We start from the raw sequence: 94,216 nt of genomic DNA, 5'->3' as shown, positions 1-94,216 counted from the left end.
ATGGACGCACCCCGTCCCCCGGACTGACCGCCGTGTCCCCCTGGGGACGGACCCGGAGGCCCGCCCGGGGGGGCCGGTCAGTGTTCGAGGTCGTAGATTTCGTCCTCGATGTCCTTCTTGTCCGCCGCGTCCGGCTTCTTCACCAGGTACTCCTTGAAGGCGGAGACGGCGTCCTTGCGCTTGTTGCGCTCCTTGTAGGCGAAGCCCAGGTAGTAGAGCGGCTGCGGGTTCTGGGGCTCGGCGGCGGTGGCCTTGCGGTACCAGTCAATGGCCTTGGCGTGCTGGGCCTGCTCGGTGAAGGCGCGCGCGACCTTGTAGTAGATGTACGTGAGCTTCGGGTCCGCCTTGATGGCCGCCTGGTAGCGGCGCACGGCGTCGTCCCAGCGCGCGGCGTTGAAGAGCGTGTCACCGATGGCGCCCATCACCCGCGTGCGCTGCGGATCCGCCTTGAGCGCGGCCTCGAAGGAGGCGATGGCGCCGTCGAAGTCCGACTTCTCCAGGAACGCGTGGCCCAGGGCCTCGTGCGCGTCCGCGTAGTTGGCGTCCAGCGCCACGGCGGCCTGCCACTGCTCCACGGCCTCCGGCAGCTTCTTCGCGTCGCGCAGGATGACGCCGTAGGCGTAGTGGTAGTCCGGGCGCTTGGGCGCGCGCTCCACCGCGCTCTTCATGCTGTCGAGCGCCTGGGTGTACTCGGAGCGCTTCGCGCGCACGAGGCCCAGGTAGTAGAGCGCCTCGTGGTTGGAGGGTTCGTTGCGCAGCGCGAGGCCCAGGTTGCTCTCCGCGCCGGGCAGGTCGCCCTTCTCCAGCAGCACCGCGCCCAGGGTGATGGGGGTGGTGGTGGAGCGGGGGTCCTCCTGCTTGGCCTTCTCCAGCTCCGCCGCGGCCTCGTCCAGCCGGTGCAGCCGCCAGAGCACGAGCCCGCGCTGCAGCCGCCCGTCCTTCAGGAGGTGCGGATCCAGCTCCAGGGCGCGGTTGGCCTCCGTCTCCGCGCGGGCCGCGTCGCCGCCCAGCAGCGACACGCGCGACAGGCCCAGGTGGGCATCCGCCAGGTTGGGGTCCAACTGCACGGCGCGGTCGAACTCCTGCTGCGCCAGCAGGCTGTTGTTCTCAGCGAGCGCCAGCTCACCCAGGCCCGCGTGCACGCCCGCGTGGTCCGGAGCCTGCTTCGCGGCGACCTCCAGCAGGGTCCGGGCGTCCGCGTTGCGGTGCTGCCGCAGGTACAGGCGGCCCAGGTAGAGGCCCGCGTCCACGAGCTTCGGATCCGCGGCGTTGGCGCGCTTGAAGTGGCCTTCCGCGTCCACGGGCTTGTCGAGCGCGTCCTCGATGCGGCCGAAGAGGTACGCGATGCGCGCCTCGTTGGGGAAGCCCTTGCTGGCGGCCTCCACGGCGGTGAGCGCGTCCTGCATCTTGCCCGTCATCACCAGCGAGGTGATGTGGCCGTCCACGTACTCCAGGTTGGCGTTGTCCTCCTTCGCGAGCGACTCGAAGAGGGGCCGCGCGCCGTCGTAGTCCCGCTGCGAGCGCAGCACCTGGGCGAGCTGCGCCTTGATGAAGGTGGAGTCCTGGTTGTCCTTCAGGGCCTCCTTCAGCTCGGTCTCCGCCTCCTTGGGCTTGAACTGCTGGAAGAGGGCCACGCCCTTGAGGCCACGGGCGCGGGCGCGCTCGGCGGGCCCCAGCTCGTTCTGGAGCTTCAGGGCGCTCTCCACGGCCTGGGCGCCCTGCTCGATGTTCGCCTTGCGCACCAACAGCTCCACCGCGGCCAGCTCCACCGCGGATGCGGCGTGCCGCGGGTCGGCCTGGAGCGCGGCGGCGTAGGCCTGGGCGGCCTCGTCGGCCTTGCCCGCCGCCTGGTACAGGTTGCCGAGCGCGTGGTGGGCCTTGGCGGACTTCGCGTCCCGCTCCAGCACCTTCTTCAGCGTCGCGATGGCATTGGCGTCGTCCTTCTTCTGCGCGTAGGCCTCCGACAGGAGGAAGGCCAGCTCCAGGTCGCCCTGGTTGTCCTCACGGCTGTACGCATCCTGCAGGCGGGCCTGCACGTCCGCGCCCTTGCGGGCATTGAGCGCGAGCCCGGCGGCCGTCTTGATGACCTCCACGTTCTTCTCGCCCAGCAGCCCGATGGCCTCCATCCGCTTGTCGCAGTTGTTGAGGTCGGCGCGCTCCGCGGCGGCGTAGCGGCGCTGCAGGTAGGCCACCGACTGGCACCAGAGGGCGCGGACCTCCGGGTACTCCTTGCCCTTGAGCACCTGCGCGCTCTTGTCGCGCGCTTCCTGGTAGCTGGCGTACGTGTCCCTCAGGAGGCCCAGCTTCGCCTCCGCCACGAGCTTCGCCTGGGGGGAGCCCGAGGACACGCTGGCGGGGAAGAACTTGTTGCGGCCAAAGGCGCCGTAGCGGCTGGCCTCGAAGCTCAGGCCCGTGCCCAGCACGACCACCGACACGCCGGCGGCCACCAGGTAGGGGATGCGCTTCTTCCACTTGAGGTCGGCGGCGCTGCGGTCCACGACGGACACCGCGGCCATGCGGCCTTCGTAGAGCTGGCGCAGCCGCTCCATGCTGGCCTGCCCGTTCGCGGGCTCCGTGCCGCCCGCCGTCTCCGAGCCGGGCTGGGCCGCGGAGGTCGCGACGGGGATGGCCTTGGAGGGGCCCTCCATCAGCCGCTGGATGGCGGTGGCGAAGATGGGCACCGTGCCGATGGCGGACCAGCTCTCCGAGTCGGACGAGACGTCCTCGTTGCCCAGGAGCTGTCCGTCCTCGAGCATCTTGACGATGACGCCCTCTTCGAACGGGCCGAACATCTTCCCGGAGCGGCGGCGCACGTGGAAGCGCTTCACCTGGATGCGCCCGCCGGCCTCCTTGCCGGAGGCGTCGTCGATGAAGCTGAGCATCTCCAGGCCGTCCGTGGGCCCCGCGGCGGGCGGGGGCGGCAGCGGCGCGGAGAGGTCCGCTTCCAGGTCATCCACGGGGGCGGCGGTGGGGTCGAACTCCAGCGCGTCCGGCAGGCCCACCGGCGGGGACGTGGACGGGGAGGGGTCTCCGAAGTCCACGTCGCCGAAGTCCGTCGCCGGGTTGACGCGGGAGGGCGGCGCGGCCGGGGCGGGGTCGCCGAAGTCGAGCTGGTAGTCCGTCGCGGGCGGCGCTCCGGCGGGCGGCGACGAGAAGTCCACCGCGAACGGGTCGCCCTCGGGCATGGGGGACTGGCCGTACGCGGGGACCGGGGCTTCCGCGAAGTCGAAGGACACGGCCTGGGACGCGGCGGGCGAGGGCAGGTCGGAGAAGTCCATCGCCTGGGGAGACGCGGGCGAGGGCAGGTCGGAGAAGTCCATGCCGGGCGAGGGCGGCAGGGCGAAGGGGTCTTCGCCCGCGGAGGGCAGGTCGCCCAGGTCATAGGCCGACGGGCCGGAGGCCGGCGGCGGGGGCAGGGCGAAGGGGTCCGCGTCGGGGACGGACGCCTGGGCGTAGTCGGAGGGCGGCGGGAGGCCGAACGGATCCGCTTCGGGCTCGGCGGAGGGCGGCGCCATCGCGAAGGCGTCCACCTGGGGCTCGGAGCCGTAGCCGTACGTCTGCGGCTGGGGGCGCGAGGCCGCGGGGCCGTGGGCGTTGGACGGGTCGTTGATGTCGAAGGTGAACGCGTCCTCCGCCGCGGGCTGCGCGGGGACGGGGAGGTTGTCGCCGTCCGCGAAGTCGAAGTCGGGCGTGCTGCCGAAGTCGGGCGTGCTGCCGAAGTCGGGCGTGCTGCCGAAATCGGGCGTGCTGCCGAAGTCGCTGCCAGTGTCGGCGGGGGCGACGGGGTCCTCGGAGAAGTCGAAGTCGCGCGCGGTGCCGGCGGGCTCCTGGGTGCCGTAGGCGGCGGGCTCGCGGAAGGCGTCGGTGGGGACGGGGAGCCTGACGACGCGGGTCACGTCCTCGCGCTCGCCGAAGTCGCTGGTGTCGAGCGAGGAGAACTCGCCGCTGCCCACCTCGGAGAAGTCGTCTTCCGCGGCCATGGGAGCCGCGGCCTGGGGCGCGGCGTCCATGTCGAAGCTGAACGAGTCATCCGGGAGGGCCACCGGCGCCGAAGGTCCGGCGTCGAGCGAGATGGCCCGGGGCGCGGCCACGCCCGGTGAGGCGTACGCGGCGGGCGGGATTTCATCGTCGAAGGAGAACGGATCGTCCGAAGGGACGGGCGGCAGCGCGATGGCGGCGGGAGGCGCGGCGCTGCCCGGGAGCGGAATGGCTGCGGAGCGCGGGGCCGCCGCACCGGGCAGCGGAATGGCCGAGGACGACGGGCCGGCACCCATCGGGATGGCGGCCTGGGGCGCGGCGCTGCCCGGCAGGGGGATGGCGGCCGTGGGGCTCGCACCGAGCGGGATGGCGGCGGCGCGGGGGGCTGCGCTGCCCGGGAGGGGAATCGCGGCGGACTGGGGGGCTGCGCTGCCCGGGAGGGGAATCGCGGCGGGGGCCGAGGGACCGGCACCCATGGGGATGGCCGCGGACTTCGGGGCGGCGCTGCCCGGTAGGGGGATGGCTGCGGCCTGGGGCGCGGCGTTGCCCGGGAGGGGAATCGCGGCGGAGGAAGGACCGGCGCCCATCGGGATCGCGGCCGACTGCGGCGCGGCGCTGCCCGGCAGCGGAATGGCGGCGGACCTGGGGGCGGCGCTCCCGGGAAGCGGAATCGCGGCGGAGGAAGGACCGGCGCCCATCGGAATGGCGGCGGCCTGGGGCGCGGCGCTGCCCGGGAGGGGAATCGCGGCGGAGGCGGAAGGACCGGCGCCCATCGGGATGGCGGCCTGGGGCGCGGCACTGCCCGGGAGGGGAATCGCGGCCGACCTGGGGGCGGCGCTACCCGGCAGCGGGATGGCGGCCGACTGCGGCGCGGCGCTGCCCGGGAGCGGAATGGCGGCGGACTTCGGGGCGGCACTGCCCGGGAGGGGAATCGCGGCCGACTGCGGCGCGGCGCTGCCCGGGAGCGGAATGGCGGCGGACTGGGGTGCGGCGGTGCCCGGGAGCGGAATCGCGGCGGCCTGGGGCGCGGTGGGGGCCGCGGCCTCGGGGGCGTCGGCGCTCACGCCATCGGCCTTGATGGGGAACGTGGTCTGGCACCGGGCACACTTGAGCTTCGCGCCCCCGGGCGGGATCCGCCTGTCATCGATGTTGTAGTTCGTCTGGCACGACGGGCAGGAGACTTTCATTGTTTTCCTTCGACGAGACCGGCTGGCGCGCGCACGCGCAGCAATGAATGGGCGGTGCGATGGTCCGCGCGGCGCGTGCAGGCTAGCAGAGCCGTTTCAAGCCCGGAAAGAACGCGCCCCTCGGGCGACGAGTCGTCACCCGGGCGGCCAGGAGGGCGGGCGCACGCCCCTACCGGCAGTGTGCCTTCCTTTTCCAGCCCCCCGGACGAGGTGGTAGACCCGGCGGAGCATGGATCCCATCGTCATCCTCGGGGCGGGCCTCGCGGGCCTGTCCACCGCGCATTTCCTCAAGCGCCCCTGGCGCCTCATCGAGAAGTCGGACCGCGTCGGCGGCCTCATCAAGACCGAGGTCATCGACGGGTGTTACTTCGACCCCACCGGCCACTGGCTCCACCTGCGCGACCCGGAGATCCAGGAGCTGGTCAACACGCTCTGGCTCCCCGACCAGATGGTGCGCATCCAGCGCCGCGCCGCGGTGTACTCGCGCGGCACCTTCACGCGCTTCCCCTACCAGGTGAACACCCACGGGCTGCCGCCGGAGGTCGTGGCGGAGAACCTGGTTGGCTATGTGGAGGCCATCTATGGCGAGAAGGGCCGGGCCCTGCGCGAGCGCGAGCCGGTCAACTTCGAGGAGTTCATCCTGCGCTACATGGGTGAAGGCTTCGCGAAGAACTTCATGCTGCCCTACAACCAGAAGCTGTGGACCGTGCACCCGCGCGAGATGTCCGCCAACTGGGTGGGCCGCTTCGTGCCGCGTCCCACCCTCAAGGAGGTCGTCGACGGGGCGCTGGGCGCCGGCAGCGACCAGCTGGGCTACAACGCGTCGTTCCTCTACCCGCGCGAGGGCGGCATCGAGAGCCTGGCGCGCGCGATGAAACAGCACCTGCGCGGCGGCGAATTGAGCGTGCACACCGAGCCCGTCTCCATTGACTGGAAGGCGAAGCAGGTCGTGCTGTCGGACGGGCGCACGCAAGGCTACTCGGGGCTCGTGTCCTCCATCGCGCTGCCCACGCTGGTGCAGTTGATTTCGCGCGGCGCCTCCGGGGTCCCGGAGGAAGTGCAGGCCGCGGCGAAGCGCCTGCGGGCCTTCACCGTCACGTACGTGTGCGTGGGCGCGAAGGGCGCCAACCGTCAGCCCTGGCACTGGATCTACCTGCCGGAGCCGGAGTTCCATGCGTACCGCATCGGTTCGCCCTCGGCGGTGTACGCGCCCCTGGCCCCCTCGGACACGGCCAGCTTCTCCGTCGAGTTCAGCCACCACGGCGAGCTGTCGCTGGAGGACGCGGAGCGCAAGGCGGTGGAGGATCTGCTGCGCTCGGAGATGATCCACTCGAAGGACGACATCCTCTTCGCCCGGGCGCGGGAGATCCCCAACGCGTACGTGCTCTACGACGAGGCGTACGGACCGGCGAAGACGGAGGTCGCCCGCTTCCTGGAGCACGCGGGCATCCTCACCGCGGGGCGTTATGGCCAGTGGGAGTACTCGTCCATGGAGGACGCCATCCTGGGCGGGCGGGCCTGCGCCCGGACGCTGAACGGCTGACGCGAGGGGTCATCTCCTTGTCGACGGGTGGGTTGGGGCCGTGCTAGGCCCCAGGCCTACCTTTCGCTTCTTCTGGACCCATGGCCCTGCACCTCTCCGTCGTCATCCCGGTCTACAACGAAGAGTCCATCATCGCCCAGGCAGCCGAAGAGCTGCGTCAGGGGTTGGATGCGCGCGGGCTCGACTACGAAATCATCTTCGCGGAGAACGGCTCGCGCGACTCGACGCCCATGATCCTGGAGGATCTGTGCGCCAAGAACCCGCGCCTGCGCTGGTTCCACTCGGAGACGCCCAACTACGGCGTGGCGCTGAAGGAGGGCATCCTCAAGGCCCGTGGCACCTACGTGGTGTGTGATGAGATCGACCTGTGCGACCTGACCTTCTACGACGCGGCGCTGCCCCGTCTGGAGCGCGGTGAGGCGGACATGGTCGTGGGCTCCAAGGCGGCCAAGGGCGCGAGCGACCAGCGCCCCCTCATCCGCCGCGCGGCCACGCGGGTGCACAACAAGCTGCTGCGCGTGGCGCTGGGCTTCCAGGGCACGGACACGCACGGTCTGAAGGCGTTCCGCCGCGAAGCGCTGCTGCCCGTCATCCAGAAGTGCGTGGTGGACATGGACGTGTTCGCCAGCGAGTTCGTCATCCGCGCGTGGCGCGAGGGGCTCAACGTGATGGAGATCCCCATCCAGCTCCACGAGAAGCGCCAGCCGTCCATCCACCTGTTCAAGCGCGTGCCCAACGTGCTCAAGAACGTGGGCAAGCTGTTCTACGTCATCCGCGTCCGCGGGACCTGAGGAGCGACCCATGCCGGCGGCGCGACTGGCGTCCATCTCCGTCGACCTGGATTCGCTGCCGCACTACTGCCGGATCCACGGGCTGCCCGAGTCGCTCCTGGACGACCGGGCCCGCACGTTGATCCACCGCGTGGCGGTGCCCCGCTTCCGCGACCTGCTGGCCTCCGTCGGAGTACCGGGGACGTTCTTCGCCATCGGGGAGGACCTGGAGGCGGACCCCGGCGCGGCGGCCGGCATGCGGCAGTCCCACGCGGCGGGCATCGAGGTCGCAAGCCACAGCCACGCCCATGATTACGCGCTCACGCGGCGCGGTGCCGACGCCATCGCGGACGACCTGGCGCGCGCGGACGCTGCCATCCTGAAGGCCACCGGCGTGCGTCCCTCCGGCTTCCGGGCCCCGGGCTACACGCTGAACGCGGACCTGTACGCGGCCACCGTGGCGCAGGGGTACACGTACGGGTCCTCCGCGTTCCCGGCGGCGCCCTACTACGCTGCGAAGGCGGCGGTGATGGGGGCGCTCGCGGCGCTGGGGCGGCCTTCGCGCTCCGTGCTGGATACGCCCCGCGTGCTGCTCGCGCCGCGCGGGCCGTACCGGCCGGATCCGACGCAGCCGTACCGTCGGGGCACGGGCGCGGTGGTGGAGTTGCCGATGACGGTGACGCCGGTGGTGCGCTTCCCGTTCATCGGCACGTTCGCGACCACGCTGCCTCGCGGCACCATGCGCGCCGCGTACCGGGCGTGCCGGGCGGATGCCTTCTTCAACTTCGAGCTGCACGGCGTGGACGTGCTGGACGCGGAGGATGGCATCCCGCCGGAGCTGGTGCGCCAGCAGCGCGACCTGCGCGTGAGCGCCGCGAAGAAGCAGGAGCGGCTGCGCAGCATCTTCCAGTGGCTCAAGGAAGACTTCGACGTCGCCACCCTGCGCGACGCGGCGGGGCAGCTCTCCGCGACGCTTTGAGGGAACGTCGCGGCGCGCGGATCAGCGCGCGGCCTTCAGGGCCTTCCAGTCCGCTTCGGCCTGATCCGCATAGGCCTGCGCGAAGGCGGTGAGCCGCTTCGTGGCCTCCCGCGTGTCGCCGCCCACCCAGGACTCCAGCCGCGTGGCCTGCTCCCGCGTGTGGCCATGCGCCCGGGCCAGCACCACGCCCGCCTGTTCGAAGGTGGAGCGCAGCCCCTTCTTCTTGGAGAGAGCGCCGTCGTCCAGCTTGCCCTTCTCCGGCTCCACCTCACGCACGAGGAAGGCCCGGCCGCCCAGGGGCACCGCGCCCGTGAGCGGGTTCGCGTCGCCGGCCAGTTCCTTCTGCGCCTTCACCACGTCCGCGCCGTTCGCGGGGGCCGGGGGAGAACCCACGCCGGAGGCCAGCAGCTCCTTCAGCTCCAGCAGCACGGGCGGGGCCTTCGGATCCTTCGCGCCCAGGAGCACGTAGTCGCGCTCCAGGCCGTAGCTGCTCCCTCCCGCGTCCAGGCGCTCCGCGAGGTCCAGGACCTTCAGGGGCACGGCCACGCCCTCGGTGCCCTTCAGCGTCGCTTCGTACGACGCCAGCGCCGTGCGCACCGCGGCCTTCCGTGTCGCGTCCAGCGGCTTGAGCGTGTCCGTGGTGAGGAAATGGGGCCCCTTCGCGCCATCCAGCTTCACGTACTTCGCCAGCAGGTCCTTCGCCGACGTGTCGCGCGACTGGTCGATGAGGTCCTTCACCGGCCCGGACGACTCCTTCTTCGTCAGGAAGGCCCCCGGGTTCGCATCCCCGTCCGCCAGCAGCTCCAGCGTCTCGAAGTACCCTTGCGCGAGCGCCTTGACCGCCTCGGCCTGCTCCCCGGCGGACAGGCCCGCCTCGCGCGCGGTGAGCACGGCGCTGGTGGCCAGCCGCGTGAGGTCCGCCTCCGGCGACGCGGTGCCCGCCTGGTCGAAGTCGTTGAGCCCCCACACCGCCTTGCCCTCCGGTCCCCGGAAGGTGCCCAGGTTGCCCACGTGGGCATCGCCCACCACGAGGATGGCCGGGGCCGGCCGGTCCACCAGCTTCGCTCCTTGTGCGTACGGGCCCCGGAGGTCCGCATGGAAGAGCGCGGGCATCGCCCGGAACATCGCGGAGGGGCTCTCGCGCATCATCGCGAGCTTCTCCTTCAGGCGCGCGGGCGGCAGGGACAGCTTCGCGTTGAAGTCGCGCACGAAGGCCACCCCCTGCGAGGGCTCCCGCGCGAGGCCGGACGTGGCGGCGCGGGCCAGCACCGGGGTGGGCGCGGCCACGGTGTCGCCGGTGCGGGACGTGGGCGCCCGGGGCTGGAAGTCGCTGGGGGTGTTCATCCGCCCCGCCGCGCCTCCCGCCGAGGCGAGCGTCAACACCGTTGCCGCGACGGTGGAGCCAGGAGCGGACGTCCGGGAGGGGGGCTGGGGCTTGGGCGGGATGCGCATGGGGGACACCTTCCGACAGGTTATCGTCAGAAGCGCGGCATGGGTTGCCGGCCCACTCCCGGTGTGCGTGCCGGGATGCTAAGGAGCCAGCCCATGCTGGAGCGTTTCAGCGACAAGGTGAAGAAGGGCCTGCGCGGCTGGACCGAGCGCATGGCGGGCGAAGCACAATCCGGTGAGCTCCAGGGCCTGGCCCGGACGGAGAACGAGTACGGGGTGGACCCCTTCGGGTTCAACCTGGACTACAGCCTGGCCGCCATCGCCCCGTTCCTGTGGCTCTACCGCCACTACTTCCGCGTGGAGGCCTACGGCGCGGACCGCATCCCGTCCGGGCGCGTGCTGCTGGTGTCCAACCACTCCGGCCAACTGCCCATGGACGGCGCCATGATTGGCATCGCCCTGATGGTGGAGGGCTCTCCGCCGCGCGCCATCCGCAGCATGGTGGAGAAGTGGGTGCCGTCCTTGCCCTACGTCTCCACCTTCATGGCGCGCGTGGGCCAGATTGTCGGCACGCCGGAGAACTGCCGCCGCCTGCTGGACGCGGAGGAGGCCATCCTCGTGTTCCCGGAAGGCACGCGCGGCCTCAACAAGCTGTGGCCCCAGCGCTACCAGCTCCAGGAGTTCGGCCTGGGCTTCATGCGCCTGGCCCTGGAGACGAACACGCCCATCGTCCCCATCGCCGTGGTGGGCGCGGAGGAGCAGGCCCCCGCGCTGATGAACCTGAAGCCCCTGGCGAAGCTGTTGGGCATGCCGTCCTTCCCCATCACGCCCACGGGCGCGGCGTTTCCGCTGCCCACCAAGTACCGGATCTACTTCGGAGACGCGCTGCACTTCACCGGCCGCGCGGATGACGAGGACAGTGAACTCGACAAGAAGGTGCGCACCGTGAAGGCCTCCATCCAGGCGATGCTCCAGCAGGGGCTCAAGGAACGCCGGGGCGTGTTCTGGTGAGCGCTCCGCACGAGGAAGAGAAGGAGTCCAGCGGGGACCACAAGAAGCCCGCCGTCGTCGTCACCGGCATCAGCGGCAACCTGGGCCGCACCCTGGCGAAGATGCTGCACAAGCGCGAGCGCATCATCGGCATCGACCGGCGCCCCTTCGCGGGCCGGCCGAAGGACGTCGAGATGCACCAGATGGACCTGCGCAAGAAGAAGGCGGAGGACGTCTTTCGCAAGAACGAGGTCCGCGCCGTCATCCACATGGGCATCATGCATGACCCGCGCATGAGCGAGGAGGAGCACCACTCCTTCAACGTCGTGGGCACCACGCGCCTCCTGGAGTACTGCGCGAAGTACGGCGTGAAGAAGGTGGTCGTCCTCTCCTCGGCCAACGTCTACGGCCCCAGTCCGGACAACTCCAACTTCCTCACCGAGGACGCGCCGCTGATGGCCGCGAGCCGCTTCTCCGGTGTGCGCGACCTCATCGAAGTGGACATGCTGGCGCACAGCTTCTTCTGGAAGCACCCGCACATCGAGACCGTGATTCTGCGGCCCGTCCACATCGTCGGGCCCACCATCAAGAACGCGCCGTCCAACTACCTGCGGCTGCGCTACCCGTGGACGCTCGCGGGCTTCGACCCGATGGTGCAGCTCATCCACGTGGAGGACGTGGCGCGCGCGATGGTGGAGGCCCTGCGCCCGGAGCCCAAGGGCGTCTACAACGTCGTCGGCCCCGGCCAGGTGCCCCTGTCCGCGGTGCTGGGAGAGCTGGGCCACACCGCCATCCCCGTGCCGCACCCGGTGGCCCGTCCGCTCCTGGGCCTGATGTTCCGCTACCGCCTGGCCAACTTCCCGCCCCCGGAGCTGGATCACATCCAGTTCCTCTGCGCCGTGGACGGCGACCGGTGGGTCCAGGACGTGGGCTGGAAGGCCCGGTACTCCATGCGCGACACCATCCGCTCCGTGGTGGGCGAGTAGAGGAACTTCCATGGGCCGTCGCCGCTCCCCCTGACATGGATGTCACTGGGACGGTGGCGGAATGGCAGGGGGCGCCTGACACGGCTGTCAGGGCGGGCTTGGTGGTGAGGTGGGTTCCGGATACGCAAGTGTCTGATTTCCCAGGGGCGCTGGGGGCGGAGCAGGGGGGCGCGAAGGTTGGCACCCGACTTGCTCATGTACCTGGCAACACGGCGAGGTCGCAGCGGGCCTGAGCAACACCGCGCGACACCGTCACCCTGGTAGGGGGTTCCATTGGGGAACCCTCGACGCCCACCGTCTCGGCCGGCCCCGAGGCGGTGGGCGACTTTTTTTCGCTACTCCAGCTCGCCCGCGAACGGGCCCGCCTGCTGCTTCTCCAGCAACCAGACGCCGTCCCGGAAGATGAACTCCGAGGTGACGGTGTCGCTCTGTTCGGAGGCGGAGGGCAGGCGCATCCACTGGATGCGGCTTTGGACGGTGGCGCGCTTGCCGTCCTCGGCCATCTTCACGTCCTCGATTTCGTAGTCGGTGACGGTGAGGTCGCGGTCGTCGTGCAGTTCGCGGCGCTTGCGCTCGAAGTCCTGGCGCTCCTCGGGGACGAGGAAGTTGGACAGGGCGCGGTAGTTGCGCCAGCGCAGGTTCTTGTGGAAGCCCTCCACGGCGGGGCGGAGCGTCTCCGGGTCCCCGGGGGGCGGCGTGTGGGCACAGGCCCCACCGAGGAGCAGGGCGATCATCAGGGCAGGCAGGCGGTTCACGTGCGGGACGCTACCACCCGCCGCGTGCGCGGAACGAGGGCGGTGCTATGGTCCGCACTCCCCGCCCGAGCACCGGAGTCGCGACTCAACATGGCCAAGTCGATGGTGGAGCGCTACGAGCAGCTCCTCCGGCAGGACCCGACCTCTTCCGTCTTCGTGGAGTTGGCGAAGGCGCTCTTGGAGAAGGGAGATGCGGCGCGCACGATTGAAGTGTGCACCCAGGGCGTCAGCCACCACCCCACGTCCACCGTGGGACGGGTGTTGTGGGGCAAGGCCCTCATCCACCTGGGCCGGCCCGCGGAGGCGATGGAGCAGTTCGATCAGGCCATCGCCATCGAGAAGGACAACCCCTACGCCTACAACCTCATTGGCGAGGTGCTGTTGCAGCGCGGGTTGTTCCGCTCGGCGCTGCCCATCCTTCGCAAGGCCGTGGCGCTCCAGCCCAACAACGGGCGCGTGAAGCAGTGGTTGGATCAGGCCCAGCAGGCGCTGTCCGGCGGGCCCGCGCCCATCTTCGCGGACCTGGGCACGCTCGTGGTCCCGGCGGCGACGCCGGACGACGACGAAGCGCAGGCGCCGGCAGCGGAAGCCCAGCCGTCCGCGTTCGATGCTCGCGCCGCCGCGGCCGCGGGGCTGGAGCCGCGTCGGGCCCGGACGGAGACGCCCGCGGGCGGTTCGGAGAGCGCCGCGTCCGGGACGGTCCCGGCGGCGGGTGCTTCCGTCGGTGCGACGGACGCGCGAGCTTCGGCGGAATCTGCTCCGGATGGGATGGGGACCGGGTCCCCTGAAGCCCAGGCTTCAGGACGTGAAGCCCTGGATGGGGCTTCGGATCCGACCTCCGGTCGTGAGGCTCAGGATGGGGCTTCGGGACATGAGGCTCAGGACGGGGCCTTGGCTTCCGGGCGCGAAGCGCAGGGGGAGGAGTCCTCTGCTTCCGGTCTTGGGTCTCAGGATGGGGCGTCGGATCAGCCTTCGGAGGGTGAGGCTCAGGGTGTCCCGGCGGATCCGGGCTCCGGTCGCGCGGCGCAGGCAGGGGCCGACGCTCGGGGCTCCGGACCTGAAGTGGGCCCGCCGGCACAGGCTTCGGGCTCCGGTCGTGGACGCTCGTCGGGAATGCTCGCGGACCTCCCCGATGCTCCGGACGACGCGCCTTCTTCGTCGCAGGGCGGCGGATTGCTCGGGAATCTTCCGGGCCCAGAAGCGGCGCGGCCCCGGGCTCCTGCTCCGGTGGCTCCTGCCGCGACGACGGCGGGCGGCAAGCGCTCGCTGCTGGACGACATCCCGGATGCCACGGAGCTGGCGGCGGCGACCGCTCGCAACAAGGCGGCGGCGAACGCGAAGGACACGGAGGCGCTCGCCGCGAAGTACGAGCGCGAGATGCACGAGAAGATCGCCAAGGAGCGGGCGAAGCAGTCCCTCCTGGAGCGCTACGGCACGAAGACCGTGGCCCTCTTCGTCGCGATCATCTTCCTGGGCGCGAGCGCGGGCTTCTTCCTGCTCTACCGCTCCCGCCAGGGCGGCCAGACGCTGTCGGAAACGCTGGAGCTGGCCCGGCGCGCGGTGGCGCAGGACACGGGCGCGTCGCTGGACGAAGCGCTCCGTCAGCTTGGCCGCGCGCGCGACATGGACGAAGCCAGCGCGCAGGCCTGGGCGCTCACGGCCTACGCGCACGCGCTGCGCTACCAGGACCACGGCGGTGCTTCCGAGGACCGGCGGCAGGCGCTGGAGGCCCTGGAGAAGCCGGGCGTGAAGGACGGCTTCGCTGGATTGGTGCTCGCCACCAACGAACTGGTGGCGGACGAGCGGGGCCGTGAGTCGACGCGCCGCGCGCTGCTCGCCTCCCAGGACGACGTGACGGAGGTGCACGCGCTCGCGGGCAGCCTGCTCCTGGCGGCCAAGGACGAGACGAAGGCCCTGGACCGCTTCGACCGCGCGCTCAAGGCGTCGCCGGGCAACGTCCGCGCGCTGGTGTCGCTGGGCGGCTACTACCTGGCCTCCGAGGACTTCGCGCAGGCGCTGGAGATGTTCAAGCGCGCTCGCGAGGCCTCCAAGGAGCACCCGGCCGCTCGCATTGGCATGGCGGAGAGCCGGCTCGCGCTGGAGCAGGAACTGGACGCGGCCCTGGCGGACGTGGAGCCGCTGGCGAAGGATCCGAAGCTGCCCCCCGCGCTCAAGCCCCGCCAGCAGCTGGTGCACGGCGAGCTGCTGTCCGCGCTGGGCCGGTACGAAGAGTCGCGCGTGCTGCTCGCCCAGGGCACGCAGGGGCCGCTGGCCATGGACTTCCAACTGGCGCTCGGGGCCGCGGGCCGCTCCGCCGGCAAGCTGGAGGCCGCGCAGCAGGCCTACGAGGCCGCGTTGAAGCTGCAGCCCAAGAGCGAGGCCGCGAAGGAAGGCCTGGGGCGCACGCTGCTGGACCGCGACCGCGAGCGCGAGGCGTTGCAGCGGTTGGAGGTGGATGGGGGCCGCAAGGTTTCGATGGTGCGAGGCGCGGCGTACGCGCGGCTCGGAGATTGGAAGAAGGCCCGCGCGGAGCTGGCCCGCACGCGCGTGAACGACCGCTATCCGCCGGAGGCCGTCGCGGTGCTGGCGCTGGCGGACGCGAACGAAGGCAACGGCGCCCAGGCGCGCGAGGTGCTGGAGAAGGCGCTGGCCAAGCGACCGCGCACCGACCTGCGCGTGGCGCTGGGGCAGGTGTACTGGCGCGAGCGCGCGCTCGACAAGGCACAGGCCCAGTTCGACGAGGCACTGAAGGATCCCCGCGACTACGAGGGCGCGTGCTCCCTGGGGCGGCTGCTCCTGGCGCGCGGCCTGCCGGACATGGCCCTCAAGCCGCTGACGCAGGCGGTGGAGCGCAACGGCGCGCACGGCGAGTCCCGCGATGCGCTGGGTCGCGTGCTCCTGGCGCTGGGCCGCACGCCGGAGGCGCTGAAGCAGTTCGAGGCGTGGCAGCTGGACAACCCGGGCAGCGCGGCGGCGCAGAAGGGCTTCGCGCTGGCGCTGTACCAGTCTGGCCGTCGCAAGGAGGCCGAAGGGGCGTCGGGCCGCGCGGTGAAGCTCGCGCCGGACGACGCGGAAGGGCAGCGGTTGCGCGCGGCGCTCCTGTTCCGCAACGGCGATGCGAAGGGCGGCTTCTCCGCGTTGGAGCGCGCCAACAAGCTGGACTCCAAGGACCCCAACACCTTCTGTGAAATCGCCCAGGCGTTCCTGCGCCAGGGCCAGGTGGAGAGCGCGGACGCGGCCTTCGCGGCGGCGCGGCGCGAAGGGCCTGACGCGACGTGCGGTCGCGTGGGCGAGCTGTACGCGCAGCTTCCCGGCGGAGGCCGTGGGGCGTCGCGCACGCTGCAGGACCTGGCCGACCGGGCGCCCACCGTCTGGGACAAGGCCTTCGCCCAGATGACGCTGGCGCGGGTGCTGCTGGGCGCGGGCATGGTGAAGGAAGCCCGGGTGGCGGCCGACGAGGCCGTGAAGCTGGCCCCCTTCAACGGCCGGGCGTACCTGGCGCTGGGCCTGGTGGCCTTCAAGCAGCGGCAGGAGGCTCCCGCGCGCGAGGCGCTGGCCAAGGCGGTGGAGCTGGAGCCCACCGACGGCATGGCGCACCTGGCGCTGGCGGACGTCCTGGCGCGCGAGACGGCGGAGCTGCCCCGGGCGGTGGAGTCCTACGAGGCCTTCCTGCGGCTCGCCGGGGACTCACCGGATGCGAAGCGCGTGAAGAAGTCCCTTCCGCTCCTCAAGCGCCGGGCGTCGAGATAGCGTGACCGACGTGCGCGAGCGGCCCCCGTCTTCCCCCCTGCTGCAGGTCATGTGGGGCAACGCCTTCCTGCTGTCGGTGCTCTACCTGCTGGTGGGCACCGTCGTGGAGCTCCTCCGGCAGAGGTCCCGCTCGCCGACGGTGGACCGCCTGTCCATGGCGCTCGACTCCCTGCCGGCACGGGCGCTGGAGTTGGTGCACGCCCTGGGGCCGCTGCGCGTGGCGTACTTCGATGGCCGCATCTCCGAGCTGGGCGTGCGCGTCCTCTTCGGCGTCGTCACCGTGGCGGTCATCTTCCTGCTCGCGCTGGTGGTCGGCGCCATCATGGCCGTGCTGCGGTGGGCCGTCCTGCGCGCCGCTGGCAACAAGAGCGGCCCTCCCCAGGGCTGACGGCCGGGGGCCCGGTAGCGGGCCTCAAGGGCGGCGCAGCTTCGACTTGCGCACGCGCGGAGCCACGGGCGAGACCTGCGGCTCATGGCCCGCGGCGCGTGCCATCAGGCAGATCTCCACCACCTTGGGACCGAAGCGCTCCCAGCGGCTCTCCCCGGTGCCCTTCACCGCGAGGAAGGACTCCCGGTCCACCGGCAGCTCGGCGGAGATGCCCAGGAGCGTCGCGTCGTTGAAGATGATGAAGGGCGCGACCCCCAGGTCCTTCGCCAGGTCCTTGCGCCAGCGGCGCAGCTCCGTGGAGGCCAGCTCGCTGTAGACCCGCACCGGAGCTCCGGACACGCCGGAGGCGGTGGGCGCGGTGCGCGAGGACGACCCGGACGGCTTGGGCATCATGCTGCCCGCGCACCGGTCGCACGTCCCGCACACCGTCGCCGCGTCCGCCTGCCCGAAGTAGTTGAGGATGAACGCGCGCCGGCACTTCGGCGTGTACGCGTAGTCCGTCATCCGCTTGAGCATCAGCAGGTTGTGCCGCTCCTGCGTGCGGACCCGGCTCAGGTCCACGCTCAGCTCGCGGAACGGGACGCGCTCCAGCGCGCGGATGGAGCGCCCCGCGAAGGGCTTGCGCACCCACACCACGCCCGCCTTCTCCAGGAGGCCCAGCGCGTGCCGGACCTCCTCCTCCGACAGCGCCGTGCGCCGCGCGAGGATGGGCAACTCCGTGGTGGCCTGACGTCCCACGGGGAAGGTCTCCAGCAGCGAGCGCAAGAGCCGCTGGGTCTCCGGCGCGTGTGGCTGGGCCGTGGGCGCCTTGTCGGTCAACGTCAGCCCGTACTCGCCCTCGCCGCGACCGCCGCGCTCCAGCTTGCCCTCGCGCTCGAAGATCTTCAGCGCGGCGGAGACCTCGAACTCGCTGGCTCCCACCATGCCCGCCAGCGCGTGCACGCCCCGGTCGAACTCCTCCACGCCCTGGAGCGCCGACCACACGTCCGACAGCACGGACTCGGACGGGTGGCTGCCCTCGATGAGGCGCTCCTGCGTGTACACGTCCGCGTGGTTGAACAGCAGCACCGCCGTGGCGGGTTTGCCGTCCCGGCCAGCGCGGCCGATCTCCTGGTAGTACGCCTCCACCGCCCGGGGGATGTTGGCGTGCGCGACGAAGCGGATGTCCGACTTGTCGATGCCCATGCCGAAGGCATTGGTGGCCACCGCCACCGCTTCCTTCGCGGACATGAAGTCCTCCTGCGCGCGGCGGCGGGCGTCGTCCTCCATGCCCGCGTGGTACAGCACCGCGCGCACCTTGCGCGTCACGAGCGCGGAGTGCATCCCTTCTGCGGCCTTGCGCGTGGAGCAGTAGATGATGCCGCTGCCGCCCTTCGCCGCCAACTGCGCGCAGGCCTGCCGGCGCTCCTCGTCCCCGTTGACGTTCACCACGTCGAGGAAGAGGTTGGGCCGGTCGAAGCCCTGGGCGAACACCCTCGGCTCCTTCATCAACAACACGCGGACGATGTCGTCGCGCACTTCCGGCGTCGCCGTGGCGGTGAGGGCTACCGTGCGCGGGGGACGCAGCCGCTTGCGCACCTGTCCCAGGAGCGCGTAGTCCGGCCGGAAGTCGTGGCCCCACTGGGAGATGCAGTGCGCCTCGTCCACGGCGAACAGCTCCACGCCCAGCTCGGAGATGAGCTCCAGGAAGCTGGTGCTGCGGAAGCGCTCCGGCGCGACGTAGAGCAGCTTGTACTCCCGGGCGCGCAGCTTGCGCAGGCGCTCCGCCCGCTCCAGGTCCGACAGCGACGAATTGATGAAGGTGGCCGGGATGCCCTTCGCGGTGAGCTGCTCCACCTGGTCCTTCATCAACGCGATGAGCGGCGACACCACCAGCGTGATGCCCGGCAGGAGCAGCGCGGGCAACTGGTAGCACAGGCTCTTGCCCGCGCCCGTGGGCATCACCACCACGGTGTTGCGGCCACTGAGCACCGAATTGATGACGGTGGCCTGGCCTGGGCGGAACTCCGACAGGCCGAAGTACCGCACCAGTCCCCGCTGGGCATCTTCGAGGAAGGGCAGGGACTCCAGCATCGCGCGCATGTTCATCATCCTGGGTCGGCCGTCAACGCCTATCCCTGTCGTGGGCACCGGCGCCCCACCTCACAGCTCGAGCCCCGGAGGAAGAGGAACCGCCAGCGCGGCCCGTTTCCGCGCCACCTCCCGCCGCAGTTCTTCCGTCCGCTCCAGGTCCAGGCGGCCGTCCACGATGACGTCCCCCTCGCGCGCACCCGGCGGCAGCTTCCAACGCTCCACCGTGCATGCCTGCCCGCTTTCGCTCCGCACCACCCGGGCCCGTGAGCCCTCCAGCATCTCCACCTGCACGGGGCTGGCGCCCACCCCCAGCAGCACCCCGGCCGTCATCACCAGCCCCCGCCCGGCGTGCCGCACTTGCGTCGCCCCTCCCGCTCGCTGTCCGGCAGCAAGCCGCGCTCCAGCATGGACACGTAGGCGCCGTCCCCCACGACGACGTGGTCGAGCAGCTTCACGCCCAGCAGCCCCGCCGCGCGCGCCAGGTGTTCGGTGAGGCCCACGTCCTGGACGCTGGGTTCGGGGTCCCCCGAGGGGTGGTTGTGCGCGAGCACGATGGCCGTGGCCCGCGCGGACAACGCCGCGGCGAACACCTCCCGGGGATCCACCGGGCACGCGCTCAGCGTCCCTTCCGCCACCCGGGCGTCATGCACCAGCACGTTGCGCGGGTTGAAGCACAGCACGTGGAACACCTCGCGCCGGAGCGCGCCCAGCGTGGGCGTCAGGTACGCGTGGATGTCCTTCGGCGTGCGCAGCCTGGGACGGCGTTCCGGGGAGCGCTGCGCGCGTCGCCCCAGCTCCAGCGCCGCGAGCAGCCGCGACGTCCGGGCCGGGCCCACGCCCCTTCGCGCGCACAGCGTCCGGGGATCCTCCTGCACCAGCGCCTTGAGCCCACCCCGCGTCAGGCCCGCGTCCTGGAGGGCCGTGCTCCTGGGCCCCTCCGTCCACAACAACCCCAGCAACTCCAGGTCGGTGAGGGCCTCCGCGCCCAGCCGGAAGAGGCGCTCGCGCGCGTCCTCCGTGAGGGCCCTCACCGACCCGCCGCCCGTGGATGCCCCATCTCCCGACCCCTCCCACGCCTCGCCACCCTGTTCCATCCCGCCTCCCTCCACGTGCTGGGTGAAGAGCAAGGCGTGTGCCCCGACCTCCCACTCCTGCGTGAAGGGTGAGGCCCGTCCAGACTCGCGCGAAGGGGCCCGGACCCGGGACGGACAGCGGTGCTCCATCCGCACTCTCGGCGCGCGAGGAGACGGGGGCTGGAAGCGCCTGACCGCTAGAAGCGGGAGATGGCGAAGAAGCCCTTGATCTTGTCGTTCGTCTCGCGAAGCCGCTCGCTCAGCGTGCGGACGAACGTCCAGAGGAGCACGTAGGCCAGGTCCTTGTCCGTGAACATGAGCTGGTCCAGCTTCGCCCGCTCGATGACCCACACCGTGCAGCCGCTGTGGGCGATGGCGTCCGCGGAGCGGGGCGAATCCTCGATGACGGCCATCTCCCCGAAATACTGGCCGGGTTCGAGGATGGCGAGCGCCTCTTCCCCGATGCCCGGCACGGATTTGGAAATGCGCACCTTGCCGTCGGTGAGGATGAACATGTCCTGCCCGGTGTCTCCCTCGCGGAAGAGAAAATCCCCGGCGGTGTAGGTCCGGGGTCGGGCAATCTGGGCGACCTTGGCGAGCTGGCCCTGGGTCAAACCCTCGAAGAGCGCAACCTTCTTGAGGACAGCGGCATCCATGGGGTCCAGGTACGTATCATGGCCTGGAGTACGGCGTCTGGTACCGTCCGGGCCCGAAAACGCATCAGCGCAGGAGGCGCCGTGTCGCAGGACAAGATTCAGAAGGTCACCATCATCGGTTCAGGCCCCGCGGGCTACACGGCCGCCATCTACGCCGCGCGCGCCAACCTGGAGCCCGTGGTGTTCGCCGGTGGCCCCACCCTGGAGCACCCCCAGCGCGTGCCGGGTGGCCAGCTCATGGTCACCACCGACGTGGAGAACTACCCCGGCTTCGCGGAGCCCATCACGGGCCCGGAGCTGATGGAGCGCTTCCAGAAGCAGGCGGAGCGCTTCGGCACCGCGCTGCACATGGAGAACATCACCAAGGTGGACTTCTCCCAGCGGCCCTTCCTGCTGGAGAGCGAGAGCGGCATGAAGGTGCGCTCGGAGACGGTCATCATCTCCACGGGCGCCACCGCCAAGTGGCTCAACGTCAAGGGCGAGGACACCTACAAGAACCGCGGCGTGTCCGCGTGCGCCACCTGCGACGGTGCCTTCTACAAGAAGCAGGACGTGCTGGTGGTGGGCGGCGGCGACACGGCCATGGAAGAGGCCACGTACCTGGCGAAGATCGTCAACCACGTCACGCTCATCCACCGCCGTGACTCCCTGCGCGCCTCCAAGGTGATGCAGGATCGCGCGCTCAACAACCCGAAGATCTCCTTCCTGTGGAACTCCGCCGTGGAAGAGGTGGTGGGCAACAACAAGGGGATGACGGGCGCCGTCGTGCGCAACCTCAAGACGAACGACAGCCAGCTTGTCACCGCGACGGGCCTGTTCGTCGCCATCGGCCACACGCCGAACACGGAGCTGTTCCAGGGCATCCTGGAGACGCACCAGGGCGGCTACTTGAAGACCATCCCCGGCAGCACGCGCACCAACATCCCTGGCGTCTTCGCCTGCGGTGACGTGCAGGACAGCTACTACCGCCAGGCCATCACCGCGGCGGGCACGGGCTGCATGGCCGCCATCGACGCGGAGCGCTGGCTCATCGAGCAGGGCGAGTAGTCCCCGACGCACAGGCCCCTGCCTTCCAGCGAGACGACACGCGCATGAGCACGAAGCAGAAGACGGTGGCGGTGCACGCGGGCTCCCGGCTCACCGGGAGCAAGGCGGTGCCCGTCATGCCGCCCATCTTCCCGGCGGCGGTGAACTGGTTCGACAGCAGTGACGACCTGTCCGACGCGCTGGATGGCAAGGACTACGCCTACGCCCGCATCAGCGCGCCCAACGCGGCGCTGCTGGAGGAGGCGGTGGCGGCGCTGGAGGGCGCGGAGGCGTGCGTCGCGTACGCCAGTGGCATGGCCGCGCTGCGCTCGCTCTTCGACGCGCAGCCGTGGAAGGCCGGGGACGTGCTGGTGATGCCGACGGATGGCTACGGCGTCACCCGCTTCCTCTACAAGAACCTCTGCGCCCGTTGGGGCGTGGAGCTGCGCCCGCTGAACCAGACGGATCCGGAGGCGCCTGCTCGCATCCGGGAGTGGCGTCCGCGCATGGTGCTGGCGGAGAGCATCTCCAATCCACTGCTGCGCGTGCCGGACATCCGCGCGCTCGCCCAGGCGTGCCGCGACGCGGGCAGCGTGTTCGCGGTGGACGCGACCTTCCCGTCACCCTTCGGGCAGCGCGCGCTGGAGTTGGGCGCGGACTATTCAGTGCAGTCCACCAGCAAGTGGCTCAACGGCCACAGTGATGCGCTGGGCGGCACGGTGAGCGGCACGAAGGCTCGGATGGATCCGCTGCGTTCGGCGCGCATTCTTTCCGGGGACGTGTTGGGGCCCTTCGAGGCATGGCTCACGCTGCGCGGCCTGCGCACGCTGCCTGTCCGCATGAAGGCCCACAACGAGCACGCCGCGCACGTGGCGAAGCGGCTGTCGGATTCGCCGCTGCTGGAGCGGGTCATCTACCCGGGCCTGCCGTCCCATCCGGACCACGCGGCGGCAGGCCGGGTGCTGGAGGGCGGCTTCGGGCCCATGGTGGCGTTTGAAATCCGGGGCGCGGGGCAGAAGGAGGGCGACCGGTTCCTGGAGGCGCTTCGGGTGTGCAAGCCCGGTCCGTCGCTGGGGGACGTGGGCACGCTGGTGATGCACGCGGCCAGCGCCAGTGCCCGCCGGATGACCCCTGAGGAGCGCGCGCAGGCGGGCATCCGCGACAGCCTCATCCGCGTGTCCGTGGGGCTGGAGGATCCGGACGACGTCGCGGACGACCTGCTCGCCGCGGTGGCGAAGGGGGCTGGCCGGTGAAGATGGTGGATGTCGGCGACAAGCCGAAGACGGAGCGCGTGGCGGTGGCCACGGCGCGCCTGCGGATGCTGCCCGCGACGCGTGAGCGCATCCTCGCGGGGAAGGTGGAGAAGGGGGACGTGCTCGCGGCGGCGCGGCTCGCGGGCATCATGGCCGCCAAGCGCACCCCGGACTTCGTGCCCCTGTGCCACCCCATCGCGCTCGCGGGCGTGGAGGTGACGCTCACGCCCGTGGACGAAGGGCTGGACGTGCGCGTGCGCGTGAAGACGGTGGACCGCACGGGCGTGGAGATGGAAGCGCTCACGGCCGCGTGCGCGGCGGCGCTCACCGTCTATGACATGTGCAAGAGCGTGGACCGGGGCATGGTCATCGAGGCCGTGCAACTGGACCACAAGTCCGGAGGCCGCTCGGGCACGTGGGAGCGCGAGGCGGAAGCCGCCCCGGTGAAGAAGCCCGCTGCCCCGAAGTCCCGTCGCAAGACGGCCCGGCCCCGCACCACGCGGTAGGACCTAGCGGCGCGCCTCCGCGCGCAGCCGCTCCATGAAGAACGCCACCACCACCAGTGAGTGCGTGATGTGTCCCTCCAGGATGAGCCGGGGCACGTCCGCGCGCGGGTGCAGCTCCACGGCGATGTCCTCGCCATCATCCGGGTGCCCGTCGCTCACGCGCTCGCAGTCGAGCGCCAGGAACGTGTGACACCGGTTGGGCTGGAAGGCCGGGTTGGGGTGCACCGCGCCCAGCGACTCCAGCCGCCCGGCGCGATAGCCCGTCTCCTCCTCCAGCTCGCGCGCTGCGGCGACCGCCGGATCCTCTCCCGGGTCCACGCAGCCGCCGGGCACCTCCAGCGTCGGCGCGTCGATGCCGAAGCGGAACTGGCGCACCATCACCAGCTCGTCCTGCTTCGTCACCGCGATGACGTTGACCCAGTCCGCGCACTCCATCCGCACGCGCGGGTGCTCCAACTGCGTGCGCGGATCCACCACCTTGTCCTCGCGCACCTTCACCACGCCGAAGTCGTGCTCCAACCCCCGGCGCAGGCGCAACCAGGGCTTCAGACTCGGCGCCTTCGGCTCAGAGGGGGACGACATTCAGGGAACTTCCTTCCGGCTCGCCGCCAGACAGCACTGCGTTCAGTTCAGCAACTCCGCCCGCTCGCGCAACTCGCGCGCGGACATCTCCAACCGCTCCCGGTCCGGCGCGTCCGGCGACAATTCCAGGCAGCGCTCCACGTCCTTGAGCGCCGCGCGGAAGGCCCCCATCGTGGTGAGCAGCGCGGCCCGCGTGCGCAGCTCTCCCGGATGGTCCGGTGCCAGCAGCAGCAGCAGGTCCACCACCGCCAGCCCCTGCTCGCTGTCCTCGCGCCCCAGGTACACGCGGCGCAGGTTGGACAGCATCCGGTAGGCGATGAGCTCCACCGGCGCGGGCGCCAGCATGGAGCGGTCGAACTTGAGCTGCGGCGCCACGCGCTTGAGCAGCTCCTCGCAGCCGTGCTCCGTGAGGATGTCGCCGTGGTGGAACGGATCCATCACCAGCTTGTGGTCCCCCGCGTCGCACGCCACCAGGAAGTGCCCGGGGAAGGGGACGCCGTACAGCGGGATGCCCGCGCGGCGCGCGACCTCCAGGTAGAGCACCGACAGCGTTATCGGCAGCCCCACCTTCCGCTCCAGCACCCGGTCCAGGAAGCTGTTGTCCGGGGCGTGGTAGTCGTCCTCGTTGCCCCGGAAGCCCTCGATGTCCGCCAGCACGTGGCGCAGGGCGCGCAGGGAGGCCAGGGCCTCGCCCTTCTCGCTGAGCCGCTCCGCCTCCACCTGCACCCGGCACGCGAGCGCGTCCAGCGTGTGCAGACACGCCGGGGCGTCCAGGTCCACCCGGCCCAGCGTGGCGATGGCCAGGGCCGCCAGGTCCAGACGCGGGGGATCCGCGGCCAGGGAAGACACCAGTCGCTCGCGTGCCAGCGGCGGGCCGAATCCAGAGGGAAAGCTCACGGTGCGCACCAGTAACCCACGGAAGGTCCTACGGCAAAGGCAGGCAGCCGAGCGTCAGGCTCCCGGGGGCATGGCAGGCAGGCGGCCCTTGATTTCCGCCCGGATCGCCATGTGGGCCGAAATCAGTCCGGCCAGGATTCCATCCTCGAACTCGAACGACGGGTGCTCCTTCAACTGGGGGAAGTCGTGCGGGTTGCGCATCTCCTCCGGCCCGATGTTGGGCACCGCCTCGCGCGCCAGGCGCAGCACCTTCGCCTGCTGCTGGGAAATCATCCGCTCATAGAGCGCGGTGGCCAGGTCCAGCAGCTGGTTCGCCGTGTCTTCCGTCATGGTGTGCCTCTACTCCTGAGCGATGTCCCACTTCATGCGACGGTAGGTGTAACGGAAGACCTCGGCGTTCGCTTCGACGGCGTCGCCCTGGGCCTCCCGCCCGTCCAGGAAGGCGACGAAGTCGAACTGGCGTCCGGGCGTTGCGTACTCGGCGTCGAAGACGCGGACAATCTCATTCGCCGGCAGGGTGCGGCGCCCGGCCACGTTCACCAGGGGAATGCTCAAGCCCTTCATGTCCTTCGCGGGCGCGTACGCCTTCCAGACGAGCTCCGTGCACACCAGCGTCTGGTCGGAGAAGAAGTCGAAGTTGAAGTCGTACGGCCGGCCCTGGAAGGTGAAGGCGCGCAGGATGGCGCGGGCCTTGTCCACGGCGGACACGCGAGGGCGCAGCACGCCCAGGTAGTCCACGTGCATGCCGTGCTCCGTGCCGGTGAAGCTCACGCCCTCGCTGATGGATTCGATGATGCGCAGCGGATCCCCATGGGCGTCCTTGCCGGTGTACTCGGCCCACTTGGCGGGGAACGCCCGGGCCAGGTGTCCGGTGAATGTCGGGGGCTGGCCGGGCAGGGTGGCCACCCACGCCTTCACCTCCGGATCCGCGTCGAACGCGAGCGCCAGGTCCTGCGCGGTGCCCACGTAGAGCTCCGCGTGCGGCCAGAAGCCCGGCAGGCCGATGTTGGACAGAAACCAGTTCTGCCGCGCCACCAGGATGTCCCCCGGCACCATCTTCTCCACCAGCTTCAGCGTCTGCTCGCGGGAGATGAGCGGCTTGCCCACGCGGTGCACGCGCGTGTCGCCCATCCACTCCGCCACCGTCTTCTGCACCGGGAACACCGCGCGCGCGGTGGTGTCCTGGGTGAGGTCCGCCACGGCCTTGGCGAACATCACCGGGCCGCGCTTGAGCAGCCGCGAGCGCGCGGCCTGGCTGTCGGCCCGCATCGCCTGGAGCAGCGCGGGGACGCCCGGTTCGTCCAGCACGCCGGCCTTCGCGAGGATGGGGTTCAGCGTCGCTCGGTAGCCATCGCCGGTGAACAGCTGCGTGGAGGTGCCCACGTGGAGGACCGTCTCCTTGAAGCGGGCGAAGGCGCGCGGAGGCAGGCCGTACTCCGGGACGGCTTCATCCAGCAGCACCTCCAACTGCGCCTGGCCTCCGGCGAGGTCCGCGTAGTGCAGGCCCTGGGACAGCTGCGCGGCGAGCGCGGCGTGGGTGAGCAGGAAGCCCCAGGCGTGCTTCTTCGGCTGGGTGAGCGACGGCACCTTGAGGAAGTCCCAGTAGCGCTGGCGCACCACCTCCGTGGACACGAAGCAGTCGAAGAAGGCCGCCCAGGTGGAGACCAGCAGCTGCTTCTCGTCCGGCGAGTACGGCACGCTCTGCTTGCGCCGGTACAGCTCGCGCGAGCGCACGGCCTCCGCCCGCACGCGACGCAGGCCGTCGGCGCCCCGGCGCAGCGCTTCCAGGTCGCGGCGCGCCTGGGCGACGAAGGCGGCCTCGTCCAGCGCGTACACGTCGCGGGGGGGCTGGGTGGTGGCGGGAGCGGCGGCGGACGGTGGGGCGGCCGGGGGGCTGGCGAGCGTGAGCCAGGCGATGAGCAGGGAGGCGGCGGACATCGGGATGAATCACTCCAGCGGGCGTTGGCGCGGGAGGGGACTCTACCCTGAAGCGGACTTCGGCAAGACGGTCGCTCTCCGGCCCGCCCGGCGTCGGAGTGGGTATGGGGCCCGAGGGTGGCCCGGGGCGGGCGTCATCCCCACTTTGTCCCCTGGACGGTCGCCTGGGCCTGGAGGCCCGGGCAGAAGAAAGGTGGAAGGCACGATGGCTTACGGACAGGCGGAGGATCCGGCTCGCTCCATCACCCCGCATCTGGACGCTGTGGACTACCCAGCGACACGGGACGAGCTCGTCGAGGCCGCCGGCGACGGTGGCGCCCCGGTCGACGTCATCAACCTGCTCAAGTCGCTGCCCCAGAAGGAGTACATGCTGCGCGAGCACGTGCTGCGCGACCTGGCGGAAGCGGAGCGCCGCTTCGGCATGAACGGGCTCAAGGACGACGATGGCGTGGATCGCGACCGGCGCAACATCGGGCGCGATCGCGTGGAGGGTGCGCCAGAGGGACAGACCCGTCACCCGTAGCGGTGACAAGGGCCTTGTTTTCGCGGCACGCACCTCTGGACCGAGCAAGACGCTCGCGGGCGCCCCGGCTTTCTGCCAGCGTTCGCGAGCGCATGCGTCCAGGTCTCCCGTGGTGCTGTCTCGTGCTGTCGCTGGTCGCCGGGTGTTCGTCCCGGTATCCGCCGCTCAACCCCGCGCCGGGGCTGCCGCCTCCGGTGCGTCTGGATTTCAAGCCGCCCGTGGACCGCCTCCTCACGGAGTCCGTGCGCGCCACCCGCACCTTCCAGCCCGCGGGGCAGTCGGAGGTCCGCGACCTGGCCGAGTTCACCACCGAGACGCGCTTCGCCCCCGCGGAGGGTGGCTGGCGGGTGGCCCAGTCGGTGCGCACGCCCCGACAGGTGCACGATGGCCAGGACGTGGTGTCGCTGCCCGGCGCGGTGCTGGAGCGCTTCACCCTGCGCCTGCAACTGGCGGCGGACGGCACCTTCGTGAAGCTCGTGGCGCCGGAGTCCGCGCAGGAGGCGCTGCGGCAGGTGGCGCCGGCGGGTTCCGGGCTGCCAGAGCTGGAGCGCTTCTTCTCTCCGGACGCGCTGGAGACGCGGACGCGCCGCGAGTGGGAGGCGAAGTACGGCGGGCTCCTGCAGCGCAACCTGGTGGAGGGCCAGCGCACCTGGGCGGTGGATGTCCTCGACGTGGGCGGCGTGGAGCGGGCGTACCTGCTGGAGCGCACGGTGGAGGGCACGCGGCTCACGAGCTTCGGCGACGCGGTGGTGCTGTCGCTCAAGTGCCTGGACGCGCTGCCGGAGAAGGCCCCGGCGGAGCTGCGGTCCGTGTGGGCGGAGGCGGGGTCGCCCGAGCTGCTGAAGGGCGTGACGTGTGCAGGGGAGCAGGTGGTCGCCTGGGGCCGGTTCGTGCCGGTGCGCCGGTTGTTGAAGGTGAACGCGGTGGTGGATGGCGGGACGCTGACGCTCACCACCGAATCGCAAGCGGAGACGCTTCAGGAGGAAGGGTCATGAGCCACGTGGAGAACCTCATCGAGGACGAGGCCGGCGTGAAGCGCGTGGTGCAGGACGCGCGGCGGGTGGCGGTGCTGGGCATCAAGACGGAGGACCACTCCGGGCAGCCCGCGTACTACGTGCCGGAGTACCTGGCGAAGGCGGGCGTGGACGTGGTGCCGGTGCCCGTCTACTACCCGGACGCGAAGCAGATATTGGGCAAGCCGGTGTACCGCAAGCTCGTGGACATCCCGGGGGACATCGACCTCGTGGACGTGTTCCGCAGGGCGGGGGACATCGACCAGCACGTGGACGACATCCTCGCGAAGAAGCCCAAGGCGGTGTGGTTCCAGTCCGGCATCCGCAACGACGAAGCGGCGAAGAAGCTGGCCGCCGCGGGCATCCGCGTGGTGCAGGACCGCTGCTTGATGGTGGATCACCGCCGCTACAGCGGACGCTGATTCGGCGTCCCGCGCGCCACCCGCAAGAAGAAGGCCCCCCGTACCCGAAGGTCCGGAGGGCCTGTCCGCCCTGGTGGGCGCGGTGCTTCAGTAGTTGCCGGAGATGACCTTCGGCAGCGCCTTCGCCAGGTCCGGCAGCGGGCCAATCTGGCGCGTGTCCGTGGCCTGGGCGGTGCCGTTGTTGCGCAAGAGGCCGCGCATCTGCACGGACGTCAGGAGCCGGCCGTTGGCGCGCGCCACACCCTGCGCGCTGACCGCCGCGCCCACCACGATGGGCGACGCGCTGGAGGTGCCGCTGAACGTGGACGTGTAGTACTGGTCCTCGCCGTAGGCGCTGCCGAAGCGGTCGCCGTAGCCGGTGGTGACGACGGACTCGCCCCAGGCGTGCACGTTCACGCGCGCACCGTAGTTGGTCCAGCACATGGGCTTGCGGGTGGTGGCGGTGCTCGCGCCCACCAGGATGGCGCCCGAGTCACGCGTGGCCGGGTTGAAGCGCCCGCCGTACGCCGCTGCGTCCAGGTTCGCGCTGCCGTTGCCCGCCGCCTCAATCACGATGACGCCATTGGCGGTCGCGTTGCGGACGGCGTCGTACTCCGCCTGCCAGTACTCCATCGCGATGTAGTTGCACTGGCCCGTGTTGCACGTGCACGCCGTTCCGTCCGCGGGACCCTGCGAGTGCAGCTCCACCAGGATGACGCCGCCCGCGCCCAACGCGCCCGCCGCGTTGGTGATGGCGCTCGCGGCGCTCTGCGCGCCAATGGCCTCCACGCCCGCCGTCGCCGCGCTGGCGATGCCCGTCACGCCATAGCCGTTGTTCGCGCCGATGATTTCACCCAGCACCGCGGTGCCGTGGTTGCGCCAGCCCAGGTCGTTGAACTGCGTGCCGCCCACGCGGAAGAACGTGGGGAAGTCCTCGTGCGTGGTGCGCCAGCCGCCTTCGATGTCCACGAACTTCACGTTCGTGCCCCGGCCGCCCGTCTGCGTCCACGCGTACGTCGCGTTGATGCCGGAGGGCGCCGCGTTCAGGTAGCCCTGGTTGGCCTGGTACAGCGGCGTCGCGGGCGCGATGTCCGCCGCGGACAGGAGCGTGCGCAGCCCCTCCTCCATGCCGAAGTTCACCATCGCGGGCTCCGCGGGCGGCTGCGCGTACGCGGCCTCCACGCTGGCCACGCGGTTGAGCGTCTCCACCAGCTCCACGACGTTCTCCGCCGTGGTGCCCGGGAGCAGCGGAACCTCGAAGTACAGGTTGAGGTCCGCCAACTGCTGGCCACCCTTCGCCTCACCGGACAGCTTGCTCGCGTCCAGCGCCGCCTCTTCGGCCTGCATCAGGCGCGACAGCGAACCGATGCGCGGCGCGCGATCCAACAGCGCCGCCACCTCCGCCACGTCCGCCTCCACCCGCGCGTCGTCCAGGCGCAGGCCCGACAACAGCTCACGCTCGGCGGCGCCCCGCTCCGAGGCGAGGACGCGCAGGCCGTCGTCGCGCAGGCGCACCTGGCTGCCCTCGTGGAACTTCACCACCAGGCGCTCCACGAAGGTCCGCGCGGGCAGCTCACGCCCCGTCGGCTTGGGCGCCAGTGCCCTCGGCGCCAGCTTCGGCGCGGCACCAGCGACAGGGGCCAACGCCAGCAGGGACACAGCCATGACCGCGCCACGCAGGGGGCGCAGGGACAGCGTCGACTTCAGCATGGACTTCCTCCGGGATGAACAGCGTCCCGAACATCGCATGCCGGTCTGTCATTCAAGTCGAGTTATTCACACATTTCCGCTCTGGTGTTTTATTCGCATCCCGTTGAATCCGCGGGGATGCGTGTGTTTCAGGTGCTCTGCTCGAAGGGCACCGGGGGCCGGGCCAGGGCGCGCTCCGCGGAGAGCCGGGCCTGATCCAACGCGTCGAAGCCGCGCTCCAGGGTGGCGGGGGTGACGGGCGGCAGGTTGGAGACGACGACGTAGACGGGCACGTTGCGCTGCTGGAGCACGGTGAGCTGGAGGCGGAAGTGGTCGCGGCGGAGCGCGGCGGATCCGGCCGCGAGCCCCTGCGGATAGGCCATGGGACCGCCCACCACCTTGCGCGTCTTGCTGGGCAGGAAGTGCACCAGGATGGCGTCCAGGTCCTTGCCAATGGCGCTCTCGTGCAGCGACAGCGCGGGCGCCTTGTCCACGAGGCCGCCGTCCCAGAACAGGTTGCCGTCCAGGGGCACGGCGCGGAACAAGCCGGGATAGGCACAGGTGGCGTGGACGCGCGGCGCCAGCTCCCCGGCGGTGAACACCTGGTGCGTACCGTGGGTGAGGTTCGCGGCGGTGAGCAGCAGCGGGTGCGGCGTCTCCTCGAAGGAGCGCACCGGCAGCGTGTCCTCCAGCAGGCGCCGGAAGCGCTCGCCCTTGAGCAGGCCCGTGAAGCCGTGCCCCGCGGAGGCCACGTTGAGCACCGCGCCAATGGGGTCCGGGTCCCAGAAGTTCGCGCGCGTCTGGCGCAGCACCAGCTCCTCCAACTGGTTCATGGGCATGCCCGCCGCCGCGTACGCCGCCACCATCCCGCCCGCGGACGTGCCCGCGTACGCGTGGGGCTTCAGCCCGGCGCCGTGCAGGCCCTTCAGGAAGCCCGCGTGGCCGTAGAAGCCGAAGTAGCCCGCGGAGAGGACCATCCCGAAGCGCTTGCCTTCGAGCAGGGAGTGCAGCGTGGAAGAGGGCGTCATGTTGGATTTTTACGGGAAGGGTGTGACCGAAGGCAACGCATTGCGTCGCCGGGGTGATTGTGTGGAAGTCAGAGCATCGATATATGTTGATGCGGCGATATGGACGTCCTCTCCCAATCCTTTCGTGTCCTGGGGGACACGACCCGGCTGCGCATCCTCCGGCTGGTGGCGCAGGCGCCGTTGAACGTGACGGAGCTGGTGTCGCTGGTGGGAGTGGCGCAGTCGTCGGTGTCGCACCACCTGTCGAAGTTGAAGGGCCTGGGCCTCATCCGCGAGGAGCGGCAGGCGGGCTTTACCTACTACTCGCTGGCGCTGGAATCGGACGACACGCGCTGGCCGCTCGTCCGGCTGGCGCGCGAGGCGGAGGACGCGGCGGGGGATTCCGCCCGGCTCAACGACCTGTTGCGCGCACGGGAGGACCGGCAGGCGCTCAACGAGCGGCTCCTGGAGCCCGGGCAGTCGTGGTTCCTGTGGGCGGGGGCGCTGGCGTCGCTGTTGCCGCCGCTGGACGTGGCGGACTTCGGCTGCGGCACGGGCGTGTTCAGCCGCGCGCTGGCGCGGTGGGCGAAGCACGTGTGGGCCATCGACCAGAGCGAGGACGCGCTGGCCCAGGCGAAGGCGCATGCCCAGCGTGAGTCCCTGTCCAACATCACGTTCCTGCGCGAGGACCTGCACCGGCTGTCGCTTGAGGGCGGGCGCATGGACCTGGTGGTGATTTCGCAGAGCCTGCACCACGTGGAGTCTCCGGCGGCGGTGGTGTCGGAAGCCGCACGGCTGCTCAAGCCCGGTGGTCGGCTGGTGGTGCTGGAGTTGTTGCCTCATGAAGAGAAGTGGGTGCTGGAACGGTTGGGACACCGGCACCTGGGCTTCGCGCCCGAAACCCTGGAAGCGGCCCTTCGCGAGGCCGGCTTCACGTCGTTCACCCGCGAGACGCACGCGCGCGACGGGGCCAGCCCCTTCCGCGTCTTCCTGCTCACCGGAGTCAAACCATCATGACGAGCCATCCTGCCCACCCCCTGCCGTTGCCCCCCGGGGACCACGGCCTGCGCGTGGAGGCCCTGAAGGCCGCGATGCGTGAGCGCATCCTGGTGCTCGATGGCGCCATGGGGACGCTGCTCCAGAACCACACCCTGGTGGCGGCGGACTTCGGTGGCCCGGAGTACGAGGGCTGCAACGAGAACCTGGTCCTCACGCGCCCGGACGTCATCGAGGGCATCCACGCGAAGTACTTCGCCGCGGGCGCGGACGTGACGGAGACGGACAGCTTCGGCGGCACGCCGGTGGTGCTGGCGGAGTTTGAACTGGGCCACAAGGCGATGGAGATCAACATCGCCGCGTCGCGCCTCGCGCTGAACGCCGCCAAGGCCGCGGAGGCGAAGGACGGCCGGATGCGCTGGGTGGCGGGCTCCATCGGGCCCACCACGAAGGCCATCAGCGTCACGGGCGGCATCACGTTCGAGGAACTGGTGGACAACTTCGCCCTCCAGGCCGAAGGGCTGGCGCTGGGCGGCTCCGACTACCTGCTGGTGGAGACGGCGCAGGACACGCGCAACGTGAAGGCGGCGCTCATCGGCATCAACCAGGCGTTCCAGAAGCTGGGCTGGGCGATTCCGGTGGCGGTGTCGGGCACCATCGAACCCATGGGCACGATGCTCGCGGGCCAGTCGGTGGAGAGCCTGGCCACGTCGCTGGAGCACACGGACCTGCTGTACCTGGGGCTCAACTGCGCCACCGGCCCTGACTTCATGACGGACCACATCCGCACGCTGGCCGCGATGTGCTCCTTCCCCGTGTCATGCGTGCCCAACGCGGGCCTGCCGGATGAGAACGGCCAGTACCTGGAGTCGCCGGAGATGATTGCCCGGTCGCTCAAGCGCTTCTGTGACAACGGCTGGCTCAACGTGGTGGGTGGCTGTTGTGGCACGCACGCGGGCCACATCGACGCGCTGGCCGCGATGGTGAAGGGCCTCAAGCCGCGCACGGAGGTGCCCAAGCCGCGCTCGTCGCTGTCCGGCGTGGACTACCTGGAGGTGACGGACGAGCAGCGCCCCATCATCGTGGGCGAGCGCACGAACGTCATCGGCAGCAAGAAGTTCAAGGAGCTCATCGTCGCGGGCCAGTTCGACGACGCGTCGGAAATCGCCCGCGCGCAGGTGCGGCGCGCGGCGCAGGTCATCGACATCTGCCTCGCGAACCCGGACCGGGACGAACTGGACGACATGCGCCAGTTCCTGGACGTCGTCGTGAAGAAGGTCCGCGTGCCGCTGATGATCGACTCGACGGACGAGAAGGTCATCGCCATGGCGCTCACGTATTGCCAGGGCAAGGCCATCATCAACTCCGTCAACCTGGAGGACGGAGAAGAGCGCTTCGAGAAGGTCGTCCCGCTCGCGAAGGCGTTCGGCGCGGCGCTGGTGGTGGGCTGCATCGACGAAGTCGGCATGGCCGTCACCGCCGAGCGCAAGCTGGCGGTGGCCGAGCGCAGCTTCGAGCTGCTCACGAAGAAGTACGGCATGCGCGCGGAGGACCTGTACTTCGACCCGCTCGTGTTCCCCTGCGCCTCCGGCGACGCGCAGTACACGGGCAGCGGCGTGCAGACCATCGAAGGCGTGCGCCTCATCAAGCAGCGCTTCCCGCAGTGCCGCACGGTGCTGGGCATCAGCAACGTGTCCTTCGGTCTGCCCACCGCGGGCCGCGAGGTGCTCAACTCCGTGTTCCTGTACCACTGCGTGCAGGCGGGCCTGGACATGGCGCTCGTCAACTCGGAGAAGCTGGAGCGCTACCCGTCGCTGCCGGAGGAGGAGCGCAAGCTGTCGGAGGACCTGCTCTACAACCGGGGCACGGACCCCGTGACGCCCTTCGCGGCGCACTTCCGCGAGCGCAAGCCCGCTCGGGCGCAGGTGAGCAGCCTGCCCCTCAACGAACGGTTGCAGCGCTACATCGTCGAAGGCACGCGCGACGGCCTCTTCGCGGACCTGGACCTGGCGATGAAGGAGATGCCGCCCCTGGAGATCATCAACGGGCCGCTGATGAAGGGCATGGACGAGGTGGGCCGCCTCTTCGGGGCCAACGAGCTCATCGTCGCGGAGGTGCTCCAGAGCGCGGAGTCGATGAAGGCCGCGGTGAGCCATCTGGAGCCGCACATGAGCAAGACCCAGGCGGCGTCGCGCGGGAAGATCGTCCTCGCCACGGTGAAGGGCGACGTGCACGACATCGGCAAGAACCTGGTGGAGATCATCCTCGCCAACAACGGCTTCCAGGTGGTGAACCTGGGCATCAAGGTCCCGCCCGAGCAGCTGGTGAAGGCGGTGAAGGAGCACCAGCCGGACATCCTCGGGCTGTCGGGCCTGCTGGTGAAGAGCGCGCACCAGATGGTGGCGACGGCGGAGGATTTGAAGCGCGCGGGCGTGGAGGTGCCCATCCTGGTGGGCGGCGCCGCGCTCAGCCGCAACTTCGTGGACCGCAACATCGCCCCGGCCTACGGCGGCGGCACGGTGGCCTACGCCCAGGACGCGATGAACGGCCTGGAGCTGGCGAAGCAGATTGTCGAGCCCGTGGCGCACTCGAAGCTGCGCGACGACCTGGCCGCGCGCCGCCTCAAGCTCGCGCAGGAGGTGAAGGAGCGCCCCGCGCCCGCCGCCCCGGTGCGCCGCCCGCGCAGCACGGAGGTGCCGGTGCTGGCCACGGTGCCGCCCGCGCCGGACTTCGCGCGGCACGTGCTGACGAACACGCCGTTGGATCACATCTGGAAGTTCATCAACCCGGTGATGCTGTACGGCCGGCACCTGGGCCTGCGCACGTCGTCGCGCGCGCTGGGCACCCCGGCGGAGGCGGAGCTGGCGAAGACGGAAGAGGGCCGCAAGGCGCTGGCGCTGAAGGACGCGGTGGAGGAGCTGAAGGCGCTGCTCCGGGGCGGCGTGATGCACGCGCGCTCCGTGTTCCAATTCTACAAGGCCGCGAGCGAAGGCGACCGCGTGCTCCTCTTCGACGGCACCACGGGCGAGCCCGTCACGACCTTCGACTTCCCGCGCCAGGACAAGGACAACGGCCTGTGCCTGTCCGACTATGTGAAGCCGCTGGAGAACGGCAAGCCCGTGGACGCGGTGGCGATGTTCGTCACCACCGCGGGCTCGGGCATCCGCGAGCTGGCGGAGGGCTTCAAGGCGAAGGGTGAGTTCCTCAAGATGCACGCGGTGCAGGCCCTGGCGCTGGAGACGGCGGAGGGCTACGCGGAGCTGCTGCACACGCAGTTGCGCAGCATGTGGGGTTTCCCGGACCGGGCGGAGATGTCGATGCTGGAGCGCTTCCGCGCGGAGTACACCGGCAAGCGCTACTCGTTCGGCTACCCCGCGTGTCCCCGGCTGGAGGACCAGACGAAGCTGTTCGCCGCGCTCAAGCCGGAGGAGATCGGCGTGCAGCTCACCGATGGCTGCATGATGGAGCCCGAGGCGAGCGTGTCCGCCATTGTCTTCCACCACCCGGGCGCCACGTATTTCTCCGTGACCTGACGCGTCGGGCCCGGGCGGATGGAGAACCCCGGGCCCGGTTCTACCGGACGGGTTAGATTGTCCCCATGCCTTCGCCCACCATCCGTCGCGCCGTCCAGCTCCTGCCCGCGTGTGCCACCACGGGCATTGGCAGCCTGCCGCACACCCAGGTGGAACTGGGACTGCAGGCCGCGCTCGCCATGGACATCCCGTTCCTGCCGCAGCTCCCCGTGGGGCACCCCGGGGAGCTGATGATTCCCGCCGCGCTGGAGGGCCTGCCGGGCCTGCGCTTCGACGAGGACGGCGTCTGCACGGTGGACGTGGCGGAGTGGACCGCGGGCCGCGCGGCCTTCGAAGCGAAGCTGGAGCAGGCGCTGGCGTCCGGGAACCTGGAGGCCTTCGAACCTACCCCGGAAGCGTGCCGCGCGTGGAAGCCCTTCCTGTGGGAGGTGGAGCACCGCAAGCTCGCGTTCGCGAAGGCGCAGTTGTCCGGGCCCTTCACGGTCCGCTCGGTGGTGCGCACGACGACGGGCGAGCCGGTGCTGAGCGTGCCGGGGCTGGACGACGCGTTCTACCGGCTGGTGATGGTGCGCGCGCTGGCGATGGTGCGCGCCCTGAAGCGCACCGGCACCACGCCCCTGTTCTACCTGGACGAGCCGGGCCTCTACGCCTACGTGAAGATGAACCCGCAGCACCTGCTGGCGCAGCAGGAGTTGCGCCTGCTGGTGGTGGCCCTGCAGCGCGAGGGCGCGCTCGTGGGCATCCACTGCTGCGGCAACACGGACTGGGCCGTGCTCCTGGACGCGCAGGCGGACCTGGTGTCCCTGGACGTGCGGCTGTCGCTGGACGCGATGCTGGAGGAGCGCGAGGCGCTGGAGCGCTTCCTCGCGTCCGGTGCGACGTTGAGCCTGGGCGTCATCCCCACGGACCTGGCGTCCACGTATTCGGTGGAGGAGCTGGCGGACTCCGTGGAGGCGTCGCTCAAGGCGGCGCTGCCCCAGGGCATCGGCTTCGCGCAGGCGGTGTCCACGGTGCTGCTGACGCCCGCGTGCGGGCTCGCCATGCGCTCGGTGATGGACGCCGAACGCATCCTGGAGGAGCTGAAGCAGTCGCAGCGCCGGCTGAAGCGGGCACTCGAATTCGAGCGCCCGGCCCACCAGAATCCGACGCACGCGCACTGAAGCGCGGCTACTGACGGCCGAGCTTCAGCTCACGCTCGGCCTGGAACCAGTCCTGTTCGGAGCTGCCGTGGGTGCCGCCCCGGGCCTGGTAGATTTCGAAGGCGCGCCGGGCGACCTGCTCATTCGCGGGAGCGCTCGTGTTCGCGATCGGCTTCTCCTGGGTCCGCTCCGGCGTGGACTTCGGGGCCGGGGTCTGCGGCGTCTTCTGCGAATTCTGACGGGCCATGGGGACTCCTCCTGGGAAAGGCGGCCCGAAGCTTCAGGCGCCCCCTCGTGACACGGAAGTGACCCCGCGAGTCGGAGGTTGTCGGCGCGACACCGCACGTCGCCCTTTGTTGAGGGATGGACGGCCCGCGAGAGGGGAGAATTCTACGCGCGAAGCCCATCCGTACCGTCTGTCCGGGACGCGAAGTCGCCGGGCGGATCAGCCCCCGGTCGCCTTCCTGGTCGTGCGTCCCGGAGCCTTCTTCTTCGCGGGCGCGACGGGCGCATCTCCACCTGGCACTCCATGGCCCAACACCGCGTCGAGCGCGCGCTGCATCGCGGTGCTCATGCCCAGCGCCTCCGCCTCCTGCGGCGTGCACCAGCGCAGCTCCTGGAACGCGGGGGACTTCGTGGGGCGCGGGCCGCCGGATACGCGCAAGAGGCGCAGCGTGAGGTCGCGGTGGGTGAGCTGCCGGCGCACGCTGTCCAGCGTGCCCTCCAGCGTGAGCGTCGCGCCCAACGTCGATGACAGGCGCTGGACGGCTTCGGCCTCCGGCGTGTCTTCCTCCACCTCCACCGCGGGCAGCTCCCAGAGGCCGCCGAAGAGTCCCTTGTCCGCGCGCCGGGCGAAGAGGAGCGTGCCCGCGTGCGGCCACACCGCCAGCGCCAGGAACAGCTTCCGGGGCGCGGCGCGCACCTTGGCTGGGGGCAGCTCATGCACGCGGCCCTTGCGGTACGCGAAGCACCCGTCGCGCACGGGGCACAGCAGGCACAGCGGGGACTCCGGACGGCACGTCGTGGCGCCGTGCTCCATCAGCGCCTGGTTGAAGTCCCCGGGCCGCTCGCCCTTCGCCAGCTCCGAGGCCAGCGCCCACAGCGTGGCCTCGCGGTCGCGGTCCCCGGGCAGGCCCTCGACCTCGAACAGGCGCGACAGCACGCGGGCGACGTTGCCATCCACGATGGGCGCGGGCTCACCGAAGGCGATGGAGGCCACGGCCCCGGCGGTGTAGCGGCCGAAGCCGGGCAGGGTGATGAGCTGCTCCGCCGTCGGAGGGAACTTCCCGCCGAAGCGCTCCACCACCTCCTGGGCGGCGCGGTGCAGGTTGCGCGCGCGGGTGTAGTAGCCCAGGCCCTTCCACCCGGAGAGCACGTCGTCCAGGGGCGCCGCGGCCAGGGCCTTCACCGTGGGAAAGCGCGCGAGGAAGCGCTCCCAGTACGGGATGACGGTGGAGACCTGGGTCTGCTGGAGCATCACCTCGCTGAGCCAGATGGCGTACGGGTCGCGGGTGCGGCGCCAGGGCAGGTCGCGCTTGTTGCGGTCGTACCAGGAGAGCAGCGGACCTCTGAGGGCCGCGTGTCGCTCAGGGGAGACAGGAGGGGGAAGGGCGGCGGTGGCCGTGCGCTTGCGTGGGCTCATGTGATGGTTCGCGGTGGCTGTCGGACACCATACCCGTACGGTCGGGTGAGGCCGGGGTGTTTCCACATTCCAGGCGGTTGTCTCTCCGCTCGTCGGCCTTCTGGCGGGACGGGCGATCGTCTATAGGATGCGCCGAGTCCATGGCCCGTCCTCCCCTCCACAACGACTTCTCCTGGTCCAAGAGCCGCCACGAGAAGTTCTCCGAGTGCCTCCGGGCCTACTACCTCTACTACTACCGCTCCTGGGGCGGCTGGGAGGCGGAGGCCGCGCGGGACGTGCGCGAGCTGTACGTGCTCAAGAAGCTGTCCAACCGCTACACGTGGGCGGGCAGCATCGTGCACGAGGCCCTCAAGGACGTGCTGCTGGACTGGCGCGCCGGCCGCGAGGTGGACCCCAAGGCCGTGGAGGCCCGCGCGCACAAGCTGATGCAGGGCGACTTCCGGCACTCGCGCTCCAAGGCGTACTGGACGCAGAAGTACCGCAAGCCCTTCACCGGCCTCGCGGAGCACGAGTACTCGGAAGAAGTCCCCAACGAGGCGTGGAAGCAGAACTTCGAAACGGTGCGCTCGGCGCTCGCGTGGTTCTTCCAGTCGCGCTGGCCCGGCATCGCCAAGGGGCTCAAGACCGCGCAGTGGCTGGAGGTGGACGCGGGCTTCGAATTCGCGCACTTCATCCACGAGGGCGTGAAGGTCTTCGCCATCCCCGACCTCGCCTACATGGACGACGCGGGCTCGCTCGTGGTGGTGGACTGGAAGACGGGCCGCTCGCGTGAGGGCTACGACGAGCAGGTGCTGGGCTACGCGCTCTATGTCGCGCAGAAGTACCGTCACCCGCTGGAGAAGGTGCGCGCGTCGCTGGTGTACCTGAACGAGGGCCTGGAGCACGACGTGGCGGTGGATCCGTCCGCCATGGACTCGTTCCACCAGCACTTCGCGAAGAGCGTGGCGGGAATGCGGGCGCTGCTCGTGGATCCGGCCGCCAACACGCCGAAGGGGGCGGAGGCCTTCCCCCAGACGGACAACCTCACGGCCTGCGCGCGCTGTGTCTTCCGCCGCCCGTGTGGCCGTGAGGCGGCGGTGGCGGAAGTGCGTTCGCGCGTGGCCTGAGGGCGACTACCGCACTACCGCGCTGCGGCCAGCCTGCGCACCACCACGCCCGCGGCGTTCATGCCGAACGCGGAGGTGACGAACGCCACGCTGCCGTCAATCTGCGTGCGGTGGTCGCAGGTGTGGAACTCGTTGTCCTGAGGGCAGACGCACAGGAAGCCGTCGGTGGCGTCGTCGTAGTTGAGGGCGATGGGCTGGCGCCGCGTTTCAATCGAGTACACGGCGGTGATGCCCGTGTGGCGCTCCGTCTCCACGCCGTACTTGCGCTTGAGCAGCTTGCGGATGTCCTTGGCGAAGGGGTCCATGTGCGTCTCGCACAGGTCCTCCACGCGGATGGCCGTGGGGTCCAGGCGGCCCGCCGCGCCCATGGAGCTGACCACTGGCACGCCCAGCGTCACGCACCGGTGCAAGAGGTGCAGCTTCGCCTTCACGTTGTCGATGGCGTCCACCACGAAGTCGTAGCGGCCCGCGGGCAGCAGCGTCTCCGCCAGTTCCTCGCGGTAGAACTCGCGCAGGGCTTCCACCTTGGCCTGCGGGTTGATCTCCTGACAGCGCTGCGCCATCAGCTCCGCCTTGGACTTGCCCACCGCCTTCACCGTCGCGTGCAACTGGCGGTTGGTGTTGGTGACGCAGACGTCGTCGTGGTCCACCAGCGTCAGCCGGCCCACGCCGCTTCGCACCAGGCCCTCGGCGGTGAAGCTGCCTACGCCGCCCAGGCCGAACACCACCACGTGCGAGTTGGCCAGCCGCTCCATGGCGTTGTCGCCCAAGAGGCGCGCCGTCCGGTCGAAGCGCCTCGACAGCTTGAAGGGCTTCGCGAGCGACGGCTCGGCGACGGCGTTCGGAGCGGCCGAGGGGGCGGCGGGGAGCGCCTCGGCTTCGGCGGTGGCGGTGGGGACGGGCTGCGGGTTCATGAAGGCTCCTCTATCACGCGACGCTCGCCTACAGCGAAGGGGGCGGGAAAGCTTCCCGGAACAGGCGCCGGGCGTTCTCGGTCGTCCGCTGGGCGAGCACGTCCACGGGCTCCCCCAGCGCCTGGGCCATGCCCGCGAGGATGTGGGGCAGGTAGCCCGGCTCGGAGCGCTGGCCCCGGAAGGGCGTGGGGGCCTGGTCCGGCGAGTCCGTCTCCGCCACCAGCCGCTCCGGGGGAATCACCCGCAGGGCGTCCAGCGGCTTGCGCGCCTCCGCCCAGGTGACGGGGCCTGCGAAGGAGAAGTGGCAGCCCTTCTGGATGTAGAAGCGCGCCAGCTCCGCGCCGCCGCTGTAGCTGTGCATGAGGATGCCGGCGTCCGGCCATGTCTCCGTCTTCATCAATTCGATGAGCGCGGGGTGCAGCCGGTGGCAGTGCATCAGCACCGGCAGCCCGTGCTTGCGCGCCAGGGCCAGATGCCCGCGCAGCACGGCCACCTGCCGCTCCAACGAGGCTCCGGTGAGGGATGGGCCATCCAGGCCGCACTCGCCCACGGCCACCGCGCCGCCCTTCGCCAGCAGCGCGTCCAGCCGCTCCAGGTTCGGGCCGTCGCTTTCCGGCGGCAGGTCCGGCAGGAACTGGGGATGGATGCCCAGGCCCACCTGGATGCGCGCGTCCTGTCGGGGCAGAGCGAGCAGCGGCTCCCAGGTCTCCGGTCCCACGGCGGGAATGAGGATGCCGTGAAGGCCCGCGGCCCAGGCGCGCGCGACGACCTCCGGGCGGTCCGGGTCGAAGCGCGAAGCGTCCAGATGGCAGTGCGTGTCGATCATTGAGCACCCTTTTCCCAATCCCAGTTCAATCACGGACAGCCTCGGAGGACGTGCCCTTCAGGGCTTCCCGTACTCCGCGAACGGGAAGCTATGACGCGCGCCCCTGACTGAGGAGGCATGTGCATGACCAAGCGAGTGGTGTGGGGTGCGCTTTTCGGAGCGCTGGCGATGTTCGCGACGGGCTGTGGTGACGAATGCGTCGATCAGTTTGACTGCCGTGACAAGGGGACGCCCCCTGAGGGCCAGGTCTTCGCCTGCAACGCGGACAACAAGTGCGAGCTGCACACGCTGACCCCGGCCCCCGAGGAGGACGCGGGCACGGAGACGGACGCGGGCACGGAAGTCGATGCCGGAACGGACGCGGGCACCGACGTGGATGCGGGCACGGAGGTCGACGCCGGGACGGACGCGGGCATGACGGTGGGCAAGGGCGGCGCGTGCACCGCATCCGGGGACTGCATGGCGGGCCTGCGCTGCGAGGCCGCGACCTGTCAGTCGCTTCACATCGCCCTGACGGGCACCGACGGTGGCACCCGCGCCCTCGTGACCGAATTCGACGTGCCGGGCATGACGTCGCTCAGTGATGACGCCGTGGCCAGCGCCTACCCGCGCTTCGGCCCGGGCGGCGCCCAGGTGGCCTTCGTGCAGGGTGACGTCACCGGCCCCACGGGTGAACTCGCGGTGCGCGCCCTGCCGCTCGCGGCCGCGCCTACCGTGCTGACGGCGGGCGGCGGCACCCGCATCCGCTACACCGAATGGGAGCCGGGCAATGTGATTGTCTGGGTGCGCGGCTCGTCCGGCATCTCCACCATCCCCGCGACGGGCGGCACGGCGACGCAGGTCACCGCGACCGGCACGTTCCCGGACTTCGGGCCCAACGGTGTCGACTATGCGTACAGCGTCTCCGGTTCGGGCATCCAGGTCTCCACCGGTGGCGCCGCTCCGGCCCCGCTGGCGGGGACGCCCACGTCCGCTGAGCAGCCGCACTACAACCGCGTCACCTCGCAGCTGCTGTTCCTGGCCAACCCGGACGGCAAGACGGTGAACTTCGGCGCGGAGGCCACCCCGATCCTCAAGCTGTACTCGCTGCCCGTGACGGGCGGTGGCACCCCGACGCTGCTCGCGGACGCCACCTCCGTGGCCGCCGGCGCCGGCACCCTGGAGTCCTACATCGCGAACCCGAACTGGGCGCCGGATGGGAGCTGGGTCGCGTATGTGCGCGCCTACTACCAGCTCATCGGCACCGCGGCCACGCTCTGCGGCAACGTGGGCGCGACCCTGTGCGGAGACACCAAGGGCAATGTCCTCTTCATCCAGCGCGTGAACACCGCCACGGGCGCCACGGAGGGCGCGCCGCTGTCCTTCGAGGATGAGGCCACCCTGCCGTCGTTCTCGCCGGACGGTCACTTCCTGGCCTACGTGAAGGGCGGCCAGCTGTACGTGCAGCGCATCGACCCGGCCACCGGTTTGGACGTCGGCACCGTCATCTCCCACCCCAAGGACACGTACACGGTGCTGACGAACGAGGGTGACGATCACCGCCCGCGCTGGCAGCCCCGGTAGTCCTCTTCGGAGTTGAAAGCCCCGGCAACCGGGGCTTCCCGGCCCGCGTTCCCCGTTTCTACGGGAGAGCGCGGGCCGTTGTCCGTGCGGGTGCGAAGCGGTGAGCCCACCGGTGCGAAGTGACGAACGCGGTCAGTCGGTGTCGCGCTGAACCCGCTCACAGGGCCCGTGAGGCGTCCGAAGCGGTCCACGTGCCGGGACGCAAGGCGCGTCCGGACGTACGCAGGAGGCGCCCACCGGAGGCAGTCCGACGCGGGTTCGAAGGGGACTCGAAGTGGGTTCGGGAACGTCTGCGCCGTGGCGCCTTCGGACCCTGGAGTGGGCACCGGGAAGGGCCTGGACGTGCTTCGACAGGTTGAAGGGGGACAAGCACTCCACCCGCGCCAGCGGAAGCGGCACCTGGTGGCTTGAGGCTGACAGCCGTGTCGCGACGGTCCTTGCGCGCGCGCCCCTGTTTTCGGAGCACGGCCCGAGTGAGGACCGGGGGACTGCGTCAGCCTTCGACGACGATGCGGCGACCCAGCGCGCGGGTCATCTGCGGGGACGTCACGAGCTCCAGCACGCCGCTCATCTCACCGCCGGCCGTGTCGAACGCCGCGGCGATGACCTCTCCCAGGGTGAGCTGGGCCTTCTGGGCCACCACGCGCGCGCGCTTCGCCGTCCGCCGCAGCGCCGGCATCACCCGCCGACCCTGCCGCCGCACCGTCGTGACACCACTCGTCTTGCCTGCGGTCCGCTTCGCCATGGTTCCTCCCGCCACTTCCCACTGCGCGAGTGAGTACACCTTGGGTCTGACACCATGCAGGCAGGGTGCCAGGGCTCAGTCCCCCTGGCGGGTCCCAGAATCCGGGTGTTTCCCTGTCAAATAGGGGGTTTCCGTGGGGTAGGACGGCCCACCTTTTTCCAGTCCTCCAGGGTCATTCCTCGTTCTGTCGAGTTTTTCGTTCAGCCAGCGCGGTGATTTCCACAGGACGTTCAATGGCCCGCATCCCGGGGCGGGGCCCGTGGGAATCAGGGCGCGGGTCCGGTGTCACCCCCGGGCCACGCCCCCGTGGCTGGCGGGCCACGGGAGGCCAGGGTGGGGGCGTCCTGGGGGAGGCGAGCGGGGGCGGGGGATTTGGGATAGAGGGCGGACCGCCATGCGAGTCCAGGTCCTCTTCCACGACAACTGTTTCGACGGCGCGGCCAGCGCCGCGGTCTTCACCCGCTTCTACCGGGAGCGCGTGCGCGCGGACGCGACGTTCAGCTACCGGGGGCTGTCCCACAAGCCGGGGGCGGAGGGCATCGACCCGGCCGTCTTCACCGGGGACGAGAACGTCATCGTCGACTTCCGCTACAGCCAGGACGCGCGGCTCACCTGGTGGTTCGACCACCACGCCTCCGCCTTCCAGCAGCCGGGGGACGAGCCCCACTTCCAGCGCGACACCAGCGGGAAGAAATTCCACGACGCGCACCGCAAGAGCTGCACGCTGTACCTGGCGGACGTGGCGCGCGAGCGCTTCGGCTGGGACGCGTCCGCGCTGTCGGACCTGCTGCACTGGGCGGAGATCATCGACGGCGCGCAGTTCCCCAGCCCCCAGATGGCGGTGGCGCTGGAGGAGCCCGCGCTGCGCATCATGACGGTGCTGGAGTCCACGAAGGATGAGACGCTCATCCCGGAGGTCATCCGCCGCATGCAGTCCGAGTCGCTTTCGGACATCGCTGGTTCGCCCCTCATCTCCGCCCCGCTGGCGCCGCTGCTCTTCAAGCACCAGCGCAACATCGACCTGGTGCGCGAGAAGGCCCGCTACGAGAACGGCGTCGTCTTCTTCGACCTGGTGGACGAGGGCGTGGACAGCCTCAACAAGTTCATCGCCTACGCGCTCTATCCGGACGCGCGCTACACGCTTTGGGTGGGCCGGGGCGCGTCGCGCGCCAAGGTGTCGCTGGGCTCCAACCCCTGGCAGCCCCACACCCGCAAGCACGACCTGGCCGCCATCGCCGGCCGCTACGGCGGGGGCGGGCACCCGGTGGTGTCCGCGGTGAGCTTCAAGGCGGACCAGACGGACAAGGCCCGCGCCGCGTACAGCGAGATCCTGGCGGAGCTGTCCAGCGCGAGCTGAGAGGGCTTCACGGGCGGGTGAAGAACGCGAAGCCCGCCTGCCGCAACAGCCGCACCACCGACAGCATGGGCAGTCCCTGCACGTTGGTGCGGTCCCCCTCGAGCTTCGCGAGCAGCGCCTGCCCCTGGCCCTCCACGCGGTAGCTGCCCGCGCAGCCTTCCCACTCGGCGGTGTCCAGGTAGCGCTCCAGCTCCTCGGGCGGCAGGGGGAAGAACGTGAGGTGCGTGGTCTCCACGGCCTCCAGGAGGTGCCCGCCAGGGCCCACCAGACACACGCCGGTGTGGATGGCGTGGGTGTGGCCCAGCAGGCGCTGAAGCTGCGCGCGCGCGGCGTCCCGGTCGTGGGGCTTGCCCAGCGTCATGCCGCCCACCTCGACGAGCTGATCCGCGCCCAGGACCCAGGCGTCCGGGTGACGCTCCTGCACCGCGCGGGCCTTGCGCACCGCGAGCATCGCCACGGCCTCCATGGCGGAGAGCGTGGCGGGCACGTGCTCGTCCACGCCGGGGGCTTCGGTGCGGTAGGGCAGGGCCAGTCCGTCCATCAGGGCCTTGCGTGCGCTGGAGGTGGACGCCAGGAACAGGTCGCCGGGGTGGCCAGGGTTTTTCATGGGGTGGGGTGAGGGTAGTGCAGCCGGGGTGGGGAAGGGGCCCTTCGAGCGGGCAGGCACACCCCGCTTCCGGTGGATGGGGCGGATGCCATAGCCTCCCGGCCCATGTCGCGGCGCGGTCTGCTCGCTGTCTGTCTCCTGCTCGCCTCCTGCAAACGCTCTCCTCCGGCTGTCGCCGACGCGGGCACGGATGCGGGTGCGCAAGCCACCGTGAGCGCCGACGCGGGCGCGCTCGCCACGGCCTCCCTGGACGCGGGCCTCCTGGACGACGCGGGCCTCGCAGCCTCCGTGACGCCGCCGGAAGACGCCGTGGCGGAGGTGCACCCGCTGGCGGTGTGCGACGCGCGCGGGGATGCGCCCCTGGACGCGGCCCGCCGCTACTACGACGAGGGCCACTACGAGGAAGCGCTCTCCTGCGCCGCGCAGGCCGCCGCGCTGGAGCCGGACCTGGCCGCCGCCCACGCCGAGCGCGGCGCCGCCCTGGCCTACCTCCACCGCGAGCCCGAAGCGCAGCTCGCCTTCGCACGGGCGTTGGCCATCGACCCGGGGGACCCGGACGCGCTCCTGGGCGCCGCGCACCTGTACGCGGTGCAGATGCCCTCCACGCGCGAACGGGACGAACTGGGCGCGCTCTACGCCGAGCGCGGCCTGTCCCAGCCCTCCACGCCCCCGGAGCTCATCCCGTCCCTCGCGCTGGTGGCGGCCATGGCCTTCAACGACCTGGGGCAGGCGGACCAGGCGCTGGAGCGCGCGGCCATCGTGCTGGCCCGCGAGCCGGGCAACCTGGAGGCGAAGTACGAGAAGGCCCTGGCCCTCTTCGAGCTGTGCCGCTTCCGCGAGGCGAAGGCGGCCTTCGCGTCGCTCCTGACGGACAAGGAGCGCGCGGCGCACGCGCACCAGCACCTGGGATTGCTCCTGGAGCGCGAGGGCCGCTGGACGCAAGCCCAGGCGCACTTCGACCGGGCCCGCACGCTGGAGCCCCAGGACTTCCCCCCGCCGCCCCTACCGACGCCGGACGAGTTCCGGGCCCAGGTGGCGAAGGCCCTGGCGGACCTGCCGGAGGACATGCGCAAGGACCTGGAGGGCGTGCCGGTGGCCACCGAGGAGATTCCCTCGGAGGACGACCTGCTCGCCAACCAGCCGCCCCTGTCACCCACCATCCTGGGCCTGTTCCGGGGCCCGTCCCTGGGCGAACCCTGCGACGGAACGGAGACGCCGTGCCGCTCCGTGGCCCTCTACCGGCGCAACCTGGCCCGGGCCGTGCGCTCGCCCGAGGAGCTGCGCGAACAGATTCGCGTGACACTGCTGCATGAAATCGGGCATCTGCGAGGGGAGGACGACGAGGAACTGGCCGCACGCGGCCTGGAGTGAGCCCCACATGCCTTCCCTACCCACTGCCCGTGTCAGCTTGAAGGGCGCCAAGACGCTGCGTCGAGGCACCCCCTGGCTGTACCGCACGGAGCTGATGGAGCCCCCCGTCACCGACTCGCCCGGCGAGGTGGTCGCGGTGGTGGACCCCCAGGGCAACCCCATCGGGCAGGCGCTCTACGCCCGCCGCTCCCCGCTCGCCATCCGCCTGCTCACGCGCAAGAGCCCCGCGGAAGAGAAGGTGGACGACGCCTTCTTCATCCGCCGCGTGGAGGCCGCCCTGGCCCGCCGCGCGGTGCTCCCCGGCCGCGACGGCCTGCGACTCGTGCACGGCGAAGCGGACCTGCTGCCCGGCTTCTTCGTGGACCGCTACGGCCCGGGCCTCACGATTCAAACGCTCTCCGAGGGCATGGACGCGCGCAAGGAGATGCTCGCCCGCGCGCTGGTGAAGCTGACGGGCGCCACCCACGTGGTGTGCCGCGACGACGCCTCCGGCCGCGACTTCGAGAGCCTGCCGCGCGAGGTGCGACTGCTGCACGGAGAAGGCGACGCGCGCTTCAGCTACCACGAGGGCGACAACCGCTTCGAAGTCGACCTGACAGGCGACATGAAGACGGGCGCGTTCCTGGACCAGGTGGACAACCACCTGCGCGCGGGTGAGCTGGGCCGGGGCGACGCGCTGGACTGCTTCAGCTACCACGGCGGGTTCGCGCTAGCGCTCGCGAAGCACTGCACGTCGGTGCTCGCGGTGGAGCAGGACGCGAAGGCGGCGGCGCGCGCGAAGGCGAACGCGGACGCCAACGGCCGCACCAACGTGAAGGTGGAGAACGCCAACGCGTTCGACGTGCTGCGCCGCTTCGACCAGGAAGGCCGCCGCTTCGACACCATCGTCCTGGACCCGCCGGGGCTCGCCAAGCGCCGCGAGGGCCTGGCCACCGCGCTGCGCGCCTACCACGAGCTCAACCTGCGCGCCCTGCGCTGCCTCAAGCCGGACGGCCTGCTGGTGACGTGCTCGTGCTCGGGGAAACTGGACCGCGAGGGCTTCGAGTCCATGGTGCTGGACGCCGCAGTGGACGCGAAGCGCCCGGTGCAGATTCTGGAGCGCCGGGGCGCCGGCCTGGACCACCCGGTGCTCGCGGGCCTCGCGGAGACGGAGTACCTCAAGGCCCTCTACGTGCGCGCCTTGTGAGTCGGTAGTGGCAAGGCGCGCGAGGGGCTACGGGATGGCCAGCTCCTTGCGCAGCCTGCCCACGACCTTGAAGTACTCGGTGCGGGAGAAGCCCACGTTGAGGATGTGGAAGTCCTTCTTGGACAGGCCCACGCAGCCGAAGCAGTAGTTGCAGTCCTGCAGGTTCTTGCTCAGCACCACGTACGCGCTGTTCGAGCAGTTCTCGCTCTGCACGCAGTACGCGCACGCGTGGCAGTTCTTGCACTCCACGCAGTGCGAACAGCTGGTGCACAGCTCGCAGCGCGTGCAGTGCGTGCACTGGTGGCAGCTGTCGCAGTCCTTGCAGAACATGCAGTTGGCGCAGCGCTGACAGCCCTCGCACGCGTAGGAGCCGGGGTTGCCGGGGTCCACCGCGTAGCTCTTGGACAGCTTCTGGAACTGGTCCATGAACTCGCGCTTGCCCAGGGACGAAACGCCCAGGCGCGCCGTCTTCTCCTGCTCCAACAACTCCTGGGCCGTCTGGGGTCGGGACCCCTTCTCCTTCACCGCCACGGACGCTCCTTGAATTGGAATCATTGCAGCCGGGCGAGCCCGGCGAGATCGATGCCACGCGCCACCCGCCGCACCTCCACGGTGCTGGGGAAACCACGGCTGGTGACGGCCACCACGAAGCGCTCACCCACCAGGAGGTTCGCCTCCGCCATGCCTTCTTCGGCGTCATAGCGCACGAAGCCCACGGCTTCCTTCCACTGGATGGGCGCCGTCGGGTCGCTGGCCGCCCGGCCCCGCGCCTTCTGCGCCGCTTCCCGGATGGCCTGCCCCAGCTTGAGCCCCAGGGTGGTGTCCACGATGCGCACCTTCACCTCCCGGTCCTCGCCGCGAGTGTAGGTGCGCTCCGCCTCCGACACGGACACGTCGCCGTACTTGCCCGTGGAGCCCCCGGTGGAGCCCACCGTGAAACCCTCCAATGAGTCCGGAAGGAAGGGCGCCAGGTCCTTGAAGTACACGCACGGCGCGGCGGTGGTCACCACATCGCGCGGGGTGGGAGAAGTCGTGCGTTCGTCGTCAAGGCATCCGCCGCCCACGCCGAGCGCGAGCGTCGCGGTGGCCAGCCGTAGGAAATAGTCGCGCACGAACGAATCAAAGGGTATCCCCGGCCTGCGCGCAATGGACCTTTCGAAGCTCAATCCTCCACAGCGTGAGGCGGTGCTGACGACCGAGGGTCCCCTGCTGGTGCTGGCGGGCGCCGGCAGCGGCAAGACGCGGGTCATCACCCACCGCATCGTCCACCTGCTCAACGAGCGGCCGGGCCACCTGCTGGCCCGCAACATCCTGGCCGTCACCTTCACGAACAAAGCCGCCACGGAGATGAAGGAGCGGCTCATCCACATGGCCGGTCCGCGGGCGCAGGGCGTCCTGGTGTGCACCTTCCACGCGTTCGGCGCGGAGATGCTGCGCGAGGACATCCACCGGCTGGGCTGGCCGAAGAAGTTCGCCATCGCGGACATGGGCGACCAGTTGTCCATCATCCGCCGCGCCATGCGCGAGAAGCGCATCGACGACCGCGCCTTCGACGTGCGCAAGGTCCTCAACCTCATCTCCAAGGCGAAGAACTCCGGAGAGGCGCCGCAGCCCAAGGCCGAAGGGCTGGGCGACGACTACGACCTCATCACCGCGATGGTGTTCGCGGACTACCAGCTCGCGCTCAAGGCGCAGGGCTCGGTGGACTTCGACGACCTCCTGGTGCTGCCCGCGCGCCTCCTGCGTGAACACCCGGACCTGCACCGCAAGTACACGCAGCGCTTCCGCTACCTGCTGGTGGACGAGTTCCAGGACACCAACCACGCCCAGTTGGACTTGCTCAAGCTGCTCGCGGGCGAGGCGCGCAACGTGTGCGCGGTGGGTGACGACGACCAGTGCATCTATTCGTGGCGAGGCGCGGAGGTGCGCAACATCCTCGACTTCGAGAAGCACTTCCCGGGAGGCAAGGAGGTGCGGTTGGAGCAGAACTACCGCTCCTCGCAGCGGGTGCTGGACGCGGCCAACGCCGTCATCGCGAAGAACCCCGAGCGCAAGGACAAGCGCATGTGGACCGACCGCCGGGGCGGAGAGCTGGTCAAGGTCGTGGCCTGTCCCAATGACGAAGAGGAGGCCCGCTTCGTCGCGCACGAAATCCAGAAGCACATCTCGCAGGGCGTCCCCGCGGACGACATCGCGGTGCTCTACCGCACCAACGGCCAGTCGCGTCCGGTGGAGGAGATGCTGCGCGAGAAGAACATCGCCTACGAAGTGGTGGGTGGCAGCGAGTTCTTCGACCGCAGCGAGGTGAAGGACGTCATCGCGTACTTCAAGGTGCTGGCGAACCGGCTGGACGAAATCAGCCTCATGCGCATCGTCAACGTGCCGGCGCGCGGCATTGGCGACGTGACGATGGAGCGCCTGCATGCGCACTCGCGAGCGGAGGGCGTGACGCTGTGGACGTCCATGCGCCGCGCGGACACCTATGAGGACCTGCCGGCCGGCGCGGGCGGCAAGGTGCTGGAGTTCGTGGAGATGGTGGAGCGCTACCGCGACGCCTTCCTCCACGCCCCGCGCCTCTCGGAGGCGACGCAGAAGCTGCTGGAGGAGATCGGCTTCCGCGAAGCCACGCGCGCCAAGGCCGTCTCCGGCACCGCCGCGGACAAGAAGCTCAAGAGCGTGGACCACGTGCTCGCGTCGCTGGAGAAGTTCGAGAAGCGCGAGGGCCCCAAGGCCAGCCTCCTCACGTACCTGAACCGCCTCAGCCTGGACACGCGCCAGGAGGAGGAGGAGGTCCCCGGCCAGAACCGCCGCGTGACGCTCATGTCGCTGCACGCCTCCAAGGGCCTGGAGTACCGGCTCGTCTTCTTCCTGGGCATGGAGGAGGACCTGATGCCCCACGGCGGCATGCAGGGCGAGGCGCAGAACCTCGAGGAGGAGCGGCGCCTCTGCTACGTGGGCATCACCCGCGCCAAGGAGCTGCTGTACCTCACGCGATCCATCGTGCGCGTGAAGCGCGGCAAGGAGGTGCCCCGCACGCCCTCGCGCTTCCTGGAGGACCTCCCCCCGGACGCCTTCGAGAACGTCGACATGGACGCGCCGCGTCAGGGTCCTCCGGATGAGAAGGAGAAGAACTTCTTCGCCAACCTGAAGGAGCGGTTCAAGAAGCCCCCGCCGGGGCCTCCTGGCGGCGGTCCCGGCCCGGGGACGCCCGGTCGGGTGCCCTAGGCGGCCGGATTTCCAGGCCATGTGCGCCCGACCTTGACTTGATCCCAGGGCCCCGATAGGAGGTTCGGCCTTTCCGGGCTTCTGTCGGAGTTCTGGCGGAGGACCCGCGGTTGGTTTCGCACGAGCACGCGACCCCTGGCATGCACCTGGGTGCCGCGCCGAAGTTTGGAGTGCACGAAATGTCGCAGAAGACCTACAGCGCCAAGGCCGCGGACATCAAGCGCCAGTGGCACGTCATTGACGTGTCCGACAAGGTGCTTGGCCGCGCCGCCAGTCAGATTGCTACCCTGCTGAAGGGCAAGCACAAGCCGACGTACACCCCGTCCATCGACACGGGCGACCACGTGATCGTCATCAACGCCGACAAGGTGAAGGTGACGGGCACCAAGGAGACCGACAAGCTGTACTACCGGCACCCGTACGCCGGTTTTCCGGGCGCCCTGAAGATCACCAACCTGCAGAAGCTCCGCGCCAAGCACCCCGAGGACGTGATCCTCAATGCCGTGCGTCGCATGCTTCCGCGCAGCGCCCTGGGCCGTCAGATGATGACCAAGCTCAAGGTGTATGCCGGTGATACCCATCCGCACACCGCCCAGAAGCCGGTGGCGTACAAGGTCGAGGCGTAAGGAACAGCCATGGCGATCAATCCCGAACTCGGTTTCTACGCCACCGGCCGCCGCAAGGAGGCCACCGCTCGCGTGTGGCTGCGTCCTGGCAATGGCCTCGTGGTCATCAACGGCCGCGACATCAATGAGTACTTCGGCCGTGAGACGTCGAAGATGGTGCTCCACCAGCCGCTGGAGATCCTGGAGCAGAAGGGCAAGCTCGACGTCACGGTCAACGTGCGCGGCGGCGGCCTCTCTGGTCAGGCCGGTGCCATCCGTCACGGCATCGCGCGCGCGCTGTGCGCCTTCAATCCGGAGTTCCGTCCGGCGCTGAAGAAGGCCGGCTTCCTCACCCGCGATGCTCGCGCGGTCGAGCGCAAGAAGTACGGCCAGCCCGGCGCCCGTCGTCGGTTCCAGTTCTCCAAGCGCTAATCCGCTTGCCGGCTCGTTGGAGCCGCTCCACGGCGGGGGTCCTCTCAAGGGACCTCCGCCGTTGTGCTTTGCGGGGTGACCCGCTGCCCCGTCGCGGCCGGCGCGGGCGTTCTGCTAGCATCCGGGCCCTCCCATGGAACTCAACGAAATCCTGCAGATCGCCCTGCGCGGCGGCGCCTCCGACATCCACCTGAAGGCGGGGCTGCCGCCCATGTTCCGCGTGGACGGTTCGCTGGTGCCGCTCAAGGACGGCCGCCGCCTGCCTCCGGAGGAGGTGGCGCGCATGGCGTTCGGCATCATGAACGAGTTCCAGAAGGAGAAGTTCAAGGTCACCAACGAGGTGGACCTGGCGTACGGAGTCCCCGGCCTGGGCCGCTTCCGCGTGAACGTCTTCCAGCAGCGCGGCACGGTGGGCGCGGTGCTGCGAGTCATCCCCTTCAAGGTGATGACGATGAAGGACCTGCTCCTGCCCCCGGTGCTGGAGAAGGTGTGCGGCGAGGAGCGCGGCCTGGTGCTGGTGACGGGCACCACGGGCTCCGGCAAGTCCACGACGTTGGCGGCGATGATCGACTACATCAACTCCAACGAAACCAACCACATCATGACCATCGAGGACCCCATCGAGTTCCTCATCCGCGACAAGCGCTCCATCGTGAATCAGCGCGAAGTGGGTGTGGACACGATGAGCTTCTCGCAGGCCCTCAAGAGCGCGCTGCGGCAGGATCCGGACGTCATCCTGGTGGGCGAAATGCGCGACCACGAGACCATTGAAACGGCGCTCCACGCCGCGGAGACGGGCCACCTCGTGATGTCCACGCTGCACACGCTGGACGCGACGGAGACCGTCAATCGCATCGTGTCCGCCTTCCCCCCGCACCAGCAGAAGCAGGTGCGTCTGCAGCTCTCCAGCGTGCTGCGTGGCGTGGTGAGCCAGCGACTCGTCCCGCGCGCGGATGGCAAGGGCCGTGTGGCGGCGGTGGAGGTGCTTCGCGTCACCACGCGCGTGCGGGAGCTCATCGAGGACAAGGACCGCACGAAGGAGATCCACGACGCCATCGCGCAGGGCACGGACTCCTACGGGATGCAGACCTTCGACCAGTCGTTGATGGGGCTGGTGCGCAACGGGCTCGTCACCTACGACGAGGCCCACCGTCAGGCCAGCAACCCGGACGACTTCGCGCTGCGCTTCTCCGGCATCAGCGGCACGTCCGACTCGAAGTGGGACAACTTCGACGCCAAGGCCGGCGAGGAGCGTCCCATCCCGGGCTCGGCGTCCTTCGCGCAGAAGGGCGCGCCCGCCGCGGCGCAGGCTCCCGCGGCGCCGCCTCCGCAGGCCCAGCGTCCCGCCGGTGCGCCGCCCATGGCCGCCCGTCCGATGACGCCGCCGCCCGGTGTGGCCGCCCCGCGTCCTCCTGGGGCGCCTCAGCCCGGCGTGGTCCAGGGCCGGCCCATGCCTCCGCAGGCGGCCCGTCCTCCCACGCCCGTCCCGGCACCCGCGCCCGCCCCGGCGGCCGGCGGCGACGACGACTTCCAGATCGAACGCTTCTGACGGCTTGAGCGCCGGGCGGCGCTTCGAATCCCCGACAGGGGAGGGGAGACCGCCCGGGCGCCAGCGTCATCCGCTCCGCGCGAAGCGGAGCACCCTGCTCAGGCGTCGTCATCCCCCAACTGCGCACGCAGCCGGGTGAGACGCAGCGGGCCCACCAGCCCCTGGTGCCCCAGGGTCTGCAGGAGCGACACGGTGGCTCGCACGCGCGCGTCCTGTACCTCGTCGGACTCCTGCACGACCTCGTTGTCGAGCAGCGTCTCCAGGTGCTCCGGGTTGATGGACGTGGGCCCTTCGGACCACGCGACTTCGAACAGGGCCCGGGCCATGTGCTCGCGGGCCTTGCGGTCCGCGTCGTTTTCCGACGCCTTGATGAACGCGAGGAACAGCGCGTCCACGGAGTCCTTGGACAGCGCGGCCAGGGCGGGCACCTCGCCCAGGGACTCCTTCACGTAGTCCGTGTCGAAGGAGTCCACCTCCTGTTCGTACCCGAACGCCTCCTCCAGGAGGATGGACGCGAGGAACGCATCCGTCTCCTCGTCGCTCGCGCCCTCTTCCTTGAGGGCCTCGCGCGCCTTCTGCGTGGCGGACGTCAGCGCGGGGTCCTCCGGCAGCGCGCGCGCGGCGGCGTGCGCGGCCAGCAGCACCAGGGAGGCCTGGGCGTCGGAGGACAGCGCGCGGCCGCTCACGCCCTGCAGCATCGCGCGCTGCTTGGGGTTCGCGTCGGCGGCGGCCACGAAGTGCTGCTCCTCCGGAGTCAGCGGTTCACCCGCCTTCTCCTTGCGAAGCGTCTCCTTGGCGGCATCGGCGGTGAGGAAGCGGGCGAGAACGGGGTGCATGGCGGGGCCTGTTACCACATGGTAGGGACTCCGCGATGGTTGAGGAGCCCGAAGGTCCGGAGGCTGTCCAGCGCGCCACCGACGCCTGCCTGCGTCTGCTCTCGGTGCGCGCCCGCAGCCGCCACGAGCTGACGCTCGCCCTGGAGCGCAAGGGCTACCCCGGCCCCGTGCGCGACGAGGTGCTCGCCCGGCTTGCCCAGTGGGGCTACCTGGACGACGCGAAGTTCGCCCGCGACCGCGCCACGTCCCTCCTGGGCAGGGGCAAGCTGGGCCCCCGCGCCGTCCTCCAGCGGCTCCAGGCCCACGGCCTGGAAGGCACCGTGGCCCGGCAGGCGCTGGCCTCCGCGAAGGACGCGGTGGGCTTCGACGCGCTGGAGGCCGCCCGGCAGGTGCTGGAGAAGCGGCGCCTGACCGGCCGCCCGCTGGATGCGAAGGAGCAGGCCCGCGCGGGGAGGCTCCTGCTCAGCCGTGGGTTCTCCCCGGACGTCGTCACCCGACTGGTGGGTGAACCTTCGCTGGACCCCTCCGGGCAGGACGAATAGCTTGGAGGCGTGATGCGCTCAGTCGTCCTGTGTGTGACCGTCCTCTTGCTCTCCGGCTGCGCGGCCCTGTCCCAGGGGCCCGCCGGCGAGCCCAACTACGCCTCCCAGGCCGCCGAAAACCTGGCGCTGGGCGACGTCGCCATGGAGGACAAGGATTTCCTCAAGGCGGAGAGGTACTACGACCATGTCCGCGCGAAGTACCCGTACCTGGAGGCGGCCCGCGAGGCGGAGCTGAAGCTGGGCGACCTGGACTTCGCCCGGGAGATGTACCCGGAGGCGCGCGAGAAGTTCGACTCCTTCATCAAGCTGCACCCCACGCACCCCAAGGTGGACTACGCCGCCTACCGCGGGGCCCTGTCCTACGTGGAGGAGTTCCCCTCGGAGTTCTTCGCCCTGCCGCCTTCGTACGAGAAGGAGCAGAAGCCCATGTACGACGCGCTCCGGGCGATGAACGTCTTCCTGCGCCAGTACCCGGATTCGCAGTACGCGAAGGACGCCAAGGTGCACGCGGATGACGCCCGCCAGCGGCTGGCGCGCCACGAGCTCTACGTCGCGTCCTTCTACGCCAAGCGCGAGCGCTGGAAGGCCGTGGCCCAGCGTCTGGAGGGGCTGCTCAAGGACTACCCGGGCACGCCGCTGGAAGAAGAGGCCCTCTTCGACCTGCACAACGCGTACGTGAAGCTCAACGAGCCCCAGCGCGCCCAGGACACCCTGCGCGAGGTCATCAAACGCCTGCCGGGCACGCCCGCCGCCCAGCGCGCCCAGAAGATGCTGGGGACGTGAGGCGGCTGGAGGACTGGGGACGGCTGGGCGGGCTCTTCATCGCGGGCCTCGCCGGACTCGTCGCCCTGGTGTTCCTGGGCCCGCGCCTGCTGGGCTTCGCGGCCGGACCCGAGGCGGAGATCGTCACCGCCCTCAAGGAAGCCGAACACGACGGCGTGTCGCTGTCCGTGCCCGGCTCCGCGCTGCCGCTGGTCTCCCGGAAACTCCAGTACGCCCGCATCTCCGTGTCGGTGGAGCCGGACGGAACCCGGGCGGAAGCCGCCGCGACGCTGGATTTCGAGGGGAAGCTGGGCACCACCGTCGTCAGCACCGCAGGCGTGGAGCTCGTGCCCTTCTCGCGCGAGTCCCGGCGGTGGAAGCCCACGCCCTCGGAAGCCCCCCGGCTGGTGGCGGTGGTGGCCGCCCTGGAGGCGCGTCGGCGGGCCCTGGAGCAGGGGCTGCCGGATGCCCTGACGCGGCTGATGGCCCCGGGCGGCGACGGTGGGGTGGGGCGGACGTGGGAGGAGATGGCCCCCTTGCGCAAGCGGCGCCTGACGGTGGAGGCCTGGTACGTGCGGCTGGAGCGGGACGAGGCCGTGGTGACGGAGCACTACCGGGTGGAGGGGGATCTCCCGTCACGCCCGGTGGACACCCGGGGGGAGCGCCCTCTTTTGCTGGTGCGCCAGGGCGATCAATTCTTGTTTTCGCCCAGCCTCATGTAGGCTACCCGAGGAGGAAGGGGCCCGCGCGGGGCCGAGTCATGGAAGAAGCCCTCAAGCAGCTACTGACCCTCGGGCGCGGCTCCTTCGAGAAGAAGCAGTACGCCCAGGCCGAGCAGTACCTGACGAAGGTGGTCGAGCAGAATCCGACCTTCGCCGACGTCTACAACATGCTCGGCATCATCTACCACGACCAGGGCCAGTTCGCCCGGGCGCAGCGTGCCTTCGAGTCCGCGTTGCGGCTCAACCCCGCGTACACCGAGGCCGCCCTCAACCTCGCGGTCATCTACAACGACATGGGGAAGTACGCGGAGGCGAAGGAGGTCTACCAGGCCGCCTTGTCCCGCCAGAAGGGAGCCCCCGGCGAGCTCGACCCCTACGTCATGAAGAAGGTGGCCAACATGTACGCCGACATCGGCGACGTGTTCGCCTCCAGCGGCGTGTGGGCCAAGGCGATTGAGGAGTACCGCCGCGCGCTGGCGCACTTCCCGGAGTTCGTGGACATCCGCCTCAAGCTGGGCAACGCCCTGCGGGATGCCGGGGACAACGCGTCCGCGCTCTCCGAGTACGAACAGGTCATCGCGCAGAATCCGTCGTACATTCCTGGACGGATCAATTACGGAATCGCACTGTACTCGGCGGGACGTCGTGACGAGGCGGTGAAGGTCTGGGAAGACGTGCTCGTGCGCAGTCCCGGCAACAAGAGCGCTCAGATGTACCTGAACCTGGTGAAGAGCCCGGGGAAGGCGGAAGTGACGGGTTGAGCACCATGGCAACTTCCATCATCGAGGTCGCGGCACCGTGAGCACTCCGAGCGGTACGGCGCAGTCGTTTGCCCTCAAGTTCATCTCCGGGAAGTACCAGGGCGGTGAGTTCCCGCTGAAGGCCGACAAGCAGATCGTCGTCGGACGGTCGAGCGAGTTGGACATGGTGCTCGTGGAGGACATGGTCTCGCGCAAGCACGCGAAGATCTTGTTCTCCGACGGGAAGATCACCATCGAGGACCTGGGCTCCACCAACGGCACCTTCGTCAACGGCGAGAAGGTGAAGCAGGCCCGGCTCAAGGAGGGGGACCGCATCCTCATCGGCACCTCCATCCTCAAGCTCGTGCACCAGGGCGCGGAGAGCGCCGCCGTGGACGAGAGCGTGGTGAAGCAGAAGCTGGAGGAGGCCGCCGTCGCCCAGGCCGCGCGGACCACCAAGGCCAGCTCCATGACGGGGAAGATTGAAGAAATCCCCCTCCCGGACCTGCTCCAGCTCTTCCACACGTCGAAGAAGAACGGCGTGCTCGTGGTGAACAACGCCCACGAGGGCCGCATCTACCTGCGCCAGGGCCGCGTGTACTACGCGGTCATCGACGACAACCACAACCTGGGTCCGCAGAAGAGCTTCAACCGCATCGTCACCTGGGAAGAGGGTGACTTCGAACTGCGTGCGGCGGACAGCCAGGAGTTCATGGTGGAGCTGGACTCCTCCACCGAAGCGCTCCTCATGGACGCGCTCCGGCAACTGGACGAGTTCAAGCGCCTGCAGCCGCAGCTGCCTCCCATGGCCACGGCGCTCCGGCTCGCGCAGCCGTTGACGCCTTCGCTCAAGGAGCTGACGCCGGAGCTGATGGACGTGCTCCAGCTTGTACACAACCACGGCTCGCTGGGCGGCGTGCTGGACCACTCGGACGGCGACGACGTGCTCACGGCCGAATCCGTGGTGCAGCTCATGAAGCGCGACTACGTGCGCGCGGAGTAGGGCGGGGACACACGATGGCGGGCGAGAAACCGGTGAAGGCCAGGCGCCTCACCGAGATGAGCCACTGCGCGGGCTGCGCGGCGAAGTTGAAGGCAGGGGACCTGGCGCGGGTGTTGGGCGGGCTGAAGACGGCCGCACCCCCGCAGGCCCTGGTGGGCTTCACCACCAGCGACGACGCGGCGGTGTACCAGCTGGCGCCGGGCATGGCGGTGGTGGAGACGGTGGACTTCTTCCCGCCGCTCGTGGACGACCCGTTCCAGTTCGGCGCCATCGCCGCGGCCAACGCGCTGTCGGACATCTGGGCCATGGGGGCGAAGCCCCTGTTCGCGCTGAACCTCGTCTGCTTCCCGGAGGAGCTGCCGCTCAAGGTGCTCCAGAAGATCCTCGCGGGTGGCCAGTCCAAGGCGGACGAAGCGGGCATCCCCATCCTGGGCGGCCACAGCATCCGCGACCCGGAGCCCAAGTACGGCATGGCCGTCACCGGCGTGGTGCACCCGAAGAAGGTGCTCACCAACGCGGGGGCGAAGCCGGGCGACGTGCTCATCCTCACCAAGCCCGTGGGCACCGGCATCGCCACCACCGCCATCAAGCGGGGCCTCGCGTCGAAGTCGCTCGTGAAGCGGGTGACGGTGCAGATGGCCACGCTCAACAAGGCGGCCGGTGAGGTGTTCGCGTCAGGCGCCTTCAAGGTGCACGCGCTCACGGACGTGACGGGCTTCGGGCTCCTGGGCCACCTGCTGGAGATGATGACCGGCTCGAAGGCGAAGGCGCTGCTGGACCTGGAGCGCATCCCGCTCATCGCCGAAGTGCCGGGGCTGGCGGAGGACGGCGTGGTGCCGGGCGGGACGAAGACGAACCTGGCGCACGTGAAGCCGAAGGTGCGTTTCCCGGAAGGGCTGCCGGAGCACATCCAGTGGCTCCTGGCGGATGCGCAGACCAACGGCGGCCTGCTGGCCAGCGTGCCCGCGCGCCATGCGCTCAAGGCAATGCAGGCGCTGGAGAAGGCGGGCGTGGACGCGGCCCTCATCGGCGAGGTCCAGGCGGGCCGGCCGGGCATCGACGTGGTGGGCTGAGTCGAAGGCTGAAGTGTTGACGGCTCGGGGCGGATTTCGCCTCCGGCCCGGGCCTCCGGTAGCATCCCGGAGCGAATGTCGCCGCGCCCCTCCCCCTTGAGTCTCCTCGCGCTGCTGTGCCTCCTTCCGGTCCTGTCCCAGGCCGGGGATCGCGGTGCGCGCATCGTCATCGACCCGGGACACGGTGGTGCGAAGGAGGGCGCGAAGGGGCCCGGAGAGCTCTGGGAGAAGGTGATTGCCCTCCAGATTGCCCAGCGCCTGCGCGACAAGCTGGAGGCGGCGGGCAGCGAGGTGTTCCTCACCCGCGACGAGGACACGCAGATGGCGCTGTCGGAGCGGGTGGAGTTCACCAACACCCAGCGGCCGGACCTCTTCCTCTCCATCCACGCCAACTCCATGCCCACGAAGCGGCTGCGCGAGCGCACCGAGGGCATCGAGACGTATTTCCTCTCCGCCAACGCTTCCGGCGAGGCCGCGCGAGCGGTGGCGGACCGCGAGAACGCGGAAGCGCCCACGGCCCGCTCCGGACGTGGACACTCCACGCTGGCCTTCATCCTGGATGACCTGGCGCGCACGGAGGCGCATTCGGATGCTTCCCGGCTGGCCTACGCCATCCACCCGCGAATGGTGTCGAAGAGCGGCGCGGCGGACCGGGGCGTGCAACAGGCGCCGTTCTTCGTGCTCACGGGTGTGGAGGCGCCGGCGGTGCTCATCGAGGTGGGGTTCATCTCCCACCCTCAGGAGGGCGCCCGGCTGGGGAAGGCCGCGTACCAGGAGGCCCTGGCGGAGGCCATCTCGGACGGGGTGCAGGCGTTCCTCCGGGAGACGCGTCGCAGGGACCACACCCCCTCCGCGCCGGTGGCTGGATCCACCGGGCCCTGATAAACGCGGGGCTTCAGTCCCCTCGCGTCAGGAGCTTTCCTCGTGCGTTCCTTCAACCGTGGTGCGCTGGATCTCCGGCCGGTCACCCTCACGCCCAACGTCAACCGCTACGCGGAGGGCTCCGTGCAGGTGGAGTTCGGCCACACCAAGGTGCTCGTCACCTGCTCGGTGGAGGACCGCGTCCCGCCGCACCTGATGGGCAAGGGCTCCGGCTGGGTGACGGCCGAGTACGGCATGCTCCCCCGCGCCACGCACACCCGCGGCGCGCGCGAGGCCGCCAAGGGCAAGCAGACCGGGCGCACCATGGAGATCCAACGGCTCATCGGCCGGGCCCTGCGCGCCTCGGTGGACCTGCCCTCGCTGGGGGTTCGCACCTTCACGCTGGACTGCGACGTCATCCAGGCGGACGGCGGCACGCGCACCGCGTCGATTACCGGCGCGTACGTGGCGCTGGTGCTGGCGATGCGCTCGCTCAACAAGCCGGGCATGTTGGCGAAGCTGACCCCGCTGGCCGCCGTGTCGGTGGGCGTGGTGAACGGCGAGGTGCGCGTGGACCTGGACTACGACGAGGACTCCACGGCTGACGTGGACCTGAACCTCGTGGCGACGTCGGATGGGCGCATCGTGGAGGTGCAGGGCACCGCCGAGCACAATCTCTTCGACCGCAAGGCGATGGACGCGATGCTGGACGGGGGCCTCGCCGCCATCCAGCAGCTCGCCGCCGCGCAGGCGAAGGTGCTGGGATGAAGCCCCGGCTGCTCTTCGCCACCGGGAACGCCGGCAAGCTGCGTGAGTTGCGCGTGCTGGTGGGCGACGCGGTGGAGGTGGTGTCCCTCAAGGACCTGCCCCCCGTGCCCGAACCGGAGGAGGACGGTGACACCTTCGAGGCGAACGCGGTGAAGAAGGCCCGGGAGTACTCGCTGGCCACCGGGCTGCCCGCGCTCGCGGACGACTCGGGGCTGTGCGTGGACGCGTTGGACGGGCGTCCCGGCGTGCTCTCCGCGCGCTATGCGCCCGGGGACGACCGGGCCCGGTACGAGAAGCTGCTGACGGAGCTGGCCGGCGTACCGGATGAGAAGCGCACGGCGTCCTTCCGCTGCGCCCTGGCGCTGGTGGTGGGCTCGGGCGAGCCCCGGGTGGAGGTGGGCCGCTGCGAGGGTCTCATCCTGCACGCCCCGAAGGGGACGAACGGCTTCGGCTACGACCCGGTGTTCCAGGTGGCGGGGGAGGGCGGTCGCGCCATGGCGGAGCTGACGCCGGAGGAGAAGGCGCGGGTGTCTCACCGGGCGCGGGCCTTCCAGTTGATGCGGGCCCACCTGTTGGCGCTTTGACCGGACGGGCGGGCGTCAGGAACAGCAAGCTTGCGCGTCCGTCCGCGTTGGGCGAAGAATGCGGCACTTCTCGGGGCGTAGCGCAGCCTGGTAGCGCACCTGCCTTGGGCGCAGGGGGTCGGAGGTTCGAATCCTCTCGCCCCGATTTGAAGTGCTGTTGTTGAGCAGTGCAGTGAGGGTTTTCCGGCAGGCTCCAGTAGCTCAGCTGGATAGAGCACCGACCTTCTAAGTCGGGGGTCGCAGGTTCGAGTCCTGCCTGGGGCGCCAACCTGCTTGGAAGGGTTGTTGATTTGGACCTTGAACGGTCCCGGTTTCCACGGTAGGAGACCGCCGCTTCAAAAGCCGTGATGTGGGTGAGTGACGGCGGACATAGCTCAACTGGTTAGAGCGCCGGACTGTGACTCCGGAGGTTGCCGGTTCGATCCCGGTTGTCCGCCCTTCTTTTTCGCTTCCCGCCGCGCCTATAGCTCAACTGGATAGAGCATCGGCCTTCGAAGCCGAGGGTTGGGGGTTCAAGTCCCTCTGGGCGCACTGTCTCAACCCCCTCGAAGCCGCGTTCGACGCTGGTTCTACCAGCTCCGCGCTCGTGGACCCGTACCCCGGTTCAGTTTGTCCGCCCACGGCCCCGCTCCAAGAGGGCACGTATGCGATTGCCTTCCCGGACAGCACCATGCCCGCGCCCCCATGACGGGGACGCGGGCGTCGTTTCATCCAACAGCGGTGCCTCAGGCCTGCGGGGGCGTCCCGGCACCGTCCTTCGCGGAGGGCACCCGGCACCTCAGCTCCGTCTCCGCCTCCAGCGCGGTGAGGTTCTCGCGCATCGCCTTCGCCCAGCGGGCCCGGGGCTGCTCCATCAGCTTCTCGTGTGCCAGGTCGATGGTCTCGCTCAGCTCGTCGTCGGACAGCTCCGCCGCCGTCTTCCCCTTGTGCGGACCGAACGCCACCACCACGGCGCTCGCCTTGGGGCGTTCGGGCGCCACGGGGACGGCGGCGGGGGCCACCGGGGCCAGGGGCACGTCGATGGAGAGCTGCTGCGTCTCCGCCTCCGCGGGACGGGCTTCCGCCGGGGCCGGCGCCGGAGCCAGGGTGGGGAAGGACGCCTTCATGGGGCCGGGCTTGGAGCCCAGCACCTCGTAGGAACCCGCTGGGGGCACGGGCTCGTCGTGAGCATGGCCGTGGGCGTCGAACTCCTCCGCCGGCATCTCCTCGCGCACGTACAGTCCGCCGAAGGCCTCCGGGTACGCCTTGCGCAGCGCCGCCACCCGGGCGCACTTTTCAATCATCGTCGTGGGGATTTTCGCCCACAGCGGCGTCTGCTGGACGTAGCCGGCGAAGTCCAGCCACACCACCACTGGCAGCTTCCCCTCGCGCACCACCCGCGACCAGGCGCCCACGAGCGCGCCCTTGCGCTTGGCCGGGTTGAAGCGGTGCACCACCTCGCCCTTGCCCTGGTCCACGACGATTTCGTCCTCGGCGAACACCGCGCTCGCCTGGATGCCCTTGAAGTCCGGGAAGCGCTCCGCCCGGGCCAGCATGCCGGCCTCCGAGGGCTGGAACTCGTATTTGGTCACCCAGTTGGGCCGCTCGCGGTTGCCCACGTTCTGCCGGCGCGCCACGCAGAAGGCTTCCTTGAGGAGCGGATCCAACCCGCTGCGCTTGCACTGCTCGATGAAGAGGGCGAACTCGTCCTCGCTGATTCCCCGGGGGCAGATGGTCCGTTTCACCAGGTCCACCCGCTCCCGGTTCCAGGCCGCGCCCTGTAGCGACGTCGTTCCGTCCGCCTTCACGTTGGCTTCCATCACTGTCATCTCCTGCATCCGCTCCACGAAAAGGACGGGCGACCCTCGCCCGCCCACCTGGTTGCCGCCGCGACGTCGCAGCCCACCCGTGCGGGCAGGGGCTCCCTCGGGCCGGTGCTACAGGCCTGAAGCGCGGATCGCGGCGTGGATCAACATGCAGGTGGGGCAGCGCCTTCGCATCGTCGCGGCGATCCATGAAGGGTCGGCAGCACGCCGGCCATCCGGTCGCCCCACGAAGAATCAAAGGGGGGTGCAGAAACGTTTTGACAGCGCGCGTGGCGACGGGTATTCACCGCCGCCATCGACGTCGCGCAGCCAACGCGTCGAGGCCAAGCAGTCGGGAGCGTAGCTCAATTGGCAGAGCAATGGACTCTTAATCCATAGGTTGTGGGTTCGATTCCCTCCGCTCTCACTCGCAGGGCCCCTTCAGGAATGAAGGGGCCCTGTTTCTTTTCCGGCGTCCTATGCGCCGGAAGGGCCCTGTCCCGCCCGGAAGTTTCGCGGTAGGACAGTTGCCTGTCGCGCCGGGCGGGTGGCGAAACTGGTAGACGCGCCAGACTTAGGATCTGGTACCGCAAGGTGTGAGGGTTCGAGTCCCTCCTCGCCCATTTCGCGTTGACCCGTTCGTGCCTATCCCCTAAAGCCGCACGTCCCACTTTCCGGTTGCCGCCCGGGCATCAAGACCCGTGGGTGGCGAGCGAGGCCCGCATGAAGGTCCAGGTCGAGGAGCTTTCTCCCATCGAGAAGAAGCTCTCCATCGAGGTCGACAACGCCCGCGTGGCGGAGGAACTCAACCGCGCGTATGCCGCGCTCAGCGGTCAGGTGAAGCTGCCTGGTTTCCGCCAGGGCAAGGTCCCCCGCCGCATCCTGGAGCAGCGCTACCGCGAGCAGGTGGAAGACGACGTCATCCAGCGCGTGGTGCAGAAGGCCTATCTGGAGGCCGTGCGCGAGCACAAGGTGGAGGCCGTCGCCTCGCCCCAGGTCACCAACTCCGGCATCAAGCCCAACGCCCCCTTCAACTTCGAGGCCCGCGTGGAGGTGAAGCCGCGCGTGGAGGCCAAGGACTTCGAAGGCGTGTCGCTCACGAAGATCGACGCCTCCATCTCCGATGAGGCGGTGAACGAGCAGATTGAGCGGATGCGCCAGAACGTCGGCCGCGTGGAGCCCATCACCGACCGCGACGTCGCGGCCTCCGGCGATCAGGTCACCATCGACTTCGAGGCGAAGGTGGACGGCAACGCGTTCCCCGGCAGCAAGGCGGACGGCATCGGCGTGCGCGTGCAGGCGGGCGAGCTCATCGAGGGCAACATCCCCCAGTTGGAGGGCGTGAAGGTCGGCGAGTCGAAGGGCGTCGAGTACACCTTTGGCCCGGACTACCAGGTGGAGGACATCCGCGGGAAGACGGCGACCTTCCACATCACCGTCAAGGAGCTGAAGAAGTCGGTGGTGCCGGAGCTGGACGACGCCTTCGCCAAGGAGTCCGGCGTCGCGCAGACGATGGACGAGCTGCGCGCGAAGATCCGCTCCGACCTGGAGAAGAACAAGAAGAACCAGACCCAGGTGGACGAGCGCGACGCGCTCATCAAGGCCCTGCTGGAGAAGAACCCGTTCGAGGTTCCCCGGGCCATGGTGGAGCGCGCCATCGACTCCATGATGGAGGGCGCCTTCCGCCAGATGCAGCGCCAGGGCATCGACCCGCGCCAGCTCAACCTGGACTTCAACCGGCTGCGCGAGGAGATGCGCGAGAAGGCCGTCCTGGAAGTGAAGGGCACGCTGCTGTTCGAGGCCATTGCCCAGCAGCAGAACATCCAGGCGTCCGACGAGGACGTGAAGAAGCGCATCGAGGACCTCGCCATCGAGGCCAACCAGCCCGTCGCCCAGGTGGAGAAGTACTTCAAGGGCCCGGATGAGCGGCTGGGGTTGTCTCTGCGACTCCGTGAGGAAAAGACGATTGAATTCCTCAAGGGTCGGGCGAAGTATTCTTGAGGCTTTTTTCCCAGTAAGGCTCAGGCGCTCCTTCTAGAGGTTCATCCGACATGCCCTTCATGCCCGTCCCCTACGTCATCGAGCAGACCCACCGGGGTGAGCGCTCGTACGACATCTACAGCCGGCTCCTGAAGGACCGCATCGTGATGCTGGGAACGGAGATCGACGACGATGTGGCCAACGCCATCGTCGCCCAGCTCCTGTTCCTGGAGTCCGAGGACCCGGACAAGGACATCAACCTCTACATCAACTCGCCGGGTGGCTCCGTCACGGCGGGCCTCGCCATCTATGACACGATGCAGTACGTCAAGGCGCCGGTGTCCACCATCTGCGTGGGCCAGGCGGCCTCCATGGGCGCGGTGCTGCTCCTGGCCGGGGCGAAGGGCAAGCGCTACTCCCTGCCCTCCAGCCGCATCATGATCCACCAGCCCCTGGGCGGCGCCCGCGGGCAGGCGACGGACATCGAAATCCAGGCCCGTGAAATCCTCCGGATGAAGGCGAAGCTCAACGAGCTCATCGTCAAGCACACCGGGCAGACGATCGAGCGCGTGGAGAAGGACACGGACCGCGACTACTTCATGAGCGCGCCCGAGGCGAAGGCCTACGGCATCCTGGATTCCATCCAGGACCCCCGCAAGGTCGCCGGCGTGAAGGTGGAAGAGAAGAAGTAGACAGAACGGACCGGGGTGACAGGGACTCGGCCGGCGGCCGGGGGTGCTGGGAATGGTTTCCCGCGCCTCCGGCCTTCTTCTTTCCGCGTCGCGGTTATTTTCTCCTTGTTAAGTACCCGGAAGGTGCGTGGACGTCCCCGATGGGGGCTGACTAGATTGGGCAGGGGCAGGGGACCGGACGCGAAGTCGGTTGGGGCCTTACAGGCAGCGAGGGATTTCATGGCGGGTAAGAACGTAGAGAAGCGAGACAACCAGACCCTCTGCTGCTCTTTCTGCGGAAAGTCGCAGAAGGAGGTCAAGAAGCTCATCGCGGGCCCGACGGTCTACATCTGCGACGAGTGCATCGGGCTGTGCAACGACATCATCGCGGAGGAGATCGACCGCGAGGAGACCAAGGACACCAAGCTGCGCATCCCCCGGCCCTCTGAAATCAAGGCCGTGCTGGACGAGTACGTGGTGGGCCAGGAGCGGGCGAAGAAGACGCTGTCGGTGGCGGTGCACAACCACTACAAGCGCATCGAGTCCAAGGTCGCCATGGACGACGTGGAGCTGCAGAAGAGCAACATCCTGCTGCTCGGCCCCACGGGCTCCGGCAAGACGCTGCTCGCGCAGACGCTCGCGCGCATCCTCAACGTCCCCTTCACCATCGCGGACGCCACGTGCCTCACGGAGGCCGGCTACGTGGGCGAGGACGTGGAGAACATCATCGTCAACCTGCTGCAGGCCGCCGACCACGACATCGAGCGCGCGCAGCGGGGAATCGTCTACATCGACGAAATCGACAAGATCGCCCGCAAGTCGGAGAACCCGTCCATCACCCGCGACGTGAGCGGTGAGGGCGTGCAGCAGGCCCTGCTGAAGATCATCGAAGGCACGGTGGCCAACGTCCCGCCCAAGGGCGGACGCAAGCACCCCCAGCAGGAGTTCCTGCAGGTGGACACCACCAACATCCTCTTCATCTGCGGCGGCGCGTTCGGCGGCCTGGAGCAGGTGATTGAGCGGCGCATGGGTGGCCGCAGCCTGGGCTTCGGCGCGGAGATTCAATCGCGCAAGCAGCGCAACCTGAGCGAGCTGCTGCGTCAGGTGGAGCCGGAGGACCTGCTCAAGTTCGGCATGATTCCGGAGTTCATCGGCCGTCTGCCCATCATCACCGCGCTGGAGGAACTGGACGAGGGCGCGCTGGTGAACATCCTGGGCGAGCCCAAGAACGCGCTCACCAAGCAGTACCGCAAGCTCTTCGAACTGGACGGCGTGTCGCTGAAGTTCACCGACGGCGCGCTCAAGGCCATCGCTTCAGAGGCCATCCGCCGCAAGGCCGGCGCCCGTGGCCTGCGCTCCATCCTGGAGACCGCCATGCTGGACGTGATGTACGAAATCCCGTCCCGCAAGACGGCCCGCGAGGTGCTCATCTCCGAGGAGGTCATCCTCAAGAAGAGCGAGCCCGTGGTGCTCCACTCCCAGGACAACAAGGAGACACCGGAGCCAAAGAAGGAATCCGCTTGAGCCCACGCGGCGGTTGAACGCCGCCGCAGGGACATGACGGGGCGCGTCACGGTACACCGCGAGCAGGCACGCGGCCCGGGACGCGCCCTTCGTCATTGCGGGGGGGACGCAGGCGGGAGGCCGAGCCCGCATTTTTTCCGGGCCGGGCGCGGGGCCTTCTTGTATCTGCTGTGCCCCATGAGAAAGCTGCTCGTGCCCGCCCTGCTGTCGCTCGCGGCCTGTGCCTCTTCGAAGGAGGCCACGCGCGAAGAGGTCCCCGCCTCCGCCTCCTCGGATGCACGGCCATCGACGCAAGGGGGCACCCGGGCCCAGGAGGGCTCCTCACGCATGGCATACCCGGCGACCCGTTCCGACGCAGTGGTGGACACGCTGCATGGCCAGCAGGTGGCGGATCCGTACCGCTGGCTGGAGGACGAGAAGTCCCCCGAGGTGCAGGCGTGGATGAAGGCGCAGGACGGCCTCGCCCGTTCCGCCATCGACGCGATGCCCGGCCGCGACGCGCTGGCGAAGCGCTTCAAGGACCTGTTCTACGTGGACTCGGTGTCCGCGCCCGCGCGGCGGGGCCAGCGCTACTTCTTCATGCGCACCCACAAGGACAAGGAGAAGGCCATCGTCTACTGGCGCGAAGGCGAGTCCGGCCAGGAGAAGGTGCTGCTCGACCCGAACGGGTGGAGCAAGGACGGCACCGTGTCCCTGGGCACGTGGGCGCCCTCGTGGGACGGCAAGCGCGTGGCCTTCGCGCAGAAACCCAACGCCGCGGACGAGGCCGTCCTCCACGTCATGGACGTGGCCTCCGGTGAGTGGTCCAAGGTGGACGTGATTGAGGGCGCCAAGTACGCGACGCCCCACTGGACCCCGGACGGCAAGGGCTTCTATTACGAGTGGCTGCCCACGGACGCCTCCATCCCCGTGGACGCGCGGCCGGGCTACACCACGCTCAAGTTCCACGTGCTGGGCCAGGATCCGAAGAACGACGTGGTGGTGCACGAGCGCACCGGCGACCCGACGACGTTCCTCCAGGGCGACCTGTCGCGGGACGGCAAGTACCTCTTCGCCTCCGTGCTGCGCGGCTGGAGCGAGAACGACGTCTACTGGAAGCACCCGGCGGACAAGGACTGGCGCCTGCTCGTGAAGGGCAAGGGGGCCAAGTACAACGTCATCCCCTGGAAGGACCGCTTCTACGTCGTCACCGACGAGGGCGCCCCGCGCCAGCGCGTGTTCGGCGTGGACCCGAAGAAGTCGGAGCGCGCGAACTGGAAGGAGCTGGTGCCGGAGGACCCGAAGGCGTCCCTGGAGGGCGTCTCCCTGGTGGGCGGCCACCTGGCGCTGGAGTACCTGAAGGACGCGACGACGGAGCTGCGGATCGCCACGCTGGAGGGCAAGCCCGTGCGCACGGTGACGCTGCCGGGAGTGGGCGCCGCCAGCAACCTGATGGGCTTGGAGGACCAGGACGACGCCTACTTCGCCTTCAGCTCCTTCACCACGCCCCGGCAGGTGTACCGGACGTCGGTGAAGAGCGGGAAGGTGGACCTGTGGGCGAAGGTGGAAGTGCCCATGGATCCGGACGCGTACACGGTGGAGCAGGTGTTCTACCCGTCCAAGGACGGAACGCGCGTGCCCATGTTCCTCGTCTACAAGAAGGGGCTGAAGAAGGACGGAAATGCGCCCACGCTGCTGTACGGCTACGGCGGCTTCTTCGTGAACATGCAGCCCACCTTCCGCGCGAGCATCCTGCCGTGGCTGGACGCGGGCGGCATCTACGCGGTGGCCAACCTGCGCGGCGGCGGCGAGTACGGCACCGCGTGGCATGACGCGGGCAAGGGCGCGAACAAGCAGAACGTGTTCGACGACTTCGCCGGCGCGGCCGAGTTCCTGGCGACGCAGAAGTACACGCAGGCCAGGAAGCTGGCCATCTACGGCGGCAGCAATGGTGGCCTGCTGGTGGGCGCGGCGATGACGCAGCGGCCGGAGCTGTACGGCGCGGTGGTGTGCGGCGTGCCCCTGCTGGACATGGTGCGCTACCACCTGTTCGGCAGCGGGCGGACGTGGGTGCCGGAGTACGGGTCCGCGGAGGACGCGGCGCAGTTCAAGACCCTGTACGCCTATTCGCCCTACCACCACGTGCGTCAGGACGTGAAGTACCCGGCGCTCCTGATGATGTCGTCGGACCACGACGACCGGGTGGACCCCATGCACGCGCGCAAGTTCGTCGCGGCGGTGCAGAACGCGAAGGGCAATTCCGCGCCCACGTTGCTACGAATCGAAGCGAACGCGGGCCACGGTGGGGCGGACCAGGTGGCCAAGGCCATTGAGTCCAGCGCGGACATGTACGCCTTCCTCTTCCAGGTCCTGGATGTGGCTCGCCCGGTGGGCGGGGTGGCGACCGAGGGCCCATAAACCCCCGGGAGGACACCCTCCCGTCTCCCGGTGTTCCCTTGAAGGCAGGGTGCGGACCCCCCATCTTGTGACGGGAACGGGGGCCGCGACCGGCGTGTTATAGAGCGGTGTTTCACCCTGCATGCGCGCTCGGCGGGCATGTGGGCAACTCTTGAAGGGCCTGCCCGTCTGGCAGGCCAGCGGGTGGCGGATACATGTTCTTCGGACGTGACGACAAGAAGGAAGCCCAGAAGCGGGGACTCACCATCCCGCTCTTGCCCCTTCGGGACATCATCGTGTTCCCGCACATGGTGGTGCCGCTGTTCGTCGGACGTGAGAAGTCGATCGCGGCCCTCAAGGACGCGATGGCCCACAAGGGGCCGGATGACAAGGCCGTCATCCTGCTGGCCGCCCAGAAGAAGGCCAAGACGAACGACCCCTCGCCGGACGACATCTTCCACTTCGGCACCATCGGTCACATCATCCAGCTCCTCCCGCTCCCCGACGGCACGCTGAAGGTGCTGGTGGAGGGCGTGCGCCGGGCCAAGGTGAAGAAGTTCCACCCGAACGACGCCTTCTTCATGGTCGAGGTGGATGAAGTCGAAGAGACGCAGGAGAAGAGCGTGGAGCTGGAGGCGCTGGTGCGCTCCGTCCACTCCGTCTTCGAAGCCTTCGTGAAGCTCAACAAGCGCATCCCGCCCGAGATGCTGATGCAGGTCGCCAGCATCGACGACCCGGCGCGTCTCGCGGACACCATCGTCGCGCACCTGTCGCTGAAGCTGAACGACAAGCAGGCGCTGCTCGAGACGGAGTCCCCGGCGAAGCGGCTGGAGAAGCTCTACGAACTCATGCAGGGCGAGATCGAGATTCTCCAGGTGGAGAAGAAGATCCGCACGCGCGTCAAGAAGCAGATGGAGAAGACCCAGAAGGAGTACTACCTGAATGAGCAGATGCAGGCCATTCAGAAGGAACTGGGTGAGCGCGACGAGTTCAAGAACGAGATCCAGGAGATTGAAGAGAAGCTGAAGAACAAGCGGATGAGCAAGGAGGCCACGCTCAAGGTCAAGAAGGAGCTGAAGAAGCTCCGGATGATGAGCCCGATGAGCGCCGAGGCCACGGTCGTCCGCAACTACATCGACTGGATCATCAGCCTGCCCTGGTACGACGAGACCCAGGACCGGCTGGACGTCACCGAAGCGGAGCGCGTGCTCAACGAGGACCACTACGGCTTGAAGAAGCCGAAGGAGCGCATCCTCGAGTACCTGGCCGTGCAGCAGTTGGTGAAGAAGTTGAAGGGCCCCGTGCTGTGCTTCGTCGGTCCCCCGGGCGTGGGCAAGACGTCGCTGGCGCGCAGCATCGCGCGGGCCACGGGCCGCAAGTTCGTGCGCCTGTCCCTGGGCGGCGTGCGTGACGAGGCCGAAATCCGCGGCCACCGCCGCACGTACATCGGCGCGATGCCGGGCAAGCTCATCCAGTCCTTGAAGAAGGCGGGCAGCAACAACCCCGTGTTCCTCCTGGATGAGATCGACAAGATGTCCACGGACTTCCGTGGCGACCCGAGCGCGGCGCTGCTGGAGGTGCTGGACCCGGAGCAGAACCACACCTTCAACGACCACTACCTGGACCTGGACTACGACCTGTCCAAGGTGATGTTCATCTGCACCGCGAACACGATGCACAACATCCCCGGTCCGCTGCAGGACCGCATGGAGGTGATTCGCATCGCGGGGTACACCGAGCCGGAGAAGCTCTCCATCGCGCGGCGCTACCTCATCCCGAAGGAGCAGGAGGCCAACGGGCTGGCGGACCTGAAGATCGACATCAGCCACGACGCGCTGAAGACCATCGTGCACCGGTACACGCGTGAGTCGGGCGTGCGTTCGCTGGAGCGTGAGATTGGCGGCGTGTTCCGCAAGATTGCCCGCGACGTGTTGAAGAACGGCAAGCGGGACCTCATCGAGGTGGACCGCAAGCAGGCGATGAAGTTCCTGGGCACGCCCCGCTTCCGCTACGGCATGGCGGAGAGCGAGGACCAGGTGGGCATCGTCACGGGCCTCGCGTGGACGGAGCTGGGCGGTGAGATCCTCACCACGGAAGCCACGTCGATGCCGGGCAAGGGCAAGCTCATCATCACGGGCAAGCTGGGCGAGGTGATGCAGGAGTCGGCGCAGGCGGCCATGTCCTACGTGCGCAGCCGCGCGGAGCGCTTCGGCATCGACCGCAAGGTGTTCGAGAACTACGACATCCACATCCACCTGCCGGAAGGCGCGATTCCCAAGGACGGTCCGTCCGCGGGTGTCACCATGGCCACGGCCCTGGTGAGCGCGCTCACCCGCGTCCCGGTCCGCCGCGACGTGGCGATGACGGGTGAAATCACGCTGCGCGGTCGCGTGCTGCCCATCGGCGGTCTGAAGGAGAAGACGTTGGCGGCGCACCGGGCGGGCATCAAGACGGTCCTCATCCCGAAGGCCAACAAGAAGGACCTGAAGGACATCCCGCTGAAGATCCGCAAGCAGCTGCGCATCGTCCCGGTGGAGTTCGTGGACGACGTGCTGCGCGAGGCGCTGCTCCTGGAGAAGCCGGAGGAGTTCGGCCGCAAGGGCGCGGGCGACAACCTCAAGGGCGGCCTGCCCATGACGGAAGTGGCCTCCTCGACCACGGCGGCCCCGACCTAGGGACTGAAGCCTCGGGCCCGTGAAGGGCCTTGAGGCGGGTGGTACCGAAGCCAGGATGCCGGCCGACCCTGCGTCGGTGGGCTTCCTGGCTTCTCTTTTTGCGGGCGGGTCGGGGTACAACGCGGGCGGTGGCTCCTCGCGCTCGAATCATTGGGTACTCCCTGGTGCTGGTGATGGTCGCGGCCTGCGGGCCGTGCGGCTTCCAGCCCGAGCCGGGCGTGAAGGTGGTGGTGCCGGCGATGCCCACCACGCTCGACTGGAGCCACTCGGATCCGATGAGCTGGGTGAACTACCCGGTGATGCTCGCCACGCAGAAGGGGCTCACCACGCTGGGCCCGGACCACTCCGTGCGGCCCGGTCTCGCGGAACGGTGGGAGCGCGTGGCCGACGCTTCCGGGCGCGAGGTCTACACCTTCCACCTGCGCGCGGATGTGAACTGGTCCGATGGTTCGCCTGTCACTGCGCGCGACTTCGTCTTCGGCTGGCACCGGGCGCTGGTGGGCCGCGAGCGCGGGGAGATGGCGGACCTGGAGGGCGCGGAGGAGGTGCTCGCGCTCCTGGAACGCGGGGCGCCGACGGCGGAGGTCCAGGCCGCGTTGTCCCGCGTGGGCGTGGAGGTCGTGGATGCGCGGACGCTGCGCGTGACGCTGGCGCGGCCCCGGAGCTACTTCCTGGCGCGGCTCGCGAACGTGTACCTGTTCTTTCCCGCGCCGTCGGTGGACCTGGAGGGGAAGTCGGATGAGGCGGTGCGCGACTACTTCGACCGGCCGCGCGACGGGCGTCCGCTGGCGGTGGGCCCCTATCGCGTCGAGCGCTGGGACCGCGCCGGGGAGCGCGTGCGGCTCGTGTACAACCCGCTGAGCGCGTTCCCTCCGCCCATGGCGCCGGGGGAGAAGCCGGCGCAGGTGCTGACGCTGATGAAGTCGGAGATCGGCCCGGCGCTGTATGAACGCGGGCGCGTGGACTTCGTCTTCGTGGACAGCGCGGCGGCGCTGCGGGGGATGCGGCCCGCGGACCTGAAGCGCGAGCCCCTGCTGTCCACGTACTTCCTGGGCTTCAACACGGAGCGGCCGCCGCTGGATCGGCCCGAGGTGCGCCAGGCGCTGGCGCGGGCGCTGGACCGCGAGGCGCTGCTCTCGGGGTTGTTGCCGGCGGCGCGCGCGACGAACGTGCTGCTGCCCCCGGAGTTGCCGGACGCGGCCACGCCCGAGCAGGCCGCGCGACTGCCCCACTTCGAACCGGAGCGCGCGAAGGCGGAGCTGGCGGGGGTGAAGGGCCTGGATCGGCCGCTGCGGCTGGTGGTGAAGGCGGGGGATTCGTTTGTGCCGGAGGAGGCGCTGGCGGAGCGCATCGCGGCGCAGCTCGCGCGGGTGGGCGTGCAGGTGGTGGTGGATTCGCGTTCGGACTTCTCCGCGGAGGTGGCGCGGCGCACGCCCCAGGGGGCTCGGGCGTATGACCTGTACCTGCGCCGGTTGGGCGCGGACTACGCGCATCCGAATACGTTCTTCACGCTCTTCGAACGGCAGGGCAATCACCAGACCGGCTGGGAGACGCAAGGCGGTGGTGAACCGATGCAGCGGTTCGAGCAATTGCTGGAAGCGGCGGACGGCGACGCGGATGCCGCGCACGCGCGCGAGCTGTACGCGAAGGCCCAGGAGGTACTGGTGGGCGAGCAGGCCGTCATCGCTCCGCTGTACCACCCGGACCGGTACTTCCGGGCGCGGGCGCGGCTGCACGGGCTGGACGTGGATCCGTTCAACTTCCTCGCGCTGCGCGCCCTGCGGCTGGGCCCGGATGAATCGCCCTCGGCCCGCGTGGAAGGGCAGGGGCCCTAGCGCATGCGCCTCATCGCGACGCGTCTCGTGCGGCAGCTCGTGCTCGTGCCGGTGGTGGCGGTGGCCTCGTACTACCTGATGGCCGCGCTGCCGCTCACCACGGAGAGCGACACCAAGCGGCAGGTGTCTCCTGAGCTGGCGGCGTCGTACCAGCGCGACCTGGGCATCGGAGAACCCCTCGGTTTCCTTCGCCCCTGGCAGAAGCTCTTCGCCGGGGAGCGGTTGGGCACCAGCGCGCAGGGCATCACCGGGGATGAGCTCCTGCAGAAGCTCTCCGGCAGCGTGGGCGTGGGCCTCGTCGCGTTGCCGCTGGCGCTCGGGTGGGCGCTGGTCTTCGCGCTCCTTCGCACGCGGTGGCGGCGCGGACGGTGGGCCGTGCTGGGCGATGCGCTTCCCGCCATCGCCTTTGGCACCCCGGTGTTCATCCCCGCGCTGCTGCTCGCCCCCTCCGTGGTGGAGCGTGGGCACCTGCTGCCGGAGCTGTGCGCGGCCATCGTCATCGCCATCTGGCCCGGCACCTTCCTGGGCACGCTCGTGGGCGACGCGCTGGAGACGGAGCTGTCGCGCGACTACGTGCGCACCGCGCTCAGCAAGGGGTTGGACCCTGGCACCGTGATGCGCCGCCATGTCCTTCCCAACGTGTGGCCGGCGCTCCTGGACGCGGTGACGCCCGTGGCCACCGCGCTGCTCGCGGGCTCGTTCGCCGCGGAGCGTGTCTTCGGCCTGCCCTACTTCGGTCAGCTCTACGTGCTCGCCGTCCTCAACAAGCAGGTCGCCGTCGTCGTCGTGTCCACCACCACCTTCGCCACCGTGCTCGTCGTCGTGAGCCTCACGGTGGAGCTGTTGCGCGTGCTCGTGGATCCGCGCGCCCGGGAGGCCCGCGCATGAAACGCGTTCCCCTGCGTGCCTGGGTGGGCCTTGTCCTGCTCGTGGGGCTGGGCGTCCTGAGCCTCGTGGCCGGCCGCCTGTTCCCCGAGTCCCTGGCGCGGACCTGCCCGCTTGGCTGGGACCTGAACCGCCCCGACCGCAGCGTGTGCGAGCTGGCCTTCGGTGGCTTGTGGGTGTCCCTGGCCGTGGGCCTGGCCGCGGGCGCGTTCTCCACCGTGCTGGGGCTGGGCGTCGCGGCGCTCGCGCGGCTGTCCGGCGGGGTGACGGAGCAGGTGCTGCTGCGCGCGGTGGATGCCGTGTTCGCGCTGCCGGATGTGCTCGTGGTGATGGTGCTGCAGCTCGCCGGCCAGTCGCTGATGGACGCGGGCCTGGGCGGGGGTCTGGGGCCCTTTGGCTTGATGGTGACGTCCCTGGCGCTGGTGGGCTGGGCCGGCCCCGCGCGCATGTTCCGGGACCGCCTGGCCACGCTGGAGGGCCAGGAGTACGTGGCCGCCGCGCGCGCCCTGGGCGGTGGTGGCGTGCACGTGCTTCGCGTGCACTTGTGGCCCCTGCTGCGGCCGTTCGTGCTGGCGGTGTTCTTGAGCCGCCTGCCCAGCGCCATCCTCACCGAGTCCACGGTGAGCTTCTTCGGCATCGCCCGCATGGAACCCATGTCCCTGGGGCGCTACCTGGGCACGTCCTACGCGGCGCTCATCTACGAGGGCGGCGGCCGCGTCGTTCTTCCCGCCTGGGGGCTGCTCGTCCTGCTGGTGCTTGGCGCCTCGCTCGCTTCCCAGGCGTTGGGGGGAGGTTCCCGTCGGCAAGTGTGAGGAATGCAGCACATGGACGCAAAGGTTCCCTACGAACGGAAACCCCTTTGCCCCTTGGTGAACACCATGTCCCTCCCCACGGAAGAAATCCCCCTCTCGCCCGCCCGTGACGAGCGTCCGCGCGACGACGGACTTCGGAAGGAAGCCGTTCGCCACTCCGTGCTGGTGGTGGAGGACGACGCCGCCCACCGCGAGCTGCTGGTGGAGATGGTGAGCCAGTGGGGCTACGACGCCATGCCCGTTGGCAGCGCGGAAGAGGCCGAGTTCGCCGTGCGCAACAAGCGCATGGACGCGGCCATCGTCGACGTGTTCCTGCCCGGCCGCAGCGGCACCACGCTCATGTCCAAGCTTCGCGAGCGCTTCCCGCAGGCGGTCCTCATCGGCGTGAGCGCGATGAGCGACGCGACCACCGCGCGCAAGTGCAAGAGCCTGGGCGCGGACCTCTTCATCGGCAAGCCGCTGAACCCGGAGAAGCTGGCCACGGCGCTCAAGTCCAAGCACCACAGCTGGCACTGACGCCGCGACGCTGAAACAGCGAGGGAGCGGGTTCCGGTTGCACGCCCTGGCCGGACGGTCGATGCTCCCCGTGTGAAGAACCTCGCTTCCGGCTTCCTGCTGGCCATGCCCCAGCTTGGAGACCCGAACTTCTACCGGTCGGTCATCCTGATGATCGAACACGGGGAGACGGGCTCCATGGGGCTCGTCGTGAACCGGGGAGCGCCCCTGACGCTCGGTGAGCTGGCGCGCGGTCAGTCGATGGAGATATCGGCCGACCGCGTGTCGCAATCGGTGTACGTGGGCGGCCCGGTGGAGCCCCAGCGGGGCTTCGTCCTGCACGACGACGCATCCGTGACGGAGAAGCACGCCGTCATGCCCGGCCTCTTTCTGAGCGTCACCCTGGACGCGCTGGGCCCCCTGCTGCAACGGACCGAGCCGCGCGTGCGCTTCTGCCTGGGGTACGCGGGCTGGGGTCCCCGGCAGTTGGAAAGCGAGATCGCCGCTGGCTCGTGGCTGTATGCCGACGCTACGGTGGACGCGGTGCTGGGGACAGAACCGTCGAAGCTGTGGGATGCCACCCTGCGCGGCCTGGGCGTGGACCCGGCCATGCTGGTGATGGGAAAGGGAATGAACTGATGCTCGACGCCGAGACGCTCCGCCGTTACCTCCTCGAGGCCCTGCCGGGCTCCGAGGTGGAGTTGAACGATACGACTGGCACGGGAGACCACTTCGAGGCGCGCGTGGTCAGCCCGGCATTCATGGGCAAGACGATGGTGGAACAGCACCAGCTCGTGTACGCGCCCCTGCAGTCGTGGTTGAAGTCCGGCGAGCTGCATGCGCTCGCGCTCAAGACCTATTCGCCCGAACAGTGGAAGAAGCTCGGGCCCCGCTGAAGCAAGGAGCAACGTTCCATGGATGAGACGCTCAAGGCCCATTTCGACCAGACGGTGAAGTCGCACCCCATCGTGCTCTTCATGAAGGGCAACGCCCTGTTCCCCCAGTGCGGCTTCTCCGCGCGGGCGCTCCAGATTCTGCAGCCCCTGGGGCCGGTGCACACGGTGGACGTGCTGGCGGACCCGCTGGTGCGCCAGGGCATCAAGGACTACTCCAACTGGCCCACGATTCCGCAGGTCTACATCCACGGTAAGTTCGTGGGCGGCTCGGACATCCTGGCGGAGCTGGCCGAGCGCGACGAGCTGCAAGGCCTGGTCGCCGCCGGCGGCAAGTAGGCGCATCACCCCGAAGCAGGGGGGCGTGCGGGCCCGGGGGAGACCCGGGCCCCGTCCCCCGCTTAGGATGGGCGGCGGTCGCCTAGAGGGGTTCCGCCGCCGTGCTCACCGTCACACCTCCTGATTCCAAGCCGCAGGACGAGTCCACCGAAGTGCCGGGAGTTCCGGTCGCGGGAGGTACGCCACCGCCCGCGGCGAACGTCGCCGTCGCCACGTCCGCCGCCGTCGTGGACCCGGACGACCTCGTCAGCACGGACAAGACGCCCACGCTGGTGGACCGCGTGCAGGCGTTCCGCGCCAAGTACGAGAAGCAGGAGATGGCCCTCTTCTTCTTCGCGGGCTTCCTCTACGACGTCCTCACGCTGAGCCCCATCGACGACAAGCAGACGGAGGTGCAGAACTTCGTCTACCTGGCGTTGCTCGCGGGCCTGCTGATGCTGGAGCAGCGCTACGCGGAGGGCGCGGAGCCGCCGAAGCTGCTCGCGAAGGTCTGGCGCTTCCGCGAGGACGCGCTGCACTTCCTCCTGGGCAGCCTGCTCAGCGCCTTCACGCTGTTCCTGTTCAAGAGTTCGTCGGGCCTCACGCCCCTGTTGTTCCTCGCGGGCATGTTCTCGCTGCTGGTGGCCAACGAGCTGCCGCGCTTCCGGCAGTTGGGGCCCGTCATCCGCGTGGCCCTCTTCAGCCTGTGCGTGACGCTCTACTTCGCGTCGCTGCTGCCCGTGCTGCTGGGCCGGGTGGGGTGGTGGATCTTCACGCTGTCCGTGGCGCTGGGCTCCGGCAGCATCTACGGCATGCTGCGCCTGCTGAAGCGCTGGCGTCCGGATGAGAAGGCGCTCCTGCGCACGGTGGCGGTGCCGGGCTTCGGCGCGCAGGCGGCGCTGCTCGCGTGCTACTTCCTGGGCGTGATTCCGCCGGTGCCCCTGGCGGTGCAGTACAGCGGCATCTACCACCAGGTGGAGCGGCTCCGGCCGGAGGAGTACGGCATGTCGGGCCTGTACCGCCTGACGTCGGAGGAGCGGCCGTGGTGGAAGGTCTGGACGCTGTGGCACCGCGGTGATCAGGACTTCACCGTGCGGCCCGGCGAGCAGCCCATGTACTTCTTCCGCATCTTCGCGCCCAAGGGCTTCGAGCGATACCGCGTGCGCGTGCGCTGGTACTTCGACCATCCGCAGAAGGGCTGGACGCAGCAGGGCAATGGCTTCCTGGCCACGGTGAGCAGCAACGGCACCGAGGGCGGTTATCGCTACTACGCGAAGCCGGGCACCACGCCGAAGCCGGGCGACTGGCGCGTGGTGCTGGAGACGGAGGACGGGCATGAAATCAACCGCCTGGGCTTCACCGTCACGCCCGACACGCGCACCGAGCCACGCCCGACGGTCCAGGACATCTCCGAGCTGAAGGTCATCAAGCCCGTCCGCCTGGAGGAGTTCGAGAAGGCCCATCCGCGCGCGGCTTCGAGCCCCTTGTCTGAACCGCCGCCTCCCGCGCCGGAGCCGGCTCCGCCCGAGGCGGCTTCGCAGTAGCGCTCCGTCGCGACGCGGGCGTGGGGGGCCACAAGGCCTCGCGACGCTCGCGGCTTCCGCCCCCCACTGTCCGCCTTTCGTCGTTACCCCTGTCTGGGGACGCGATGGCGTGCGCGGGGCGCCTGCCTACGATGGGGCGCACTCGCAACCGACAATGGGGGGCCTCATGCTCCGTACGTGGCGTCTCGCGGTCCTGGCCGCATGGGCCTTCACGGCGGCCGCCAGGGCACAGGCCCTGGACCCCGCGGTCTCCGGGCAGTGGTCGGCCGTGCAGACCTGGCCCTACTCCGCGGTGCACACCCACCTGCTGCCGACCGGCAAGGTGATGTGGTTCTCCGAGTTCGCGGACGGTGACAACCCGCACCTGTGGGATCCGCAGACCAACGCCCTGACGGCGCTCCCCAAGGCGGGCTTCAACATCTTCTGCGCGGGGCATGCCTTCCTCCCGGATGGCCGGTTGCTCGTCGCGGGGGGGCACATCGCGGACGACGCGGGGCTGCCCTACGCCACCCTCTTCAATCCCTTCACCAACACCTGGACCCGGCTGCCGAACATGAACGCCGGCCGCTGGTACCCCACCGTCACCACGCTGCCCAACGGGGAGCTGCTGGTCATCGGGGGCGCCAAGGAGGACACGAGCAAGAACCTGGTGCCCCAGGTCTGGCAGCCGTCGAAGAACGCGTGGCGCACGCTGAGCGGCGCCAGCCTGGAGCTCATGTACTACCCGTGGATGTTCGTGGCGCCCAACGGCAAGTCGTTCATGGCGGGGTACTGGAAGCCCTCGCGGTTCCTCACCACCGACGGCACGGGCGCGTGGACCTCCGGGCCCCGCACCCAATACGCGCACAGCCGCAACGCGGGGAGCGCGGCCCTGTATGAGCCGGGGAAGGTCGTCATCACCGGAGGCGACAATCCCCCCACGAACCACGTGGAGGTCATCGACCTCAACGCCGCGACGCCCGCCTGGCGCACGGTGGCCCCCATGCGCTACGTGCGCCGTCAGCACAACAACACGCTCCTGCCCGACGGGACGGTGCTCGTCACCGGTGGACACAGCGGCCCCGGGACCGACAACCCCCGGTTCCCCCGCTACGAAACCGAGCTGTGGAACCCCACCAGCGAGACCTGGACCGAGCTGGCCCCCATCTCGGCCTATCGCGGCTACCACTCCACGACCCTGCTCCTTCCGGATGGACGGGTGCTCTCCGCGGGCGGTCGCGGCGTGCGCACCCAGCAGGTGTTCTCTCCGCCCTATCTCTTCAAGGGGGCCAGGCCCACCATCTCCTCCGCGCCCACGTCGGTGGCCTACGGCGAGAACTTCCGGGTCACCACGCCGAACGCGGCGCTCATCTCCAAGGTTTCATGGATCCGGCTGGGCTCGGTCACGCACGCCTTCGATGAGAACCAGCGCTTCCAGTGGCTGAAGTTCACGGCCAGCAGCGGCGCGCTCACCATCACCGCGCCCACCCAGGCGAACACGGCCCCACCGGGCCACTACCTGCTGTTCCTGCTCAACGCCAACCGGGTCCCCTCGGTGGCGAAGATCATCCGCATTGGTGGGACGTCCACGCAGCCGGACCCGGATCCTCCGCCCGGCACCGGCTACACCGCGGTGGCCTTCGGTGCGGAGTGGAAATACGAAGACGGCAACGTCGACCCGGGGGCTGGTTGGACGGCGCCCACCTTCAACGACGCCGCCTGGAAGAAGGGGCCGGCGCAGCTGGGCTATGGCGACGGCGACGAAGCGACAGCGCTGAGCGCGAGCACTCCGCGCCAGCCCAGCGTCTACTTCCGCCGCAAGTTCATGGTGCACGGCATGGTGGACCAGGCCCGGCTCAAGGTGCTGCACGACGATGGCTTCGTCGTATGGCTCAACGGCACCCAGGTGTTCTCCAAGCTGGTGAACAACACCGCGCACGGTGCCTATGCCCAGGGCTCCAGCAGCGACAACGCGATGGCCGAGGCCACCGTCCCGGGGGCCCGCTTCGTGATGGGGGAGAACACGCTGGCCGTCATGGTGAAGCAGGCCAACGCCACGTCCAGCGACCTCTCCTTCGACCTGGAACTCAAGGTCACCACCCAGGGCAACGCGCACTCCTCGCTCGTCCTCGAAAGCCCCAACGGGGGAGAGACGCTGCGCCCGGGAAACGTCCAGACGCTGCACTGGATGAGCCATGGCTCGGACTTCCACACCTTGCGGCTCCAGTTCTCACCCGACAACGGGGCGAACTGGACGACCGTCAAGACGGGCATCTCCGACACCGGTTTCTTCGATTGGACGGTGCCGTCCACGCCGACGTCGCAGGGCCTGCTGCGGGTCGGGGATGCGATGCGGCCGGACATCTTCGACCAGACCGACACCGCCTTCACCATCTCCACGAGCCCGAGGTTCCAGGCCGTGGGTTTCGGCGAGTACTGGACCTTCGATGACCGCGGCGTGGATCCGGGCAGCGCCTGGATGGCGCTCGGCTTCGACGACGGCGCGTGGCGGTCGGGCCCGGCCCCCCTGGGGTATGGGGCGGGTGACGAGCACACGGTGCTCGACAAGGCGAACCCCAGTCAGCCGAGCCTCTACTTCCGAAAGAAGCTCACCCTCGCGGAGGCCATCCGCTCCGCCAACCTCCGGGTGCTGCACGACGACGGCGTGGCCCTCTGGGTGAACGGAAAGCTCGTCTACTCCCGGTACATGGAGAACGGCTTCGCCCACGGCACCTTCGCGAGCGGCGTGCTGAAGGAGCCGGTGATCAGCACGGCCACCTTCGATGGCGGCCCCTTCGTGGTGGGCGAGAACATCCTCACGGTGATGGTGAAGCAGGCGAACGGGGCGTCCCATGACGCCGCGTTCGACCTGGAGCTGAACCTGGAGACGCGGTAGCAGGGGAGGGCGCGGCGTGGCTACGTGGGCGGCGCCTTGAGCAGCGTCACCTGACCCAGCAGCACCGGGACGGCCGTCTCCACGCGCAGGATGCGGGGGCCCAGGGAGAAGGGCTGGAAGCCGTGGGCCTCCAGCAGCTCCGCCTCGAAGGGCACCCAGCCTCCGTCCGGCCCGATGGCGAGCACCACCCGCCGCGCCTCGGCCACGCCCACCGCCTGCAACGGCTGCCGCGCAGGTGGGTGGGGGAGCAGGCGCAGCCCTTCGGTGCCGAAGACCGCGTCCAGCTCGTCCTCGACGAAGGGGCGGAAGCGCTCGCGCACCAGGACCTCCGGGGCGCGCGTGTCCCGGGCCTGCTCCAGGCCCTGGAGGAGCAATTCGCGCACGAAGGCCGCGTCCAGCACCTTGGAGTCGAAGTAGCTCTTCTCCACGCGGGCCGCGTTCACCAGCACCACCCGGTCCACGCCCAGGGACGCCACTGCGGGCAGCACCTTCTTGAGGGCCTTGGGGCGGGGGATGGCCAGCAGCAGGTCCACGCCGGCGCGGGGCGGTGGGGCGTCGGTGAGGGTGACGCGCAGGTGGAGCAGGCCGGGGGCGTTCTCCAGCACCTCTCCGGTGCCGGTGAGGCCGTCCAGGCGGCCCACGCGCAGGGATTCGCCGGCCTCGGCCTTGAGGACGTCGCGGGCGTGCTGGGCGCGGCGCCCGGTGAGCCGGGCGGTGCCATCCGGCTGGAAGTCCTCGTCCAGGAGCAGGAGCAGGTTCACGGTAGGCCTCATGTAGCCGTTCCCGGGCGGGCGGGGGAGGGGGCGCCCTGTCTGTCGGTGCTCGGGCCCTGGCCCCGGGCCGTCCGGGCGGAGGCGTGATAAAGGGCCGGCGTGCGTTCCTTCTGTGTCCGTTGCCTGCGTCCCGAGAGCGCGTGTTACTGCGCGCACGTTCCCCAACTGGAGACGCGCACGCGCGTGGTGTTTCTCCAGCATCCCCGGGAGCGGCGCGTGGCCATTGGCACGGCGCGCATGGCGCACCTGTCGCTGCCCAACTCCGAGCTGCACCGGGGCGTGGACTTCACCGGCCACGCCCGGCTGGAGGAGCTGGCCCGGCACCCGGAGCGCGTCGCGGTGCTCTTCCCCGGCGAGGACGCCATCTCCGTCGAGGATGCCCAGGCGAACCCGCCGGAGACGCTCATCGTCGTGGACGGCACGTGGCCCCAGGCGAAGAAGGTGGTGATGCGCAACCCGCTGCTCGCCAGCCTGCCGCGCATCGGCTTCGTGCCGCGCCGCCCGAGCAACTACCGCATCCGCGCCGAGCCCGCGGACCACTGCGTCTCCACCATCGAGGCGGTGGCGGAGATTCTGGGACAGCTCGAAGGCCGCCCGGAGCACTTCGACCGGATGCTGGGCGCGTTCGAGTTCATGGTGGACACGCAGTTGGAGCGGCAGGAGACGCGCGAGGGCCCGGGCCGCCGCCGCATCTACAAGGGCGAGTGGCGTCCGCCGCTGGAGCTGCGCTCGCTGGCGGAGGCCTCCGAGCGCCTGGTGCTCTTCTACGCGGAGGCCAACGCGCACCCGCTGGAGGCGGACATCCCGCCGGAGCTGGTGCACCTGGTCGCGTGCCGGCTCGCCACCGGGGAGCGCTTCGAAGCGGTCATCGCTCCGGAGCAGCCGCTGGCCTACAGCACGCCGCTGCACGTGGAGCTGTCGGAGGAAGCGCTGCGCGCCGGTGAGCCCCGCGCGGAGGCGCTCGCGCGCTTCGAGGCGTTCCTGCGTCCAGAGGACGAGCTGACGGTGTGGACCACCTTCGCGTTGGACTTGTTGTGGAGTGGCGGCCTGTCGCGCAAGGCGGCGCGCAACGTGCGGCTCGCCACGGCGCGGGCGCTCAAGGGCAAGGCGGGCGGGGTGGAGCAGGCGGTGGAGATGCTCGAGGCTCCGGCGGTGACGCCGTGGGCGCAGGGCCGCGCGGGCCGCCGCATCGCCGCGTTGGAGTCCGTGGTGCGGGAGCTGGTGGCGCGGGGACTGGCGACGCAGCCTCCCGCGCGTCTGCCTCGCACCGGCACGGAGGGCTGAGCCGTCGCTACTGGCCCAGGCGCGCGGTGCCCACGCGGGCGCCCAGCGTCGTCGAACCGGCGCGCCACGGACTGGCCTGCTCGCGCACCCACCGCCCCAGGCGGGCGATGAGGTAGCAGCCCACCAGCAACGCCACGGACACGCCCAGCGCCGCCGCGATGCCCAGCCGGGGCCCGATGCGCTGCGCGAGGCCGGCGATGTCCGCCCAGCCGTACACCACCGGCAGGTGCAGCACGTACAGCCACAATGACAGCCGCCCCAGCGGCGCCAGCAGCCCGCTCAGCCGCTGCGGCAGCAGGTTCACCACGCCCAGCACCAGCAGGCCCTGCGCCACCCGGTACATCACCATCGTGGGGCTGTTGGGCGTCCACTCGATGGGCACCTGGCGCGTGAGCGCCAAGAGCCCCCCGCCCAGTGCGAGGAGCGCGAGCCCCTGCGGCCAACCCGGCTTCAACAGGTGCAGCGCGTGCGCGGCGAAGGCGCCCGCGAAGAAGAAGCCCGCCCACGGGAAGAACGGGAAGCGGCTGCCCTCGCCATTGCCAATGAACTGCTGCAAGGGCACCGGCAGGTGCGCACCCGCATGCCACATCACCGCGCTCGCCAGGGGGATGCCCGCCGCCAGTCCGCCCAGGAGGAGCGCCCGCGCGCCCAGGTTCGGCGTCAGCACCAGCGCGAACGCGCCCAGCAGCAGCGAGGCCCCGATGCACTGGAGCGCGTCGAACTGGAACACCTTGGCCAGCATGGCGTCGGAGTAGCCCAGGTCGCGCACCGCGCCCCAGCCCGGCCAGTGCAGCAGGTACCCCAGGAACAGCAGCAGCAGCGCCCGGCGGAACCGCCGCCCGAACGAGTCCTTCGCCGCGCCGGGCCGGGTGCCCAGCGCCATCACCACCGCCCAGCCGCTCACCAGCAGGAACAGCGGCGCGGTGATGCCCCGAAGCTCCCAGTAGCGCTGGACCCACGGGTGGTCGCGGAGCGCGGGCGCGAGCAGCGCATCCAGCGTGTGTCCCATCACCATGGCAACGACAGCCAGACCCCGCGCACCATCGAGCGCGGGGTGTCGGGTTTGCCGGAAGCTGAGCGAGGGGCCGAGTCCGTTCAAAGCGCTCAAGAGCATATGCCCACCTGCGGGCCTCGTCTCCAAAACGCACCAACCGTGGGGGTTGGCAGGCTTCAAGCTCGCCCCGCATTTCACTCGGGGAGAAGGTCGCGCGTCCGCCGGGGAATGCTACAGGATGGATGCATGTCCCCGCGCACCGCCCTCGTCTCCGCCGTCGCGCTCCTCGTCGCCCCGGCCTCCGCTGTCGCCCAGGCGGGGGATGACTGGTTTGGCCCCGACAAACCCAAGCACTTCGCGGCGTGCTTCGCCGCCACCGGGGTGGGCTATGGCGCGGGCGCGCTTGTCTTCGACACACCGGGAGCGAGGGCGCTCACCGGCGTGGGAGTAGGGCTGGGCGTGGGGGTCGCCAAGGAGGTGTATGACCGCGCGCGCGGCAGCGTCTTCTCCGTGAAGGACCTGGCGTGGGACACCGCCGGCACGGCCACCGGTCTACTGGCCGCGTTCCTCGTGGACCGTTTCATCACCGAGGTGCTGCTGCCCCCGCCCCGGAGCGTCGCCGTCGTTCGCGGGAGCGGTGGGGGCTTGCGGCGCGTCGGCACGGGCGCGGCGCTCCACGAACTTCAGCAGCAGGTCGCGTTGCAGGCGCGGCTCCACCAGCAGCAGGCGGCCTTCGGGATCATCGGTGTCGGAGACGAGCACGGTGACCTGCTGGCGAGGGCACTGGTTCATGCACCCGGTGGGCGTGACGCGGACCTGCCCGGCGAGGCCGCGGCCAGCCAGCTCTCCCTGGAGCCAGCGCGGCAGGTCCTGCCCTCCACCCCGGGCGCACTTCGCCAGGCATTTGCGGCAGACGAGCACGTCCACCTCGCGCCCCTTGCCGCCCGCGTCGTCCTGCATCCGTCGTCCTCCCTGGCCTTCGCTTCCAGCCCGGACTTCCGCTTCCAGGCGGATGCCCCGGTCCGAGGTCCCGGCACTCCGCCAGGACCGTGGATGAAGTGAAGGGGTAGCAGCGTGGGGCTTGTTCCGCAGGGCCCGGGAGTCCCGCCCGCCGGGCCGCTGTCCAGGCAGGCTCTGGACTGATGGGAACGGGTAGCCCGGGTGCGGGGTGCGGCGTCTTGCCCCAGCGCGTCAGGTGCGCGGCGCTGCTACGGTGCGCCCGCGCTGTGTCGCTCGCGGAAGGCTCCCCCCACATGCTGCGAAATCGACTGCTCCCGTGGTTTACCCTGTCGGCCCTGGGCCTTGGCGCGCTCGCCGGTTGTGAGCGCTCCCCCGAAGCGCCCGTGGCGGCCCCGTCCGCGCCCGCCGTCGCCGCCGTGAAGCCGCCAGCCGTTCCGGATGCCACCGCGGTGGCGAAGCTGGCCTCGCACTTCTTCCAGGCCCCGCGCGGGGAAGCGCCGCTGCCCGCGGACACCGAGGCGCAGGTGGCCCTGGGCCGCATGCTCTTCCACGAGCCCCGGCTGTCGAAGAACCACGACGTGTCGTGCAACACCTGCCACGGGCTGGACACCTTCGGCGTGGACAACAAGGCGCTGTCGGACGGGCACCGGGGGCAGAAGGGCAGCCGCAACTCGCCCACCGTCTACAACGCCGCCCGCCACATCGCGCAGTTCTGGGACGGCCGCGCCGCCACGCTGGAGGCCCAGGCTGAAGGCCCGATGATGAACCCGGTGGAGATGGCCATGCCCGGCGCGAAGCACGTCGAGGCCACGCTGTCCTCCATGCCCGAGTACACCGCTCGCTTCCGCGCCGCCTTCCCCAAGGAGCGCAAGCCGGTGACGCTGTCGCACGCCGCCAAGGCCCTGGCCGCCTTCGAGCGCACGCTCACCACGCCGTCGCGCTTCGACCGTTTCCTCGCGGGCGAGCACGCGGCCCTCACCTCTTCCGAGCAGCGCGGCCTGGAGGCCTTCGTCACCACCGGCTGCACCACCTGCCACAACGGCCCGGCGGTGGGCGGCACGTCGTTCCAGAAGCTGGGGCTGGTGGAGGAGTACCCGAAGCTCACCGACGCGGGCCGCTTCGACGCGACGAAGAACGAGGATGACCGGGGCTACTTCCGCGTGCCCACCCTGCGCAACGTTGAGAAGACGGGGCCGTACCTGCACGACGGCAGCGTGCAGGACCTGCCCACCATGGTGCGGCTGATGGGGCGCTACCAGTTGGGGCGCACGCTGAAGGATGGCGAGGTGGACGATCTGGTGGCGTTCCTCAAGAGCCTCACCGGCGAGCTGCCCCCCGCCGAGCGCATCTCCGCGCCGCCCCTGCCCCCGAGCACCAAGCGCACCCCCAAGCCGGATCCGTCTTGAACGTCGCGTCCCGCCAGACGGGTGCTAAACCTCCCGGCCCATGACCTTCTTCTTCCATCTCCACTCGGGGCTTCGCTACCTGGTGCTGCTGTCCGGCGCCATCGCGCTCGCGTACTTCGCGTTCTGCGTCGCCACGAAGAAGCCGTTCGACAAGGTGGGGCGCATCATCGGCGCGTCCTACTCCGGCTTCCTCCAGCTCCAGTTGCTGGTGGGCATCGCGGTGCTCGTCACGCGCGGCTACTACCCGGCGCTCATCGGCCACATCGTGCTGATGGTGCTCGCGGTCGGCTCCATCCAGAGCCTGCTGTCGGTGAACCGCCGGCGCACGCCGCCGGGCTACGTGCTGCCGCTGGTGGGCACCGTGCTGTCCCTGGTGTTCGTCGCGGGCGGCGTCATGGCCATCGGGCGGAGCCTGTTCAAGTCCACCGCGTTCTGAAGCGAGCCACCGCCGGACCTGGACCCTGGCGGTCACTAGGTCCCAGCGGGGCAGGGGCCCTGGCTCCTGACGCCAACGGCCCACGAAGCTTCGTGGGCCACGCTCCTACTGCGCGAAGGCTCGCTAACGACGGGCTCGGCGGCGCAGGCTCAGCGGCACGAGCAGCGTGAGGAGCAGGGGCATCAGGCCCGGACTGGCGCTGCAGCCGCCGTCCTCTTCATCCTCCGGCAGCTCCTTCTCCGGACCGGAACCCGCATCCGCGCCGCCCGAGCCCGCGTCCGCGACGCCCGCGCCGGCATCCGTGCCGCCCGTGCCCGCGTCCGCCATGCCCGCGTCCGTGCCGCCCGTGCCCCCGTCAGTCGTGGTCGCCGCGCAGTCGCCCAGCGAATGTTCGAGCGCGCCCAGCGTGTACGCCGACGCGGCCGGCCGAGCCCGTGCGCAGAAGTCGTCCGGCACCGAGGCATTCCGCGCGGCGGCGCCGATGAGGGACGCCACATCACCCTTGAGCGTCAGGTCCCCCTTGAGCGGCGCCACGTACCAGGACGTCCATTTGGCAGTGTCCACGTTCGTCAGGTTCGTGCCCGCGGTGAAGGTGCCGCCCTCGCGGGGGCGGATGACCGACGACAGCACGTTGCCGTGGGCCTCGCCGGTGGTGGACGCGAAGCGGAAGTCCACGCCCGTGGTGCCGATGAACGTGTTGAACAGCACCCGCGTGTTCGCGGCCTTGTTCAGGTAGACGGCGACGTCGGAGCAGTTCGCGACGATGTTGTTGCGCATCACTCCGTCCGAGTGCTCCGGCGTGCACGGCACCGACGCATCGAAGGCCGGCGCGCAGAACGCCGCACCCGTCCCGCCCCCACCGAAGGACAGGCCGATGCTCGTGTCCGCCAGGGCGCGGTCCTTCGCGCAGATGACGCGGTTGCGCTCGAAGAGGCCCCGCTTGCCGCCGCTCTTCATGAAGGCGCCGTAGGAGATGCCACCGGCCTTGGAGAAGTCGTGCAGGTCGTTGTCGCGGACCACCCAATCCTCGCCCGTGTCGATGTTCAGCTTGGTGACGGGGGTCCCCGTCGCGCGGGCGTGCGTGTCGTAGATTTCGTTGCGCTCGATGAGCCCCCGGTGGGGTATCTCCCAGACGCCGGAGCCGTTCTTCGCCGCGTTCACCTTGAGCTGCGCGTTGAAGTCGCGTACGCGGCTGTTGCGCAGCACGAAGCCCTCCGCGTGGCCCGTCACATGGAACGCGTGCTCGCAATCCTGGTCGGCCGCGCAGGTGCCCTCCACGGTGAGCCCGTCGAAGGTCCAGTACCCGCCCGACACCTTGAAGCCCTCCACCGCATTGAAGCGCACGAGCGCCCCGTGGCGGCTCGCGGCGCGCACGGTGATGGGCAGGGCCTGGGTGCCCTCCGCCGCGCAGTTCACGTTCGCATTGAAGGCGTACGTGCCGTTGGCGAGGACGATCTCATCTCCGGCCTTCGCGGCGGCAAGCGCGGCCTGAAGCTCGGCCACGGTGGAGACGTTCTTCACCGCCGCGCCGCCGGTCAGCGGCAGCAGGAGCAGTGCGAGGGAGAGGGACCGCATGGGGGACTCCAGGGAAGGGGGACCGCGGGGACCCTACCGGATTTCCCCCCACGACCAGGCAGCCGGACGGGCGCAGGCCTTCCGGGCACTAGGGTTGCGGCACGCGCATGAGCACCTCCTACCCCATGGCATGTCATCCCAGGTTCTCGCGGCGGGGACGTTCAGCACTCACGGGTGCGGGCCTCGCCAGCGTGTTGCTGTTGGCCCCGGGCGCGCTCGCGCTGCCCCAGAAGGGAGAGCCGCTGCCCGCCTTCTCCGCGAACGACCTGACGGACGGCGCTCACGCGAGCGACGAGCTGAAGGGACGCCCCTCGCTGGTGGTCATCATCACCGACAAGGACGCGGGCGAAGCGATGCGCGGGTGGTTCAGCGCGGCGGATGCGCACGTGCCGGACACGGTGCACCGCCAGTCGCTCATCACCCTCAAGCTGCCGTTCATCGTCAGCGAGGGCGCGGCGCGGGGCAAGGCGAAGAAGCAGGTGCCGCAGGACTTCTGGAAGGACACCTGGCTGGACAAGAACGGCGGCATGGCGAAGTCGCTGGGACTTGCCTCCAGCCCCACGCCCTATGTCCTGGCGCTGGATGCGGAAGGTCGCGTGGTGGCCAGCGTCCACGCGACCGTGGACTCACCGGAAGCGCGGACCATCTGGTCCGCGCTCTCCCGGCGATGAGCCTCCGGGCCTAGTAACGCCCGTCCAGGATCTCCTGCAGCTTCTGCTTGTCCGCGGAGAAGGGGAACGCCTGGAACAGCTCGTAGCTGTTGTTCGAGTCCAGCAGCGAGGGCCGCATCACCCGGACCACCTCCAGCTTGTCGGTGGAGAAGGAGAACTGGTTGATGACGGTCATCACGTGCGACACGAGGAAGTGCTCGCGCGGGACGACCATCGACAGCACGCGCATCTTGTCGCGCGGGAAGGACTCCCGGGCCATCGCCTGGGTGAGGCTGCGGAACTGCGCGTCCGTGATGGGCCGCACCACCGGCAGCGGGACCGGCTGCGGCATCGGCTGCGGCTGCGGGTAGTTGCCCGGCGGCGGCAGGCCCGTGCCGTACGGCGCGGCGTCGTCGATGTACTCGCTCAGCTTGTCCAACTCCTCCATGGCGGCGCGGATGCTGTTGCGGCCCTGGTTGTCACGCGTGCGGGACATCGCGTCGCGCAGCGCGTTCTCCAGCTTGTCGATGCGGCGCTCCATCACCTCGCGGTCGATGACGGCCAGGTTGCGCACGGGCGGCGGCGGCGGAACCGGCTGCGGCGGGCGGGGCGTGGAGTGGCCCGGCGGAGGCGGGCGGCGCATCTCGGCGGCGGCATTGGCGGCCCCTTCCGTGCGCGGCGCGGTCTGGGCCAGCGAGGCGGCGGAGGAGAGCAGCAGGACAGCGAGGGTCAGGGCCTTCATGGTGTGCATCCTTGGGGGTGTTCGTCCTACGCCCCATCTGACGGGACGGAGGGCGCGGCATTCAACCCCCTCTTGGCGATGTCCTCCAGAGGGCCCCGGCCTTCGCCGCGAGGCGTCAGGGGGTGGCGCCGCGCTTGGAGACGACCTGGCCCTCGGTCGTGACGTCGTAGACGACGGGCACGCCGGTCGCCAGTTCCAGCGCCACCACGGCCTCGCCGGACAGCTTGTCCAGGCGCATCACCAGGGAGCGGTTGGAGTTGCCATGGGCCACGACGAGCACGTTCTTGCCCTGGCGCAGGTCGCCCGCGATGGCGCGGTCGTAGAAGGGCAGCACGCGCTTGGCCGTCATCTCCAGGGACTCGCCATTGGGGGGCGGCACGTCGAAGGAGCGGCGCCAGATGTGGACCTGCTTCTCGCCGAACTCCTTGGCCGCGTCCGCCTTGTTGAGGCCCTGCAGGTCACCGTAGTGGCGCTCGTTGAGGGCCGCGTCGCGGATGACGGGAGGGCGCTGGCCCAGCGTGTCCAGGAGGATGGCGAGCGTCTCCTGCGCGCGGCTCAGGGCGGAGGTGTAGGCGACGTCGAACTTCAGGCCCTTGAGTGCGTCAGCGGCCTTGCGGGCTTCGCCGCGGCCCTGCTCGGTGAGGGGCACGTCCACGAAGCCGGTGAAGCGGTTCTCGTGGTTCCAGAGGGACTGACCATGACGGACGAGGGCGAGGATGGGCATGGCCCCTCTGCTAGCCCAACCAGGGGGAGCGGGAAAAGGGGCAAGGTCCGTCCCCCCGTCCGTCCCGTCGGTTCCCGGCCACGCTGGGGCGCGCTCAGGTGCCCAGCGCCGCCAGGCCCCGGGGCCGCAGGGCGCGCGTGAGCGCCACGATGCCGAAGAAGAGCAGGGCGGCTCCCGCGGTGATGGGCCGCACGCCCAGCCGGTCGGACAGCATGCCCAGGCCCCACACGCCCACCATGTAGCCCAGGTTCACCAGCAGCAGGAACAGGCTGCTCACCCGCGCCTGGAGCTCCGGCGGCGTGCGCGCCTGACACACCGTCTTCAAGCCCGTGAAGGCCAGCAGGTACACCGCGCCCAGGAAGAACATCGCGACCAGGGCCGCCGGCAGCGTGGGGGACAGCCAGAAGAGCGCCGAGCACAGCCCCACGAGCAGCACGGACGCCTCCAGCATCCCCCGCCGTCCCATCCTCGCCACGAGCGCTCCCGTCGCGAAGGCCGCGAGGACCGCGCCCGTGCCCTGCGCCGTCAGCAGCAGCGACGTGGTGGCGGCGTCTCCACCCATCACCTTGAGGGCGAACACCGGCACCAGCCCCACGAACGGGGAGATGAGCAGGCCCACGAAGAACGACGTCCCCAGCGCCAACGCGATGCCCGGGTCCTCCCACGCCAGCTTCATGCCCCGGAGGATGCCGGCCCACAGCGCCTCCCGCTTCGGCAACACCGTCCGCACCGCGCCGCTCATCCGGGACAGCACCAGGAGCACCGCGAGGAACGACAGCGTGTTGAGGAACAGCGCCCCGGCGATGCCAGCCTTCGTCAACACGAGCGCCGCGACCACCGGCCCGATGATGCGGCCCAGGTTGAACTGCGCCGAGTCCAGGCTGAGCGCGTTGTGCAGGTCCTCCGACGGGACGACGGCCACCGTGAGCGCGGTGGCGCACGGAATCACGAGCGTGTTGAGGGCGCCGTTGAGCAGCGAGATGGCCGCCACCCACGGCACCGTGAGGTTTCCCGTCGCGGCCAGCACCGTGAGCAGCGCCGCGAGCAGCCCCTGCAGGCACACGCACACCGCCATGAACGAGCGCCGGTCGAAGCGGTCCGCGAGCGCTCCACCCAGGGGCGCGAGCAGGAGCGAGGGCAGGTGCGCGAGCGCGGCCACCCCGCCCGTCCACCCGGCCTTGCCCGTCACCTCCGTCACGTACACGCCCAGCGCGACGGTCTCCATCCACGTGCCGATGTTCGACACGAGCATGCCCGTCCACAGCCAGGCGAAGTCACGGTGAGACAGGGCCCGCAGGGAGGACGCGCGCGAAAGCAGGGAAGAGGCCACGGAGAGCCCGGTTCTACAGCGCTCCTTCGCCGCGTGCTCGGTGGGCGCACGCCTACACGTTGACTCCCTGCCTGCCTTGGGGGACGGGGGGAGTCATGACGCGGCACAAGGTCCTGGTGGTCCCCCGTGAGGTCGCAGGCGAGCGGTTGGATCGCTTCCTCACGAAGCATGTCCCCGGTCTCACCCCAGAGCGGGCCCGCGCGCTGCTGGACTCGGGGCGGGTGCGCATCCGGGGCAAGAAGGCACAAGCCACGCGCAAGCTGTGGGGCGGGGAAGAGCTGGAACTGGAGACGCCGGAGCCCCGGGCCTCCCCGGCCGCTTCGTTGGAGGGGCCTGAGCTGCCGGTGCTGCACGACGACGCGGCGTTGATCATCGTGGCCAAGCCGCCGGGGTTGGTGGTGGAGCCGGAGGGCCGCGCGCCTTCCGTGGTGGGGCTGCTCGCGGCCAGATGCCCTCCGTTCGACGTGGAGGGCGTGGCCCAGCCGGGCGTGGTGCACCGGTTGGACCGGGAGACGAGCGGCTGTCTGGCGCTGGCCCGGACGGATGACGCCGTGGCAGCGCTCCTGAAGGCGTTCCAGGACAAGCGCGTGGACAAGCGCTACCAGACGCTGGTGCTGGGACAGCCTCCGGACACCG

At 69.9% G+C, this 94,216-nt stretch carries 83 protein-coding genes and 6 tRNA genes (1 of these 89 running past the window's edge); 60 read left to right on the top strand and 29 right to left on the bottom strand.

Annotation, left to right across the window (positions count from 1 at the left end; all coding sequences use genetic code 11):
• Positions 1–77 precede the first annotated feature (77 nt).
• Positions 78–5,165, bottom strand: a complete 5,088-nt coding sequence (locus OV208_RS33855; RefSeq protein ID WP_267578045.1) for a tetratricopeptide repeat protein — start codon at positions 5,163–5,165, stop codon at positions 78–80.
• Between the two features lie 229 nt (positions 5,166–5,394).
• On the opposite strand from OV208_RS33855, the gene OV208_RS33850 reads away from it, so the two are divergent.
• From OV208_RS33850 to OV208_RS33840, 3 genes are all read left to right on the top strand, one after another.
• Positions 5,395–6,708 (top strand): protoporphyrinogen/coproporphyrinogen oxidase, encoded by a 1,314-nt coding sequence (locus OV208_RS33850; RefSeq protein WP_267578044.1) that lies wholly within the window; start codon positions 5,395–5,397, stop codon positions 6,706–6,708.
• Between the two features lie 80 nt (positions 6,709–6,788).
• Positions 6,789–7,499: a glycosyltransferase family 2 protein gene (locus OV208_RS33845; RefSeq protein WP_120545288.1), complete on the top strand. Its 711-nt coding sequence runs from the start codon at positions 6,789–6,791 to the stop codon at positions 7,497–7,499.
• Between the two features lie 10 nt (positions 7,500–7,509).
• The gene (locus OV208_RS33840) at positions 7,510–8,457 is read left to right on the top strand and encodes a polysaccharide deacetylase family protein (RefSeq protein ID WP_267578043.1); all 948 of its coding nucleotides are present in this window, start codon (positions 7,510–7,512) and stop codon (positions 8,455–8,457) included.
• A 21-nt stretch (positions 8,458–8,478) separates the two neighbouring features.
• Here the strand turns inward: OV208_RS33840 and OV208_RS33835 are convergent, their stop codons facing one another.
• Entirely contained in the window at positions 8,479–9,909 is a 1,431-nt protein-coding gene (locus OV208_RS33835; RefSeq protein WP_267578042.1) for a DUF2252 family protein, read from the bottom strand.
• A gap of 93 nt (positions 9,910–10,002) precedes the next feature.
• Here OV208_RS33835 and OV208_RS33830 point away from each other — a divergent pair, with 93 nt between their 5' ends.
• Complete coding sequence (locus OV208_RS33830; RefSeq protein WP_267578041.1) at positions 10,003–10,857, top strand: lysophospholipid acyltransferase family protein; 855 nt, start codon at positions 10,003–10,005, stop codon at positions 10,855–10,857.
• Entirely contained in the window at positions 10,854–11,822 is a 969-nt protein-coding gene (locus OV208_RS33825; protein WP_267578040.1) for an SDR family oxidoreductase, read from the top strand. The genes OV208_RS33830 and OV208_RS33825 overlap by 4 nt, the downstream gene beginning before the upstream one ends.
• Positions 11,823–12,157: 335 nt before the next feature.
• Here the strand turns inward: OV208_RS33825 and OV208_RS33820 are convergent, their stop codons facing one another.
• Positions 12,158–12,577: a hypothetical protein gene (locus OV208_RS33820; RefSeq protein WP_267578039.1), complete on the bottom strand. Its 420-nt coding sequence runs from the start codon at positions 12,575–12,577 to the stop codon at positions 12,158–12,160.
• A gap of 90 nt (positions 12,578–12,667) precedes the next feature.
• On the opposite strand from OV208_RS33820, the gene OV208_RS33815 reads away from it, so the two are divergent.
• Positions 12,668–16,327, top strand: a complete 3,660-nt coding sequence (locus tag OV208_RS33815; RefSeq protein WP_267578038.1) for a tetratricopeptide repeat protein — start codon at positions 12,668–12,670, stop codon at positions 16,325–16,327.
• 1 nt (position 16,328) lies between these two features.
• Positions 16,329–16,715 carry a hypothetical protein gene (locus OV208_RS33810; RefSeq protein WP_324291437.1) on the top strand — a complete coding sequence of 129 codons (387 nt, stop codon included), beginning with the start codon at positions 16,329–16,331 and terminating at the stop codon, positions 16,713–16,715.
• A gap of 24 nt (positions 16,716–16,739) precedes the next feature.
• Here OV208_RS33810 and OV208_RS33805 read toward each other — a convergent pair whose 3' ends face one another.
• From OV208_RS33805 to OV208_RS33790, 4 genes are all read right to left on the bottom strand, one after another.
• Positions 16,740–18,797 carry a RecQ family ATP-dependent DNA helicase gene (locus OV208_RS33805; RefSeq protein WP_420715070.1) on the bottom strand — a complete coding sequence of 686 codons (2,058 nt, stop codon included), beginning with the start codon at positions 18,795–18,797 and terminating at the stop codon, positions 16,740–16,742.
• A gap of 60 nt (positions 18,798–18,857) precedes the next feature.
• Complete coding sequence (locus tag OV208_RS33800) at positions 18,858–19,118, bottom strand: DUF3006 domain-containing protein (protein WP_267578064.1); 261 nt, start codon at positions 19,116–19,118, stop codon at positions 18,858–18,860.
• Complete coding sequence (gene radC / locus OV208_RS33795; RefSeq protein ID WP_267578036.1) at positions 19,118–19,882, bottom strand: RadC family protein; 765 nt, start codon at positions 19,880–19,882, stop codon at positions 19,118–19,120. The genes OV208_RS33800 and radC overlap by 1 nt, the downstream gene beginning before the upstream one ends.
• A gap of 176 nt (positions 19,883–20,058) precedes the next feature.
• Entirely contained in the window at positions 20,059–20,517 is a 459-nt protein-coding gene (locus OV208_RS33790; protein WP_120545330.1) for a Crp/Fnr family transcriptional regulator, read from the bottom strand.
• An 81-nt stretch (positions 20,518–20,598) separates the two neighbouring features.
• Between OV208_RS33790 and trxB the strand changes: the two genes are divergently transcribed.
• The 3 genes from trxB to moaC are packed head-to-tail and all read left to right on the top strand — an operon-like array spanning position 20,599 to position 23,302.
• The gene (gene trxB / locus OV208_RS33785) at positions 20,599–21,564 is read left to right on the top strand and encodes a thioredoxin-disulfide reductase (RefSeq protein WP_267578035.1); all 966 of its coding nucleotides are present in this window, start codon (positions 20,599–20,601) and stop codon (positions 21,562–21,564) included.
• 44 nt (positions 21,565–21,608) lie between these two features.
• Entirely contained in the window at positions 21,609–22,796 is a 1,188-nt protein-coding gene (locus OV208_RS33780; protein WP_267578034.1) for a trans-sulfuration enzyme family protein, read from the top strand.
• Positions 22,793–23,302 carry a cyclic pyranopterin monophosphate synthase MoaC gene (gene moaC, locus OV208_RS33775; protein WP_324291436.1) on the top strand — a complete coding sequence of 170 codons (510 nt, stop codon included), beginning with the start codon at positions 22,793–22,795 and terminating at the stop codon, positions 23,300–23,302. Before OV208_RS33780 ends, moaC begins: the two co-directional genes overlap by 4 nt.
• 3 nt (positions 23,303–23,305) lie before the next feature.
• Here moaC and OV208_RS33770 read toward each other — a convergent pair whose 3' ends face one another.
• The 4 genes from OV208_RS33770 to OV208_RS33755 all read right to left on the bottom strand — a co-directional run bounded on the left by OV208_RS33770 (position 23,306) and on the right by OV208_RS33755 (position 26,719).
• Complete coding sequence (locus tag OV208_RS33770; RefSeq protein ID WP_267578033.1) at positions 23,306–23,884, bottom strand: NUDIX hydrolase; 579 nt, start codon at positions 23,882–23,884, stop codon at positions 23,306–23,308.
• Positions 23,885–23,926: 42 nt separating this feature from the next.
• Entirely contained in the window at positions 23,927–24,751 is an 825-nt protein-coding gene (locus OV208_RS33765; protein WP_120537818.1) for a SirB1 family protein, read from the bottom strand.
• A gap of 84 nt (positions 24,752–24,835) precedes the next feature.
• Positions 24,836–25,111, bottom strand: a complete 276-nt coding sequence (locus OV208_RS33760) for a hypothetical protein (protein ID WP_267578032.1) — start codon at positions 25,109–25,111, stop codon at positions 24,836–24,838.
• A 9-nt stretch (positions 25,112–25,120) separates the two neighbouring features.
• Entirely contained in the window at positions 25,121–26,719 is a 1,599-nt protein-coding gene (locus OV208_RS33755) for a YiiX/YebB-like N1pC/P60 family cysteine hydrolase (RefSeq protein WP_267578031.1), read from the bottom strand.
• 205 nt (positions 26,720–26,924) lie between these two features.
• On the opposite strand from OV208_RS33755, the gene OV208_RS33750 reads away from it, so the two are divergent.
• The 3 genes from OV208_RS33750 to OV208_RS33740 all read left to right on the top strand — a co-directional run bounded on the left by OV208_RS33750 (position 26,925) and on the right by OV208_RS33740 (position 28,677).
• Positions 26,925–27,242, top strand: a complete 318-nt coding sequence (locus OV208_RS33750) for a DUF2795 domain-containing protein (protein ID WP_267578030.1) — start codon at positions 26,925–26,927, stop codon at positions 27,240–27,242.
• Between the two features lie 92 nt (positions 27,243–27,334).
• A complete protein-coding gene (locus OV208_RS33745) occupies positions 27,335–28,237 on the top strand; it encodes a hypothetical protein (RefSeq protein ID WP_267578029.1) in 903 nt (300 codons plus the stop codon).
• Positions 28,234–28,677 (top strand): CoA-binding protein, encoded by a 444-nt coding sequence (locus OV208_RS33740; RefSeq protein WP_267578028.1) that lies wholly within the window; start codon positions 28,234–28,236, stop codon positions 28,675–28,677. Before OV208_RS33745 ends, OV208_RS33740 begins: the two co-directional genes overlap by 4 nt.
• Before the next feature lie 87 nt (positions 28,678–28,764).
• On the opposite strand, the gene OV208_RS33735 is transcribed toward OV208_RS33740, so the two are convergent.
• Positions 28,765–30,366 carry a S8 family peptidase gene (locus OV208_RS33735; protein ID WP_267578027.1) on the bottom strand — a complete coding sequence of 534 codons (1,602 nt, stop codon included), beginning with the start codon at positions 30,364–30,366 and terminating at the stop codon, positions 28,765–28,767.
• A gap of 128 nt (positions 30,367–30,494) precedes the next feature.
• On the bottom strand, positions 30,495–31,373 hold the full coding sequence (locus tag OV208_RS33730) for a patatin-like phospholipase family protein (RefSeq protein ID WP_267578026.1): 879 nt from the start codon (positions 31,371–31,373) through the stop codon (positions 30,495–30,497).
• A 99-nt stretch (positions 31,374–31,472) separates the two neighbouring features.
• On the opposite strand from OV208_RS33730, the gene OV208_RS33725 reads away from it, so the two are divergent.
• From OV208_RS33725 to OV208_RS33715, 3 genes are all read left to right on the top strand, one after another.
• The gene (locus OV208_RS33725; RefSeq protein ID WP_120544083.1) at positions 31,473–32,369 is read left to right on the top strand and encodes an ArsR/SmtB family transcription factor; all 897 of its coding nucleotides are present in this window, start codon (positions 31,473–31,475) and stop codon (positions 32,367–32,369) included.
• A complete protein-coding gene (gene metH / locus OV208_RS33720) occupies positions 32,366–35,881 on the top strand; it encodes a methionine synthase (RefSeq protein WP_267578025.1) in 3,516 nt (1,171 codons plus the stop codon). Before OV208_RS33725 ends, metH begins: the two co-directional genes overlap by 4 nt.
• A 65-nt stretch (positions 35,882–35,946) precedes the next feature.
• Entirely contained in the window at positions 35,947–37,041 is a 1,095-nt protein-coding gene (locus tag OV208_RS33715) for a hypothetical protein (RefSeq protein WP_267578024.1), read from the top strand.
• Positions 37,042–37,048: 7 nt separating this feature from the next.
• On the opposite strand, the gene OV208_RS33710 is transcribed toward OV208_RS33715, so the two are convergent.
• A complete protein-coding gene (locus tag OV208_RS33710; RefSeq protein ID WP_267578023.1) occupies positions 37,049–37,267 on the bottom strand; it encodes a DUF2934 domain-containing protein in 219 nt (72 codons plus the stop codon).
• Positions 37,268–37,465: 198 nt separating this feature from the next.
• Complete coding sequence (gene mutY, locus OV208_RS33705) at positions 37,466–38,662, bottom strand: A/G-specific adenine glycosylase (protein WP_267578022.1); 1,197 nt, start codon at positions 38,660–38,662, stop codon at positions 37,466–37,468.
• Between the two features lie 140 nt (positions 38,663–38,802).
• Between mutY and OV208_RS33700 the strand changes: the two genes are divergently transcribed.
• Positions 38,803–39,768, top strand: coding sequence for a PD-(D/E)XK nuclease family protein (locus OV208_RS33700; protein WP_267578021.1), 966 nt, complete (start codon positions 38,803–38,805; stop codon positions 39,766–39,768).
• A gap of 14 nt (positions 39,769–39,782) precedes the next feature.
• On the opposite strand, the gene OV208_RS33695 is transcribed toward OV208_RS33700, so the two are convergent.
• Both OV208_RS33695 and OV208_RS33690 read right to left on the bottom strand, forming a co-directional pair.
• Entirely contained in the window at positions 39,783–40,682 is a 900-nt protein-coding gene (locus tag OV208_RS33695; protein ID WP_267578020.1) for a tRNA threonylcarbamoyladenosine dehydratase, read from the bottom strand.
• A gap of 28 nt (positions 40,683–40,710) precedes the next feature.
• Positions 40,711–41,508, bottom strand: coding sequence for a TatD family hydrolase (locus OV208_RS33690; protein WP_267578019.1), 798 nt, complete (start codon positions 41,506–41,508; stop codon positions 40,711–40,713).
• Between the two features lie 123 nt (positions 41,509–41,631).
• Here OV208_RS33690 and OV208_RS33685 point away from each other — a divergent pair, with 123 nt between their 5' ends.
• Positions 41,632–43,071 carry a TolB family protein gene (locus OV208_RS33685; protein ID WP_267578018.1) on the top strand — a complete coding sequence of 480 codons (1,440 nt, stop codon included), beginning with the start codon at positions 41,632–41,634 and terminating at the stop codon, positions 43,069–43,071.
• Between the two features lie 493 nt (positions 43,072–43,564).
• Here the strand turns inward: OV208_RS33685 and OV208_RS33680 are convergent, their stop codons facing one another.
• Positions 43,565–43,816, bottom strand: a complete 252-nt coding sequence (locus OV208_RS33680) for a hypothetical protein (protein ID WP_120545743.1) — start codon at positions 43,814–43,816, stop codon at positions 43,565–43,567.
• A 394-nt stretch (positions 43,817–44,210) separates the two neighbouring features.
• Here OV208_RS33680 and OV208_RS33675 point away from each other — a divergent pair, with 394 nt between their 5' ends.
• Positions 44,211–45,173, top strand: coding sequence for a hypothetical protein (locus OV208_RS33675; RefSeq protein WP_267578017.1), 963 nt, complete (start codon positions 44,211–44,213; stop codon positions 45,171–45,173).
• 7 nt (positions 45,174–45,180) lie between these two features.
• Here OV208_RS33675 and OV208_RS33670 read toward each other — a convergent pair whose 3' ends face one another.
• Positions 45,181–45,780, bottom strand: coding sequence for a Maf family protein (locus OV208_RS33670; RefSeq protein WP_267578016.1), 600 nt, complete (start codon positions 45,778–45,780; stop codon positions 45,181–45,183).
• A 105-nt stretch (positions 45,781–45,885) separates the two neighbouring features.
• On the opposite strand from OV208_RS33670, the gene OV208_RS33665 reads away from it, so the two are divergent.
• Both OV208_RS33665 and OV208_RS33660 read left to right on the top strand, forming a co-directional pair.
• A complete protein-coding gene (locus OV208_RS33665) occupies positions 45,886–47,151 on the top strand; it encodes a metallopeptidase family protein (RefSeq protein WP_267578015.1) in 1,266 nt (421 codons plus the stop codon).
• A gap of 7 nt (positions 47,152–47,158) precedes the next feature.
• Positions 47,159–48,337 carry a class I SAM-dependent rRNA methyltransferase gene (locus OV208_RS33660; RefSeq protein WP_267578014.1) on the top strand — a complete coding sequence of 393 codons (1,179 nt, stop codon included), beginning with the start codon at positions 47,159–47,161 and terminating at the stop codon, positions 48,335–48,337.
• A 27-nt stretch (positions 48,338–48,364) separates the two neighbouring features.
• Here OV208_RS33660 and OV208_RS33655 read toward each other — a convergent pair whose 3' ends face one another.
• On the bottom strand, positions 48,365–48,892 hold the full coding sequence (locus OV208_RS33655; RefSeq protein WP_267578013.1) for a caib/baif family protein: 528 nt from the start codon (positions 48,890–48,892) through the stop codon (positions 48,365–48,367).
• On the bottom strand, positions 48,889–49,449 hold the full coding sequence (locus tag OV208_RS33650) for a hypothetical protein (RefSeq protein ID WP_267578012.1): 561 nt from the start codon (positions 49,447–49,449) through the stop codon (positions 48,889–48,891). Before OV208_RS33650 ends, OV208_RS33655 begins: the two co-directional genes overlap by 4 nt.
• Positions 49,450–49,483: 34 nt before the next feature.
• On the opposite strand from OV208_RS33650, the gene OV208_RS33645 reads away from it, so the two are divergent.
• The 4 genes from OV208_RS33645 to OV208_RS33630 all read left to right on the top strand — a co-directional run bounded on the left by OV208_RS33645 (position 49,484) and on the right by OV208_RS33630 (position 54,148).
• Positions 49,484–51,562, top strand: a complete 2,079-nt coding sequence (locus tag OV208_RS33645) for an ATP-dependent helicase (protein WP_267578011.1) — start codon at positions 49,484–49,486, stop codon at positions 51,560–51,562.
• 179 nt (positions 51,563–51,741) lie between these two features.
• On the top strand, positions 51,742–52,188 hold the full coding sequence (rplM, locus tag OV208_RS33640) for a 50S ribosomal protein L13 (protein ID WP_120540893.1): 447 nt from the start codon (positions 51,742–51,744) through the stop codon (positions 52,186–52,188).
• 9 nt (positions 52,189–52,197) lie between these two features.
• Entirely contained in the window at positions 52,198–52,599 is a 402-nt protein-coding gene (gene rpsI, locus OV208_RS33635; RefSeq protein WP_267578010.1) for a 30S ribosomal protein S9, read from the top strand.
• 133 nt (positions 52,600–52,732) lie between these two features.
• Positions 52,733–54,148 (top strand): type IV pilus twitching motility protein PilT, encoded by a 1,416-nt coding sequence (locus tag OV208_RS33630; protein ID WP_267578009.1) that lies wholly within the window; start codon positions 52,733–52,735, stop codon positions 54,146–54,148.
• 98 nt (positions 54,149–54,246) lie between these two features.
• Here OV208_RS33630 and OV208_RS33625 read toward each other — a convergent pair whose 3' ends face one another.
• The gene (locus OV208_RS33625; protein ID WP_267578008.1) at positions 54,247–54,984 is read right to left on the bottom strand and encodes a hypothetical protein; all 738 of its coding nucleotides are present in this window, start codon (positions 54,982–54,984) and stop codon (positions 54,247–54,249) included.
• 35 nt (positions 54,985–55,019) lie between these two features.
• On the opposite strand from OV208_RS33625, the gene OV208_RS33620 reads away from it, so the two are divergent.
• The 13 genes from OV208_RS33620 to OV208_RS33560 all read left to right on the top strand — a co-directional run bounded on the left by OV208_RS33620 (position 55,020) and on the right by OV208_RS33560 (position 62,570).
• A complete protein-coding gene (locus OV208_RS33620; RefSeq protein WP_267578007.1) occupies positions 55,020–55,526 on the top strand; it encodes a regulatory protein RecX in 507 nt (168 codons plus the stop codon).
• Between the two features lie 12 nt (positions 55,527–55,538).
• Complete coding sequence (locus tag OV208_RS33615) at positions 55,539–56,309, top strand: outer membrane protein assembly factor BamD (protein WP_267578006.1); 771 nt, start codon at positions 55,539–55,541, stop codon at positions 56,307–56,309.
• Positions 56,306–57,010 (top strand): hypothetical protein, encoded by a 705-nt coding sequence (locus tag OV208_RS33610; RefSeq protein WP_267578005.1) that lies wholly within the window; start codon positions 56,306–56,308, stop codon positions 57,008–57,010. Before OV208_RS33615 ends, OV208_RS33610 begins: the two co-directional genes overlap by 4 nt.
• 38 nt (positions 57,011–57,048) lie before the next feature.
• Positions 57,049–57,771, top strand: coding sequence for a tetratricopeptide repeat protein (locus OV208_RS33605; RefSeq protein WP_267578004.1), 723 nt, complete (start codon positions 57,049–57,051; stop codon positions 57,769–57,771).
• 37 nt (positions 57,772–57,808) lie between these two features.
• A complete protein-coding gene (locus tag OV208_RS33600; RefSeq protein ID WP_267578003.1) occupies positions 57,809–58,753 on the top strand; it encodes an FHA domain-containing protein in 945 nt (314 codons plus the stop codon).
• 14 nt (positions 58,754–58,767) lie between these two features.
• On the top strand, positions 58,768–59,826 hold the full coding sequence (gene selD / locus OV208_RS33595; protein ID WP_267578002.1) for a selenide, water dikinase SelD: 1,059 nt from the start codon (positions 58,768–58,770) through the stop codon (positions 59,824–59,826).
• 75 nt (positions 59,827–59,901) lie between these two features.
• Positions 59,902–60,708 carry an N-acetylmuramoyl-L-alanine amidase family protein gene (locus OV208_RS33590; protein WP_267578001.1) on the top strand — a complete coding sequence of 269 codons (807 nt, stop codon included), beginning with the start codon at positions 59,902–59,904 and terminating at the stop codon, positions 60,706–60,708.
• A 42-nt stretch (positions 60,709–60,750) separates the two neighbouring features.
• Complete coding sequence (gene rph, locus OV208_RS33585) at positions 60,751–61,455, top strand: ribonuclease PH (RefSeq protein WP_267578000.1); 705 nt, start codon at positions 60,751–60,753, stop codon at positions 61,453–61,455.
• Positions 61,452–62,039, top strand: coding sequence for an RdgB/HAM1 family non-canonical purine NTP pyrophosphatase (gene rdgB, locus OV208_RS33580; RefSeq protein WP_267577999.1), 588 nt, complete (start codon positions 61,452–61,454; stop codon positions 62,037–62,039). The genes rph and rdgB overlap by 4 nt, the downstream gene beginning before the upstream one ends.
• Positions 62,040–62,110: 71 nt before the next feature.
• Positions 62,111–62,184: transfer RNA gene (locus OV208_RS33575), tRNA-Pro, on the top strand.
• A 45-nt stretch (positions 62,185–62,229) separates the two neighbouring features.
• A tRNA-Arg gene (locus OV208_RS33570) sits at positions 62,230–62,306 on the top strand.
• Between the two features lie 96 nt (positions 62,307–62,402).
• Positions 62,403–62,476 (top strand) — tRNA-His (locus OV208_RS33565).
• Positions 62,477–62,496: 20 nt separating this feature from the next.
• Positions 62,497–62,570 (top strand) — tRNA-Arg (locus OV208_RS33560).
• 194 nt (positions 62,571–62,764) lie between these two features.
• Here the strand turns inward: OV208_RS33560 and bet are convergent.
• On the bottom strand, positions 62,765–63,838 hold the full coding sequence (gene bet, locus OV208_RS33555; RefSeq protein ID WP_267577998.1) for a phage recombination protein Bet: 1,074 nt from the start codon (positions 63,836–63,838) through the stop codon (positions 62,765–62,767).
• A gap of 339 nt (positions 63,839–64,177) precedes the next feature.
• Between bet and OV208_RS33550 the strand changes: the two genes are divergently transcribed.
• The 16 genes from OV208_RS33550 to OV208_RS33475 all read left to right on the top strand — a co-directional run bounded on the left by OV208_RS33550 (position 64,178) and on the right by OV208_RS33475 (position 82,706).
• A tRNA-Lys gene (locus OV208_RS33550) sits at positions 64,178–64,250 on the top strand.
• A gap of 114 nt (positions 64,251–64,364) precedes the next feature.
• Positions 64,365–64,446, top strand: a tRNA-Leu gene (locus OV208_RS33545).
• 100 nt (positions 64,447–64,546) lie between these two features.
• Positions 64,547–65,824 carry a trigger factor gene (gene tig / locus OV208_RS33540; protein ID WP_267577997.1) on the top strand — a complete coding sequence of 426 codons (1,278 nt, stop codon included), beginning with the start codon at positions 64,547–64,549 and terminating at the stop codon, positions 65,822–65,824.
• Between the two features lie 50 nt (positions 65,825–65,874).
• Positions 65,875–66,495, top strand: a complete 621-nt coding sequence (gene clpP / locus OV208_RS33535; protein WP_267577996.1) for an ATP-dependent Clp endopeptidase proteolytic subunit ClpP — start codon at positions 65,875–65,877, stop codon at positions 66,493–66,495.
• 219 nt (positions 66,496–66,714) lie between these two features.
• Positions 66,715–67,998, top strand: coding sequence for an ATP-dependent Clp protease ATP-binding subunit ClpX (clpX, locus tag OV208_RS33530; protein WP_120533149.1), 1,284 nt, complete (start codon positions 66,715–66,717; stop codon positions 67,996–67,998).
• A gap of 177 nt (positions 67,999–68,175) precedes the next feature.
• On the top strand, positions 68,176–70,395 hold the full coding sequence (locus OV208_RS33525; RefSeq protein ID WP_267577995.1) for a prolyl oligopeptidase family serine peptidase: 2,220 nt from the start codon (positions 68,176–68,178) through the stop codon (positions 70,393–70,395).
• Positions 70,396–70,589: 194 nt separating this feature from the next.
• Positions 70,590–73,049: an endopeptidase La gene (lon, locus tag OV208_RS33520; RefSeq protein ID WP_267577994.1), complete on the top strand. Its 2,460-nt coding sequence runs from the start codon at positions 70,590–70,592 to the stop codon at positions 73,047–73,049.
• A 173-nt stretch (positions 73,050–73,222) separates the two neighbouring features.
• Positions 73,223–74,884 (top strand): peptide ABC transporter substrate-binding protein, encoded by a 1,662-nt coding sequence (locus OV208_RS33515; RefSeq protein ID WP_267577993.1) that lies wholly within the window; start codon positions 73,223–73,225, stop codon positions 74,882–74,884.
• A 3-nt stretch (positions 74,885–74,887) separates the two neighbouring features.
• Complete coding sequence (locus OV208_RS33510; RefSeq protein ID WP_267577992.1) at positions 74,888–75,772, top strand: ABC transporter permease subunit; 885 nt, start codon at positions 74,888–74,890, stop codon at positions 75,770–75,772.
• Positions 75,769–76,581 carry an ABC transporter permease subunit gene (locus tag OV208_RS33505; protein ID WP_267577991.1) on the top strand — a complete coding sequence of 271 codons (813 nt, stop codon included), beginning with the start codon at positions 75,769–75,771 and terminating at the stop codon, positions 76,579–76,581. Before OV208_RS33510 ends, OV208_RS33505 begins: the two co-directional genes overlap by 4 nt.
• A gap of 66 nt (positions 76,582–76,647) precedes the next feature.
• The gene (locus tag OV208_RS33500; protein WP_267577990.1) at positions 76,648–77,097 is read left to right on the top strand and encodes a response regulator; all 450 of its coding nucleotides are present in this window, start codon (positions 76,648–76,650) and stop codon (positions 77,095–77,097) included.
• A gap of 72 nt (positions 77,098–77,169) precedes the next feature.
• Positions 77,170–77,715: a YqgE/AlgH family protein gene (locus tag OV208_RS33495; protein ID WP_267577989.1), complete on the top strand. Its 546-nt coding sequence runs from the start codon at positions 77,170–77,172 to the stop codon at positions 77,713–77,715.
• Positions 77,715–77,972 carry a BolA family protein gene (locus tag OV208_RS33490; RefSeq protein WP_267577988.1) on the top strand — a complete coding sequence of 86 codons (258 nt, stop codon included), beginning with the start codon at positions 77,715–77,717 and terminating at the stop codon, positions 77,970–77,972. The genes OV208_RS33495 and OV208_RS33490 overlap by 1 nt, the downstream gene beginning before the upstream one ends.
• Before the next feature lie 18 nt (positions 77,973–77,990).
• On the top strand, positions 77,991–78,308 hold the full coding sequence (gene grxD / locus OV208_RS33485; RefSeq protein ID WP_267577987.1) for a Grx4 family monothiol glutaredoxin: 318 nt from the start codon (positions 77,991–77,993) through the stop codon (positions 78,306–78,308).
• Positions 78,309–78,409: 101 nt separating this feature from the next.
• Positions 78,410–79,831: a DUF2914 domain-containing protein gene (locus OV208_RS33480; RefSeq protein ID WP_267577986.1), complete on the top strand. Its 1,422-nt coding sequence runs from the start codon at positions 78,410–78,412 to the stop codon at positions 79,829–79,831.
• 166 nt (positions 79,832–79,997) lie between these two features.
• Positions 79,998–82,706: a galactose oxidase-like domain-containing protein gene (locus OV208_RS33475; RefSeq protein ID WP_267577985.1), complete on the top strand. Its 2,709-nt coding sequence runs from the start codon at positions 79,998–80,000 to the stop codon at positions 82,704–82,706.
• A gap of 20 nt (positions 82,707–82,726) precedes the next feature.
• Here the strand turns inward: OV208_RS33475 and OV208_RS33470 are convergent, their stop codons facing one another.
• Positions 82,727–83,467, bottom strand: coding sequence for a 16S rRNA (uracil(1498)-N(3))-methyltransferase (locus OV208_RS33470; RefSeq protein WP_267578062.1), 741 nt, complete (start codon positions 83,465–83,467; stop codon positions 82,727–82,729).
• Between the two features lie 111 nt (positions 83,468–83,578).
• Between OV208_RS33470 and OV208_RS33465 the strand changes: the two genes are divergently transcribed.
• A complete protein-coding gene (locus OV208_RS33465; RefSeq protein WP_267577984.1) occupies positions 83,579–84,763 on the top strand; it encodes a tRNA-uridine aminocarboxypropyltransferase in 1,185 nt (394 codons plus the stop codon).
• A gap of 7 nt (positions 84,764–84,770) precedes the next feature.
• Here the strand turns inward: OV208_RS33465 and OV208_RS33460 are convergent, their stop codons facing one another.
• On the bottom strand, positions 84,771–85,778 hold the full coding sequence (locus OV208_RS33460) for an acyltransferase family protein (protein WP_267577983.1): 1,008 nt from the start codon (positions 85,776–85,778) through the stop codon (positions 84,771–84,773).
• A gap of 225 nt (positions 85,779–86,003) precedes the next feature.
• On the opposite strand from OV208_RS33460, the gene OV208_RS33455 reads away from it, so the two are divergent.
• From OV208_RS33455 to OV208_RS33445, 3 genes are all read left to right on the top strand, one after another.
• Positions 86,004–86,819, top strand: coding sequence for a hypothetical protein (locus OV208_RS33455; protein WP_267577982.1), 816 nt, complete (start codon positions 86,004–86,006; stop codon positions 86,817–86,819).
• Between the two features lie 191 nt (positions 86,820–87,010).
• On the top strand, positions 87,011–88,123 hold the full coding sequence (locus OV208_RS33450; protein ID WP_267577981.1) for a cytochrome-c peroxidase: 1,113 nt from the start codon (positions 87,011–87,013) through the stop codon (positions 88,121–88,123).
• A gap of 40 nt (positions 88,124–88,163) precedes the next feature.
• The gene (locus tag OV208_RS33445) at positions 88,164–88,559 is read left to right on the top strand and encodes a hypothetical protein (protein WP_267577980.1); all 396 of its coding nucleotides are present in this window, start codon (positions 88,164–88,166) and stop codon (positions 88,557–88,559) included.
• A gap of 123 nt (positions 88,560–88,682) precedes the next feature.
• Here the strand turns inward: OV208_RS33445 and OV208_RS33440 are convergent, their stop codons facing one another.
• A complete protein-coding gene (locus tag OV208_RS33440) occupies positions 88,683–90,134 on the bottom strand; it encodes a chondroitinase-B domain-containing protein (protein ID WP_267577979.1) in 1,452 nt (483 codons plus the stop codon).
• A gap of 107 nt (positions 90,135–90,241) precedes the next feature.
• On the opposite strand from OV208_RS33440, the gene OV208_RS33435 reads away from it, so the two are divergent.
• Positions 90,242–90,805, top strand: coding sequence for a hypothetical protein (locus OV208_RS33435; RefSeq protein WP_267577978.1), 564 nt, complete (start codon positions 90,242–90,244; stop codon positions 90,803–90,805).
• Positions 90,806–90,815: 10 nt separating this feature from the next.
• Here OV208_RS33435 and OV208_RS33430 read toward each other — a convergent pair whose 3' ends face one another.
• The 3 genes from OV208_RS33430 to OV208_RS33420 all read right to left on the bottom strand — a co-directional run bounded on the left by OV208_RS33430 (position 90,816) and on the right by OV208_RS33420 (position 93,580).
• Positions 90,816–91,526, bottom strand: a complete 711-nt coding sequence (locus OV208_RS33430; protein WP_267577977.1) for a DUF4476 domain-containing protein — start codon at positions 91,524–91,526, stop codon at positions 90,816–90,818.
• 115 nt (positions 91,527–91,641) lie between these two features.
• Positions 91,642–92,250, bottom strand: coding sequence for a 2,3-bisphosphoglycerate-dependent phosphoglycerate mutase (locus tag OV208_RS33425; RefSeq protein WP_267577976.1), 609 nt, complete (start codon positions 92,248–92,250; stop codon positions 91,642–91,644).
• A gap of 94 nt (positions 92,251–92,344) precedes the next feature.
• On the bottom strand, positions 92,345–93,580 hold the full coding sequence (locus tag OV208_RS33420) for an MFS transporter (protein ID WP_267577975.1): 1,236 nt from the start codon (positions 93,578–93,580) through the stop codon (positions 92,345–92,347).
• Positions 93,581–93,675: 95 nt separating this feature from the next.
• On the opposite strand from OV208_RS33420, the gene OV208_RS33415 reads away from it, so the two are divergent.
• On the top strand, positions 93,676–94,216 hold the 5' portion of the coding sequence (locus OV208_RS33415; protein WP_267577974.1) for an RluA family pseudouridine synthase. 380 nt of this gene lie beyond the right edge of the window; only the first 541 of its 921 coding nucleotides appear in the window; it begins with the start codon at positions 93,676–93,678; its stop codon lies beyond the right edge, outside the window.

Origin of the sequence: Corallococcus sp. bb12-1, assembly GCF_026626765.1 — a bacterium.
Taxonomy (GTDB): domain Bacteria; phylum Myxococcota; class Myxococcia; order Myxococcales; family Myxococcaceae; genus Corallococcus; species Corallococcus terminator.
This window is presented reverse-complemented; position numbering and strand designations above follow the sequence as displayed.

Coding starts and splice junctions, on each gene's coding strand:
- OV208_RS33815 (WP_267578038.1), top strand. CDS start 12,668: ATGGCCAAGTCGATGGTGGAGCGCTACGAGCAGCTCCTCCGGCAGGAC.
- OV208_RS33800 (WP_267578064.1), bottom strand. CDS start 19,118: ATGACGGCCGGGGTGCTGCTGGGGGTGGGCGCCAGCCCCGTGCAGGTG.
- OV208_RS33475 (WP_267577985.1), top strand. CDS start 79,998: ATGCTCCGTACGTGGCGTCTCGCGGTCCTGGCCGCATGGGCCTTCACG.
- OV208_RS33645 (WP_267578011.1), top strand. CDS start 49,484: ATGGACCTTTCGAAGCTCAATCCTCCACAGCGTGAGGCGGTGCTGACG.
- OV208_RS33505 (WP_267577991.1), top strand. CDS start 75,769: ATGAAACGCGTTCCCCTGCGTGCCTGGGTGGGCCTTGTCCTGCTCGTG.
- OV208_RS33690 (WP_267578019.1), bottom strand. CDS start 41,508: ATGATCGACACGCACTGCCATCTGGACGCTTCGCGCTTCGACCCGGAC.
- OV208_RS33675 (WP_267578017.1), top strand. CDS start 44,211: ATGCGAGTCCAGGTCCTCTTCCACGACAACTGTTTCGACGGCGCGGCC.
- OV208_RS33490 (WP_267577988.1), top strand. CDS start 77,715: ATGCTCGACGCCGAGACGCTCCGCCGTTACCTCCTCGAGGCCCTGCCG.
- OV208_RS33840 (WP_267578043.1), top strand. CDS start 7,510: ATGCCGGCGGCGCGACTGGCGTCCATCTCCGTCGACCTGGATTCGCTG.
- bet (WP_267577998.1), bottom strand. CDS start 63,838: ATGGAAGCCAACGTGAAGGCGGACGGAACGACGTCGCTACAGGGCGCG.
- OV208_RS33525 (WP_267577995.1), top strand. CDS start 68,176: ATGAGAAAGCTGCTCGTGCCCGCCCTGCTGTCGCTCGCGGCCTGTGCC.
- clpX (WP_120533149.1), top strand. CDS start 66,715: ATGGCGGGTAAGAACGTAGAGAAGCGAGACAACCAGACCCTCTGCTGC.
- OV208_RS33615 (WP_267578006.1), top strand. CDS start 55,539: ATGCGCTCAGTCGTCCTGTGTGTGACCGTCCTCTTGCTCTCCGGCTGC.
- OV208_RS33660 (WP_267578014.1), top strand. CDS start 47,159: ATGCCTTCCCTACCCACTGCCCGTGTCAGCTTGAAGGGCGCCAAGACG.
- OV208_RS33625 (WP_267578008.1), bottom strand. CDS start 54,984: ATGCACCCCGTTCTCGCCCGCTTCCTCACCGCCGATGCCGCCAAGGAG.
- OV208_RS33855 (WP_267578045.1), bottom strand. CDS start 5,165: ATGAAAGTCTCCTGCCCGTCGTGCCAGACGAACTACAACATCGATGAC.
- OV208_RS33695 (WP_267578020.1), bottom strand. CDS start 40,682: ATGAACCCGCAGCCCGTCCCCACCGCCACCGCCGAAGCCGAGGCGCTC.
- OV208_RS33450 (WP_267577981.1), top strand. CDS start 87,011: ATGCTGCGAAATCGACTGCTCCCGTGGTTTACCCTGTCGGCCCTGGGC.
- lon (WP_267577994.1), top strand. CDS start 70,590: ATGTTCTTCGGACGTGACGACAAGAAGGAAGCCCAGAAGCGGGGACTC.
- OV208_RS33790 (WP_120545330.1), bottom strand. CDS start 20,517: ATGGATGCCGCTGTCCTCAAGAAGGTTGCGCTCTTCGAGGGTTTGACC.
- OV208_RS33725 (WP_120544083.1), top strand. CDS start 31,473: ATGGACGTCCTCTCCCAATCCTTTCGTGTCCTGGGGGACACGACCCGG.
- OV208_RS33680 (WP_120545743.1), bottom strand. CDS start 43,816: ATGGCGAAGCGGACCGCAGGCAAGACGAGTGGTGTCACGACGGTGCGG.
- OV208_RS33655 (WP_267578013.1), bottom strand. CDS start 48,892: ATGATTCCAATTCAAGGAGCGTCCGTGGCGGTGAAGGAGAAGGGGTCC.
- metH (WP_267578025.1), top strand. CDS start 32,366: ATGACGAGCCATCCTGCCCACCCCCTGCCGTTGCCCCCCGGGGACCAC.
- OV208_RS33740 (WP_267578028.1), top strand. CDS start 28,234: ATGAGCCACGTGGAGAACCTCATCGAGGACGAGGCCGGCGTGAAGCGC.
- OV208_RS33700 (WP_267578021.1), top strand. CDS start 38,803: ATGGCCCGTCCTCCCCTCCACAACGACTTCTCCTGGTCCAAGAGCCGC.
- OV208_RS33835 (WP_267578042.1), bottom strand. CDS start 9,909: ATGCGCATCCCGCCCAAGCCCCAGCCCCCCTCCCGGACGTCCGCTCCT.
- OV208_RS33605 (WP_267578004.1), top strand. CDS start 57,049: ATGGAAGAAGCCCTCAAGCAGCTACTGACCCTCGGGCGCGGCTCCTTC.
- OV208_RS33630 (WP_267578009.1), top strand. CDS start 52,733: ATGGAACTCAACGAAATCCTGCAGATCGCCCTGCGCGGCGGCGCCTCC.
- OV208_RS33430 (WP_267577977.1), bottom strand. CDS start 91,526: ATGAAGGCCCTGACCCTCGCTGTCCTGCTGCTCTCCTCCGCCGCCTCG.
- mutY (WP_267578022.1), bottom strand. CDS start 38,662: ATGAGCCCACGCAAGCGCACGGCCACCGCCGCCCTTCCCCCTCCTGTC.
- selD (WP_267578002.1), top strand. CDS start 58,768: ATGGCGGGCGAGAAACCGGTGAAGGCCAGGCGCCTCACCGAGATGAGC.
- OV208_RS33510 (WP_267577992.1), top strand. CDS start 74,888: ATGCGCCTCATCGCGACGCGTCTCGTGCGGCAGCTCGTGCTCGTGCCG.
- OV208_RS33805 (WP_420715070.1), bottom strand. CDS start 18,797: ATGCGCGCGATGCTGGAGTCCCTGCCCTTCCTCGAAGATGCCCAGCGG.
- OV208_RS33735 (WP_267578027.1), bottom strand. CDS start 30,366: ATGCTGAAGTCGACGCTGTCCCTGCGCCCCCTGCGTGGCGCGGTCATG.
- OV208_RS33500 (WP_267577990.1), top strand. CDS start 76,648: ATGTCCCTCCCCACGGAAGAAATCCCCCTCTCGCCCGCCCGTGACGAG.
- tig (WP_267577997.1), top strand. CDS start 64,547: ATGAAGGTCCAGGTCGAGGAGCTTTCTCCCATCGAGAAGAAGCTCTCC.
- OV208_RS33455 (WP_267577982.1), top strand. CDS start 86,004: ATGTCCCCGCGCACCGCCCTCGTCTCCGCCGTCGCGCTCCTCGTCGCC.
- radC (WP_267578036.1), bottom strand. CDS start 19,882: ATGGAACAGGGTGGCGAGGCGTGGGAGGGGTCGGGAGATGGGGCATCC.
- OV208_RS33445 (WP_267577980.1), top strand. CDS start 88,164: ATGACCTTCTTCTTCCATCTCCACTCGGGGCTTCGCTACCTGGTGCTG.
- OV208_RS33730 (WP_267578026.1), bottom strand. CDS start 31,373: ATGACGCCCTCTTCCACGCTGCACTCCCTGCTCGAAGGCAAGCGCTTC.
- OV208_RS33440 (WP_267577979.1), bottom strand. CDS start 90,134: ATGCGGTCCCTCTCCCTCGCACTGCTCCTGCTGCCGCTGACCGGCGGC.
- OV208_RS33745 (WP_267578029.1), top strand. CDS start 27,335: ATGCGTCCAGGTCTCCCGTGGTGCTGTCTCGTGCTGTCGCTGGTCGCC.
- OV208_RS33850 (WP_267578044.1), top strand. CDS start 5,395: ATGGATCCCATCGTCATCCTCGGGGCGGGCCTCGCGGGCCTGTCCACC.
- grxD (WP_267577987.1), top strand. CDS start 77,991: ATGGATGAGACGCTCAAGGCCCATTTCGACCAGACGGTGAAGTCGCAC.
- OV208_RS33845 (WP_120545288.1), top strand. CDS start 6,789: ATGGCCCTGCACCTCTCCGTCGTCATCCCGGTCTACAACGAAGAGTCC.
- OV208_RS33715 (WP_267578024.1), top strand. CDS start 35,947: ATGCCTTCGCCCACCATCCGTCGCGCCGTCCAGCTCCTGCCCGCGTGT.
- OV208_RS33685 (WP_267578018.1), top strand. CDS start 41,632: ATGACCAAGCGAGTGGTGTGGGGTGCGCTTTTCGGAGCGCTGGCGATG.
- OV208_RS33665 (WP_267578015.1), top strand. CDS start 45,886: ATGTCGCGGCGCGGTCTGCTCGCTGTCTGTCTCCTGCTCGCCTCCTGC.
- clpP (WP_267577996.1), top strand. CDS start 65,875: ATGCCCTTCATGCCCGTCCCCTACGTCATCGAGCAGACCCACCGGGGT.
- rdgB (WP_267577999.1), top strand. CDS start 61,452: ATGAAGCCCCGGCTGCTCTTCGCCACCGGGAACGCCGGCAAGCTGCGT.
- OV208_RS33750 (WP_267578030.1), top strand. CDS start 26,925: ATGGCTTACGGACAGGCGGAGGATCCGGCTCGCTCCATCACCCCGCAT.
- rplM (WP_120540893.1), top strand. CDS start 51,742: ATGTCGCAGAAGACCTACAGCGCCAAGGCCGCGGACATCAAGCGCCAG.
- OV208_RS33755 (WP_267578031.1), bottom strand. CDS start 26,719: ATGTCCGCCGCCTCCCTGCTCATCGCCTGGCTCACGCTCGCCAGCCCC.
- OV208_RS33620 (WP_267578007.1), top strand. CDS start 55,020: ATGGTTGAGGAGCCCGAAGGTCCGGAGGCTGTCCAGCGCGCCACCGAC.
- OV208_RS33460 (WP_267577983.1), bottom strand. CDS start 85,778: ATGGTGATGGGACACACGCTGGATGCGCTGCTCGCGCCCGCGCTCCGC.
- OV208_RS33770 (WP_267578033.1), bottom strand. CDS start 23,884: ATGTCGTCCCCCTCTGAGCCGAAGGCGCCGAGTCTGAAGCCCTGGTTG.
- rpsI (WP_267578010.1), top strand. CDS start 52,198: ATGGCGATCAATCCCGAACTCGGTTTCTACGCCACCGGCCGCCGCAAG.
- OV208_RS33435 (WP_267577978.1), top strand. CDS start 90,242: ATGAGCACCTCCTACCCCATGGCATGTCATCCCAGGTTCTCGCGGCGG.
- OV208_RS33515 (WP_267577993.1), top strand. CDS start 73,223: ATGGTCGCGGCCTGCGGGCCGTGCGGCTTCCAGCCCGAGCCGGGCGTG.
- OV208_RS33590 (WP_267578001.1), top strand. CDS start 59,902: ATGTCGCCGCGCCCCTCCCCCTTGAGTCTCCTCGCGCTGCTGTGCCTC.
- OV208_RS33760 (WP_267578032.1), bottom strand. CDS start 25,111: ATGACGGAAGACACGGCGAACCAGCTGCTGGACCTGGCCACCGCGCTC.
- OV208_RS33780 (WP_267578034.1), top strand. CDS start 21,609: ATGAGCACGAAGCAGAAGACGGTGGCGGTGCACGCGGGCTCCCGGCTC.
- OV208_RS33425 (WP_267577976.1), bottom strand. CDS start 92,250: ATGCCCATCCTCGCCCTCGTCCGTCATGGTCAGTCCCTCTGGAACCAC.
- OV208_RS33710 (WP_267578023.1), bottom strand. CDS start 37,267: ATGGCCCGTCAGAATTCGCAGAAGACGCCGCAGACCCCGGCCCCGAAG.
- OV208_RS33670 (WP_267578016.1), bottom strand. CDS start 45,780: ATGAAAAACCCTGGCCACCCCGGCGACCTGTTCCTGGCGTCCACCTCC.
- OV208_RS33830 (WP_267578041.1), top strand. CDS start 10,003: ATGCTGGAGCGTTTCAGCGACAAGGTGAAGAAGGGCCTGCGCGGCTGG.